General features: G+C 63.4%; 98 protein-coding genes, 2 tRNA genes and 1 pseudogene (1 of these 101 cut by a window edge). 40 read left to right on the top strand and 61 right to left on the bottom strand.

Annotated features, from left to right (window positions below; all coding sequences use genetic code 11):
• Positions 1-237: 237 nt before the first annotated feature.
• The 13 genes from NKI50_RS02705 to NKI50_RS02765 all read right to left on the bottom strand — a co-directional run bounded on the left by NKI50_RS02705 (position 238) and on the right by NKI50_RS02765 (position 14,937).
• Complete coding sequence (locus NKI50_RS02705; protein WP_352481917.1) at positions 238-549, bottom strand: Dabb family protein; 312 nt, start codon at positions 547-549, stop codon at positions 238-240.
• A 10-nt stretch (positions 550-559) separates the two neighbouring features.
• On the bottom strand, positions 560-2,188 hold the full coding sequence (locus NKI50_RS02710; protein ID WP_023719053.1) for a GMC family oxidoreductase: 1,629 nt from the start codon (positions 2,186-2,188) through the stop codon (positions 560-562).
• Positions 2,189-2,217: 29 nt separating this feature from the next.
• The gene (locus NKI50_RS02715) at positions 2,218-2,979 is read right to left on the bottom strand and encodes a 3-ketoacyl-ACP reductase (RefSeq protein WP_023719054.1); all 762 of its coding nucleotides are present in this window, start codon (positions 2,977-2,979) and stop codon (positions 2,218-2,220) included.
• On the bottom strand, positions 2,976-4,490 hold the full coding sequence (locus NKI50_RS02720; protein ID WP_352715313.1) for a GMC oxidoreductase: 1,515 nt from the start codon (positions 4,488-4,490) through the stop codon (positions 2,976-2,978). Before NKI50_RS02720 ends, NKI50_RS02715 begins: the two co-directional genes overlap by 4 nt.
• 5 nt (positions 4,491-4,495) lie before the next feature.
• A complete protein-coding gene (locus NKI50_RS02725) occupies positions 4,496-5,611 on the bottom strand; it encodes an ABC transporter ATP-binding protein (RefSeq protein ID WP_023719056.1) in 1,116 nt (371 codons plus the stop codon).
• A 4-nt stretch (positions 5,612-5,615) separates the two neighbouring features.
• Positions 5,616-6,560, bottom strand: a complete 945-nt coding sequence (locus tag NKI50_RS02730) for a carbohydrate ABC transporter permease (RefSeq protein ID WP_023719057.1) — start codon at positions 6,558-6,560, stop codon at positions 5,616-5,618.
• The gene (locus NKI50_RS02735) at positions 6,557-7,516 is read right to left on the bottom strand and encodes a carbohydrate ABC transporter permease (protein ID WP_023719058.1); all 960 of its coding nucleotides are present in this window, start codon (positions 7,514-7,516) and stop codon (positions 6,557-6,559) included. The genes NKI50_RS02730 and NKI50_RS02735 overlap by 4 nt, the downstream gene beginning before the upstream one ends.
• A gap of 144 nt (positions 7,517-7,660) precedes the next feature.
• On the bottom strand, positions 7,661-8,914 hold the full coding sequence (locus NKI50_RS02740) for an ABC transporter substrate-binding protein (RefSeq protein WP_031194023.1): 1,254 nt from the start codon (positions 8,912-8,914) through the stop codon (positions 7,661-7,663).
• 60 nt (positions 8,915-8,974) lie between these two features.
• Positions 8,975-10,486, bottom strand: coding sequence for an aldehyde dehydrogenase family protein (locus NKI50_RS02745; protein WP_023719059.1), 1,512 nt, complete (start codon positions 10,484-10,486; stop codon positions 8,975-8,977).
• A gap of 15 nt (positions 10,487-10,501) precedes the next feature.
• Complete coding sequence (locus NKI50_RS02750; RefSeq protein ID WP_023719060.1) at positions 10,502-11,278, bottom strand: enoyl-CoA hydratase/isomerase family protein; 777 nt, start codon at positions 11,276-11,278, stop codon at positions 10,502-10,504.
• Complete coding sequence (locus NKI50_RS02755) at positions 11,271-12,872, bottom strand: acyl CoA:acetate/3-ketoacid CoA transferase (protein WP_352640181.1); 1,602 nt, start codon at positions 12,870-12,872, stop codon at positions 11,271-11,273. The genes NKI50_RS02750 and NKI50_RS02755 overlap by 8 nt, the downstream gene beginning before the upstream one ends.
• Entirely contained in the window at positions 12,869-13,885 is a 1,017-nt protein-coding gene (locus NKI50_RS02760; protein ID WP_352715316.1) for a Gfo/Idh/MocA family protein, read from the bottom strand. Before NKI50_RS02760 ends, NKI50_RS02755 begins: the two co-directional genes overlap by 4 nt.
• Complete coding sequence (locus NKI50_RS02765) at positions 13,882-14,937, bottom strand: LacI family DNA-binding transcriptional regulator (RefSeq protein WP_352546769.1); 1,056 nt, start codon at positions 14,935-14,937, stop codon at positions 13,882-13,884. Before NKI50_RS02765 ends, NKI50_RS02760 begins: the two co-directional genes overlap by 4 nt.
• A 243-nt stretch (positions 14,938-15,180) precedes the next feature.
• Here NKI50_RS02765 and NKI50_RS02770 point away from each other — a divergent pair, with 243 nt between their 5' ends.
• Both NKI50_RS02770 and fcl read left to right on the top strand, forming a co-directional pair.
• On the top strand, positions 15,181-16,335 hold the full coding sequence (locus NKI50_RS02770) for a dihydrodipicolinate synthase family protein (protein ID WP_352640184.1): 1,155 nt from the start codon (positions 15,181-15,183) through the stop codon (positions 16,333-16,335).
• 161 nt (positions 16,336-16,496) lie between these two features.
• On the top strand, positions 16,497-17,459 hold the full coding sequence (gene fcl, locus NKI50_RS02775; protein ID WP_352640185.1) for a GDP-L-fucose synthase: 963 nt from the start codon (positions 16,497-16,499) through the stop codon (positions 17,457-17,459).
• A 92-nt stretch (positions 17,460-17,551) separates the two neighbouring features.
• Here the strand turns inward: fcl and NKI50_RS02780 are convergent.
• Positions 17,552-17,626 (bottom strand) — tRNA-Val (locus tag NKI50_RS02780).
• 101 nt (positions 17,627-17,727) lie between these two features.
• A complete protein-coding gene (cpdR, locus tag NKI50_RS02785; protein WP_006199474.1) occupies positions 17,728-18,090 on the bottom strand; it encodes a cell cycle two-component system response regulator CpdR in 363 nt (120 codons plus the stop codon).
• 153 nt (positions 18,091-18,243) lie between these two features.
• Between cpdR and NKI50_RS02790 the strand changes: the two genes are divergently transcribed.
• Positions 18,244-19,185: an N-formylglutamate amidohydrolase gene (locus NKI50_RS02790; protein WP_352640186.1), complete on the top strand. Its 942-nt coding sequence runs from the start codon at positions 18,244-18,246 to the stop codon at positions 19,183-19,185.
• A gap of 359 nt (positions 19,186-19,544) precedes the next feature.
• Positions 19,545-20,318 carry a histidinol-phosphatase gene (hisN, locus tag NKI50_RS02795; RefSeq protein ID WP_352640187.1) on the top strand — a complete coding sequence of 258 codons (774 nt, stop codon included), beginning with the start codon at positions 19,545-19,547 and terminating at the stop codon, positions 20,316-20,318.
• 151 nt (positions 20,319-20,469) lie between these two features.
• Here the strand turns inward: hisN and NKI50_RS02800 are convergent, their stop codons facing one another.
• Positions 20,470-20,928 (bottom strand): styrene oxide isomerase, encoded by a 459-nt coding sequence (locus NKI50_RS02800; RefSeq protein WP_023719087.1) that lies wholly within the window; start codon positions 20,926-20,928, stop codon positions 20,470-20,472.
• A 165-nt stretch (positions 20,929-21,093) separates the two neighbouring features.
• Positions 21,094-22,068, bottom strand: coding sequence for an alpha/beta fold hydrolase (locus NKI50_RS02805; RefSeq protein WP_352494701.1), 975 nt, complete (start codon positions 22,066-22,068; stop codon positions 21,094-21,096).
• Between the two features lie 476 nt (positions 22,069-22,544).
• On the opposite strand from NKI50_RS02805, the gene NKI50_RS02810 reads away from it, so the two are divergent.
• Positions 22,545-23,009, top strand: coding sequence for an Hsp20 family protein (locus NKI50_RS02810; RefSeq protein ID WP_023675381.1), 465 nt, complete (start codon positions 22,545-22,547; stop codon positions 23,007-23,009).
• A gap of 93 nt (positions 23,010-23,102) precedes the next feature.
• Here the strand turns inward: NKI50_RS02810 and NKI50_RS02815 are convergent, their stop codons facing one another.
• Positions 23,103-24,155: a threonine aldolase family protein gene (locus NKI50_RS02815; protein ID WP_352640188.1), complete on the bottom strand. Its 1,053-nt coding sequence runs from the start codon at positions 24,153-24,155 to the stop codon at positions 23,103-23,105.
• Positions 24,156-24,630: 475 nt separating this feature from the next.
• Between NKI50_RS02815 and gltB the strand changes: the two genes are divergently transcribed.
• On the top strand, positions 24,631-29,361 hold the full coding sequence (gltB, locus tag NKI50_RS02820; protein ID WP_352640189.1) for a glutamate synthase large subunit: 4,731 nt from the start codon (positions 24,631-24,633) through the stop codon (positions 29,359-29,361).
• A gap of 143 nt (positions 29,362-29,504) precedes the next feature.
• Complete coding sequence (locus NKI50_RS02825) at positions 29,505-30,959, top strand: glutamate synthase subunit beta (protein ID WP_352465855.1); 1,455 nt, start codon at positions 29,505-29,507, stop codon at positions 30,957-30,959.
• 36 nt (positions 30,960-30,995) lie between these two features.
• Here the strand turns inward: NKI50_RS02825 and NKI50_RS02830 are convergent, their stop codons facing one another.
• Positions 30,996-32,246 carry an SGNH/GDSL hydrolase family protein gene (locus tag NKI50_RS02830; protein ID WP_352715323.1) on the bottom strand — a complete coding sequence of 417 codons (1,251 nt, stop codon included), beginning with the start codon at positions 32,244-32,246 and terminating at the stop codon, positions 30,996-30,998.
• Between the two features lie 26 nt (positions 32,247-32,272).
• Positions 32,273-33,499: a lytic murein transglycosylase gene (locus NKI50_RS02835; RefSeq protein WP_352715325.1), complete on the bottom strand. Its 1,227-nt coding sequence runs from the start codon at positions 33,497-33,499 to the stop codon at positions 32,273-32,275.
• Between the two features lie 207 nt (positions 33,500-33,706).
• Between NKI50_RS02835 and galU the strand changes: the two genes are divergently transcribed.
• Positions 33,707-34,612, top strand: coding sequence for a UTP--glucose-1-phosphate uridylyltransferase GalU (gene galU / locus NKI50_RS02840; RefSeq protein WP_023719094.1), 906 nt, complete (start codon positions 33,707-33,709; stop codon positions 34,610-34,612).
• Positions 34,613-34,741: 129 nt separating this feature from the next.
• Here the strand turns inward: galU and NKI50_RS02845 are convergent, their stop codons facing one another.
• Positions 34,742-36,493 (bottom strand): outer membrane beta-barrel protein, encoded by a 1,752-nt coding sequence (locus NKI50_RS02845; RefSeq protein ID WP_352481934.1) that lies wholly within the window; start codon positions 36,491-36,493, stop codon positions 34,742-34,744.
• A gap of 150 nt (positions 36,494-36,643) precedes the next feature.
• Between NKI50_RS02845 and NKI50_RS02850 the strand changes: the two genes are divergently transcribed.
• Positions 36,644-37,645 carry a KpsF/GutQ family sugar-phosphate isomerase gene (locus tag NKI50_RS02850; RefSeq protein WP_023719096.1) on the top strand — a complete coding sequence of 334 codons (1,002 nt, stop codon included), beginning with the start codon at positions 36,644-36,646 and terminating at the stop codon, positions 37,643-37,645.
• A 7-nt stretch (positions 37,646-37,652) separates the two neighbouring features.
• On the opposite strand, the gene NKI50_RS02855 is transcribed toward NKI50_RS02850, so the two are convergent.
• The 8 genes from NKI50_RS02855 to NKI50_RS02890 form a co-directional block, all read right to left on the bottom strand.
• Positions 37,653-38,117, bottom strand: a complete 465-nt coding sequence (locus NKI50_RS02855) for an NfeD family protein (RefSeq protein WP_352640192.1) — start codon at positions 38,115-38,117, stop codon at positions 37,653-37,655.
• Positions 38,118-38,121: 4 nt separating this feature from the next.
• Positions 38,122-39,069, bottom strand: coding sequence for an SPFH domain-containing protein (locus NKI50_RS02860; RefSeq protein ID WP_023719098.1), 948 nt, complete (start codon positions 39,067-39,069; stop codon positions 38,122-38,124).
• A gap of 129 nt (positions 39,070-39,198) precedes the next feature.
• Positions 39,199-40,263, bottom strand: coding sequence for a ferrochelatase (gene hemH, locus NKI50_RS02865; protein ID WP_023719099.1), 1,065 nt, complete (start codon positions 40,261-40,263; stop codon positions 39,199-39,201).
• A 151-nt stretch (positions 40,264-40,414) separates the two neighbouring features.
• Positions 40,415-42,565, bottom strand: a complete 2,151-nt coding sequence (locus NKI50_RS02870) for a 5'-nucleotidase C-terminal domain-containing protein (RefSeq protein ID WP_352640193.1) — start codon at positions 42,563-42,565, stop codon at positions 40,415-40,417.
• Between the two features lie 303 nt (positions 42,566-42,868).
• Entirely contained in the window at positions 42,869-43,243 is a 375-nt protein-coding gene (gene omp10 / locus NKI50_RS02875; RefSeq protein WP_023720183.1) for an outer membrane lipoprotein Omp10, read from the bottom strand.
• Between the two features lie 187 nt (positions 43,244-43,430).
• On the bottom strand, positions 43,431-44,876 hold the full coding sequence (locus NKI50_RS02880; protein ID WP_352481939.1) for a homospermidine synthase: 1,446 nt from the start codon (positions 44,874-44,876) through the stop codon (positions 43,431-43,433).
• Between the two features lie 122 nt (positions 44,877-44,998).
• Positions 44,999-46,237, bottom strand: coding sequence for a hypothetical protein (locus NKI50_RS02885; protein ID WP_352481941.1), 1,239 nt, complete (start codon positions 46,235-46,237; stop codon positions 44,999-45,001).
• A 158-nt stretch (positions 46,238-46,395) separates the two neighbouring features.
• Positions 46,396-47,445, bottom strand: coding sequence for a LacI family DNA-binding transcriptional regulator (locus tag NKI50_RS02890; protein WP_352481942.1), 1,050 nt, complete (start codon positions 47,443-47,445; stop codon positions 46,396-46,398).
• 195 nt (positions 47,446-47,640) lie between these two features.
• Here NKI50_RS02890 and NKI50_RS02895 point away from each other — a divergent pair, with 195 nt between their 5' ends.
• Both NKI50_RS02895 and NKI50_RS02900 read left to right on the top strand, forming a co-directional pair.
• Positions 47,641-47,967, top strand: coding sequence for a MoaF-related domain-containing protein (locus NKI50_RS02895; protein WP_352640194.1), 327 nt, complete (start codon positions 47,641-47,643; stop codon positions 47,965-47,967).
• A gap of 15 nt (positions 47,968-47,982) precedes the next feature.
• Complete coding sequence (locus NKI50_RS02900) at positions 47,983-48,426, top strand: DUF6640 family protein (RefSeq protein WP_352481944.1); 444 nt, start codon at positions 47,983-47,985, stop codon at positions 48,424-48,426.
• A gap of 98 nt (positions 48,427-48,524) precedes the next feature.
• Here the strand turns inward: NKI50_RS02900 and NKI50_RS02905 are convergent, their stop codons facing one another.
• The 6 genes from NKI50_RS02905 to NKI50_RS02930 form a co-directional block, all read right to left on the bottom strand.
• On the bottom strand, positions 48,525-49,463 hold the full coding sequence (locus tag NKI50_RS02905) for a heme-dependent oxidative N-demethylase family protein (protein WP_352481946.1): 939 nt from the start codon (positions 49,461-49,463) through the stop codon (positions 48,525-48,527).
• Positions 49,460-49,747 carry a YciI family protein gene (locus NKI50_RS02910; RefSeq protein WP_023720190.1) on the bottom strand — a complete coding sequence of 96 codons (288 nt, stop codon included), beginning with the start codon at positions 49,745-49,747 and terminating at the stop codon, positions 49,460-49,462. The genes NKI50_RS02905 and NKI50_RS02910 overlap by 4 nt, the downstream gene beginning before the upstream one ends.
• A 17-nt stretch (positions 49,748-49,764) precedes the next feature.
• The gene (locus NKI50_RS02915) at positions 49,765-50,427 is read right to left on the bottom strand and encodes an aminotransferase class IV family protein (protein WP_031194348.1); all 663 of its coding nucleotides are present in this window, start codon (positions 50,425-50,427) and stop codon (positions 49,765-49,767) included.
• Positions 50,376-51,527 (bottom strand): aminodeoxychorismate synthase component I, encoded by a 1,152-nt coding sequence (locus NKI50_RS02920; RefSeq protein WP_352640196.1) that lies wholly within the window; start codon positions 51,525-51,527, stop codon positions 50,376-50,378. The genes NKI50_RS02915 and NKI50_RS02920 overlap by 52 nt, the downstream gene beginning before the upstream one ends.
• Positions 51,528-51,684: 157 nt before the next feature.
• Positions 51,685-52,494, bottom strand: a complete 810-nt coding sequence (locus NKI50_RS02925; RefSeq protein WP_352481948.1) for a helix-hairpin-helix domain-containing protein — start codon at positions 52,492-52,494, stop codon at positions 51,685-51,687.
• Between the two features lie 391 nt (positions 52,495-52,885).
• Positions 52,886-54,721 (bottom strand): M3 family oligoendopeptidase, encoded by a 1,836-nt coding sequence (locus NKI50_RS02930; protein ID WP_352715331.1) that lies wholly within the window; start codon positions 54,719-54,721, stop codon positions 52,886-52,888.
• A gap of 152 nt (positions 54,722-54,873) precedes the next feature.
• Here NKI50_RS02930 and NKI50_RS02935 point away from each other — a divergent pair, with 152 nt between their 5' ends.
• The 3 genes from NKI50_RS02935 (at position 54,874) to NKI50_RS02945 (ending at position 58,824) form a co-directional block, all read left to right on the top strand.
• Positions 54,874-56,436, top strand: a complete 1,563-nt coding sequence (locus NKI50_RS02935; protein WP_352640198.1) for a sigma-54-dependent transcriptional regulator — start codon at positions 54,874-54,876, stop codon at positions 56,434-56,436.
• Positions 56,437-56,795: 359 nt separating this feature from the next.
• On the top strand, positions 56,796-58,646 hold the full coding sequence (locus NKI50_RS02940; protein ID WP_352481951.1) for a peptidoglycan L,D-endopeptidase MepK: 1,851 nt from the start codon (positions 56,796-56,798) through the stop codon (positions 58,644-58,646).
• A gap of 104 nt (positions 58,647-58,750) precedes the next feature.
• Positions 58,751-58,824 (top strand) — tRNA-Gln (locus NKI50_RS02945).
• 42 nt (positions 58,825-58,866) lie between these two features.
• Here the strand turns inward: NKI50_RS02945 and NKI50_RS02950 are convergent.
• Positions 58,867-59,505: a 2-dehydro-3-deoxy-phosphogluconate aldolase gene (locus NKI50_RS02950; protein ID WP_352481952.1), complete on the bottom strand. Its 639-nt coding sequence runs from the start codon at positions 59,503-59,505 to the stop codon at positions 58,867-58,869.
• Positions 59,506-59,674: 169 nt separating this feature from the next.
• On the opposite strand from NKI50_RS02950, the gene trhO reads away from it, so the two are divergent.
• Positions 59,675-60,595, top strand: coding sequence for an oxygen-dependent tRNA uridine(34) hydroxylase TrhO (gene trhO, locus NKI50_RS02955; protein WP_352481954.1), 921 nt, complete (start codon positions 59,675-59,677; stop codon positions 60,593-60,595).
• Positions 60,596-60,617: 22 nt separating this feature from the next.
• Here trhO and NKI50_RS02960 read toward each other — a convergent pair whose 3' ends face one another.
• Both NKI50_RS02960 and NKI50_RS02965 read right to left on the bottom strand, forming a co-directional pair.
• Positions 60,618-60,803, bottom strand: coding sequence for a hypothetical protein (locus tag NKI50_RS02960; protein ID WP_352640199.1), 186 nt, complete (start codon positions 60,801-60,803; stop codon positions 60,618-60,620).
• Between the two features lie 26 nt (positions 60,804-60,829).
• Entirely contained in the window at positions 60,830-60,976 is a 147-nt protein-coding gene (locus NKI50_RS02965) for a hypothetical protein (RefSeq protein ID WP_352640200.1), read from the bottom strand.
• Between the two features lie 187 nt (positions 60,977-61,163).
• On the opposite strand from NKI50_RS02965, the gene NKI50_RS02970 reads away from it, so the two are divergent.
• Both NKI50_RS02970 and NKI50_RS02975 read left to right on the top strand, forming a co-directional pair.
• Positions 61,164-61,910, top strand: coding sequence for a tellurite resistance TerB family protein (locus NKI50_RS02970; protein WP_352715335.1), 747 nt, complete (start codon positions 61,164-61,166; stop codon positions 61,908-61,910).
• A gap of 223 nt (positions 61,911-62,133) precedes the next feature.
• A complete protein-coding gene (locus NKI50_RS02975) occupies positions 62,134-62,889 on the top strand; it encodes an SDR family oxidoreductase (RefSeq protein WP_352481957.1) in 756 nt (251 codons plus the stop codon).
• A gap of 124 nt (positions 62,890-63,013) precedes the next feature.
• Here the strand turns inward: NKI50_RS02975 and NKI50_RS02980 are convergent, their stop codons facing one another.
• Together NKI50_RS02980 and NKI50_RS02985 are read right to left on the bottom strand one after the other, a co-directional pair.
• Complete coding sequence (locus NKI50_RS02980) at positions 63,014-63,394, bottom strand: YciI family protein (protein ID WP_352481958.1); 381 nt, start codon at positions 63,392-63,394, stop codon at positions 63,014-63,016.
• 28 nt (positions 63,395-63,422) lie between these two features.
• Positions 63,423-64,607, bottom strand: coding sequence for a pyridoxal phosphate-dependent aminotransferase (locus NKI50_RS02985; protein WP_352481960.1), 1,185 nt, complete (start codon positions 64,605-64,607; stop codon positions 63,423-63,425).
• An 82-nt stretch (positions 64,608-64,689) separates the two neighbouring features.
• Here NKI50_RS02985 and NKI50_RS02990 point away from each other — a divergent pair, with 82 nt between their 5' ends.
• The 4 genes from NKI50_RS02990 (at position 64,690) to denD (ending at position 67,723) form a co-directional block, all read left to right on the top strand.
• Complete coding sequence (locus tag NKI50_RS02990; RefSeq protein ID WP_023720204.1) at positions 64,690-65,376, top strand: GNAT family N-acetyltransferase; 687 nt, start codon at positions 64,690-64,692, stop codon at positions 65,374-65,376.
• 115 nt (positions 65,377-65,491) lie between these two features.
• A complete protein-coding gene (locus tag NKI50_RS02995) occupies positions 65,492-66,475 on the top strand; it encodes a cation diffusion facilitator family transporter (protein WP_023720205.1) in 984 nt (327 codons plus the stop codon).
• A gap of 62 nt (positions 66,476-66,537) precedes the next feature.
• A complete protein-coding gene (locus tag NKI50_RS03000) occupies positions 66,538-66,744 on the top strand; it encodes a hypothetical protein (protein ID WP_031194351.1) in 207 nt (68 codons plus the stop codon).
• A gap of 1 nt (position 66,745) precedes the next feature.
• Positions 66,746-67,723: a D-erythronate dehydrogenase gene (gene denD / locus NKI50_RS03005; protein ID WP_352640201.1), complete on the top strand. Its 978-nt coding sequence runs from the start codon at positions 66,746-66,748 to the stop codon at positions 67,721-67,723.
• Positions 67,724-67,748: 25 nt separating this feature from the next.
• On the opposite strand, the gene NKI50_RS03010 is transcribed toward denD, so the two are convergent.
• The 4 genes from NKI50_RS03010 to NKI50_RS03025 all read right to left on the bottom strand — a co-directional run bounded on the left by NKI50_RS03010 (position 67,749) and on the right by NKI50_RS03025 (position 71,750).
• Complete coding sequence (locus NKI50_RS03010) at positions 67,749-68,900, bottom strand: nickel/cobalt transporter (protein WP_352640244.1); 1,152 nt, start codon at positions 68,898-68,900, stop codon at positions 67,749-67,751.
• Positions 68,897-69,565: a DUF1007 family protein gene (locus NKI50_RS03015; protein WP_352524577.1), complete on the bottom strand. Its 669-nt coding sequence runs from the start codon at positions 69,563-69,565 to the stop codon at positions 68,897-68,899. Before NKI50_RS03015 ends, NKI50_RS03010 begins: the two co-directional genes overlap by 4 nt.
• Positions 69,566-69,649: 84 nt before the next feature.
• Positions 69,650-70,549, bottom strand: coding sequence for a LysR family transcriptional regulator (locus NKI50_RS03020; RefSeq protein ID WP_352640202.1), 900 nt, complete (start codon positions 70,547-70,549; stop codon positions 69,650-69,652).
• Position 70,550: 1 nt separating this feature from the next.
• Positions 70,551-71,750, bottom strand: a complete 1,200-nt coding sequence (locus NKI50_RS03025; protein ID WP_352715339.1) for an amidase — start codon at positions 71,748-71,750, stop codon at positions 70,551-70,553.
• A gap of 563 nt (positions 71,751-72,313) precedes the next feature.
• Between NKI50_RS03025 and odc2 the strand changes: the two genes are divergently transcribed.
• Together odc2 and NKI50_RS03035 are read left to right on the top strand one after the other, a co-directional pair.
• Entirely contained in the window at positions 72,314-73,447 is a 1,134-nt protein-coding gene (gene odc2 / locus NKI50_RS03030; protein ID WP_352640204.1) for an ornithine/lysine decarboxylase, read from the top strand.
• A 95-nt stretch (positions 73,448-73,542) separates the two neighbouring features.
• Positions 73,543-74,145 carry a GNAT family N-acetyltransferase gene (locus NKI50_RS03035; RefSeq protein WP_352640205.1) on the top strand — a complete coding sequence of 201 codons (603 nt, stop codon included), beginning with the start codon at positions 73,543-73,545 and terminating at the stop codon, positions 74,143-74,145.
• A gap of 51 nt (positions 74,146-74,196) precedes the next feature.
• Here NKI50_RS03035 and NKI50_RS03040 read toward each other — a convergent pair whose 3' ends face one another.
• Complete coding sequence (locus NKI50_RS03040; RefSeq protein WP_023720213.1) at positions 74,197-74,481, bottom strand: SCP2 sterol-binding domain-containing protein; 285 nt, start codon at positions 74,479-74,481, stop codon at positions 74,197-74,199.
• Between the two features lie 260 nt (positions 74,482-74,741).
• Here NKI50_RS03040 and NKI50_RS03045 point away from each other — a divergent pair, with 260 nt between their 5' ends.
• Both NKI50_RS03045 and NKI50_RS03050 read left to right on the top strand, forming a co-directional pair.
• Complete coding sequence (locus NKI50_RS03045) at positions 74,742-76,523, top strand: chloride channel protein (RefSeq protein ID WP_352494726.1); 1,782 nt, start codon at positions 74,742-74,744, stop codon at positions 76,521-76,523.
• 256 nt (positions 76,524-76,779) lie between these two features.
• Positions 76,780-77,892 carry a TauD/TfdA family dioxygenase gene (locus NKI50_RS03050; RefSeq protein WP_023720215.1) on the top strand — a complete coding sequence of 371 codons (1,113 nt, stop codon included), beginning with the start codon at positions 76,780-76,782 and terminating at the stop codon, positions 77,890-77,892.
• Positions 77,893-77,930: 38 nt separating this feature from the next.
• Here the strand turns inward: NKI50_RS03050 and NKI50_RS03055 are convergent, their stop codons facing one another.
• Positions 77,931-78,941 (bottom strand): nucleoside recognition domain-containing protein, encoded by a 1,011-nt coding sequence (locus tag NKI50_RS03055; protein WP_352715638.1) that lies wholly within the window; start codon positions 78,939-78,941, stop codon positions 77,931-77,933.
• A gap of 118 nt (positions 78,942-79,059) precedes the next feature.
• Between NKI50_RS03055 and NKI50_RS03060 the strand changes: the two genes are divergently transcribed.
• Both NKI50_RS03060 and NKI50_RS03065 read left to right on the top strand, forming a co-directional pair.
• A complete protein-coding gene (locus tag NKI50_RS03060; protein WP_352640207.1) occupies positions 79,060-79,512 on the top strand; it encodes an Lrp/AsnC family transcriptional regulator in 453 nt (150 codons plus the stop codon).
• Positions 79,513-79,737: 225 nt separating this feature from the next.
• The gene (locus NKI50_RS03065; RefSeq protein WP_352448190.1) at positions 79,738-80,136 is read left to right on the top strand and encodes a GFA family protein; all 399 of its coding nucleotides are present in this window, start codon (positions 79,738-79,740) and stop codon (positions 80,134-80,136) included.
• 90 nt (positions 80,137-80,226) lie between these two features.
• Here NKI50_RS03065 and NKI50_RS03070 read toward each other — a convergent pair whose 3' ends face one another.
• From NKI50_RS03070 to NKI50_RS03105, 8 genes are all read right to left on the bottom strand, one after another.
• Complete coding sequence (locus NKI50_RS03070; protein ID WP_352640208.1) at positions 80,227-80,790, bottom strand: GNAT family N-acetyltransferase; 564 nt, start codon at positions 80,788-80,790, stop codon at positions 80,227-80,229.
• A 200-nt stretch (positions 80,791-80,990) separates the two neighbouring features.
• Positions 80,991-81,350: a GNAT family N-acetyltransferase gene (locus NKI50_RS03075; RefSeq protein WP_352640245.1), complete on the bottom strand. Its 360-nt coding sequence runs from the start codon at positions 81,348-81,350 to the stop codon at positions 80,991-80,993.
• A 6-nt stretch (positions 81,351-81,356) separates the two neighbouring features.
• A complete protein-coding gene (locus tag NKI50_RS03080; RefSeq protein ID WP_352640209.1) occupies positions 81,357-82,538 on the bottom strand; it encodes an arabinose transporter in 1,182 nt (393 codons plus the stop codon).
• Positions 82,539-82,578: 40 nt separating this feature from the next.
• A complete protein-coding gene (locus tag NKI50_RS03085; protein ID WP_352640210.1) occupies positions 82,579-83,013 on the bottom strand; it encodes a lipocalin-like domain-containing protein in 435 nt (144 codons plus the stop codon).
• Between the two features lie 58 nt (positions 83,014-83,071).
• Positions 83,072-84,088 (bottom strand): zinc-dependent alcohol dehydrogenase family protein, encoded by a 1,017-nt coding sequence (locus tag NKI50_RS03090; protein ID WP_352715346.1) that lies wholly within the window; start codon positions 84,086-84,088, stop codon positions 83,072-83,074.
• 25 nt (positions 84,089-84,113) lie between these two features.
• Positions 84,114-84,509, bottom strand: a complete 396-nt coding sequence (locus tag NKI50_RS03095) for a (R)-mandelonitrile lyase (protein ID WP_352481974.1) — start codon at positions 84,507-84,509, stop codon at positions 84,114-84,116.
• 19 nt (positions 84,510-84,528) lie between these two features.
• Complete coding sequence (locus tag NKI50_RS03100; RefSeq protein WP_352640212.1) at positions 84,529-84,999, bottom strand: cyclophilin-like fold protein; 471 nt, start codon at positions 84,997-84,999, stop codon at positions 84,529-84,531.
• The gene (locus tag NKI50_RS03105) at positions 84,996-86,186 is read right to left on the bottom strand and encodes an MFS transporter (protein ID WP_352640213.1); all 1,191 of its coding nucleotides are present in this window, start codon (positions 86,184-86,186) and stop codon (positions 84,996-84,998) included. Before NKI50_RS03105 ends, NKI50_RS03100 begins: the two co-directional genes overlap by 4 nt.
• Positions 86,187-86,335: 149 nt before the next feature.
• Here NKI50_RS03105 and NKI50_RS03110 point away from each other — a divergent pair, with 149 nt between their 5' ends.
• Positions 86,336-87,229 carry a LysR family transcriptional regulator gene (locus NKI50_RS03110; RefSeq protein WP_023720226.1) on the top strand — a complete coding sequence of 298 codons (894 nt, stop codon included), beginning with the start codon at positions 86,336-86,338 and terminating at the stop codon, positions 87,227-87,229.
• A gap of 274 nt (positions 87,230-87,503) precedes the next feature.
• On the opposite strand, the gene NKI50_RS03115 is transcribed toward NKI50_RS03110, so the two are convergent.
• From NKI50_RS03115 to flaF, 6 genes are all read right to left on the bottom strand, one after another.
• Complete coding sequence (locus tag NKI50_RS03115) at positions 87,504-87,749, bottom strand: MoaD/ThiS family protein (protein WP_023675441.1); 246 nt, start codon at positions 87,747-87,749, stop codon at positions 87,504-87,506.
• Positions 87,749-90,013 (bottom strand): xanthine dehydrogenase family protein molybdopterin-binding subunit, encoded by a 2,265-nt coding sequence (locus tag NKI50_RS03120; RefSeq protein WP_352494729.1) that lies wholly within the window; start codon positions 90,011-90,013, stop codon positions 87,749-87,751. The genes NKI50_RS03115 and NKI50_RS03120 overlap by 1 nt, the downstream gene beginning before the upstream one ends.
• Before the next feature lie 2 nt (positions 90,014-90,015).
• The gene (locus NKI50_RS03125) at positions 90,016-90,492 is read right to left on the bottom strand and encodes a (2Fe-2S)-binding protein (protein ID WP_023720228.1); all 477 of its coding nucleotides are present in this window, start codon (positions 90,490-90,492) and stop codon (positions 90,016-90,018) included.
• Entirely contained in the window at positions 90,492-91,352 is an 861-nt protein-coding gene (locus NKI50_RS03130; protein ID WP_352494731.1) for an FAD binding domain-containing protein, read from the bottom strand. Before NKI50_RS03130 ends, NKI50_RS03125 begins: the two co-directional genes overlap by 1 nt.
• Before the next feature lie 138 nt (positions 91,353-91,490).
• Positions 91,491-93,134, bottom strand: coding sequence for an MFS transporter (locus tag NKI50_RS03135; RefSeq protein WP_023720230.1), 1,644 nt, complete (start codon positions 93,132-93,134; stop codon positions 91,491-91,493).
• A 172-nt stretch (positions 93,135-93,306) separates the two neighbouring features.
• Entirely contained in the window at positions 93,307-93,642 is a 336-nt protein-coding gene (gene flaF, locus NKI50_RS03140; RefSeq protein ID WP_352481979.1) for a flagellar biosynthesis regulator FlaF, read from the bottom strand.
• Between the two features lie 525 nt (positions 93,643-94,167).
• Here flaF and NKI50_RS03145 point away from each other — a divergent pair.
• Positions 94,168-95,355, top strand: a complete 1,188-nt coding sequence (locus NKI50_RS03145; RefSeq protein WP_352640214.1) for a TMEM43 family protein — start codon at positions 94,168-94,170, stop codon at positions 95,353-95,355.
• Positions 95,356-95,376: 21 nt separating this feature from the next.
• Here the strand turns inward: NKI50_RS03145 and NKI50_RS03150 are convergent, their stop codons facing one another.
• Positions 95,377-96,408, bottom strand: a complete 1,032-nt coding sequence (locus NKI50_RS03150) for a histone deacetylase family protein (protein WP_352481981.1) — start codon at positions 96,406-96,408, stop codon at positions 95,377-95,379.
• A 141-nt stretch (positions 96,409-96,549) separates the two neighbouring features.
• Between NKI50_RS03150 and NKI50_RS03155 the strand changes: the two genes are divergently transcribed.
• The 11 genes and pseudogenes from NKI50_RS03155 to NKI50_RS03205 form a co-directional block, all read left to right on the top strand.
• A complete protein-coding gene (locus NKI50_RS03155; RefSeq protein WP_352640215.1) occupies positions 96,550-98,217 on the top strand; it encodes an amidohydrolase in 1,668 nt (555 codons plus the stop codon).
• Between the two features lie 139 nt (positions 98,218-98,356).
• The gene (locus NKI50_RS03160) at positions 98,357-99,457 is read left to right on the top strand and encodes an ABC transporter ATP-binding protein (RefSeq protein ID WP_352590638.1); all 1,101 of its coding nucleotides are present in this window, start codon (positions 98,357-98,359) and stop codon (positions 99,455-99,457) included.
• Complete coding sequence (locus tag NKI50_RS03165; protein WP_352715352.1) at positions 99,457-100,386, top strand: ABC transporter permease; 930 nt, start codon at positions 99,457-99,459, stop codon at positions 100,384-100,386. The genes NKI50_RS03160 and NKI50_RS03165 overlap by 1 nt, the downstream gene beginning before the upstream one ends.
• Positions 100,379-101,191 carry an ABC transporter permease gene (locus NKI50_RS03170; protein WP_352590644.1) on the top strand — a complete coding sequence of 271 codons (813 nt, stop codon included), beginning with the start codon at positions 100,379-100,381 and terminating at the stop codon, positions 101,189-101,191. The genes NKI50_RS03165 and NKI50_RS03170 overlap by 8 nt, the downstream gene beginning before the upstream one ends.
• Before the next feature lie 42 nt (positions 101,192-101,233).
• On the top strand, positions 101,234-102,262 hold the full coding sequence (locus tag NKI50_RS03175) for an extracellular solute-binding protein (RefSeq protein ID WP_352590647.1): 1,029 nt from the start codon (positions 101,234-101,236) through the stop codon (positions 102,260-102,262).
• Between the two features lie 62 nt (positions 102,263-102,324).
• Positions 102,325-103,521, top strand: coding sequence for a serine hydrolase domain-containing protein (locus NKI50_RS03180; protein ID WP_352640216.1), 1,197 nt, complete (start codon positions 102,325-102,327; stop codon positions 103,519-103,521).
• A 24-nt stretch (positions 103,522-103,545) separates the two neighbouring features.
• Positions 103,546-104,729 (top strand): annotated as a pseudogene (locus tag NKI50_RS03185) (serine hydrolase domain-containing protein).
• 120 nt (positions 104,730-104,849) lie between these two features.
• Complete coding sequence (locus NKI50_RS03190; RefSeq protein ID WP_352640217.1) at positions 104,850-107,162, top strand: Tex family protein; 2,313 nt, start codon at positions 104,850-104,852, stop codon at positions 107,160-107,162.
• Between the two features lie 237 nt (positions 107,163-107,399).
• Complete coding sequence (locus NKI50_RS03195; protein WP_023720243.1) at positions 107,400-108,590, top strand: acyl-CoA dehydrogenase; 1,191 nt, start codon at positions 107,400-107,402, stop codon at positions 108,588-108,590.
• Positions 108,591-109,040: 450 nt separating this feature from the next.
• Positions 109,041-112,412 (top strand): transglutaminase family protein, encoded by a 3,372-nt coding sequence (locus NKI50_RS03200; protein ID WP_023720245.1) that lies wholly within the window; start codon positions 109,041-109,043, stop codon positions 112,410-112,412.
• A gap of 6 nt (positions 112,413-112,418) precedes the next feature.
• Positions 112,419-114,343 carry the 5' portion of a circularly permuted type 2 ATP-grasp protein gene (locus NKI50_RS03205; protein ID WP_023720246.1) on the top strand. It continues 487 nt past the right edge of the window, so the window shows 1,925 of its 2,412 coding nt (coding positions 1-1,925); its start codon is at positions 112,419-112,421; its stop codon lies beyond the right edge, outside the window.

A 114,343-nucleotide genomic window follows, 5' to 3' on the forward strand; every position in this document is an offset into this window, starting at 1 on the left:
ACATCCACCCCCCGCGCGTCAAAGACCCCCTCTTTTCTTAGCTCACCCCCTCCAGGCCCCGTTGGTGGTTTTTTCTGGCCGCGAGGCGGCAACCCACTTTGGCCTCGAAACGACGGAAAATCATAAGACAAGCAGTTCATCGTTTCACGGAAACGCCGAACCGCTCTATCTCTTTCTCTTTGTTTCTGCGCAATTCCGGACGGAAAACCGTTTCACACTTTTCCTGGATTGCTCTGATCACGCGATCTCCAGGTCGAACACCATCAGTCCATCGGTGCCGCCTTCGAGCGCCGCGACCAGCCGGGCTCCGGCGCGCTGATGCGCCTCATGCACCAGATAGGTGTCGCGCGCCGCGGCATCGCGGAAGTCGATGGTGAAGCCGTGCGTGAAGCCGCGGGCGAAGGGTTCTGGGCTGGTGTTGGCGCTGAACTCGACCTTGCCCATGCCGTCGATCACCGGCCGCAACGCTTCGAGATCGCCATGGATTGCCGCGCGCTCGGCGATGGCGACATCGTTGCGGAATCTGACGAAAACACAGTGCCTGATCATTCTTTGTCCCTCATGCCGCTCGGTTGGTGGAAAACACCGCCGGCGGCAGCGGCTCCCGGCCAAGGATCAGATCGGCGCCCTTTTCGCCTACCATGATCGTCGGCGCGTTGGTGTTGGAGGAGGGGATGCGCGGCATCACCGAGGCGTCGCAGACGCGCAGGCCCTCGATGCCGCGCAGCTTGAGATCGGGCGTTACCACGCTCATCGCATCGTGGCCCATGCGGCAGGTGCCGACCGGGTGGTGGTCGGTCTTGGAACTGCGGCAGGCGTAGTCGAACAGTTCGTCGCCGGTCTGCAGGTCGGGTCCCGGTAGTACCTCGCGCAGCACGTAGGGCTGCAGCGCCTTCTGCCGCATGATCTCGCGCGCCAGCCTCAGCCCCTTGATCGACATGTCGCGGTCATAGGGATCGGACCAATAGTTCGGATCGATCAGCGGGCGGTCGGCCGGGTCGGCACTGTTCAGCCGCACCGTGCCGCGCGAGCGCGGTGGCAGGAAGGCCGAGTTCAGTGTCACGCCCGGATTGTTCAGCTTCTCGACGCCGGCCTCGATGCCGGAGCCGAGGCCGAGATGCAGCTGGATATCGGGAGAGGCGGCGGTCGGATCGGCGTACCAGAAGCCGCCGGTCTCGAACAGGCTGGAGGCCACGGGGCCCTTCTTCAGGAGAAGATACTGCAGGCCGGCCCACGCCGTCCAGTGCAGCTTGGCGTAGTTGTCATAGGTGTGGTTGCCGGTGCATTCGGCGATGACGAACAGGTCGAGATGATCCTGCAGATTGGAGCCGACGCCGGGCAAATCGTGCACCGGCGTCACGCCGACCGCCTTCAGATGGTCGGCCGGGCCGATGCCCGACTGCATCAGAAGCTTCGGCGAGCCGATGGCGCCGGACGAGACGATCACCTCGCGTTCGGCGTGCAGGATCGTTGGCTGGCCGCCCGGCTTGTCGACGATCTCGACGCCGACAGCGCGGCCTTTGTCGACGACGATGCGTGTCACCAGAACGCCGGTCCTGATGGTGAGATTCTTGCGCTCGCGGATCGGCCTGAGATAGGCGACCGAGGCGGAGGAGCGTTTTGCGTCCTTCTGCGTCAATTGGTAGTAGCCGACGCCCTCCTGGCTGGCGCCGTTGAAGTCGGGATTAAAGGGAATGCCCATCTCTTGTCCGGCACGGAAATAGGCCTCGCAGATCGGCAGCGGCGCGATCGGGTTCGATACGCCGAGCGGGCCCTGGTCGCCGTGAAAATCGTTGGCATAGCGCTGGTTGTTCTCGGCGCGCTTGAAATAGGGCAGCACGTCGCGATAGCCCCAACCGGCAAGGCCTTCTTCCTTCTCCCAGGCATCGTAGTCGCGTGCGTTGCCGCGCGTGTAGATCTGGGCGTTGATCGAAGAGCCGCCGCCGATCACCTTGGCCTGCGTGTACCGGAAGACGCGATCGTTCATGTACTTTTGCGGCACCGTCGACCAGCCCCAGGCGGCGATGCCCTTGGTCATCTTGGCAAAACCGGCCGGCATGTGGATCAAGGGATGCCAGTCCTTGCCGCCGGCTTCGAGCAGCAGCACCTGATGCGACGGATCTTCGCTCAGCCGATTGGCGAGTACGCAGCCGGCCGGGCCGGCGCCGACAATTATGTAGTCAGTCATGGGATGTAGTCGATCATGGCGTCACCTGTTCATAGCCTCGGCACGGACAGCGCGCCGTCGACATTGATGACCGAGCCGGTCGAAAAGCCGAGCTTGCCCCCGGCGAGCGCCGCCACGGCGGCACCGATATCCTTGCTCTCGCCCCAGCGCATTGCCGGCACCAGGCCGCCGTCGATCAATCCGTCATATTTGGCGGTGACACCCGCGGTCATGTCGGTGCGGATGATGCCCGGCCGCACTTCGAACACGGCGATGTTTTCGGCGGCAAGCCGCAGCGCCAGGTTCTTCACCCACATCGAAAGCCCGGCCTTGGAAATGCAGTAATCGGAGCGTTCCGGCGAGGCCATGGCGGCACTGACCGAAGTGATGGTGATGATCGACCTCGCACCATCGCTCGGCAGGTCGAGCATCGCTTTGGCAACGGCCTGGCTGAGGAATACGGTGCCGCGCAGATTGATGCTGAGCACCCGGTCGAAATTTTCCGGCTTGAGTTCAAGCAGGTCGCCGCGCAGGACGGTTCCGATGCCAGCATTGTTGACCAGGCAGTCGATGCGGCCGAAGGCGCTTGTCGCGGCATCGATCAGCGCTGCATGGTCGTCGAGGTCGGCGATGTCGCCGCTGACATAGGCGAACTTCGCGCCGCGCCCGGTGATGTCGGCGGCGAGCCCGTCGGCGGCTTCGTTGGCAAGGTCGGCGACGAGGATGTCGAAGCCGGCGCTGGCCAGCGCCTCGGCGCAGGCAAGGCCGATGCCGCGCGCGCCGCCGGTGACGATCGCTGCCGGGCGGCTCATGTTGCGAGCTCCGTCTTGCGGATGTGGTCGGCGACGCGCAGCGCCTGTGCGGCGATCGACAGCGCCGGATTGACGGCGGCCGAATTCGGCAGGAAGCCGGCATCGACGACGAACAAATTGCTGTGGTCGAAGGAGCGGCAGAATGGGTCGAGCGGCGAGGTCGCCGGGTCATTGCCCATCTTCACCGTGCCGCACTGGTGCGAGGGCGTGCGCTTGTCGAACGGCCGCGACAGGACGATCGGATAGCCGCAGGCGCGGAAATTCTCGCGCATCACCTTGGTCAGCCCGTCGAGCGACTGCATGTTGGAGCGCCGCCACTGCATGACGATGTCCTTGCCGTCGACCATGATGCGGCTCTCGGGATCGGGCAGGTCCTCGCACATCAGATACCAGTCGACGGCGCGGCCGGCCATGAAATCGAGCGCGAATTTGGGCGCGCGCCTGACATTGGCCTTGAGGATGTTGCCGTCGATCTTGCCGAGGAGTTGGACATTGCCGAGCGGCTTGCCGCCCTTGCCGTCGGACAGATAATAGTCGTTCAGCATCAGCGTCTTCTGGTAGACGGATTTGTTCCGGCGGCGCGGATCGATCGCCAGCATGGCGCTCGAATTGTGGTTCATGAAGTTGCGGCCGACCTGGTCGGAGCGGTTGGCCAGGCCTTTGCCGCCGCCTTTGCCGTTGGGGGAAGGCGAACGCAGCAGGATGGCGGCGGAATTGACCGCGCCGGCCGACAGGATGACCAGCTTCGGCGCGACGCTCTTCAGCGTACCGTTCTGTCGATAATGGACGGCGGCGATCGTCCTGGCGTCCGGCGATGCTTCGAGATGTTCGACATGCGCGCCGGTCTCGAGCTTGATGTTCTGGTCGGCAAGGGCCGACGCCAGCGGCCCCGTTTGCGCGTCGACCTTGCCGGCGCCGGTGTTGGGAAACGCATCCCACGGCGTGCTGCCGTCTTTCAGCCAGGCTTCGATGTCGACGCCGAGCGGCAGCGATGCCGGATGCAGGCCCAGGCTCTTCAACTCGGCGCGCGCACGCGCGATAGGCGGCTCGTCGGGTACCGGGCCGAAAGGGTAGGGCGTCGAGTGGAACGGCTCGGTCGGGTCTTCGCCGAGCGCACCACGCACGCGAAAAAGCTGCTCGGCCCTGGAATACCAGGGTTCGAATTCCTCATAGGAAAACGGCCAGGCCGGCGAGATGCCGCCATAGTGCTCCATCTCCGAAAAGTCTTGCCTGCGGTAGCGGATCAGCACCGCGCCGTAGAATTTCGAATTGCCGCCGACATAGTAGTAATTGCCAGGGTTGAACGCGGCACCCCCGGCCTCGAGCCACATCTCCTTCGGCCGGTAGTGGCCATCGACGAAGATGGCGCGGGTGTCGCGTGTATGCGGCGTCGCCGGCAGCGGTTCGCCGCGCTCCAGCATCAGGATCGAGGCGCCACCGCCGGCAAGGCCGGAAGCGATCGTGGCGCCGCCTATGCCGGAGCCGATGATGACGATATCTGGACTTGTCATGGCCGTCAGACGATGCGTCTCTCGGTCGCCGGATCGAAGAACACCGCCTTGGTCAGGTTGAAGGCGAGCGGCGTGACCGTGCCGGGCTGGATGTTGGCGTCGGCGCGCAGCCGCGCCACCACCGCCTTGCCGCCGAGATTGGTGACCGCGAACGTATCCGAGCCGGCCGGCTCGATGACCTCGATGTGACAGTCGGCGCGGGCGATGTTCGAGGCGTTGCGTTCGGCCCCTTCGGGATCGGTCAGTGCTTCCGGGCGGACGCCGAAGATGATCGGTTTTCCCTGGAACGCCGACAGGCCGGCCGGCGCATTGGCCAGCGGCAGCGAGATCGGCTGGCGCGCCTCGCGCTCCATGACGACGGAGAAGCCGCTGCCGTTGCTGCCGATCGTCGCCGGGATCAGGTTCATCGCCGGCGAGCCCATGAAGTCAGCAACAAACAGGTTGACCGGATTGTTATAGATTTCGGCCGGCGTACCGAACTGCTGCACCTCGCCGTCGCGCATCACCGCGATCTTGGTGGCCAGCGTCATCGCCTCGATCTGGTCGTGCGTGACGTAGACGATGGTGGTGCCGGTGGTGGCGTGCAGGCGCTTGATCTCGATGCGCATGTCGACGCGCAGCTTGGCGTCGAGGTTGGACAAAGGCTCGTCGAACAGGAACAGCTTTGGATCGCGCACCAGTGCCCGGCCCATGGCGACGCGCTGGCGCTGGCCGCCGGAAAGCTGGCTTGGCTTGCGCTTCAGCAAATGGCCGATCTGCAGGACCTTCGCCACCTTGTCGATGGCCTTCTGGCGCTCGTCGGCCGGCACGCCGCGCATCTCCATGCCGAAGGCGATATTGCCGGCGACCGTCATGTTCGGATAGAGCGCGTAGCTCTGGAAGACCATCGCGATGTCGCGCTTGGAGGGGTGGAGATCGTTGATCGTGCGTCCGTCGACGCGGATTTCGCCTTCGGTGATGGTCTCCAGGCCGGCAATGGTGTTGAGCAGCGTGGACTTGCCGCAGCCGGAGGGCCCGACCAGCACGAGAAAGCCGCCCTTTTCGAGGTCGAGATCGATGCCTTTCAGGATCTCGACCGCTCCGAAACGCTTCTTCAACCCGTCAATTTCCAGAAAAGCCATGCGATTATCCTTTGACGGCGCCGGCCATCAGGCCGCGCACGAAATAGCGGCCGGCGAGCACATAGACGAGGAGCGTCGGCAGCGCGGCGATCATCGCCGCCGCCATGTTGACGTTGTATTCGACGACGCCGGTCGAGGTGTTGACGACGTTGTTCAGCGCCACGGTCATCGGCATCACGTCGCCGGAGCCGGCATAGGCGGAGGCAAAGAGGAAGTCGTTCCAGATATTGGTGAACTGGTAGATCACCGTCACCACGATGATCGGCAGCGAGTTGGGCAGCATGATGCGCCGGAAGATCTGGAAGAAGCTGGCGCCGTCGATCTGCGCCGCCTTCACCAATTCATTCGGAAACGCTTCGTAGTAATTGCGGAAGAACAGGGTGGTGAAGCCGATGCCGTAGACGACGTGGACGAACACCAGGTTCACCGTCGGATTGCCGAAGCCGAAGGTGAGGCCGGTCGCGTTCTGCAGTTTGACGCCGAACCGGCCGAAGCTGCCGAGGATCGTTGCCATCGGCAAGAGAACCGATTGGAACGGGATGAAGCAGGCAAACAGCATCAGCCCGAACACCAGCGTCGCCCCGCGAAAGCGCCACTTCGTCAGCACATAGCCGTTGAGCGCGCCGAGCAGGGTCGAGATGACGACCGCTGGAACCACCATCTTGATCGAGTTCCAGAAATAACCCTTCATGCCGACGCAGGTGAGACCCGAGCAGACCTCGCTCCACGCCCTTATCCAGGGTGCGAAAGTCGGCGCTTGCGGCAGCGCCAGCATGTTGCCGTTCTGGATTTCGTCCATGGTCTTGAACGAGGTCACCAGCATGACGAATAGCGGCATCAGGTAGAACAGCGCGAACAGCGCCAGCAGCCCGTAGATGACGATGCGGTTGACCGTCCTGGCGCGGATACCGCCAGTGTTCTGGCGAGCAGGAGTGGCCACGGCGCTCATCGCGGCTTCTCCCGGAGCTCGGAATAGAGATAGGGAACGATGATCGCGGTGATGGTCATCAGCATGATCACGGCGCTGGCCGAGCCGACGGCCATTTCGTTGCGCTTGAAGGTGTACTCATACATGAAGTTCGACGGCAGCCAAGCCGAGCCGCCCGGCCCGCCGCTGGTCAGCGCGACGACCAGATCGTAGGACTTGATGGCGAGATGCGCGAGCACGATCAACGCCGAAAGGAAGATCGGCCGCAGCAGCGGAATGACGATGCGGCGGTAGAGCTGGAAGGTGGTGGCGCCGTCGATCTGCGCCGCCTTCATGATCTCGCCGTCGATCCCGCGCAGGCCGGCCAGGAACATCGCCATGATAAAGCCCGAAGCCTGCCAGACGCCGGCGATGACCACCGTGTAGATGACGAAATCCTTGTTCTTGATCCAGTCGAAATGGAAGCTCGTCCAGCCCCACTGGTGCAACGTCTGCTCGAGGCCGAGGCCGGGGTCGAGAAACCATTTCCAGGCAACGCCGGTGACGATGAAGGACAGTGCCATGGGGTAGAGATAGATCGGCCGCAACATGCCTTCGCCGCGGATCTTCTGATCAAGCAGGATCGCCAGGAACAGGCCGAGTGCCAAGCAGATGGAAATATAGAGGAAGCCGAAAATCCCCATATTGGTGATCGACGTGTACCAGCTGGACGGCGGATCGCTTTCGAAGGTCCAGCGCCATAGCCGCTGATAGGCGCGTGGCCCGGTGATGGCGTAGGAGGGAAAGGTCTTGGAGTTGGTGAAGGACAGATAGATCGTCCACAGGATGAAGCCGTAGACGAAGACGACGGAGGCGGCAAAGCTTGGCGCTAGCACGAGCTTCGGCAGCGCGTCCTGAAGGCGCGAGCGCACAGAGGCGCCCGGACGGGCATCGTGCTCCGGCGTCAGCGTGATACTGGTTTCAGCAACTGTACTCATCTGTCCATTCCGTATGGCGGGTCCGGAATTCGGCTGTCGCGGGCTCTGCGGCACGAAAGCGTGCCGGTCGGCGCAACCGCAAAACCTCGCCGCAGGGAAATCTCCCCGGCTTGCGCCGGGGAGATCATTCACATCGGCGGTGCCTTACTTGGCGTCTTCGATCGCGCTGACCAGTTGGGTCACGGCCTCGTCCGAGGTCTTGATCTGGCCGTGCACGAACTTCGAGACGACATCCTTGTAGGCGTTGGCAACCGCCGGAGGCGCGCCATAGCCTTGCGCCAGCGAACCGAACAGCGTGCCGCCTTCATTGGCGGCCTTCAAATCGGCCATGCCCTTCTTGCCGCAAGCGTCGAAATCGGTGTCCGGCACGTCGGTGCGGGCCGGAACAGAGCCCTTGACGACGTTGAAGGCCGACTGGAAGCTCTTCGACAGAGTGGCGGTGGCCAAGGCGATCTGGGCGGCCTTGCGGTCCTCCGGAACGTTGAACATGCCGAACATGTCGGAGTTGTAGACGACGCTGCCATCGGTGCCGGGGAAGCGGTAGCACAGGAAGTCGGTGCCGGGGACCTTCTTGGCGGCGTTGAATTCGCCCTTGGCCCAGTCACCCATCACCTGCACCAACGCATCGCCCTTGATGACCATGGCGGTGGCGAGGTTCCAGTCCCGGCCCGAGAAGTTCGGGTCGACATAGGTGACGAGCTTGGCGAGATTGTCGAACGACTTCTTCATCGTGTCGGACTTCAGCGACTCCTCGTCGAGGTCGTTGAAGGCCTTCTTGTAGAACTCGGGCCCGCCGGTCGACAGCACGACCGAGTCGAACATGGTGGCTTCCTGCCAATTCTGGCCGCCCAGCGCGAGCGGGATGACGCCCGCCGCCTTGGCTTTGTCGAGCAGCGCGATGAAGTCGTCGAAGGTCTTGGGCTCGGTGCCGCCGATCTTGTCCATCACCGCCTTGTTGATCCACAGCCAGTTGACCGAGTGGACGTTGACCGGGGCCGCGACCCACTTGCCGTCATAGACCGAGAATTTCTGCAGGGCCGCGGGAACGGACTTGTCCCAGCCTTCCTTTATCGCCGTCTCGGTCAGGTCGCCCATGACGCCGGCTGCGGCGTAGTCGAGCACGGTATAGCCAAGCATCTGCGAGGCGGTCGGGTAGTTGCCGGCCGCCACCATCGCCTTCAGCGCGGTCATGGCGGCGTCGCCGCCGCCGCCGGCCACCGGCACGTCCTTCCAGGCAAAGCCTTCCTTGGCCAGATCCTGCTTGAGCACGTTCAGAGCGGCAGCTTCGCCGCCCGACGTCCACCAATGCAGCATCTGGACTTCCTTGACGTCCTCGGCATGGGCCGCGAACGCAACGCCCGACGCGAGTGCCGTCCCGATAAGCAGTTTGCGCAACATGTACTTCCTCCCTTGTTGAACTTACAACGACCGGCGGATGGCCACCGGGTTCTTCCCAACTCAGCCGACCCACCATCCGGTGCGCTGGCCGCGATGAAACTGGATTGTCTTTTCCTCGGTATAATCCTCGACGGCGCGCTTGCCGAGTTCGCGTCCCAAACCGGACTGCTTGTAGCCGCCGAAAGGCAGTTCGGGGTAACCCTCCATGAACGTGTTCATCCAAACGGTTCCCGAACGCACATTCCGCGCCACCGACATGCACGTATCGATGCTGGCGCTCCACACGCCCGCCGACAGACCATAGGGCGTGTTGTTGGCGATGTGCAACGCCCTTTCAATCGATTCAAAAGTCAGCACCGAGAGCACCGGACCGAACACTTCCTCGCGCGCAATGGCCATGTCTTCGGTGACGTCGCGAATGATGGTCGGGTCGAGATACTGGCCGGCGCTGGAAGCAAGTTGCTTGCCGCCAGTATAAATCCGGCTGCCGTCGTTTTCCGCTGCCGTCACGTAGCCGGTGACCTTGGCCACATGGTCGGCGGAGATCATCGCGCCAACCTTGGTGCGGTCGTCGAGCGGGTCGCCGACAACCACCTTGGCGGTGAGGGCTTTGACGGCGCCGAGGAACTCGTCGGCGATCGCCTCATGGACGATCAGCCGGCTGCCGGCATTGCAACATTCGCCGGCATTGAAGAAGCCGCCGAATACCGCCGCGTCGGCGGCGGCCTCGAGGTCGGCGTCGGGAAAGACGATCTGGCCGTTCTTGCCGCCGAGCTCCATCGAGACTTTCTTCAGCGAGTTGGCGGCAGACGCCATGGTCATCTTGCCGACGCGGGTGGAGCCGGTGAACGACACCATTTCGACCAGCGGATGGCTGACCATCGGTGCGCCGACATCGGCGCCCAGCCCGGCAAGGATGTTGACGACGCCATCGGGCAAGCCGGCCTGCATCAGGATCTCGCCGAGCACGAAGGTCGAGGCCGAGGTCATCTCGCTCGGCTTGACCACCGCCGTGCAGCCGGCGGCGAGCGCGAAGGGCAGTTTCTGGCTGACGATAAGGAACGGGAAATTCCACGGCGTGATGATCGAGACGACGCCGATCGGTTCGCGCAGCACGACACCGAGCATGGCATCGCCGAGATTGGCGTAGCTTTCGCCGTGAAGCGTGCGGGCGAGTGCCGCAGCATAGCGCCAGATGTCGATGGCGCCGCCGATCTCGCCGCGCGCCTGGGCAATCGGCTTGCCGGATTCCAGCGCGTCGAGCCGGGCAATCTCGTCCAGTCGCGCCTCGATCAGGCCAGCCGTCTTGAGCAGGATCGCGGCGCGCTCGGCGGCTTTCATGCGCGGCCACGGGCCGGTCTCGAAGGCCTTATGCGCGGCCTGTACCGCCGCCTCGACGTCCGCCGCGCCGGCTTGCGCATAGCGCGAAACGGTGAAGCCGTGGCCGGGGCTGCTGCGCTCCAGCGTGCGGCCGTCCTGGGCATCGACGAACTTGCCGTCGATCAGCAGCCGGTAGCTTTTCGGCGCTGCGGCTGCCTCGGCGGGCATAGTGATGTTAAGAGGCGCGTTCATGTGAGTTTCAGGTTCCTAAGATCTTGAGAACGCCGGCTTCTGCTTGGCTTTGAAAGCCTCGACGCCAGCCCTGAGATCGCTTGTCAGCGCAATGAAGCCGCTGGCGAGCGCTTCGGTCGCGGCGGCACTCTCCTCGCCTTCGGCAATGGCAATCATCAGCTTGGCAGCCTCGGCCGCCAGCGGCCCGCGCTCGGCGATCTTGCCGGCCCAGGCCTTGGCTTCGGCGAACGCCTTACCGGTCTCGACCACCCGGTCGACAATCCCCAGAACAAGAGCCTCGGTAGCCAGAAACACTTCGCCGCCGAGCGCCATCCGCCGCACTGCCTGCGCACCGAAGCGGCGCACGGCGCGCTGGGTGCCGGACCAGCCGGGAACGACGCCGATCGAGGTTTCGGGGAACCCCAGCTTCACCTGTGTTTCCGCCACGCGGAAGTCTGCAGCCGCCGCCAGTTCCAGCCCGCCGCCCAGCGCATGGCCGGCAAGCACGGCGATCGTCGGCTGCCGCAGCCGCGCCAGCCGATCAAAGACGCGGTGGCCGTAGCGCACCCATTGCACCTGGAAATCGGCGGCGCTCATTTCTGCCCAAGCCTCGACATCGCCGCCGGCGCAAAAGCCCTTGCCTTCGCCGCAGATCAGCACGATGCGGACGGTCTGCGCCGCCTCGGCTTCGTCGAGCGCTGCTTCCAGCGCCCGCAGCATCGGAATATCGAGCGCGTTGAATTTCTCCGGCCGGCGCAGCGTGGCAATGCCTATGGCGCCGTCGGTTTCAAAGGTTACCAGACGCTCAGCCATGTGCGCCCCCAAGCGACGCGCCGCCATTGAGCGACAGGCCGATCGGCCGGTCCCGGTAGAGCGCATCCGGTGTGATTTTCAGGTCGTTGGCGACGGCGAGCGGGATCTCGGCCTGCGCCAGCACATCGCGCTCGAGGTCGATGCCCGGCGCCAACTCGGTCACCATCAGCCCCGCCGGCGTCAGCTTCATCACGCAACGCTCGGTGACATAGGTGATATCCTGTCCCTGCGCGACGGCACGCTTGCCCGAGAAGGAGATATGCTCGACCTCGTCGACGACTTTTTTGACCTTGCCCTCCTGGTCGATGCGGATGCTGCCACCGGCAAGCGACAGCTTGGCGCCGGCGTTGAAGAAACCGGAAAAGACGATCTTCTTCGCTCGCGCGGTGATGTCGACGAAGCCGCCGGCGCCGGCGGTGACGTGGGGCCGCGCCGAAAGCTTCGAGACGTTGACAGAGCCGTGGCGGTCGATCTGCAGGAAGGACAGCAGCGAGGCGTCGAAGCCGCCGGCCTGGAAATAGATGAACTGGTGCGGAGAGGGCATGAAGGCGTCGGCATTCGACGAGCAGCCGAACTTGAAGTCGAGCAGCGGCACGCCGCCGACCGCACCCTGTTCGATGACCCAGGTGACCTTGCCGTGCTGGCCTTCCTCGATCAGGATACGCGGCACATTGGCCGAGATGCCGAAGCCGATATTGACCGCCATGCCGTCGGCAAGCTCCATTGCGACGCGCCGGGCAATGACCTTCTGGACGTTCATCTCGGCGTTGCGGAAGCTCGACAGCGGCCGGAAAATCTCGCCGGAGATGGCCGGATCGTAGGGCGTCAGCGTCGTCTGCAACTGGTCGGGCGCCACGACGATATGATCGACCAGCACGCCGGGCACTCGCACATTGTGTGGCTTCAGCGTGCCGTTCTCGACGACGCGCTTGACCTGCGCGATGACGATGCCGCCATTGTTGCGGGCGGCCAGCGCCTGTTCAAGGCCGCCGAGATAGGCACCTTCATGCTCATAGGTGAGGTTGCCGCGCTCATCGGCGGTGGTGGCGCGGATGAGCGCCACCTGCGGCACGATCGAGCGGAAATAGAGCCACTCCTCGCCATCGAACTGCTGCACCGAAACGATCGGCTCGCTGGCGGCAGCATTCATGGCGCAGCCCTGGTGGCGCGGGTCGGCGAAGGTGTCGAGCCCGACCTTGGTCAGCACGCCGGGACGCTTGGCGGCGGCTTCGCGATGCATGTCGAACAGGATGCCGGACGGCACGTTGTAAGCAGCGACCGAATTGTCGCCGATCATCTTCCAGATCTGCGGCGGTTCGCAAGATGACGGCCCGGATGGATAGGAACCGCACAAAGTGCGCTTCAACAGGCCGGGCTTGGCTAAGTGATCGATGCCCTTGATGCCGTACATATCGCCGGCGGCGATCGGGTGCAGCGTCGTGATATCCTTGGGATGCCCATCCGCGTCGAAGCGCTCGCCGATCGCGGCAAGCACCGCATCCGGGCAGCCGAGGCCGCTCGACGACGAAACGGAAACGACCACGCCATCCCTGATCAGGCCGGCAGCCTCAGCCGCGGAAACGAGCTTGCTCATCCAGCACTCCCGAGCTTCGGGTCGATGGCAACGGCCTTGCCGGACCTGGCCGACTGCAATGCCGCTTCGGCTGATGTCAGCGACCAGACGCCGTCCTCACCGGTGGCGGAAGGCTGGCTCTCGCCACGGATCGCCGCGTGGAATTGGCGCAGCGAACGGGCATAGAGGTCTTCGCGGTCGAAGCTCAATTCCTCCTCGCCCTGTGCCGTGCGCAGCAACACCGAGCCGATTGGCTTCTGCGTCATCACATCCCTGGCGATCAGCGAGCCTTCGGTGCCATGCACCTCGAAGCCGGTGCCGGCGAATTTGGTGGTGAAGCCCTCATGCGACTGGGCGATGACGCCCGATGCGAAGCGCCAGAGGCACATGGCGCCGTCTTCCAGCCCGCCGGCGGCCATGCCGGCCGATTGCGTGAACGCCGAGATCTCGACGGGATCGTCGCCGAGCACGAAGCGCAGGGTGTCGGCATCGTGGACGGTGATGTCGAGCACCACGCCGCCGCCGGCGTCCGGCCTGGTGATGCGCCAGCCCTGCAGGTTTTCCGGCAGATAGACGGAGTGGAAGACGCGCGCGGCGATCGGTCTGCCGATGCGGCCGGCAGCGATCGCTTCGCGCATCGCCCGATGCGAGCCCGCATTGCGCAGATGGTGATTGGTGCCGAGCACGACGCCGGCGGCCCTGGCCGCCGCGACCATCTTGCGGGCGTCGGCGCTGGTCAGCGCCAGTGGTTTTTCGCAAAGCACATGCTTTCCCGCCTCGATGGCGGCGAGTGTCTGTTCGAGATGCAATTCGTTGGTGGTCGAGATGTAGACGGCGTCGATGTCGGAGCTGAGCAATTCATCAAGCGCCGAGACCGCCGCCGGAATGCGGTTTTCGCTGGCATAGGTGGCGGCGCGCCCCGGGCTGGAGCTCATCACTGCGGCGATCTCGCCGTCCGGCTGCGCGCGGATGGCGCCGATCATGAACTGTCTTGCGATCGTGCTGGCGCCGATCAGCCCCCAACTGACGGTCATGCCGCGTCTCCCATTCCTGCGCAGCTATGTCCCTTGCGATCGGGGCCGCAGCTTTCCCTGACCACGAGGTTGACGGCGCCGATATGATCCTCGGCGCGCGTGGTGCGCGATTGGATCATCTTCAGCACGACATGGGCGGCGCGCTCGCCGAGACCGGCGGTGTTCACCGAGACGCTGGTCAGCGCCGGCATGTAGTGTTCGGCCTCGGCCACGTCGTCGAAACCGACGACGGCAAAATCCGCGCCGGGTTCCAGGCCGCGCTTGCGCAGGGCCAGCAAGACGCCGAAGGCGACCGCATCGTTGAAGCAAAGCGCCGCGGTCGGCGGCGCGGCCATGGCGAGCGCGGTTTCCAGGCAGGCAATGCCGCCCTTGCGGCTGGTTTCGCCCTCGAAGACCAGCCTGTCGGCCGGTGCGATGCCGAGCGCTTCACAGGCCTCGCGAAAGCCGCCCAGCCGCTCGTGATAGACGACAAGATCGGGCGAGCCGCCGAAGAAGGCCAGCCGGCGATGCCCCTTGCCGATCAGATGGGCGGTGGCAAGATAGGCGCCGCGATGGTTGTCGGGCGCGATCACCGGAATGCGGCTTTCAGGAAGCCGGCGCATGACGAAGACGACCGGAACGCCCGCGGTCTCAAGCCGGCGGAAGGCGCCAGGCGCGGTGCCGCGCGCCGGCGACACGACGAGCCCGGCGACCCCTTGCTCCATCAGCGATTTCAGCACCTCTTCCTGGCGCACCGGGCTCTCCGCCGTGTTGGCGATGAAAGGCACGATGCCGGCCGACTGGAAGACGCGCTCCATGCCGACCGCCATCTCGGCGAAAAACGGATTGGTAAGATCGTTGATGACCATGCCGATGACGTTGGAATGGGCCTTGCGCAGATTGGCGGCGCCGCGGTTGTAGACATAGCCGACATCCTCGATCGCCTTGCGCACCTTGAGCGCAGTTTCAGGCCGGATCAGCCCGCTGCCTTGCAGCACCAGCGAAACCGTCGATTTGGACACGCCCGCCTCACGGGCTATGTCGAGTATCGTTGCCTTGGCCCGGCTGGCCATCCAGATCTGTCCTCCCGATGGTTTCTTATGCGATTTATTGGAACGATCTAATCCCTCCTATGGATTTGAGTCAATCGCGTTTTTGCGAATCCGTGAAAATGCGGCTCATGGCGCCCAATTGCCAAGGAGTGTATGGCTTTCTGCTGTTGCGCTGCCGCAATTCGACCGGCGCACGGCGGAGCGGCAAAGCATCTTGATTTATTGGAACGTTCCATTTAATAGGCGCTGGGAAGGGAGAGAGCCATGGACATCACCTTGCCAGGGGAAGGCGGCGGCCGCATCCGCTACCGGCTTGTCGGCCAGCCGGTGCAGCCTGCGGCCGGCGCGCGGTTCTCGCGCATCGCCTATGCCGCCGCCCATGTGGTCGCCGATCCTGTGGCGATGACCGATCCGTGGTCCCGGCCGGCAGTCGACTGGGACAAGACGATGGCGTTTCGCCGTCACCTTTGGCGGCTCGGCTTCCGCGTCGCCGAAGCGATGGACACCTCGCAGCGCGGCATGGGTTTCGACTGGGCAAATGCCAGGGAATTAATCCGCCGCTCGATCGCCGAGGCGCGCAGCGTCGACGGCGCCGATCTCGCGTCGGGCGCCGGCACCGACCATCTGGCGCCGGGCGCCGCGAGCACGCTCGCCGATGTCATCGCTGCCTATGAAGAGCAACTCGGTTTCATCGAAGGGCTTGGCGGCAAGGCGATCATGATGGCCAGCCGCGCGCTTGCGGCGGTCGCCAAAGGGCCCGACGATTATGTCAGCGTCTACGACCGCATCCTGTCCCAGTCCTCCGGCAAGGTCATCCTGCACTGGCTGGGCGACATCTTCGACCCGGCGCTGAAAGGCTACTGGGGCAGCAGCGATTTCGAAACCGCCCTCGAGACGGTGGTCGCGATCATCGAGCGCCATGCCCGCAAGGTCGAGGGCATAAAGATATCGCTGCTCGATGCCGGCAAGGAAATCGCGCTCCGGAACCGGCTGCCCGAGGGCGTGGTCATGTTCACCGGCGACGACTTCAATTATCCCGAGCTTATCGCCGGCGACGGCGACCGACATTCGCACGCGCTGCTCGGCATTTTCGATGCGATCGCGCCGGTCGCCAATGCGGCGCTGGCAAAGCTGGCCGACGGCGACCGCGCCGGCTATGACGCGCTGATGGTCCCGACAGTGTCGCTATCGCGCAAGATCTTCGAGACGCCGACCGAATATTACAAGGCCGGCATCGTCTTCATGGCGTGGCTGAACGGTCATCAGGAGCATTTTTCGATGATCGGCGGCATGCAATCGGCGCGCGGCATCCGTCACTATGCCGATGTCTTTCGCCTTGCCGATCAGGCGGGGTTGCTGGCCGAGCCGGAACTCGCCATCGCCAGAATGACAAGCCTCTGCGCGGTAGCGGGTGTCTGATCGCTAGACGTTACAGCGTCCGATCCAAAGCCTGGTTTGGGTGGTTTTGCGATTTGGCTTGTCTGGATAAATCTGTATGCGTATGCGTCCGGCAACAGAGAAGCCGATCCGGCGCTCCGCCGGCCACTGGCAAAGCTGCCGTTCTGCATTGGGGTGAGCTGATGACCTTCGACCTTCAGGGCAAGCGCGTTTTTGTCGCCGGGCATCGCGGCATGGTCGGCTCGGCCATCCTGCGCAGATTGGCCGACGAGGATTGCGAGGTCCTGACCGCCTCGCGCGCCGAGCTCGATCTTCTCGACCAGGCCGGGGTGCGGCGCTGGATGGCCGACCGCAAGCCGGATGCAGTGGTGATGGCAGCGGCCAAGGTCGGCGGTATCCTGGCCAACGACAGGCTTCCGGTCGATTTTCTGCAGGACAACCTCGTCATGCAGAACAATGTCATCGACAGCGCCTTCCGTAACGAGGTGCAGAAGCTGCTGTTTCTCGGTTCATCCTGCATCTATCCCAAATTCGCGGCGCAGCCGATCTCCGAGGATGCCTTGCTGAGCGGCCCGCTCGAACCCACCAACGAATGGTATGCGATCGCCAAGATCGCCGGACTGAAACTGTGCCAGGCCTACCGGCGCCAATACGGTGCCGACTACATCTCGGCGATGCCGACCAATCTCTACGGCCCGGGCGACAATTTCGACCTCAATTCCAGCCATGTCGTGCCCGCTCTGATGCGCAAGGCGCACGAGGCCAGGCGCGCCGGCCGCAAGAGCCTGGAGGTGTGGGGATCGGGCACGCCGATGCGCGAATTCCTGCATGTCGACGACGCCGCCGACGCCCTGGTCTGGCTGTTGAAGAATTATGCCGGCGACAGCCACATCAATGTCGGCTCTGGGGAAGACATCACCATTGCCGACCTTGCCCGCACCATCGTGTCGGTCGCCGGCGCCGATGCCACGATCACATTCGATCCGACAAAGCCGGACGGCACGCCGCGCAAGCTGATGGACGTGTCGCGCCTGTTCGCCACCGGCTGGCGTCCGCGCTACTCGTTGCGCAGCGGATTGGAACAGACCTATGCCTGGTTTCTGGAGCACGTCGAGACTGGCGATCTTCGCCTCGGCGCGGCCTGAGGTCGGTATTGGCGAGCTCGGCGTCAGGATCGGATCAGGCCGAGAACGTCAGCCGATGAAAACACCGACGGCCGATTGAGGGATTGTCTGGATGGTGGGCGTGACAGGGATTGAACCTGTGACCCCTGCAATGTCAATGCAGTGCTCTCCCGCTGAGCTACACGCCCATCCGAAGCCGCGCATACACCATTTTTGGTTCAGCGCGTCAATAGCGGGAAAGGGAAAGAATGGCTGGCTTGCCGCGTCGGTCAAGACGCGACAAAAAGCGTCAGGCGGCCTGCAACATCTTTTCGACTTCGTTGACGAGGTCGCGCAGGTGGAACGGCTTCGACAGCACCTTGGCGTCTTTCGGCGCTTTCGAATCGGGGTTCAGCGCGACGGCGGCGAAGCCGGTGATGAACATCACCTTGAGATCGGGGTCGATCTCGGTGGCGCGGCGGGCGAGCTCGATTCCATCCATCTCGGGCATGACTATGTCGGTCAAAAGCAGCGAAAAAGGTTCCTCGCGCAACCGCTCATAGGCGCTGGCACCATTGTCGAAATCGCTGACCTGATAGCCGGCGCGCTCCAGCGCCTTGACGAGGAACCGGCGCATGTCGTCGTCGTCTTCCGCCAGCAGAATGCGTGCCATCTTGTCCCGTCCGAATCACCCAACCGACAATGCCGTGCGGCAAGCCCGTTAACCATGCTGTATATGAGGAGGTGACGGTAAACATCAAGTGAACGTTGGGCGCACAATCCTGATTTGGCTAGCGCTTCGGCGGCTGGACATGCGGGCGGCGAGGTGGCACTTTCCTGTCATGATGCATTGGTATTTCCGGGTTCGTTCAAATTGAAAACGGCAGCCGAGGATTTTTCGGTCGTTCCACCCTTCGAAATCCGATCGGGCGCCGAACAGCGCGTTCCCTTCCTCTTCAACTCGCCGCATAGCGGCCGCTACTATCCGGACCGGTTCATGGCGATGGCCAAGCTGGACCGCAACGCCATCCGCCGCTCCGAGGACTGCTATGTCGAGGAATTGTTCGGCGGTGCCGTCGCGCTCGGGGCGCCGATGCTGGCGGCAAACTTCCCGCGCGCCTATCTCGACGTCAACCGGGAGCCGTGGGAACTCGACCCTCGCATGTTCGCCGAACCGGTGCCGTCCTTCTGCAACATCCGCTCGGCGCGGGTGGCCGGCGGGCTCGGTACCGTGCCCAAGCTGGTAGGCGAGGGGCTCGACATCTATTCCGGCCGCTTGCCGCTGGCCGAAGCCGTGGCGCGCATCGAAGCGGTCTACAAACCCTATCACGAGACGCTGAAACGGCTTTTGACCAGAACCCATGCGCGCTTCGGTTATGCGGTGCTAATAGACTGCCACTCGATGCCGGCAAGCATAAGAGTTGGCGAGAGCGGATTGCGGCCGGATTTCATCGTCGGCGACCGGTTCGGCATCTCCGCCGCGGCGGCGTTGACCGAGACGGCGATCGGCCTGCTCACCGGCATGGGCTACAGCGTCGCCCACAACAAGCCCTATGCCGGAGGCTTCATCACGGAGCACTATGGCCGCCCGGTGCGCCATCTGCATGCGCTGCAGATCGAGGTCAATCGCGGGCTCTACATGAATGAGCGGACGTTCCAGAGATCAGCTGGTTTCGACGCGTTGGCCGACGACCTGGCGCGGTTTTCGGCCGAGTTGATGGCAATGCCGGATCATCATTTCGTCGATCTGCCGCTGGCCGCCGAATAGCGGCCGGAATCGCGGCATTCGCCGCTCATGTGGCAGCGTAAAAAGCGTAAAAAAAGACCGCATCGTTTGCACGACACGGTCGAAGTCTAGGGAGGAAACGCCCAAGGAGGGCATGGACAGGAACCCCCTGTCCGAGAACAAACGTATTGTGCGCTGCACAAATGTCAAGGCACGTTCCGGCTTTTTTAATTCACTGTGAAGTGGAAATTGCATTTCCATGATGACTGCGTTGCATTCGAGCAACAGTTGGCGTCGTGCGAGAGGCTCCGAATGCCCTTGTTTCGGTACAAAACGCCCTTGTTTCGGCACAAATCCGTAGGCAAACCGGCATCTCAAACATGCTGGAGCGGGAGAATCAGTTGGACATCAGCATCGATTTCATGCGGCGCATTGCGCGTGCCGCCGCAGCCGAGACCTTGCCGCGCTTCCGCAGCCAGGGGGCGGTCGCCAACAAGGAGCACGGCAGCTTCGACCCGGTCACGGAGGCCGACCGTGAGGCCGAGCGCGCGATCCGGGCGCTGATATCAGCGCAATACCCCGATCACGGCATTCTCGGCGAGGAGCATGGCAGCGAAAACATCTCCAGCCGGCATGTCTGGGTGATCGATCCGATCGACGGCACACGCGCCTTCATTTCCGGCCTGCCGGTGTGGGGCACGCTGGTCGGGCTGACGGTCGACGGCGATGCCGTCGCCGGCCTGATGTCGCAGCCCTTCACCGGCGAGCTGTTCTACGCCAACGCTTCCGGCTCGCATTATGAAGGTCCCGGTGGCCCGCGAAGACTCACGACGCGCAAGACCACGAACCTCGCCGAGGCGACGCTGTTCACCACCACGCCGGCGCTGTTCAAGGGAGACGCGCGCTTGCGCTACGACTTGTTCGAGCAACAGGTCCAGCTCGCCCGCTACGGCACCGACTGCTATGCCTTCGCCATGGTGGCGGCAGGCAGCGTCGATATCGTCGCCGATCCGGGATTGAAGCCCTACGACATCGTTGCGCTTATCCCGATCATCGAGAAGGCAGGCGGCGTCGTCACCACTTTCGAGGGCGGACCCGCGGAAAAGGGCGGCGACATCCTGGCGGCGGCGACGCCGGAGCTGCACGCAGCAGCGATGGCGGCGCTGCGCGGCTGAGGATCCGTTTACCCAAGCGTCTGTTTTGCGCAAATCCGACGGAAACCGTGGTACGGTTCTAAAGCGCGTCGGGTTTGAATCGACTCATGGGAGACGCGCTCGTTTGGATGTCGTTATCGCAAAACCGCTGCGCACTTTTGCGGGACATGCATTAGCTATCGGCAGGCCAAGCGTCCGAGAGACGCAGGCCCCACAAAATGAGCACGAAAGAGATGAGGCCGGTCGGCGCAGACGAATACGCCACGCCTTTGATGACGGTTTCCTGAAAGGCACTTCCGTGGAAGGCTCCGGCCGCCAACGGCATTGTCTCGTTGCCGGCCCCCCAGGCGCTGGCGATCACGTAGGCGGCCAGGATCGCCAAAGCCGAATAGATCAGCAGCCAGAACGCAATCCGCGACATCGCCGCGCCGAGATTGAGCCTAGACCATGTGAGGCCTAGCGCCAGCAAGAGAACGCCCTCCAGGGCGCTGAGCGTGTGCGCGGACAGTCCGAGCCGCGGTGCGGCGAGGTAGGGTATTGCAAACCCTTCGAATGACGAAAACAGCAGCAGCGCGACGCCAATCTGCAGTAGCCGATGCCCCTGACGTGACAGCGTGTTCGATGCGTTCATGGTCGTTTTTCTCCCGGTCTCTGCCGAACTGCCTCCAATCTCTTTGGCCGCTACCTAGCGCTCGATGCCTGAACGGGAATGCTCGATGCCTGAACGGGAATAAGGGGCAAGCTGCGCCGGGCAAGCAACCCGCGCAGGCTTTGTTGCCGGGCGCCGGCGAAGCGGTCAAACAGCGTCGCCGGTTCCTGGGATGAAAGCATCGAATGCCGCAAGCAGTTGCTCGCGATAGAGGTCGGCCTCCTGCAGGATCTCGTGGCGAGCGCCGTCGATCATCACTAGCGAGCCGACGCGCAGACGTCTTGCATAGGCTTCGACTGCCCTGGTCGAGACGACCTGGTCGGCGCCGGCGGCGATCATCAGCAAGGGCACCTGGATCTTGGCCATGAAATCCGGGTCGCTGACGATCAAGGACGCCTCCGTGGCCGCCTTCAGCCAGCAGATCGTCGGTCCGCCGAGCGCCAGCTGCGGATAGGTTTCGTAGATCAGCGTGTTGCGCCGATAGCGTTCCGGGTCGCTGGTCAGCTTGTTTATGGCGAAGGGCACCGATTCCTTCGGCCGCGGCCCCCATGCGGCATAGAGCCGGCCAAGGCCGAGAAGGCAGAACAGCGAACAGATGCCGCGAACGGTTTTTACCGAAACCGGGAGGTCAGGCACGGTGAAGAATGGTGCGATCAGCACCATGCGACGTACGCGGTTCGCCATTGAGGGTGCGGCGAGCAGCGCAATCACCGCCCCGGCCGAATGGGCCAGTATGTAGTAGGGTCCCCGGCAATCGGGCAGCACGATCTCTTCGAAGAACTGCTCGAGATCGCCGGTATAGTCGAAAAAGCTTCGGACGTAGCCGCGCTGGCGATCGCCGATCATCCGGTCGGAAGCGCCTTGGCCGCGCCAGTCGAGGGTCGCCACGCCAAAACCCCGGTCGGCAAGGTTGCGAATGGTCTCGAAATACTTCTCGATGCACTCGTTGCGGCCGGTCAGGACGACGACGGTGCCCTTCATCGGGCGGGCAACCGCGGCAAACAGCCCATAGCGGATCTTCTTGCCGTCGCGCGTGGTGAAGAAGCCGCCGGCCGCGTTTTCCGGCAGCGGATTGCCTGGCGTTTCGTAGAACAGGGAGGGCTGGGGGAACAGATCGGTCATACGGTGTTTGCTTGGCGTCGGTGACGGCGTGGGCGCAAGTCAGGCATAAACGCCCATGCGCCAAAAGCAAAGGAATTCGGGACGCCGGGGACGTCGACCCAGGCAGCGAACAAGTAAGGCCGGAAGCAGCCTAGGGCGTGCTTCCGGCTTCTGTCGACCCGGGAGGAAGGGACGTTACACCCGGTTCGGCCTCGTCGTGTCGCCTTCTCAGGCGACCTGTTTCTGATCTCGAGAACAGTTTTAATGCCGTCTGGCTGAACGCTCGCCGAAGCCACGGTTCATCTGCCGTTCATCGGCATCGGGACGTGATCAGGGGCCGATGCGGTTCGGACGCGGGCAAATCTTGAAATGCCGTCGCCCGCTTCCCAAATTTGTTATGCGGCCGCCAATGTCGGGGCCGCTGGCCCATCCGGAACGCCGTCACGGGTTTCGCACCGGCCATACGCAAACCTTGTTGCTCAACAGGAGAACACACCATGCGTCACGTTGATTTTTCCCCGCTCTACCGTTCGACCGTCGGTTTTGACCGGCTGTTCACCATGCTCGATTCGCTTGCGCAGCCGGAAGGCCAGACCTATCCGCCTTACAACATCGAGCGCACCGGCGAGGACGCCTATCGCATCTCGATGGCTGTGGCCGGCTTCTCGGAAGATGAGATTTCGATCGAAGCTCACCGCAATGTGCTGACCGTCAAGGGTGAGCGCAAGGAGGAAGGCAATGGCGAAGGCTCCGAACTGCTCTATCGCGGTATCGCCAGCCGAGCCTTCGAGCGCCGCTTCCAGCTTGCCGATCACGTCGAGGTTGTCGGCGCCGCGCTGAAGAACGGCCTGCTTTTTGTCGACCTCAAGCGCAACATCCCCGAAGAGCTGAAGCCGCGCAAGATCGCGATCACCTCGGCTCCGGCCAAGGCCAAGCAGATCGAGGCCAAGACCGCCGCCTAAATCGGGCAGCTAAACTCCCCGGGACGCCAACTCCCCGGGAAAAAGGGGCGGTGCAGCAAATGCGCCGCCCCTTTTTGCTGGTGGTAAGACTTGCTATCCGGCGAGCAGGTAGCCGAAACGGTCGACCTCGTCGGCCGTGGTCGCGAAGCTGGTGACGAAGCGATAGAGAGCTTCGTCCTGGCCGACATGGTTGTCGTAGCCGAGCGGCCTATGCCAGTCGTGGAACACGGCGCCTGCTGCTTGCACTCTTTCGGCCTCGGCCTTTTTCATGACCGCGAAGACCTCGTTCGCCTGCGGTAGCCAGGCCAGCCGGGCTGAAGGGGAATCTTCGATCGCCGCGGCTAGGCGTGCCGCCATCGCATTGGCGTGCCGTGCCGTGTCGAGCCATAGCCCACCCCTGAAATAAGCATCGAATTGCGCGGCGATGAAGCGCGATTTCGAGAACAGTTGGGCGGCGCGCTTGCGCAAAAACGCCAATTCCTTGGCTCGCTCGAGGTCGAACAGCACGATCGCCTCGGCGCACCAGCAGCCATTCTTGGTGCCGCCGAAGGAAAGGATGTCGACGCCGTGCTTCCAGGTCATTTCCGCCGGCGTCGTTCCCAGCGCGACGAGCGCATTGGCAAAGCGGGCCCCGTCCATGTGCAGCGGCAATCCGTGCTGCTTTGCAATCGCCGAAATCCTGGCGATTTCGTTCAGCGTGTACACGGTGCCGACCTCGGTCGATTGGGTGATCGAAACCGCCATCGGCCGCCCGGAATGGACGTTTTCGGGTGCGAAACGGTCCACTGCCCGTTCCAGATCGCCGGCATCGATCTTGCCGAGTGCGCCGTCGATTGTATAAAGCCGCGAACCGCCGGTGAAATATTCCGGTGCACCGCATTCGTCCTCGATGACATGCGATTCGCGATGGCAGAAGGAAATGCCGCCTGGCTTGTTGTAGGTAGTCAGCGACAGCGAATTGGCAGCGGTGCCGGTGGCCACGAAAAACACCGCGACCTCGCATTCGAAGATTTCACTGAAGCGCTGGTAAACGGCCTTGTCGAGGACGCCGTCGCCATAGGCGGTGGAGAAGCCGTCGGTATGGGCCGACAGGCCGGCAGCGATACGGGGATGGGCGCCTGCCCAATTGTCGGAAGCGAAAATCATGCGTCTGCCTATGCTGGGAAAATTGGTGCGAGCTTGGCCGCTTTCGCATGCCGGCCGCAAGTGGCAGATGCCGAAAATCCGCTAAAGCCAGCGAAAGCCAGACCGTAGATGCAGCGACTGAAGGTTACGCTGTCGCCGCGTTCCGCGCAATTTTCTGTCGCCAACGCTCCAATAATTTTGTGAATCGGTCTTGTATGCGCTTAAGATTTCTGTCATTAAAATTTAGGACAGTAGTGCTGTCTTATTTTGTCGCACAAAACTGGCCGCATTGGCATATGATTGCGCCTCTACGGCCATTGCCGCGAGCGACAGCTAGACAGCCTGGCTCTGGCCTGTACGAATACCATATGCGAACCATGCGGAAAGCCGCACGGTCGGCAAGAATTTCGCCAGACGTGCCGCAAGATTGAAAGGGGAGCCACGCGCTTCCCGACGGAAACCAGCGCCCGAAAGGGACGGAACGGAGGACAGGACGATGACGGACATGACGCCATCTGCGACGAAGGCCGCGCAGACGAAAGCGGCAGTCGTCAAAAATCCGTCCCTGACCAATATTGGGCGAACCAGCACCGGCTATGCCGCGCACGGCCTCTACGATCCGCGCAACGAGCATGATGCCTGCGGCGTCGGCTTCATCGTCAACATGAAGGGCGTGAAGTCGCATCAGATCGTCGAGGACGGCCTTGCCGTGCTCGAAAACCTGACGCATCGCGGGGCCGTCGGCGCCGATCCGCTGGCCGGCGATGGCGCCGGCGTGCTGGTGCAGCTTCCAGACCGTTTCTTCCGCGAAGAGATGGCAGCCCAGGGCATCGAACTGCCGCCGGCCGGTCAGTACGGTGTCGGACACTGGTTCATGCCGCAGGATGCAGCACTTCGTGCTCACATCGAGGACATCATTGCCGAATCGGCGCAGTCCGAGGGGCTTCCGCTCATCGGTTTCCGTGATGTGCCCGTCGACAATTCGTCCTTGTCGACGGCGCCTGATATCGTGGCGTCCGAGCCGTTCCATCGTCAGATATTCATCGGCCGTACAGCCGACATTCTTGACGACGAGGAGTACGAGGCCAGGCTCTATCTGTTGCGCAAGGTGATATCGGGCCGCATCTACGCCGAGAACGACAACAAGGACATCGGTTCCTACTGCGTGTCGCTGTCGGCGCGCACCATCGTCTACAAGGGCATGTTCCTGGCCTACCAGGTCGGCGCCTATTACAAGGACCTCACCGATCCGCGCTTCGAAACCGCGCTGATCCTGGTCCACCAGCGCTTCTCGACCAACACGTTCCCGTCGTGGAAGCTGGCGCATCCCTACCGCATGGTCGCGCACAATGGCGAGATCAACACCGTGCGCGGCAACAACAACTGGATGGCGGCGCGACAGGCGTCCGTCGATTCCGAACTGTTCGGCAACAACATCTCGAAGCTTTGGCCAATCTCCTACGACGGCCAGTCAGACACCGCCTGCTTCGACAATGCGCTCGAGTTCCTGTTCCAGGGCGGGTACAGCCTCAGCCACGCCATGATGATGCTGATCCCGGAAGCCTGGGCCGGCAACAAGCTCATGGATGCCGACCGCAAGGCTTTCTATGAATACCATGCCGCGCTGATGGAGCCGTGGGACGGACCGGCGGCGGTGGTCTTTACCGATGGCCGCCAGATCGGCGCCACGCTCGACCGCAACGGTCTGCGCCCGGCACGCTACATCGTCACCGACGATGACCGCGTCATCATGGCCTCGGAAGCCGGCGTGCTGCCGGTGCCGGAGGAGAGGATTGTCAAGAAGTGGCGGCTGCAGCCCGGCCGTATGCTTCTGATCGACCTCGAGAAGGGCCGCATCGTCTCTGACGAGGAGCTCAAGTCGGAGATTGCGACCAGGCATCCGTACAAGAGCTGGCTCGCCAACACGCAGCTCATCCTCGAAGACCTGAAGCCGGTCGAGCCGCGCGAATTGCGCAGGGATGTCAGCCTGCTCGATCGCCAGCAGGCGTTCGGCTACAGCCAGGAAGACACCAAGCTGTTGATGTCGCCGATGGCGACCACTGGCCAGGAAGCCGTGGGATCGATGGGCACCGACACGCCGATCTCGGCGATGTCGGACAAGTCGAAGCTGCTCTACACCTATTTCAAGCAGAACTTTGCTCAGGTCACCAACCCGCCGATCGACCCAATCCGCGAGGAGTTGGTGATGAGCCTGGTGTCCTTCATCGGGCCGCGGCCCAACATCTTCGACCTGGTTGGCAATTCGCGCCGCAAGCGGCTCGAGGTGCGCCAGCCGATCCTGACCAATGGCGATCTCGAAAAGATCCGCTCCATCGGCCACACCGAGGACCGGTTCGACACCAAGACGATCGACATTACCTATGGCTCGAACGAGGGCGCAGCGGGCATGCAGGGTGCCATCGACCGCTTGTGTGAGCGGGCGGAGGCGGCGGTCGCCGGCGGCTACAACATCATCATCCTGTCCGACCGCCAGGTCGGGCCGGACCGGATCGCCATCCCGGCGCTTCTGGCGACAGCCGCGGTGCACCACCACCTGATCCGCAAGGGATTGCGCACTTCGGTCGGGCTGGTCGTGGAATCCGGCGAGCCGCGCGAAGTGCATCATTTCTGCTGCCTTGCCGGCTATGGCGCCGAGGCGATCAACCCTTATCTTGCCTTCGACACGCTGCTCGATATGCACAAGCGTGGCGAACTGCCGAAAGAGGTGGACGCCTACGAAGTGGTCTCCCGCTACATCAAGTCGATCGGCAAGGGCATCCTCAAGGTGATGTCCAAGATGGGCATCTCGACCTACCAGTCCTATTGCGGCGCGCAGATCTTCGACGCCATCGGGCTGAAGACCGATTTCGTGCAGCAATACTTCACCGGCACCGCGACACTGATCGAGGGCGTCGGACTGGACGAGATCGCGGCCGAGACGCTCAGCCGCCATACCGATGGTTTCGGCAACGACCCGGTGCTGCGCAACAGCCTCGAGGTGGGCGGCGAATACGTGTTCCGCATGCGCGGTGAAGCACACATCTGGTCGCCGGATGCGGTGGCCACCTTGCAGCACGCCGTGCGCCAGGGCTCGTGGGAAACGTTCAAGGACTATTCCGCCCAGATCGACAGCGAGACGGCCCGTGCCCAGACCATTCGCGGCCTGTTCAAGATCAGGCTCGCGGAAGAAACTGGGCGCAAGAAGGTTTCGCTCGACGAGGTCATGCCGGCGGCCGACATCGTCAAGCGGTTCTCGACCGGGGCGATGTCCTTCGGCTCGATCTCCAGGGAAGCGCACACGACGCTGGCGCGCGCCATGAACGCCATCGGCGGCAAGTCGAACACCGGCGAGGGCGGCGAAGAGGCCGACCGCTATCTGCCACTGCCGGGCGGCGGCAAGAACCCCGAACGCTCGGCGATCAAGCAGGTCGCCTCGGGACGCTTTGGCGTCACGGCGGAGTATCTTGTCAATTCCGACATGATGCAGATCAAGGTCGCGCAAGGGGCAAAGCCCGGCGAGGGCGGCCAGTTGCCGGGCCACAAGGTCGACGCGACCATCGCCAAAGTCAGGCATTCGACGCCGGGCGTCGGCCTGATCTCGCCGCCGCCGCATCACGATATCTATTCGATCGAGGATCTGGCGCAGCTCATCTACGACCTAAAGAACGTCAATCCGGCGGCGGACGTATCGGTCAAGCTGGTCTCGGAAGTCGGTGTCGGCACGGTTGCGGCCGGCGTCGCCAAGGCGCGTGCCGATCACATCACCATATCAGGCTATGACGGCGGCACTGGCGCTTCACCGCTGACCTCGCTCAAGCACGCCGGCAGTCCGTGGGAAATGGGCCTTGCCGAGACGCACCAGACGCTGGTGCTCAACGGCCTCAGGTCGCGCGTCGCGCTGCAGGTCGATGGCGGCCTGCGCACCGGGCGGGACGTTGTCATCGGCGCGCTGCTCGGCGCCGACGAGTTCGGTTTCTCGACCGCGCCGTTGATCGCGGCCGGCTGCATCATGATGCGCAAGTGCCATCTCAACACCTGCCCGGTCGGCGTCGCGACGCAGGACCCGGTACTGCGCAAGCGCTTCAAGGGCACGCCCGAGCACGTCATCAACTTCTTCTTCTATGTGGCGGAAGAGGTGCGGGCGCTGCTCGCCGAGATGGGCTACACCCATCTCGACCAGATCATCGGCGACACCGACCTTCTGGAAAAGCGCGAGCTGATCCAGCACTGGAAGGCGCGCGGGCTCGACTTCAGCAAGATGTTCTACAAGCCGGATGCGCCGCACGAGGCGGTGCACTGGACCGAGCGGCAGAAGCATCCGATCGACGACGTGCTCGACCGCAAGCTGATCGAACTGGCAAAGCCGGCGCTCGAAGCCAGGCAGCCAGTCAGCATCGAACTGCCGATCCGCAACGTCGACCGTTCGACCGGCGCCATGCTGTCGGGTGAAGTGGCAAAGCGCTTCAAGCACAAGGGCCTGCGGGAGGACACGATCTCGGTCAAGCTCACCGGCACGGCCGGCCAGTCCTTCGCCGCCTTCCTGGCGCGCGGCGTCTCGTTCGAACTGGTAGGCGCGGCCAACGACTATGTCGGCAAGGGCCTGTCGGGCGGCCGCATCGTCATCCGTCCGCCGGAGAACACGAAAATCGTTGCTGCCGAGTCCATTATTGTCGGCAATACCGTGCTCTACGGCGCGACCGAGGGCGAGGCCTATTTCTGCGGCGTCGCCGGCGAGCGTTTTGCCGTGCGCAATTCGGGCGTCGCCGCCGTCGTCGAAGGCGTCGGCGACCATGGCTGCGAATACATGACCGGCGGTATCGTCGTCGTCATCGGCCAGACCGGTCGCAACTTCGCCGCCGGCATGTCGGGCGGCGTCGCCTATGTGCTCGACGAGGCGGGCGATTTCGCCGAACGCTGCAACATGGCGATGGTCGAGCTGGAGCCGGTTCCGGAAGAGGACGACCTGATGGAAAAGCTGCTCCACCATGGCGGCGATCTCGACCACAAGGGCCGTGTCGACGTATCCGGCGATATGACCAGCCATGACGAGGAGCGGCTCTACCAGTTGATCTCCAACCACGTCCACTACACGGGCTCGGAACGAGGTCGCGAAATCCTCGACGATTGGGCGATTTTCCGGCCGAAATTCCGGAAGATCATGCCGGTCGAATACCGCCGCGCGCTGATCGAGATGGAACGTATGCGCATGAACGTGGCGGCGGAATAGATTTGGAAATTGCCGGGAAGCCATGCGTCCCGGCAACCATCTTCATCAACAATCCTGACCTCGGACTGAAGGTTGCCACGGCTGCCTTATGAGGTTAACGGGTGCGTCGCCAGGCGTGCCTTCCGGACAGCAGGGACTGGACTATGGGCAAGGTAACAGGGTTTCTCGAGATCGATCGGCAGGTGCACAAGTACCAGCCGGCTTCCGACCGCATCCGGCATTTCCGCGAGTTCACGCTGCCGATGTCGGATAAGGAGGTCGAGAAACAGGCGGCGCGCTGCATGGATTGCGGCATTCCGTATTGCCATGGACCGACCGGCTGCCCGATCCACAACCAGATCCCGGACTGGAACGACCTCGTCTACAATGGCGACTGGGACAACGCGATCCGCAACCTGCATTCGACCAACAATTTTCCGGAATTCACCGGCCGCATCTGTCCGGCACCTTGCGAGGAAGCCTGCACGCTGAACCTCGAGGACATTCCGGTCGCCATCAAGACGATCGAGCAGGCGATTGCCGACAAGGCCTATGAAACCGGCCATATCCGGCCCTATCCGCCGGAACGGAAGACCGGCAAGCGCGTCGCGATCATCGGCTCGGGGCCGGCCGGCATGGCGGCCGCCCAGCAACTCGGCCGCGCCGGCCATGACGTTCACGTCTATGAGCGCGAGAGCCGGCCGGGCGGGCTGATGCGCTACGGCATCCCCGACTTCAAGATCGAGAAGCATTATATCGACCGGCGCATCGAGCAGATGCAGGGCGAGGGTGTCAGCTTCCATTGCGGCGTCAATGTCGGCGTCGACAAGCCGGTCGCCGAACTGCTCGCCGAATACGACGCGGTGCTCTATTGCGGCGGTTCCGAAACGCCGCGCCCGGCCAACATCCCGGGCGACGATCTCGACGGCGTGCACGACGCGATGCCCTATCTGGTGCAGCAGAACAAGCGCATCGGCGGCGAGCCGATCCAGTCGGTGGCATGGCCGTCGCGCCCGATCGTCGCCGGCGGCCAGCATGTCGTCGTCGTCGGCGGCGGCGACACTGCCTCCGACTGCGTCGGTACCGCCTTCCGCCAGGGCGCGGTGCGCGTCACCCAGCTCGACATCCGGCCGCAGCCGCCGGAAAAGGAAGACAAGCTGTCGGTCTGGCCCTACTGGGCGACCAAGATGCGCACCTCATCCTCGCAGGCCGAAGGCGCCGAGCGCGAATTCCAGGTGGCGACGCTTGAATTCATCGGCGAAGACGGCCAGCTGACCGGGGTCAAATGCTGCGAGGTCGACGAAAAGCGCAAGCCGATCGCCGGCACCGAATTCGTCATCCGCGCCGATCTCGCGTTCATCGCCATCGGCTTTGCCGGGCCGGCCGCTCGAGGGCCGGTGTCGGAACTCGACGGGCAGATGACGATCGTCACCGACAGCCGCCGTTCGAAGAACGTCGAGGCCAATGACCGCGATTACAGAACCAGCGTCGAAAGGCTCTATGCGGCTGGCGACGTGCGGCGCGGCCAGTCGCTGGTCGTCTGGGCAATCCGCGAGGGCCGCCAGGCGGCGCGCGCCATCGATGAGGCTCTGATGGGATCGAGCGTGCTGCCGCGCTGAGTCCGTTCCGAAACTCTACAGAAAGAGTCGCCGGTTTTACTGCCGGATCGCCGTCGTCGTGTCGGATGCAGCAGCCGCAGTCGCAGGTTGTATCTTGGGCGGCCACGAGAAATCGTCGGCGCGGCCGGGCGAGGCGTCGGTCGCCTTGCCCTCGACGATCAGCTTTTCGCCGGGCAAATTCTTGTCCGCCTTTGCCGGCGGGGCGGCGCCGAGAAGTTCCGAGCCGCCGTCCAGCGCCGGATCGCTGAGCAGCATCGGCACAGTGCGATCGGCGGCTATCGGTGCGGCAGCAGGTGCCGGCGCCTCGACGGGAGCGCCGGCCGGGGCAGAAGCTGTGACCACGCTTCCCGGAGCGGCCAGCCCAAGGATCTTCATCAGCGGCTTTTCGGTGTAGAAGGCGAGCTTGCGCTTGCCGGCCTTCGACATGTTGATGCCGTCGTCGGAGCGCAGGCGCACCGATTGGCCGTTTATGTCCGGTCCGCTGGTGATAAAGGCGCCGTTCTCGTCGACGAACCCGTCCCAGACATCGACGAATTCGCCGCCGTGGCTTTCGGCGGACGAGCGGTAGATGTCGTTGAAGGCCAGCATGTCGGAGGTCATTTTCGAGACCCGGAAGGCCGGCATGCCAACCCACAGATACGGCACCTTGGCTGAAGCGATGGCTTTGCCGAGCGCTTCGGTCCGGCGCTCGTACTCCTTGGTCCAGTTTTCGGATCGCGGCTGCTCACGCACATCGCCGACGCGCATCTGCTGACGGTCGTTCGATCCGAGCATGACGACGACGGCTGCCGGTTTTTCGGCAGCGATCAGCGACTTGACCTGTTCGGGCCAGTTGTAGACATCGTCGCGCACGAAGCCGGACGAGCCGTTGGCGCGGACGACAATCCTGACGCCGGTGTTTTCGGCAAAGGCGGCTTCGAGCCCCTCAGCCAGTCCAGACGCCATGAAATCGCCGACCACCAGAACGACGCGCGCATCGAGCGCCTTCTCGGCCACCGGGGTTGTCGGCTCGGCCGGCGCCGGCCGGCGAACGGACCGGGGCTTCCTCAGCTTGGGTCTGGGCTTTGTTCTCTGGAATTCTCTCGGGAATTCGGGCGGCGGCTGCTCAAACCGCTCGCTTCTGCGCGGAAACAACAGGTCGCGCAGCGACCAGCCACGACTTTCCGGCTCCTGCGCCATGGCCGAGGTATGAAAGGCGCTGGCCGCGCCGACTGCCAGAACGACGATCGCCAGAACGAGGATCGGCACGCGACGAACGATCAACCGGATGCGCGCAGCCGAAACCAATCACCCTCTCCATCCCGTAACCGGCTCTAGTTTTGCCTGAGCCATTTGAGCACTTCCTTGCTCGGATACCCGTCCTGGGTCAAGCCGGCCTTTGCCTGGAAGGCCATGATGGCGGTTTTCGATCCGTCACCGATCTTGCCATCGAACTTGCCGTCGTAATAGCCGTGCTCGGAAAGTCGCTTCTGAAGCTCCTGCCTTTCCTCGAAGGAGAGCTTGGTAAACGGTCGCTTCCAGTCCTGCACAAGCCCGCCATAGCCGGCGATTTCGTCGGCAAGAAGGCCCACGGCGAGCGCATATTTGTCGGCATTGTTGTAGCGCTTGATGACCGAGAAATTCTTGATCATCAGGAAAGCCGGCCCGCCCCGGCCACCGGGCAGCTTCAACGTCGCCTTGTCCCCACCGTTCTTGAACGGCTTGCCGTTGGCACGGGTGACGCCAAGCGCCTGCCATTGCGACAGCGACTTCGAGCCCCCGGGCAGCTTCTTGCCGTCCGGAAGGCTGACCTCATAACCCCAGGTCTTGCCTGCCTGCCAGCCGTTCTTCCTCAGCAAATTGGCGGCTGTCGCCAGTGCGTCGGGAATCGAATTCCAGATGTCGCGCTTGCCGTTGCCGTCCATATCGACCCCATAGGACAGGTAGCTGGTGGGGATGAACTGGGTATGACCCATCGCGCCGGCCCAAGAGCCGCTGAGATGGCTTTCGTCGATGTCGCCGGTCTGCAGGATCTTCAGCGCCGCGATCAGCTGGGTGCGGGCAAATTTCGCGCGCTTCGGGTCGGCATAACCAAGCGTCGCCAGCGAGCGCACGACATTGCGCATGATGTCATCGCGCTTGAGGGTTTCGCCGTAGTTCGACTCCATCGACCAGATGGCCAGCAGGATGTAGCGGTCGACGCCGTATCTTGCCTCGATCCTGTCCAGCCACGGCTTCCATTTCCTTGCCATCTGCTGGCCGACGGCGACCGACTGGTCATGGACGCGGTTGTCGAAATAATCCCAGGCGGGTGCGGTGAATTCGGGTTGAGTACGGGCCTTTTCCAGCACCATCGGATCAGCATCGCTGATGCCCTTGAATGCCTGGTCGTAGACGGAGCCGGAAACGCCGCTCGCCACGGCGGTAGCACGGAAGCTGGCGACCCATTGGCGGAAGCCGGCATCGGCAAAAGCCGGCCCGCTGGGCATGAGCAAGGCAAGCGAGAGGCTGGCGGCCGTCAGGACGCTGGTGAAGCGCCTTGCGACGTTGCGAACGGACATCTTTTCCTCCTTCTTTATCTCAGGAAGACTATTCATCGCCGAACCCGGTTAGCATTTGGTTTACCATAGGTGCCGTCCGGGATGAAAAGATGCGTCGACGCTTTACCAGCTGAGATTTCTGTCCCGTCGTTCAGTAATGCTCGATTTCGGCATGAAAATGTCTCGAATCGGGATTGCCGAACCGGCATGCAAATGGATAATTGGCACATGAAGAGAGTTCGCAAGGCAGTATTCCCGGTTGCCGGTCTCGGCACGCGCTTTCTCCCCGCCACCAAGGCCATTCCCAAGGAAATGCTGACGGTCGTCGACAGGCCGGTCATCCAGTATGTGGTCGATGAGGCGCGCGAAGCCGGGATCGAGCATTTCATCTTCGTGACCGGCCGCAACAAGGCGGTCATCGAGGATCACTTCGATGTCCAGTTCGAGCTCTACGACACGCTTGCGCAGCGTGGCAAGGATGATCAGCTCGCCCGCCTGCAGCGGCTGCAGCCGGCGCCGGGGCAGACCAGCTTCACCCGCCAGCAGGTGCCGCTCGGCCTTGGCCACGCCGTCTGGTGCGCGCGCGAGCTTGTCGGCGACGAGCCCTTTGCGCTGCTGTTGCCCGACATGATCATGCAGTCGGAAAAAAGCTGCATGAAGGACATGGTCGAGCTTTACGCCGAGACCGGCAACAACATCGTCGCCGTGCAGGAATGCGATCCCGCCGAGGCGCACAAATACGGCATTGTCGGCCGCGGCGAGGACGCCCATCACGGTTTCAGCATCACCGGCATGGTGGAAAAGCCGAAGACCGGCACCGCGCCGTCGAACCTCTTCATCAACGGGCGCTATATCCTGCAGCCGGAGATATTCAAGATACTCGAAGGCCAGGAAAAAGGCGCCGGCAACGAGATCCAGCTCACCGATGCAATGCTGAAGCTGCAGAAGCAACAGCCCTTCTACGGCTACCACTACCGCGGGCGGACGTTCGACTGCGGCTCGCCCGAAGGCTTCGTCGAGGCCAACGTTGCCTTCGCACTGTGGCGCAGCGACATGAATGCAAGCATGGCCGGTGTCATTCGCACGCTTCTCGACGAACTCGCGCCGTCAGAACGCCGCGGCGTAGCCTTCTAGCTTCAACACCGGTTCGCGCTGACTGGCTAAAGTGCGCCGCATTCGACCAGCCTTATGCGATGCGCTTTAGGTTCTTGTTTTATGCATGTCGTTATCGCAAAACCGCTGCACACTTTTGCGCGACATGCATTAGCGCTGCAACTTCAAGCCGACGAAGATACTGTTGGCCGTGTAGTCGCGTCCAACCAGGTTGCTGGTCAGTTTTTCAGTCCTGACGCGGGTGGTGAGCCCGGCATAGCGGTTCAGCCACCATGTCAGCCCAGCCTCGGCGCTCAGCGTCAAATCATGATCGTCGGAGCCGGTATAGTCGCGCCATTCAACGCCGAGAGCGGCATTTCCGGTCAGGTTGGCGCGGATTTGCCGCTCGCCGGTGAGGCTGCTGGAATAGAGCATGTCGCCGCTTTCGCCCGCGTTCGTCGTGTTCTCGGCGGTCGTCTGTGCGGTGAGGCCGATCGTGGTGCCGCGTTCCGGCGACCATTTGAGATCGGCATTAACCGTCGCGCCCGAAATCGCCGGCAGGGCGTTGTCGTCGATAGCTTCGCGCAGCCAGCCGACCGAGAACTCGCCGGTAAGCTTCTCGCGGAGATCGAGCTCGACGCCGGCCCGTGCGCCAAGCCGCGTCGAGGAGCGCTGGAAGCCGTTTGGATCGACGCGCAAATCATAAGCGCGCCGGCCGACCTCGATTTCGGTGAACGGAGTGATGGCAGGCGAGATCTCGTAGCCGGTGCGCAAAATGGCCGTATAGAGCGTCGAGTCGCGGCCCTTCTGCGACAGCGATCCCCCCGACGAAAGCTTGGCGTCACCAAAGATGTCGTGCTCGACCGCGCCGGTCAGCGCGAAGCGCATCTTTCCCGCATCCTTCTCGACGGCGAGGCTGCCGCTCACGGTCTGGCGCACCGGCTGCCCAACGGCGCCGACGATGGCGTCCGGCGCCGAGGCCGATTCGGGCACGGCCTCGTAGCCAAGTTTGGCGATGGCGCGCAGATCATTGTCGAGATCGATGTTGAGCGTGCCGTCGACGCGGCCTTGCGCCTCGTGAACGTCATAGCCGGACAACGTCTCGCGGAAGATGCCATAGCCCTCAATCGTCGCCGAATTCTCCCGCCAGTCGGAGACGGCGTTGAAGCGCAGCGTCGTTTCCGACAGCAATGCCGGCTTGCCGAGGCTGCTCGAATCGGCGTTTGTTGAATACGTCAGGCCTTGCTCGAGCGTCGGCCGGATCACGAAGGAGCCGAGCTGGATGCCGGTGGCGGCGAACGGGTCGTCCTCGTTCTTCTTGTCCTGGCCTTCGATGGCTTCGGTGCGCTCGGCGCCGGGGTCGAGCTTGAGCCTTTCGGCGGAATCGATGGTCACCGCACGGCGGTTGGCCGTATCCTGCTCGTCTATGGCGGCGGTGTCGGTGTCGTCGGTCGTCGGCGTCGCTGCAGTCGCAGTGGCGCCTCTCTTGCTCTTCTTGTTGTCCACGGCCTCATCTTTGGCCTTGCCTTCTTCGACGGCGCGTTGCGTTGCGCTCGGCCGCCGTCGTGGCGGCGGAGCAGGGTCGGCAAACGGGTCGTCGCTGGCCGCTGGTGGATCGAAAGTGCCGCCGGTTGTGGCCGCCGCCTCGCCCGTGCCGTCGTCAGGCAAGGCCCCCGGGCTGGCCGGACGATAGGTAGGCAGCGGCGTATCGTCGTTGGCGGTTGCAGCAGCCATGCCCAACTGCCTGATCCTGTACTGCTGGTCGTCCAGGATTGTCGATTCCGAAACCTCACCGCGCAGCTCGGTTTCCTGGGCGCAAAGCAGTGCCGGACGCGACAACGCAAGGACACTGGTTGCCAGCAGCAAAGCGCAAACCGCCTTGCCCTTTCGTCCTATTTTGTTTTGAGGCTGAAACCCGGACATCGGCACCACTGCTTGCGCGGCGCACGCGCGCCATACTTACGAAACCGTAAATGGGGATGGTTAACGGAGCGTTGAGGGATCGCCCGCCAAGGTGTTCTGGGCGGCAATTCCGTTGGACAGGCGCGCGCCGAAGCGCTAATCGCATCGTCCATGGACGTGAAATCCCCAGACAGGAAGCCGCTCGACGAGCAGGCCGCGATTGCCTCGGCGCTGAGAACGGTGGCGACAGAGCAGGCCGGCGTCGCGGCACTGGCAGACGCGCTCGAAAACGGGCTGGCCGAGCCGTTCGCACGGGCAGTCGACATGGTGTCGCAGATCGATGGCCGCGTCATCGTCACCGGGGTCGGCAAAAGCGGCCATATCGGCTCGAAGATCGCCGCAACGCTCGCTTCGACCGGCACGCCGGCCTTCTTCGTCCACCCTGCCGAAGCCAATCACGGCGACCTCGGCATGATCGCTCGGAACGACGCCATCATCGCCCTGTCGTGGTCGGGGGAAAGCCTCGAGCTCAAGGGCATCATCGCCTATTCCAGGCGCTTCTCGATCCCGCTGGTCGCGGTCACCGCCGGCGAAAAATCGGCTCTGGCGCGTGCGGCCGACGTGGTGCTTCTGCTGCCGCGAGCCCCGGAAGCCTGTCCGCACGGCCTTGCGCCGACGACCTCGACGCTGCTGCAAATGGTGATGGGCGATGCGCTGGCCATCGCGTTGCTCGAGGCGCGCGGCTTCACCCCGGACCATTTCCGAACGTTCCATCCCGGCGGCCAGCTCGGAGCCAACCTGACGCAGATCCGCGAGATCATGCATGTCGGCGACAGGCTGCCTCTGGTGTCGTCCGGCACCGGCATGCGCGAGGCGATCCTCGAATTGTCGCGCAAGGGGTTTGGCTGCGTGGCGGTCACTTCGGCGGACGGCAAGCTGATCGGCATCATCACCGATGGCGACATCAGGCGCCATATCGGCAGCGATCTTCTGGCCATGAGCGTGGATCAGGTGATGACCAGAGAGCCAAAAATGGCGGCGCCCGACACACTGGTTGCGACGGCGCTGCAGACGATCAACGATTCTGCCATTACCAGCCTGATGGTGGTCGAAGGCAGACGGCCGATCGGGCTCGTCCATCTGCACGACCTGCTGCGCATCGGTGCTGCCTAGCGGGCTTCTAGACTGCCTCGACCGTCAGTTCCAGGTCGGTGTCGGCGGCACCGGTCACGCGCACCTGCGTGCCGGCCGGCAGGTCAGGGCCGGAGACGCGCCACAACGTGTCGCCGAGCTTGATGCGGCCGCGCCCATCCTTGATCGGCTCGGCAAGGGTCGCCGTCCGGCCGACCATCTGCGCGCCGCGCCGGTTGAGCAGCGGCTGGTCGGTTTCCTCATGCCGCCCGCCCACCAGCCGCTTGCCGACATAGGCCGAGACCAGCGACAGCGCGAGGAAGGCGAGGACCTGGACCTGCCAGCTCCAGAAACCGGCGTCCCAGATGAGCAGCGAGACGACGCCGATCAACAGCGCGGCAATGCCGATCCACAGCATGAAAATGCCCGGCGCGACGACCTCCATCACCAGCAGGACGAAGCCGAGGACCATCCAGTTCCACGGACCGAGTTCGGAAATGATGCGATCGAACATGGCCTCAGGTCTCGCTGGGACGAACCACGGGCGGGCGGGCCTGTCGTGCTGGACTGGCGGTGCCTTCGCCCTTGAAAACTTCCCTGGCGATTTCACCAATGCCGCCGAGCGTGCCGATCAGTGAGGAAGCCTCTATCGGCATCAGCACGAGTTTGCTGTTTGTCGCTGCACCGATCCTGGTCAGCGCTTCGGTGTATTTCAGCGCGACAAAGTAGTTGAGCGCCTGTACGTCACCCTTGGAAATCGCCTCCGATACCACCTGCGTGGCGCGTGCTTCAGCCTCGGCCGAGCGCTCGCGCGCCTCGGCATCGCGGAAGGCGGCTTCCTTGCGGCCCTCGGCCTCCAGGATCTGCGATTGCTTGAGGCCTTCGGCGGCGAGGATCTGGGCGCGCTTGTTGCGCTCGGCCATCATCTGGCGGCCCATCGATTCGACGAGATTGGCCGGTGGATTGATGTCCTTGATCTCGACACGGGTGATCTTGATACCCCAGGGGTGCGCGGCCTCATCAACGACGCGCAGCAGGCGCTCGTTGATGGCATCACGGTTTGACAACAGCTCGTCGAGGTCCATCGAGCCCATCACGGTGCGGATGTTGGTCATCGTCAAATTGAGGATAGCGTTCTGCAGGCCGGCGACCTGGTAGGCGGCCTGCGCCGCGTTGAGCACCTGATAGAAGGCAACGCCGTCGACGGCCACGGTGGCGTTGTCGCGGGTGATGATCTCCTGGGTCGGAACGTCGAGCACCTGCTCCATCATGTTCATCTTGGCGCCGATACGGTCGACGAAGGGCACGATGAGGTTGAGGCCCGGGCTCAATGTCTTGGTGTAACGGCCAAAGCGTTCGACGGTATAATTGTAGCCTTGCGGAATTGTCCGGATGCCCTTGAAAAGCACCAGCACGACAAGGGCGACAAGAACAAGAAGCGCAATATCGAAACCACTGAAACCCATTTTGGCTCTCCCCTCAAAGGCCATGTTGGACATTGCCACGCGGCCGATTCCACCAAACACTTAAGTGTGTTTCAGCAATGTTACAATCAGGTGATCACGGATTGCGGGTGCATGGACGGCGGGATCCATTCAAGCCCAGCCGGACAGCTCGCGCCGCACCATTGCCTCGATCACCGCCATGCCCTCTGCACTGTCGTTGAGGCAAGGGATGTGCGCGAACTTTTCGCCGCCGGCATGGTGGAAGGTCTCGGCCGCTTCCCTGCCGATCTCGTCCAGCGTCTCGATGCAATCGACGGAAAAGCCCGGATTGACGATGGCGACCGATTTCACGCCTTCGCGCCCCAGTCTTTCGACTGTCTTGTCGGTGTAGGGTTGCAGCCATTCCTGCGCGCCGAAGCGCGACTGGAAGGTGGTGATCAGCTTGTTCTCATCCCAGCCGAGCTTTTCGCGCAGCAGCCGCGTCGTCTCCAGGCAATGCGCCTGGTAGGGATCGCCCTTGTCGGAGTAGGATTTCGGAATACCGTGATAGGAGGCGATGACGATTTCCGGATCGAAGTCGAGGCTCGCCAGATGCCCTTCGATCGAACGGGCGAGCCCCTCGATATAGGCCGGCTCGTTGTAATAGGGGGGCACGCTGCGAATGGCCGGGGCGCGGCGCATCTTCATCAGCGCGCGAAACAACTGGTCGTTGGCGGTCGCAGTCGTCGTCGCCGAATATTGCGGATAGAGCGGGAAAGACAGGATGCGGTCGCAGCCTTGCTCGACCAGTCTGTTGGCCACGCTCTCGGTCGAAGGGTTGCCGTAGCGCATCGCCCAATCGACGATCACATGGGATAAATCGCCGAGCGCAAGCCCGAGTTTCTCGGACTGGGCACGGGTATAGGTGCGCAGCGGCGACTCGTTGCGCTCCCGGTTCCATATCCTGGCATAGTTGGCGCCCGACTTCTTCGGCCGGGTGGTGAGGACCAGGCCGTAGAGGATCGGATACCAGACCGCCTTGTTGAGTTCGATGACGCGCGGATCGGACAGGAATTCCCTGAGATAGCGCCACATCGGCTTGAAGTCGGTGCCGTCCGGGGTGCCGAGATTGATCAGCATGACACCGACCTTGCCTGTCCCGACCGGAGGGTGTCCTGCCGGGAGCGCGCCGGCGGTCGTTTCGGCTTTGCTTTCAGCAGGGTTGGCAAGCGTCATGGGGTTCTCCAACACCGCGAAACCAGCGGTGCTGCGGCGAAGGTAGCGATGCCGCGCCGGTTTTCAAATGCAGCGTCTGGCCGCACCTTATCCCAGAAATGCAGCACCCGCCCGGTTTGCCGGGCGGGTGCATTGCGTTCCTGCGGCCGGATTACTTCGAGGCCGCCGGGATAGTCAAGGTTGCGCCGACCGGCAGCCGGCGTGGCTCGTAGGCTTTGTTGGCATCGAAGATCATTTTCCATTTGGTGCCGTCGCCATAGGCCTTCACCGCGAGATCCCAATAGGTATCGCCGGCGACGATTACATGGCTGCTTTCGGCCGGTGCCGGCTCAGCCGGCTTGGCGGGCTCGGCAGGTTTTGCCGGCTCACTTGGGGCCGGTTCACTCGGGGCCGGCTGACTCGGGGCCGGCTGACTCGGGGCAGGCGCCGTCTCGGCCGGTTTGGCCGGTACAGCCGGAGCAGGGGTGGCCGGAGCCGGTGTGGCCGGAGCCGCAGGTGCCGCCGGCTGGGCCGGCTCGGCGGGTGCGGGGGCCGCCGGCGTGGTTTCAGCCGGGACGGCCGGTGGTGTTTTGGAAATGTCGCCGGAGCCGGCCGGCATTTCGGGCATTGCCGGCTCAGCAGGCTTTATCGGCGCTGCCTCAGCAGGTTTTGGCGGTTCGGCCGGGTTGGCTGGTTCCGCGGCCGGGGCTCCGGTCGCGGCGATCTCGGTGATGCGGCCGTCGAGCTTCGGCGTATAGGGCCGGTGCGCGCCGAGGTAATCGGCGACGACCTGTTCCAGCCCCGGGCCGTAATCATAGGCGTTCTTGGCCTTCTCGGCGAATACCTTGTAGCCGTCACCGCCCTGGCGGACATAGTTGTTGGTGGCGACCAGATAGTCCTTGTCCGGTTTGATCGGCGTCCAGGCGCCGCCTTCCATGACCTCGACCGATTTGACGCGTCCATTAGGCGGCGCCGATTTGTCGAACGCATATTTCAGGCCGGCAACCTGCGGGAAGCGCCCGGCGCCGTCCTCGACCTGGCTGAGGCCGCTTTCGAGGCCGGCAACCAGATCTTTGCCGGTGATCTGGAAGGTCGCCAGCGTGTTCTGAAACGGCAGCACAGTGAGAACCTCGCCCATGGTGACTGTGCCTTGGTCGATCGAGGCGCGCAAGCCGCCGCCATTCGAGATGACGATCTCGACACCTTGGCCCTTGACCCGGTCGAGGACGGCGTCGGAGACCAGATTGCCCATCTCGCATTCGCGGGCGCGGCAGTTTTCGCGGCTGCCGTCGATCGCCTTGGTGGTCTCGGCGACTTCCTTGTTCTTCAAAGCCTCGATCGGGGCGCCGAGTTCCTTGATGCGGGCAAGCACGGCGGGGTCGGGCGTGATCGATTTGTCGAGATGAATGGGATCGCCGCTTGCCTCTTTGACGACGCCATTGTCGTCGAAGACGACCTTGAACTCGCCGAGATATTTCGAATAGGACGCCGCCTGCACGACCGGCACTTTGTAGCCGTCCGGATTGTCGACCATCGTCGGATAAGGGCCTTCCGCCTTGGGGTCGGTGTTGGACAGCAGCGAGTGGCTGTGGCCGCCGACCACCACGTCGACGCCCGGGATCTTGGCGATCACGTCGCGTTCTCGCTTGTAGCCGATATGGGTGACCGCGATGATCTTGTTGACGCCCTCTCGCTTCAGTTTCTCGACCTCGGCGGTGATCGACTTGACGTCGTCCTCGATGGCGATGTTCGGGCCAGGCGTGGCAAGCTCCGGCGTGTCGTTGGTGACCGCGCCGACGATGCCGATCTTCTGGCCGCCGACCTCGACCACGATCGACGGCTTGACGCGGTCGCCGAGCTTGGATTGCGCATTGGCCTTCACATTGGCGCCGAGCACCGGAAACTGGATCATGTCGAGGAACGGCGCCAGCGCCGACTCGCCATCGTCGAACTCATGGTTGCCGACCACCTCGGCATCGAATTTCATCTGGTTGAGGAATTCGCCTTCGGTCTTGCCCTTGTAGGTCGTGTAGAAGAGCGAGCCCTGGAAATTGTCGCCGGCGCTGAGCAGCAGCACGTTCTGGCCTTGCAGCTTCTTGCGCTCCTGCGCGATCGCGGTGACCAGGCGGCCGGCGCCGCCGACGCATTCGCCCTTGGTCTCCTCCTCGGCCGAGCAGGTCGATTCATACTTGTTGTTGCTCTCGATGCGGCTGTGCCAGTCGTTGATGTGCAGGATGTTCAGCGTGTAGTCGGCAAAGGATACGCCTGCCGACAGGCCAAGCGCCGATGCCGACAGCGCGGCGATGGCAGCGATCTTCTTCATTCTCGTCTCCCGGATAACTTGAGTACAGCGCCGCGCGTCATTTGGGACGCGCAAAGTACCAATTTTATTTTGCGCATGATCCTTTCCGAAAATCGACTCCGATTTTCGGGGTCATGCGCAGACGCGTTTAAAGCTCTTGTTTGACTGGGATGTAACAGCCCTCTCGGGCCATGTTCACATCGCGTTTCAGTCGATGCAAGCGGAAATCGGCATCAGCTTTGCCGGCGTAAAAAGGCTTTGCCGGCGTAAAAAGCGGCGGCTTCAAGCCGCCGCCCTTTTGCAAAGTCAATTCGGAATCGGATTTCAGGTGCGCCTGGTCAGCACAAAATTCTGCCCGCTCGCGCTGGTGCAATTGAGCTGGCTTGTGGAGACCATCAGGCAGTTGAAGCTGATCGGCGTCTGGCGGATCAGCGAAGTGCCATGGATCTCGACCGAGGTGCCGCCGGTCATGGTGTAGCTGCCATCGGCAAGCTTCTGGCCGGTGTCGGTTGCGACGGTCGCGAAGCTGCCGCCCTTGAAGGTGGACAAGCCCGTGCCCTGCGCGTCGATCCAGGAGCCTTCAACCCCTTTGGCCGTGATCACCGGCGGCTCGCCTGGGCCGGTTGTGGTGCAGGCCGCCAACGCGACCGTAGCGGCCGCGGCAATGCCAGCCGAAAGCAGTCTTTGCGCGATCGTCATCTTCAAAATCCTCTCCTCTCGCATCGGCCCGAAAATCGATCCGATTTTCGGAAAGCACGATGCTCACATTCAAAGTGCTAGAGCGTACTTTGTGCGTCCAAATGGACGCACGTCGCTCTAGGCCGCTCCTCTTCAATCGCCCGATTTCCGGGCGATTGCAAGCTGGCGGAGTGTCGACGCAACGCTGCTATCGAACGAGGATGTTGCGGAATTGCCACGGGTCTTTGGTGTCGAGGTCCTCGGAAAACAGACCAGGTCGATTGTCGAGCGGTGTCCAGTCGGTATAATAGCTCCTGACCGGCCCGAGATATGGGTTCTGCACGTCGAGGCAGCGCTTGTAATCCATCTCGTCGGCTTCGACGATGCCGGCCTCGGGATTTTCCAGCGCCCAAACCATGCCGGCCAGCACCGCCGACGTGACCTGCATGCCGGTGGCGTTCTGGTAGGGCGCCAGCTTGCGCGCCTCGGCCAGCGACAACTGCGAGCCGTACCAGTAGGCGTTCTTGGCGTGACCGTAGAGCAGCACGCCGAGTTCGTCGATGCCATCGACCAGTTCGTTTTCGTCGAGCACGTGATGCACGGGCTGAGCCTCGCCGGCGGCACCGAACATCTCGTGCAGTGACAGCACGGCGTCGTTGCAGGGATGATAGGCGTAATGGCAGGTCGGCCGGTACTGCACCTTGCCCTTCTTGCCGCGCAAGGTGAAGAAATCGGCAATTGAAATCGCCTCATTATGCGTCACCAGGAAGCCGTATTGCTGACCGGGCGTCGGGCACCATGTGCGCACGCGCGTGTTGGCGCCGGGCTGCTCCAGAAAGATCGCGGCCTTCGAGCCGTTCTTGTGTTTTTTGGCGTTCTTCGGCATCCACGTCTCATGCGTGCCCCAACCGAGTTCGGCCGGCTGCAGGCCTTCCGAAATGAAGCCTTCGACCGACCAGGTGTTCCAGAACACGTTCATCGGCTTGGGTTTCTTGGTGCGCTGGGTGTCGCGCTCGGCGATATGGATGCCCTTGACGCCGGCTTTCTTCATCAGCCTGGCCCAGCCTTCGCGATCGTGCTGCGCGGGCTCCGAGAAATCGAGGCCAAGATCTGTGGCGAGGTTGACCAGCGCCTGCTTGACGAACCACGAGACCATGCCCGGATTGGCGCCGCAGCACGAGATCGCCGTGGTGCCGCCTGGGTTCTTCGCGATTTCAGTACGCACCGTCTCGCGCAGCGCATAGTTGGTGCGTGAGGCATTGTCGGCCTTTTCGTCGAAATAAAAGCCGAGCCAGGGCTCGACCACCGTGTCGATATAGAGGACGCCAAGCTTGCGGCAGAGCTTCATGAGTTCGAGCGAGGAAGTGTCGACCGACAGGTTGACGCAAAAGCCCCGGCCGCCGCCATTGGTCAAAAGCGGTGTCAGCAGCTTCTTGTAGTTCTTCTTGGTCACCGCGTCCTGCATGAAGGTGATGCCGCGCTCGTCGAGCAATTTGCGGTCGGTGTCGCGCGGGTCGATGACCGTCATGCGCGACTTGTCGAATTTGAAATGGCGCTCGATCAGCGGCAGCGTTCCCCGTCCGATCGAGCCGAAGCCGATCATCACCACAGGGCCGGTGATCTCACCGTAAACGGGCCAGTTTTCATTCACCATTTATCGATTACTCCCTCAAAAAACGCTTCGGAACAGCGGCTTGGCCGCGGCGCGACAAACCATAGATCATTGTCACAATAAAGCGAAAATCGGACGGCCGGCGTTACGCCGCGCCATCCCGGCTACGGCTCGACCAGACTTGCAAACTCCGGCTTGAAGAGGGCACGTGCCTCGGAGACCGGCAGTTCCAGCAGATCGTCGGCGCAGGCCTGGATGGCATGCGGCAGGGTCTGGAGCCCGAACACCAGAACCTGCTTGTCGCCCTCGCGCCAGAGGCTGGCAGCCAAATTTTCGTCGATCAGATCGTCGATGCCGCATTCGGCTTCGTGATCAATATCGGTCTGATCGCTCGGTTTCTTGCGCCGCTGCTTGACGAAGGAGGCGAGGGAAGGACCGGGCTTGCCATCTATCGTATCCAAGAAAATGTCCTGAAGGCCGAGCAGGACGCCGCGCCGCACATCCATGATGTAGGCGTCCGAATAGTTGGTCGGATGCGCTCCGCCGCAGAAGATGCTGCCGGACTCCCGCCAGCTCATCAGCCGCGGAGTCAGCGAGGTCACTTCGAATGTGCTGTCCTCATAGCCGCCGAGTGTGCCGCCGTTCACACCGTCAATCGGCCCGCCTTCGTTGAAACCGGCATATTGCGCCGCCACGCAGCCCAGTGCGCCGATGTTGGCGCGCCAGTGCCTGTCTTGCAGCAGAGCGTTCGCGGCCTCGATTGGAACGTCGCCGGACAGTTCGACAATGCGCGGCGTGGCAAATTTGGTGCGGGGGTCGACGACATAGCGGTAGGTTGCGTCCGGCCAACCAGTCGTCTTGCCGTTATCGAGCTGAGTGTCCACCCGCAGATAGTCATAAGGGGACGTTTCCATGGTGAGCGGCGTGTCATTGCCGAAGAACTTCATGAAGCTGAAATCGTAGAGATCGAGCGGACTGCTGGGCTCGTTCTCGGTCACCTGCCGACTTGCGACCCGTTCCAATCTGAGCGGCAGCGCGCTCTTTCCGTTCCAGCTGCCTTCAAGGGTTTTGCCGTTACTGGATGAGGCCAGGCGCCAGACGGCGGCAATCGGCGCAGCCTTTCCGTCATCGCAATTGTCGGCGCCGCATGCCTCCTCCTCGGCCAGTTCGAACTTGCTGCCCTTTTGAGACCGGGCCTGCAGCGGGATGTCGACGCCCTTCGAGCGGTAGAAATAGCGGCCGGCCAGCGGGCCGCCGGGCGCGGCGGGGTCGCCGGTGAATTCGACGACGATATCGCTCTTTCCAAGCTTGCCGGCATAAGTCACCGGCTCCGCCTCGGCTGCTGTCGACAGTACCAGGATCGCGGCCATTAACGTGACCGGCCTGCTAAGATGCTGGATCATTTTTCCCCCAAGCCGCAAGTTACAGCTGTCTTGCGCCAGCAGTCACGGTCGGCTGTCAGGCCCTTATAGTCAAGTTGTGCCTCGTCCCGCACCTGAGGCTGCTCAGCGAAAAGACGCGGCGAGCGCCGCCCCTGGTGCGGATGGCGCATCCGCCCGTTTCAGCGGGTTTTTGTCCTCGGCGCGGCTGTGGAGGCTCGAACCACCAGTTCTACCGGCAGAACGACTTGGCGGGGGGCTTCATTGTCAAGGACCATTCGGGCGGCAAGCCGGCCTTTTCCGATCACGTCTTGTGCGACAGTGGTCATCGGAGGCGTGGTGCGTGCGGATTCAGCGGTGCCATCGAAGCCGACGACCGACACGTGGCCCGGCACGTCTATGCCGCGGCGAACCGCCTCGTCCAGGATCGTGATCGCCTGCCAGTCCGACATGGTCAGGATCGCGGTTGCTTCAGGCGCCCTGTCGAACACCACTGCTCCGGCAGATGGCTCGCCCGGGATCGTCTCGATGATCGGGGCATCGTCGATCGACAAATTCGCCTCCGCCAAACCCTGTTTGAAACCGTCGAGCCTTTCATCGTCGAGCGGGAAGCCGGCCAGAAGCGGGCGCGTTGCCTTTCCGGGCATGTGGACAATCGGCGGGCCGGGAGACCGGCGCACCGAAAGGATGGCAAAATGCCGGTGCCCCAGCCCGGTCAAGTGCCGGACGGCAGCAACCGCGCCACTCCTGCCGTCGATCTTTATCGAATTGATGTCGGGACCTGCGTCGCTTTCGAGAATGACGAAGGGCAGACGGCGTCTCTGGACCGAAATTATGAGACCAATGTCGGCGCTGTGACCAAGGATAAAGCCGTCAACCAGGGCATCGCGGATGCTGGCGAAGCGCGTGTTGTCGGTGCCGTTTACAAGGCTGAGCGTCGTTCCAGCCTCGTCGCAGGCGAGCGAAACGCCGAGCACCAGCTCGCGGCCGTATGGGCTTCTCATCACTTCGGAGATGGCGTAGGCGCCAGGCGGCATGAACCCGATGGCATTGAACTTGCCGTCCCGCAGCAATCGTCCTTTCGGATCGGGGCCGCCAAACCCGAGCGCTCGCGCGGCCGCTTCGACGCGCTCGCGCAATTCGGGCCTGACCAGCTCCGGCCGGTTGAAGACGTTGGAGACAGTCCCCCGGGAAACTCCGGCAGCCTTGCCGACATCGGCTAGGGTGGGCATTGGCGATTCACTCGTTTTCCCTGAGGTAGACCATTTTTTGGAGCGCTCCAAGAATTTTATTGACTCAAAACCAAAATAGGGGGATCGTGCTCCTTGGAGCGCTCCAAGAGCATATACTGAGGGTGTTTCTGCGACTGAGACACCGAGAATCGTCACATGGCATGGTCGCAGCGGCCAATGCCCAAGGAGAGGATGATGGCAGAAACCGATGCTTTTCCAGCCTCGCTCGTAGGCAAGACGTTCGACTGCGTTTTCGGCCCCTTCGTACCGCGGCTGACGTTTCTTTCGCCGCAGGAATTGCATATCCAGGCGTTGATCGGGACCACTGAAATCGACGAGGTGGTCAAGGTCGGCCTGACCAGCGTGCGTCCGAATCTCGTGCTCGCGAGTTGGACGGAGCAGAGCGGCAACTTCATTGTGCAGTTGCAGGATCACGAGAACCGGATCGTCCATAATTATGCGCGGCTGGCCGATGGGCAGCTCTTCTGTGCTCAGGGCGCCATTCAAGCCGTTCCGGCGTGAGGGGAGGAAAATGCGATGGAACTCGCTTATGACAGTCATCTGCTTGCTCGAATTCTGCTGAGCGTCGCGACCGTGGGTTACGGTGTAGCGACGATCAAAGCCGACTTGAACGCCACCCACGCCACCAATCCACTGTGGACTCCCCATGCCCGGTTTCACGTCGTCTGGCAGGTGCTGAGCTATACCGGGGTGGCGCTGATTGCCCTCGGACTCATCTGGATCAAGGGGCAACTCGAAGCCGAGCGGCTCTATCTCGCCGGCGGATTGGCCGCGGCCATGTATGGGGCATTCTTCGCGGCCATGCTCTCGCGGTCGATCTATGGTGGCGTGCTGTATGACGAGAACGGCTACCCGCCGTTCCGGCCGCCGTTTGGACCGGCGGGCTGGCGGTGGGATGTCAACGTCACCGTCTTTACCGCGATGTCGGCGATCCTGCTGCTGGGCCTGGCTGCGATTTAGGGCAATTCCGGGAAAAGTGTGAGACGGTTTTCCGTCCGGAATTGCGCAAGAACAAAGAGGTGGAGCGGTTCGGCGTTTCCGTGAAACGATGAACTGCTCTAGGACAGCGCCAGCGCCCTAAGCCACGCGACCAGCCGGTCACGATCGGCGGTCATCCCCTTGTAGTCGAGCTGGGCCTCGTCCAGCGCCAGAAGTTGTTCGGCCAAGGACGCTGCGAGCGCCGCACGGTCGCGGTGGCGCTCCAGCACGGCGAGCGGGTCGAGATGGATGCGGATGGTGAAGAGTACGTCGCCCGAAACGGGGAGCTTTCTCAGCGTCTGCCGCTCGACGCGGATAAAGGCATGGGCGTCGATGTCACCGTCCGGGAATCTCGACGGGCGACTGCTGGCGCGGTCGATGCGTTCGACATTGGAGAGCGGATGGTAGAGCGCGTCGCCCGCCTGGATCGACCAGTTGTAGCGCTCGACGGCTTGGCCCTGGAGGCCGTCGAACATGCGGTTGATGAGATCGGCCGGGCGTGTGCCTGGACCGAAACCCGGTACCGGCGCGTGGATCTGCTGCAGCGGCTTGCCGAATTTTTCGGTCAGCGACCATGACGAGGGGAAGCAGAGCGAGCCGGCCGCCAGACGCCAGCCGCTCTCGTCGCGGCGCATCAGGATCAAATCCTCCTGGACGAGCAACGAGGCCGCGACAAGCGGCGCATCGCTGAAAGAAGCTGCGGTGCCTGAGCCTACAAGACTGTCGGTGCCGCCGATCACCACGATCCCGTTGTCGGTACGCCTGTGGGTCCCAGGAAAGTTCGCCGCCAGATGCGCACCGAGCAGATCGAGCACTTCGCGTTGGGCGTCGCGTGTGGCTTGCTCCTCGACAAAAACCTTGTCTGGAATTTCGGCATAAAGCCGGCGTTTCTCGGCAAGATAGGGCAGCAGATATTCGTCGATCTCGATCCATCTATCTAGATTGAGCGGCTTCAGCCCGATGGTGAACAGTTTCGACGAGCCGTCATAGGGTGTGTGGGTCGGTGGGCGGAAACTCATGCTTCTTTGTAGGCTTCCAGTGCGGCAGCGGCCATTCTCGCCGTGAATTCGGTGATTTCGTAATCGGCGGCGCCTGCCTTGGCGAAGGGATCGTCCGCCAGTCTGGCATCGAGCACGTCGCGTGGACCGCGCGCGATGATGATGCCGCCGGTCCTCGGCCGCTTCGGCCCGGAGGCGACAAAAATGCCTTCCGCATAACAGGCCTTCAGCCACTCGACATGCGCTTGCTGCAGGCTGTCGATCTCGGTCAGCGGCACCGTATACTTCAGCGAAACCACGAACATTGTTGTCTCCCGATGCTTCAGCCCAGCCGCGCCGGGATCAATCCGCGCAGCGAGTTGCCGACGAACAGCGCCTTGGCCGATTTCAGTTCGCTCCATGTGTAGATTGCTTCGCGGGCGCGGCCTTGATCCAGCAGTTCGCCGCGCAGGACGCCAGGCAGCAGGCCGCAATCGAGCCGCGGCGTGGCCAGCACGCCGTCGCCGAATTCGGCAAAGACATTGGTGATCGTGCCCTCGCAGATTTCGCCGCGCTCATTGGCGAGCAGCACCTCGTCGGCCCGGCCGGCGAGATATTCGGCGCGGGCGCGCGTATAGATTTGTCGGCGGCTGGTCTTGTGGCGCAGCAGCATATCGCTCGAATCAAGCCGCACGCGCGCCAGCTGCACGGTCCAGACCTTGTCTGCGGCGAGCGGCGCGTAGGGCTGCACCGAAACCGCTACATCGCCCTTGCGCGACAGGACGAGGCGAGTGCGCAACGCAATGTGCTGGCGGCCGACCGCATTCATCAGCGCTTCACCGACCCGTTGCGGGTCGCAGCCGAAGCCGAGTTCGTCTGCCGAGCCGTAAAGCCGCGCGAGATGGCGGTCGAAACGGAGGAAACCCGAGCCGGGTTCCCAGCGCATTGTTTCGATCAGTTCGAAATCGGCAGTGTTCCCGTCGCGAAACGGGCTTTCAGCAGACACTCCTGGTACTCCTCTTCGGCTGTCGAATCGAAGACGACGCCACCGCCGACATTGTAGACTGCCTCGCCATTGGCAAAGAGCGAGATGGTGCGGATCGCCACCGAAAAGCGCATCCGGCCGCCGGGGGCGATCCAGCCTATGGCGCCGCAATAGACATCGCGCGGGCCACCTTCCAGCTCGCGCAGGATCTCCATGGCACGGATCTTCGGCGCGCCGGTGATCGAACCGCAGGGGAACAGCGCGGCGAAAATCTGGCGGATGGCGAGGCCGGGCAAAAGTTTCGCCCGCACGCGGCTCACCATCTGGTGGACCGTCGGGTAGCTCTCGATGCGGAAAAGCTCCGGCACCTCGAGCGTGCCAACCTCGCTGATCAGTGAGATGTCGTTGCGCAGGAGATCGACGATCATCCGGTTCTCGGCCTGGTTCTTCTCGTCGTTGCGCAAGAACGCTTTCAGGCGATCGTCCTCCGCCTTGGTGGCGCCGCGCGGCGCAGTGCCTTTCATCGGATGCGTCTCGATCATGCCTTCCGCGTCGACCTCGAAGAACAGTTCCGGCGAACGCGACAAGACGATCGGATCGCCAAGCGCGACCAGCGCCCCATACTTCACCGGCTGGCGTTCGGTCAGCGCGTTGAAGGCGTCCAGCGGATCGCCCGACCATTGCGCGTGGACCGGAAAGGTCAGATTGCCCTGGTAGCAGTCGCCCTTGCGGATGTGGTCATGCAGCCTGGCAAAGCGTTTGGCGTAGTCGTCCGAGGACCAGGCTGCCTTGGGGTCGAAGATTGGGCCGTTGCTAGCCGGCAGATCGCCTGGCGCGACCGTCTCTTCGACCGGCGGGTCGAACACGCCGAGGCAGAAAAGCGGGGCGCGGCGGCCGGCTGGCAGCAGCGGAACGAGCTTGGGCTCGAGCAGGTAGCCGGCCTCGTAGGAGAAATAGCCGGCCAGCCATTTGCCCCCATCATGTGCAGCCTGCGCGGCTTCAAGCGCCGGCAGGAAGTCCGCCTCGCCATGCGCCGAGATGATCTCGGCCGGCCGGTCGAAAACGAGCTGACGCGCGGTCTCGTCGTTCCGGAAAATTGCAAAGGGCAGGGGCAGGGACATAAGGCTCGGATGCTGCGGTCACCAGCGATCGATCTATATGGGGGCTCGACCGTGCGCAATCGAGGGAACGGCGTCTCAAGACGCAAAGGCGCGGCGGGGCAAAACAAAAGCGGCGCCCGAGAGCGCCGCCTTGTTCCAAATGCCGCCTTGCGATGGATCAGGTGTTGCTGGCTTCCCCCGCGGTCGGGAAGCGGCGCGCAAATTCCTTTTCGTCGCCGGCGGCAAGCAGTTTCGCCTGCTCGATCCAGCGTTCACGTTCGATGCGGCCGTCGAAATTCAACGTCGCCTCGATCCGCCTGACATCGTCGGGCGTCCAGGCGGCGATCTGGGCATAGGTCGTGACCCCAAGCCCTTTGAGCAGCCGCTCGTTGGTCGGGCCGATGCCGATCAGGCGACGCAGATCGTTGGCTTTGCCCGCCGCTGCGGTCGTTGCGTTGCCGGTCGCGGCTTTCTTTGCCGCCGGCGCAGCCTTGCTTGCCGCTGGCGCAGGCTTTTTTGCCGCTGGCGCAGTCTTGGGTGCGGCGCTCGCTTTCGATGCAGCCGGCTTCGGCGTTGCCGTTTTCGCCGCACTTGTGCGTGGCGCGGTCGCAGCCTTGGCCGTTGCAGATTTCTTCGGCGCCGGTTTGGCCGGCGCGGATGTCGACATCAGGGTTGACGGTGCCTGCATCGCCGCCTTGGTCGCGCCGGCCTTGGCGGCTGGCGCCTTGGCTGTTGCCGCCTTCGCGGTTGGCGCCTTGGCGGCCGGCGCCTCGCCCAGCCGCCGCTCGAGGTCGGCGCGGGCGCGGCCGCATGCATCCAACTCACCGGTCAGACGGTCGCTATCGGCCCGCAATCTGTCGCGTTCGCTGCGCGTGCGGTCGAGATCGCCGCGCAAACTGTCGAGTTCGCCACGCAGGCGTCCCCAAATGAACCAGCCAACCAACACACCTACCAGGAACGCCAGGAGCATGTAGAAAAAAGTGCCCATTGTCTTTCTCTCTCCAGTCCGATCCGTCCGCCCTGGCCTGTGGAGCCATGACCTCGGCGAAGGACCATTCGATGGTGGTTCCGCAATTTGCAGAACAGCCGGCTTCGATCGAGCTGTCGGCGACCGGTTTGCCCCTGGCCAACAACCGTTGTCGCATCCGCCGACGCGCCATGACCGGTCGGGACTTTCCGACCGGATCCATTCGTGCCCGGCTGAGCTTGAGGGCGGACGCTATCATACAGCTTACGGGAATCTAACGGAAAACTTCCATGGAAAGTTATTTAAGAACAAATATCCAAGACAAGAATAGAACCATCGTCAATATGCATTGCAGCTAAACTGTTCTGGAAAACCCGGTCACCCGGTGTTGCGCATCACCCAGTGTTGCGCATCACTTGTCCAGTGCTTCCAGCTCGTCGATCAGTCCGCTGATCACACCAAGCCCGATCTGCCAGAAGGCAGGGTCCGCCGCGTCAAGGCCGAACGGCGCCAGAAGCTCGGAATGATGCTTGGTGCCGCCGGCGCGCAGCATGGCAAAATATTTCTCCTGAAAGCCGCGCTCGGCGTTCTGGTAGACCGCGTAGAGCGAGTTCACCAGGCAATCGCCGAATGCATAGGCATAGACGTAGAAAGGCGAGTGGATGAAGTGCGGGATATAGGTCCAGAAAACCTCGTACCCCTCGCGTAGCTTGATCGCCGGCCCGAGGCTTTCCGCCTGCACTTCCAGCCAGAATTGGCCGAGCTTGTCGGAGGTCAATTCGCCGCTCTTGCGCTCGGCATGCACCTTGCGCTCGAACTCGTAGAAGGCGACCTGGCGCACGACCGTGTTGATCATGTCCTCGACCTTCTGGGCGAGCATGGCCTTGCGTTCGCGCTTGTCGGTGGTCTGCTCGAGCAACGAGCGAAAGGTCAGCATTTCGCCGAACACCGATGCGGTTTCGGCCAGCGTCAGCGGCGTCGACGCCATCAGGGCGCCCTGGCCGCCGGCCAGCACCTGGTGCACGCCGTGGCCGAGCTCGTGCGCCAGCGTCATCACGTCGCGCGGCTTGCCCATGTAGTTGAGCAACACATAAGGATGCGCCGAAGGCACGGTCGGATGGGCGAAGGCACCAGGCGACTTGCCGGGTCTCACCGGTGCATCGATCCAGTTGCGGTCGAAGAAAGTTCTGGCGATCTCCGCCATGTCGAGTGAAAAGCGCTGATAGGCGGAAAGCACGGTGTTCTTGGCCTCGTCCCAGCCGATGACCGCCTGCGGGGTCTCCGGCAGGGGCGCGTTTCGGTCCCAATGGTTCATCACGTCCATGCCGAGCCAGCGCGCCTTCATCGCATAATAGCGATGCGACAGGCGCGGATAGGCGTCGCGAACCGCCGCGGCGAGTGCGTCCACCACGCTGCGTTCGACGCGGTTGGCGAGATGGCGGGAATCGGCAATGTCCTCGAAGCCCCGCCAGCGGTCGGAGATCTCCTTGTCCTTGGCCAGCGTGTTGGTAATCAGCGTGAAGACGCGCAAATTCTTGCGGAAAGTTGCGGCCAGCGCTTCGGACGCCCGGCGGCGCACCTCGCCGTCGGCGTCCTGCAGGCGATTGAGCGCCGGCTCAAGCGTCAACTCCTCGCCGTCGAGGCCGAAGCGCAAATCGGTCATCGTCTCGTCGAACAGGCGGTTCCAGGCCCCGCGCCCGGTGATCGACTTTTCGTGGAAGAGTTGCTCGATGCGGTCTTCGAGCTGATATGGCTTGTCCTTGCGCAGATCGAGCACCCAGGGCCGGTAGTGGGCGAAGGCCGGATCGGCGGCGAGTGCGTTTTCGATCGCGCCATCGTCGATGAGGTTCAGCTCGAGCGCGAAAAACAGCAGGTGCGCGCTGGCATCGGTCATCTTTTCCTGGATGTCGCCATAGAGCTTGGCGCGCTGCGGATCCGACGTGTTGCCGGCATAGACAAGCCCGGCATAGGAGACGATCCGGCCGATCAGCTCCTCCAGCGCTTCATAGGCCTGGAGCGCCTCGCCCAGCCTGCCGGCGCTGCCACGCCCGGCCTCGGCGGCGAGCGTGCGTTTCCAACGGCTCTCGAAGGCGATGGCATCGGCGGCGGCCTTGGCGATGTCGCGCTTCAACTCGGGCGCTTCCATGCCCGAATAGAGATCGGCCAGATTCCATTCCGGCAGGTCGCCAAGCTCCGCCACGCCCTGACCGGACGCCGCCGCCAGCTTTCGAGCAAAAACCATGCGCATTGCCGATCCTTCCAGACACGAAAATTCGAGGAAACGAGAAGCCGGTCAAATCCTAAGGAATTCATTCACCGGGTTTTTTGAAAGCTTATTTAGAACCCTGTGCCAAGATGATCCATAGGGCGCATTCTCGGGCGGGCACGGTCGGATCAGTCATGGCAGCTTCCATACTCATAGTCGATGACGATCCGGTGCAGCGCAGGCTGCTCGAGGCGGCGGTGACGAAATTCGGCCACACCGCGATCGTCGCCGATGGCGGCGAGGCCGGTCTCGATGTTGTCGACGGGCCTAATGCGCGCGACGTCTCGGTGGTCATCCTCGACCTGATGATGCCGGGCCTCGATGGCATCGGCGTGCTGAAGGCAATGCGCGAGCGCGGCATCCACATTCCCGTCATCGTGCAGACCGCCCAGGGCGGCATCGAAACCGTCGTTTCGGCAATGCGTCACGGCGCCTTCGACTTCGTCGTCAAGCCGGCCTCTCCCGACAGGCTGCAGGCGTCGATCGGCAATGCCCTCAAGGTCGAAGCGCTCGAAGGCGAAGTGAAGCGCTCGTCACGGCAGCGCGGCGGCCATCTGACGTTCAAGGACATGATCACTCACAGTCCGGCGATGGATCGGGTGATCCGGCTCGGCCGCAAGGCGGCGGCGTCCAACATTCCGATCCTGATCGAGGGTGAATCCGGCGTCGGCAAGGAACTGGTGGCGCGCGCCATCCAGGGCAGCGGCGACCGCCGCTCGAAACCCTTCGTCACCGTCAATTGCGGCGCCATCCCCGACAATCTGGTCGAATCGATCCTGTTCGGTCACGAAAAGGGCTCGTTCACCGGCGCCACCGAAAAACACACCGGCAAGTTCGTCGAAGCGCATTCGGGCACGCTGTTCCTCGACGAAATCGGCGACCTGCCGCTCGACGTGCAGGTCAAGCTGTTGCGCGCCGTACAGGACGGCGAGGTCGATCCGGTAGGCGGGCGCTCGACCGTCAGGGTCGACATCAGGCTGATCTCGGCAACCCATCGCAACCTGCTGCAGCAGGTAAAGGACGGCAAGTTCCGCGAGGATCTGTTCTATCGTCTGAACGTCTATCCGATCTTCGTGCCGCCATTGCGCGACCGTCGCGACGACATTCCCCATCTGGTCGAGCACTTCATGGAGAAGATGGCGCCCGCCGATCCGCGCCACCGTCTGCGAGGCATCTCGGCTGCGGCGCTCGCCATGCTGCAGGCCTATGACTGGCCGGGCAATATAAGGCAGCTCGAAAATGCCGTCTTCCGGGCTTCGGTGCTCGCCGAGGGCGACATGCTGACCGAAGAAGAGTTCCCGCAGATCCGGGCGCAGGTCGAGGGCACGGTCAATCTCGATGCGGATATCGCCTCGCCAGAGTCAGGGGGGCCAGCTTCAGGGTGGCCAGCTTCCGGATTGGCTTCGGGCAGCCTGCCGCGTGATAACATCCCGGCCGCCGTCGGCGCCGCCGCGGCCGAGCCCAACGCGCCGGCCAGACCCCGCTTCGGCACGCTGCGGGCGCTCGACGAGCGCGGCAATGTGCGTGCGCTGGCCGATGTCGAGCTCGAAATGATCAAGCTCGCCATCGACCACTACAACGGCCAGATGAGCGAGGTCGCCCGCCGCCTCGGCATCGGCCGGTCGACGCTCTACCGCAAGCTCAAGGAATACGGCATCGACCCGGAGACCGGCCGTGTCGAGAGGCTCGCTTCCTGAGTCACAGGGCCAAGCCGGTTCTCATCCGGACATCATTCCAGGCAACTGAGTCTCGTAATGACGTGTTCGCCGCAATGTTCACGTATTAAGGCGGACGGTAACAGATCGTGTTTCGAGCTGGCGCCAAAACATGATCTAAACCAGCGGTTTACCAAGATATCCTGCGCAATATTTTTGGCGGGATATCGCCACGGTGTTACCGCATTTCGGCTTCAATAAGCGATGATTAACCATTAGGATCGATATTCGGATGCACATCTAACGCATCCGTTTGGTCAAATCCGGGGACAAAACGGCAGCCTGCAAGGCCTTTTGATTTGAACAGAATCGAACGACACAAAAACGGGCGGCATTATCACATGAGCGTCTGGCCGAGATGGCTGGCAGCGGTGATTGTTGCCGTCGGGTTCCTTGCAGCGGCGGCAACCGGCGCCGGCGCCGAGACACGTTCGCTGAAGCTCTATCATCTCCACACGCATGAAAAGGCGGAGATCGTCTACAAGCGCAACGGCCGCTACGATCAAGCGGGCTTGCGAAAGATCAACATCATCCTGCGCGACTGGCGTCGCAACGAGCCGACCAAGATGGATCCGCGCCTGCTGGACCTGGTCTGGGAAGCCTATCGGGAGAGCGGCGCCACCGACTATATCCAGGTCGTCTGCGGTTATCGTTCGCCGTCGACGAATTCGATGCTGCGCAGCCGCAGTAGGGGCGTCGCCGAGAAGAGCCAGCACATGCTCGGCAGGGCGATGGATTTCTACATTCCCGGTGTGCCGCTGAAGAAGCTGCGCGACATCGGCCTCAGGATGCAGGGCGGCGGCGTCGGCTATTATCCCAGCTCCGGCTCGCCCTTCGTGCATATGGATGTCGGCAATGTGCGCCACTGGCCCGGCATCAGCCGCCAGGAACTGGCGCGCGTGTTCCCCAACGGCAAGACGCTGCATGTGCCGAGCGACGGCAAGCCGCTGCCCGGTTATCAACAGGCGCTCGCCTCCTACAAGGCCCGTAAGGGCGCCGGCGCGCCGGCCATCGAACTGGCCAGCGCAAGCGGCGGTGGAAAAAAATCCCGCGGCTTCCTGGCAGCCTTCTTCGGCGGCGGCGACGACGAGGCGGACGACAGCGCCGATGTGGCGATGGCCGAGCCAGCGCCAAAGCCCCGTAACGTGAAGCCAGCGCCGTCGGCCAAGAGCAGCAATCTGCCTGGCATCGCCATCGTGGCGCCTCGGGATGCCAAGCGTGCCGAGATTCCGGAAGTCGCCGATGCTCCGGCGCCTGCGCCTGAACCGGAGAACGACACGCCGGAGACGATCATCGCGGCATTGCCGGCGCGCAGCATTCCGCTGCCGGATTTTGCTCCGCGCCCGAAGGCCGACATCGGTGCCCAGCCGCCTGAAAACGTTCCGTTCGGCGTGGCGGATGCGACTGCATCCACCGAACAGGCGGTGGCAACCGCGCAAGCGCCGGCAAGTGTGGCGTCGGCAAGTGTTCCGTTCGGCATGGCAGACGCGTCGGCTACGGCCGGCCCGGTGCAGGTCGCGACAAACAACATTCCCGTGCCGAGTTGGCGGCCCGATCATTCGCTGCCGGCCGATCTTTCGTCGGCTGGTCTTGCGCCGCAGGACAAGCAAGTATTGCTGGCGCTCGCGAGTGCGGCCGAGCGGAGCAACACCGCCACCGATGCATTCTCGGTATTGCCGTCGGCGCGGCCCGACAGTTCGCAGCCCGACGAGGTCAAGGCCGTTCTGGAACGGGTCAGCGCGACCGACGAATACAAAGTCGCTTCGCTTTCCGAGCAAGCATCGGTGTTCGAGGAACCGGCGAGTGACGACGCATCGAGCGACGGGGCGTCGCCGCGCAAGGCCATCGTTGCCCGCCCGGCCGGCTCCGACCCGACGGCCGTCATCGGCGCGGGCGTGAAGACCACACGCAAGGAACCCAGGGCCACCGCCCGCGACCTGAAACCAGGCCCCAAGCCGGTGGTGGTCGCTGCCGCGCCGCAGGCTGCCCGTTGGGCGCTGCACAGCGGCGAGTATGTCGCGACCGTTTCAGACGCGACAACGGCGCCGCGCTATGCTTACGACTTCGTCCGTACGGCACCGAGCGAGGTCTATACCGTCGGCTTCCAGCCGGGCAACGAGATGGCCGACGCCAACCGGTTCACCGGCAAGGCCGTCAAGTTCATGTCGGTGGCCCGCTTCCAGACCGAATAACAGCTGGCCAAATATCGTAGAGGCCGCGCTGGCAACCGGCGCGGCTGCCGCCACCGCCGGCACTGGCTTCCTTCGTGCCGGGATGCTAACCAAGGTCAGCATTCTCCCGCTTCGTCTAATGGTAGGACAGCGCCCTTTGAAGGCGTGAATCGTGGTTCGAGCCCATGAGCGGGAACCAGCCGGCGAACCAGATCGGCAGCAGGCCAGATCGGCGGCGATGCTAGCGCCCGAGCTTGCTCGCGGCGCGCGCCAAGGCTTCGATCTCGTCCCATTTGCCGGCCTTGACCAGATCGTCCGGCGCCACCCAGGAACCGCCGACGCAGATGACGTTGGGCAGGCTGAGATAGTCGGCGGCATTCTGGCCGGTGATACCGCCGGTCGGGCAGAATTTCACGTCGGCGAGCGGCGAGGCGAAGGCCTTGAGCGAGGCGATGCCGCCCGACTGTTCGGCCGGGAAGAATTTCAGAAAGCGCAGGCCGGCTTCGCGCGCGGCCATGACCTCTCCCGGCGTGATGGCACCGGGCAGCAACGGCACTTCGCTGTCCTTGGCTGCCGCGAGAAGCTCGCGGGTGATGCCGGGGCTGACGATGAACTTCGAACCGGCGGCCGCCGCCTCGCCGAACTGGCGGGCGTCCAGGATGGTGCCGGCGCCGACGACGGCGTCTTCGACCTCGCCCGCCACCCGGCGGATCGCCTCCAGCGCGTCGGCGGTGCGCAGCGTAATCTCGATCGCCGGCAGGCCGCCGCGGGCCAACGCCCGGGCCAGCGGCACCGCGTCGGCGGGATTGGCGATCTTCAGCACCGGTATGACCGGCTGGCCGTTGAGGAGCGACAGGAGCTTTTCGGTCGTGCTGGGCATTCGTCGTCTCTCCTCTGTTGATCAAGTCGACCGGTTAGCAGAAGGCGGTTTTTCTGTCCACGAAACGCGGCGTGTCGCGATGTCACGCGTGGTGTTCGAAACCCGTCGCGGGCAGACCGCTCCCGGCTCTGCCTTGATCCGGCTGTCGTGAGCGTTTAGTGGCTTGGAGATGACACTGTCCGGCCAAGCCTTCCGTGTTGCCGCGCTTTACCGCTTCGCCCGGCTCGACACCTTCGAGGCGCTGCGCGCGCCGCTCGCCGCCTTCTGCTGCGCACGCGGCATCAAAGGCACGCTGCTTTTGGCGCGTGAGGGCATCAACGGCACGGTCGCCGGCAGTGAAGCGGCAATCGCGGCGCTCATCGGTCATCTCGAATCCATCGAAGGTCTCGCCGGCCTCGAGATCAAATACAGCAGCGCCGCAGCGATGCCGTTCCACCGCATGAAGGTGCGGTTGAAGCGCGAGATCGTCACCATGGGCGTGGACAATATCGACCCGGCGGCAGGTGCAGGCACCTATGTCGCGCCGGCCGACTGGAACGCATTGATCTCGGATGCAGGCACCATCGTCATCGATACGCGCAACGCCTACGAGGTGTCGCTCGGCACCTTCAAGGGCGCTGTCGATCCCGCCACTGCCAGCTTTCGCGAATTCCCGGCCTGGGTCGAGCAGCATCGGCATGAGCTCGAGGGGCGCAAGGTCGCCATGTTCTGCACCGGCGGCATACGCTGCGAGAAGGCGACGGCCTATGTGAAGTCGCTTGGCTTCGAGGATGTTTTCCACCTCAAGGGCGGCATTCTGAAGTATCTCGAAGACGTGCCCGCCGAACAGAGCCTCTGGCAAGGCGAATGCTTCGTGTTCGACGAGCGCGTTTCGGTATCGCACGGGTTGGTCGAAGGCGAGGCCGAACTCTGCCGCGCCTGCCGGCATCCGCTAGCCGCAGAAGACCGGCTGTCGCTGGAATATGCAACCGGCGTTTCATGCCCGCATTGCTTCGATGCCCGCTCGGAGGAGGATCGCGCCCGCTATGCCGAGCGCCAGCGCCAGGTCGAGCTGGCGCAAGCGCGCGGCGATCGTCACATCGGAAGTTAGCTTCACGTCAAGCAACTTCACGTTAAGCAACAGAGAAGCGATCGATGACCCACAGCCATGTCCCGTCGTTCTGCCGGCGTGCGACCTCGGTGGTGATCGTGCCGTCGGGAAGCCGGGTCGAGGTGAGCGCGAGGTCGCCATTGATGACAGCCGGACGCTGATCTCCGGACTGAAATTTTCGGCCGGTTGCGGTGACCTCCGCGAACATCGTTCGGATGGCTTCGCGGCCGAACGTCAGTTGTCCGCCACCGCTGTCGATGACTGCATGCGGCTCAAAAGCGCGGCCATGCCGTCAATGTCTCCGACCCATTGCCGTGAAATCAGCAGGCGCTCCAGCTCCTGGGGATCGCGTGCCGGCTGGCGGTCTGTCTCATCGGTCATGCCAGGCTCCTCCCAAGCGACATGCAGCGACATTACTCGAAGTCGGGGCTGGTTTCGACACGTAGGTCATGTACGGAAGCGGGGCAAAGGATGCGCCGCGTCATTGTAATGTCAAACTGCGGGACCTAGGTCTTCGACGTGCAAACCTGCCCGCGCACCTTCGGCCGGGCCAATTCTGGAGGCATAGATGTTCGATCCCAAGAAGCTCCTCGACGATCTGCTCGGCTCGCAAGTTCCCGGTACCGGATCGATCGTCCGCGACAAGGCGGGGCAGGCGGTGCAGATGGCCAAGGACAATCCGCTTGCCGCCGGTGCGCTGGCCGCGGTGCTGCTCGGAACCGGCCCAGGCCGTCAGGTCACCGGTGCGGCGGTGAAGCTCGGCGGCCTGGCCGCGATCGGCGGCCTCGCCTACAAGGCCTACCAGAACTACAAGAACGGCAACGCGCCGGCCGAAACGCAAGCCGCCGGCGAACCGGAATTGCTGCCGCCGCCGGCCGATACCGCCTTCCATCCGTCGCAAGCGCCGCAGGGCGAAGACGAATTCACGCTGACGCTGGTCAGGGCGATGATCTCGGCGGCGAAGGCCGACGGTCATGTCGATGACGAAGAGCGGCAGAAGATCGCCGGCAAGCTCAGCCTCGCCGGCGTCGGCGCCGAAGCGGAGAAATTCCTGATGTCGGAACTGGACGCGCCGCTCGATCTGGATGTGCTGATCGCCGGCGCCAAGACCGATGCGCAAAAGCTGGAACTCTACACCGCCTCGCGTCTTGCCATCGATCCGGACACGCGGGCCGAACGCGGCTATCTCGACCTGCTTGCTGGCCGCCTCGGCCTGCCGGACGCGCTGGTCGACCATGTCGAGGCGACGGTGACGGCGGCGAAGGTGCCGGCAGCGGGCAGCACGGCCAAGCCGGTGACCGGTTCGCGCTGGTAGCTTGAAGGGGAGAGCCTCGGAGCGCTCGGCGGCATTGGCGTTAGCTCTCGTTAATCCGGTGAGCGCATGATTTCAGGCAGTCGGATCGGCTTTCCTCCTCCCAAGCCCGGTTCGGATCAGGGGCGGTCGCCAATGGCCGCCCTTTTTGCGAGCACAGGCCTTGGGCCGGCTTGCCATGGTTCCCGTCATTTGCGATGGCTCATCCCTTTCAGGGAGTACAGCCATGAGCGACTATAAAACCGCCATCGTCACCGGCGCCGGTACGGGCATCGGCAAAAGCGTCGCCACGGCGCTGCTCAAGGCCGGCTGGAATACGGTCTTCTGCGGTCGCCGCAAGCCGGTGCTGGAGGATGCGATCGCCGCGGCCGGGCCGACACAGGCCAAGGCATTGGCGGTCGCCTGCGACATCAGCAAGGCCGATCAGGTCGACGATCTGTTCGAGACGGTGGCAGCGGCCTTCGGGCGCGTCGACCTGCTCTTCAACAATGCCGGCACGAGCTACAAATCGACATTGATCGACGATATCCCGGTCGAAGTGTGGAACGACGTTGTCGGGGTCAATCTCACAGGCTCGTTCCTGTGTGCTCGCGGCGCGTTCGGCGCCATGCGCAGGCAGCAGCCGATGGGCGGCCGCATCATCAACAACGGCTCGGTATCGGCCTATGCGCCACGGCCGGGCTCGGTGCCCTATACGGCGACCAAGCACGCCATCACCGGGCTGACCAAGACGCTGGCGCTGGACGGCAGGCCCTTCGACATTGCTTGCGGTCAGATCGACATCGGCAACGCGCTGACCGACATGGCGCAGGCGATGACGGTCGGCGTGCCGCAAGCCAACGGCACCATTGCCGCCGAAGCGGTGATGGATGTCGAGCGCGTCGCCGATGCCGTCCTCCATATGGCCAGCCTGCCGCTCGACGCCAACGTCCTGTTCATGACCGTGATGGCGACCAAGATGCCGTTTGTCGGGCGAGGCTAAATTAGTCTCAACTCGGTCCTAAAAGCGCGTTGCGTTCGACCGGCCTCATGCGACGCGCTTTTAGATTCTTGTTTTTATGCATGTCGTTATCGCAAAACCGCTGCACACTTTTGCGCGACATGCATTAGGGCCGCGTGACCCGAAGCGGCACGCCGGGAAGATACAGCGAAATCGGGCGGATTTCGTAGACGGCGGTCGGATTGACGCGGCGAAGGTCGCGCGCAATGTCGACAGCGGCGTCACGGTTGGCGCAGTCGACAACATAAAGTCCCAGCAATTGTTCTTTGGTCTCGGCGAAGGGGCCGTCAACAACCATTCCGGTGCCTGGCCCGCGCAAGGTGCAGGCGTCTTGTGTCGCGCCGAGCCGCGCCGCCGGTCCGAGGGTGCCTTGCCGGTAAAGCCGATCGTTGATCTGGAGAAGATCGGTCATCAGCGCCGAATCCTGCTCCGGCGTCAGCGCCGTAATCGCTTCTTCCTCGTGATAGGCTAGAATGGCATAGAACATCTGGCGTCTCCTTTCGTCGATCGTGGCCTCACTTCGTCAGAAACGTCTCGATCCGCTCCAGCGCGCGCAGGATGTTCTCTTCGGAATTGGCGTAGGATAGCCTGACATAGCCTTCGCCGAGAATGCCGAAATCGGGGCCGCCGATCAGCGCCACGCCGGCATCCTCGAGCAGCGCCGAGGCGAGCTTCTTGGCCTTCCAGCCGGTCTTGGAAACATTGGGGAAGGCATAGAAGGCGCCTTTCGGCGTAATGCAGGAAACACCGGGCAAGGCATTCAACCCCTCGACCACGACCTTTCTGCGGCGGTCGAAGGCGCGCATCATCGTGTCGACATCGTCCTGCGGGCCGTCGATGGCGGCTATGCCGGCATACTGGCTCGGCGCGTTGACGCAGGACCAGCAATTGACCGCCAGCTTGCGCACCTTATCGTAGAGATGCGCGCCCTTGTCGCCGTTCGGCCAGATCGACCAGCCCATGCGCCAGCCGGTCATTGCCCAGGTCTTCGACCAGCCGTTGAGCACGATCAGCCGGTCGCGGGTTTCGGGGAAAGCGAGCAGCGAACAATGCGTCTCGCCGTCATAGGTCATCACGTCGTAGATCTCGTCGGAAAGGATGGCGACATCCGGGTGCGCTTCCAGGCCCTTGACCAGCTTCTCGATCTCGGCGCGCGGTGTGACGCCGCCGGTCGGATTGGCCGGCGAGTTGAGGATCAGCAGCCTGGTCTTCGGCGTGATCAGCGCCAAGGTCTCCGCGGCCGAAAAGGCAAAGCCGTTCTCCTCGCGCATCGGCACCGGGATGGGGGCGGCACCGGTGAACTCGATCATCGAGCGGTAGATCGGAAAGCCGGGATCGGGATAGAGAATTTCGGCACCCGGCTCGCCAAACATCAGGATCGCCGCGAACATGGTCGGCTTGCCGCCGGGCAGGATCATCACCGCTTCCGGCGAGACTTCGACGCCAGTGGTGGCCAGCGTGCGGCGTACCACCGCTTCGCGCGTCGCCAGCAGGCCGTTGGCCGGCGTATAGCCGTGATGGCCATCGCGTAGCGCCTTGATCGCGGCCTCGACGATATGCTGCGGCGTCTTGAAGTCGGGCTGGCCGATGCCGAGATTGACAATGTCGCGGCCCTGGTGGGCAAGTGCAGTGGCACGCGCCAGCACTGCGAACGCATTTTCCTCGCCGAGGCGGTCGAAGGCCGAAATCGTGTGGAGCATTTTTCCCGTCCGTGTGGTTCTTTCAGAGAGCGTGCGTTTTTGTGAGCGTCCGCCCGCAAAAGTCAAACGGATTGGAGTTTCCGTGTCGGAAAATCTCAAGAATTGGCAACCGCGCCCGCGGCCCGAACGCAAGTTGCTGGAGGGGCGCACTGTCAGGCTGGAGCCGCTCAACGCCGAAAAGCACGGCGACGGCCTGTTCGAGGCCTCGTCAGTGGTCGATGCCGGCGGCCGCTTCGCCTGGCTGTTCGACGACCCGCCGCAGACCCGCGCCGCCTTCCAGCCATGGCTGGACAAGGCCGAAGCCAGCGATGACCCGCTGTTCTTCACGGTCATCGACAAGGCCAGCGGCAAGGTCGCCGGGCGCCAGACGCTGATGCGCATCGATCCGGCCTATGGCGTGATCGAGATCGGCAACATCTATTGGGGACCGCTGATCTCGCGCAAGCCGGCGGCGACGGAAGCGCAGTTCCTGTTCATGAAGTACGTCTTCGACGAGCTTGGCTACCGCCGCTACGAATGGAAATGCAACAATCGCAACGAGCCGTCGAAGCGCGCGGCGGAACGTTTCGGCTTCAAGTTCGAGGGCGTTTTCCGTCAGCATCTTGTGGTCAAGGGCGAAAACCGCGATACCGCGTGGTATTCGATCATCGATAAGGAATGGCCTGATCTGCGCAGAGCCTATGAGGCGTGGCTCGATCCGGCCAATTTCGACAGCGATGGCCAGCAGAAGCGGCGGCTCGAGGATTTCCGCGCCGAGTTCGGCGCCTGACCATGATCCCGAAAAGTGGACGCCGGTTTTTCGGATAAGATCGTGGTCAAACAAGAAGACAGAGCCTCCATCCCGGTTCTGCCGGGATGGATCAGGCTCTAGCAGGAGCTCATAGATGGCGCATACCCACGACCATGCCGCGCAGGGCCACGACCACAGTCACGGTGCCGGGCATGTGCATGGCTCGACCGACAAGAAGCGCGTGCTGATCGCGGCTTGCCTGACCGCCGGCTTCATGGTCGTCGAAGCGCTTGGCGGTCTCCTGACGGGATCGCTGGCGCTGCTGGCGGATGCCGGCCACATGCTTGCCGACTGCATTGCGCTCGGCCTTGCCTGGTATGCCTTTCATCTTGCGAGCCGGCCGGGGACCGTGCGCCTCACCTACGGCTTCGGCCGGGTCAAGACACTGGTCGCCTACACCAACGGCATCGCCATCTTCGCCATTGCGCTGTGGATCGTCTATGAGGCCTGGGGGCGTTTGCTGACGCCTGAGCCCGTGCTCGGTGGGCCGATGCTGGTCGTTGCGATCGCCGGCCTTGCGGTCAATATCGGCTCTTTCTTCGTGCTGCATGGCGGCGACCGTGACAGCTTGAACATGCGCGGCGCCATCCTGCACGTGCTCGGCGACCTGCTTGGCTCGGCCGCGGCGATCATCGCGGCGCTGATAATCCTGGCGACGGGCTGGACGCCTATTGATCCGATCCTATCGGTCCTTGTCGCGCTGCTGATCCTGTCCACGGCATGGTCGCTGATGCGCGAGGCTGCCCACGTCCTGCTCGAAGGCGTGCCGGCAAGCCTCGACCGCGACCTGATCGCGAGGGACATCGAAGGCTCGATCAAGGGCGTGCGCGAGGTGCATCACATGCATGTCTGGTCGATCGACGGTTCCAGCAACATGGCGACGTTGCATGCCTGCCTCAATGACGGCGTCGACGCGCATATGGCGGTCAGCGCGATCAAGAAACGGCTTGCGCAGGAGCATGGCATAGCCCATGCCACCGTCGAACCGGAATTCGGCCAATGTGCCGACAGCCATGAGCATGATGGCGAGCACGATCACGCGCATGATGCGGCACCGCACCGTGGCCACTATCACTGATTTCGGGAGTTCCTGGTATTGGCAACGATCGACATGAACGCCCGCTACCCTGGGGCCGCGTGATGGACCGCGACACCCGCAATGCGGCAATCGGCGCCGCCTGGATTTTGCTGCTGTTCGGCATCGCAGCCTATTATCTTCCAACCGTGATGCTGGCGGTCGGCAACGTCTCGACGGTTCTTGCCGGCGTCGTCGCCGCGATCTTCATGGTGGCAATCTTCGTCGTGTTCTGGCTGCGTAGCCGCAGCCAGCGCAAAAAGGGAAAGTGACATGCGCATTCTGATTACCGGCGCGGCAGGCATGGTCGGCCGCAAGCTCATTGCCCGGCTGGCCAAGGACGGGACACTCGGCGGCCGCAAGATCGCCGCGCTCGACCTTCACGACATCGTGCCACCGCAGGCGCCCGCCCTCGAAGGCGTCAGCATCAGCGTCCACACCGGCGACCTTGCCGCGCCGGGCGCGACGACAAATCTGGTCGCGCCGCGGCCCGACGTGATCTTCCATCTCGCCGGCGTGGTGTCGGGTGAAGCGGAGGCCAATTTCGATCTCGGCTACCGCGTCAATCTCGATGGCACAAGGGCGCTATTCGATGCCGTCCGGCTGGCGGCATTTGCGCCGCGCCTCGTCTTCACCTCATCGATCGCCGTGTTCGGCGCGCCGTTTCCCGAAATCATTCCGGACGAGTTCCACCCGACGCCGCTGACCTCCTACGGCACGCAGAAGCTGATGGGCGAGGCGCTGCTTGCCGACTATACCAGGCGTGGCTTCTTCGACGGCATCGGCATCAGGCTGCCGACCATCTGCGTCAGGCCGGGAAAGCCGAACAAGGCGGCCTCAGGTTTCTTCTCCGGCATCATCCGCGAGCCGCTGAGCGGCCATGAAGCCATCCTGCCGGTGCCGCGCTCGGTCATCCACACACACGCCAGCCCGCGTTCGGCGGTGAATTTTTTGATCCATGCGGCTGGAATTGACGGCGCTGCAGTCGGGCCGCGCCGCAACCTGACGATGCCGGGCGTCGCCGTCAGTGTCGGCGAACAGATCGAAGCGCTGGAACGTGTTGCCGGCGCCAAGGCGGTCAAACTGATCCGCGAGGAGCCCGACGAGACGATCTGGGCGATCGTGAAGGGTTGGCCGACACGCTTCGAGGCGCGGCGCTCGAGGGAGCTTGGCTTCGCTGCCGAAACGAGCTTCGACGAGATCATACGCGTCCATATCGAGGACGAGTTGGGCGGCAGGATCCCTAGTTAAAGCACCCCGATCGGGCGCAACGAGGTCAGGCGCCAGTCAGGCTGGCCGATAGCAGCAGCAGACCGAACAGGAAGACGAAGGCGGCACCGCCGATTTCGACGAAGGAATGGATGCGGTTGCCCATGCGGCCGTCGCCGGCGAAATACACCGCCCAGTTCTTCGCGGTGACCGCAAGCGTCGCCAGAGCCGAGACGGTGATTGCGGTGCCTAACGCCATGGCCAGCACCGACAGGATACCGCCGAACCACAGCCCATTTAGCAAGGCGAAGCTCAGCACGATCAGCGCGCCGGAACAGGGGCGGATACCGACGGCAGCCACCGCCGACCAAGCCGTGCGCCAGTCGAAGCGATCGCCGGAAAGCAGCGCCGGGTCGGGCGCATGCGAGTGCCCGCAGGTCTCGCAGACCTCCCCCGCCGCATGGCTGTGGTGATCGTGCGCAGCATGGGCGTGGTCGTGTGCGCCGTGGTCATGATGGTCATGCGCATGGTCGTGATCGTCATGCGCATGAAGCGCGTGGGAATGTGCCGCATGGGCATGCGCGGAATGTGAATGGCCGGCATGTGAATGGCCGGCATGGGCAGCCGAGAGGCTGTAGCCGGGATTTGCGCCGAACAGGCGCAGGATGGCCGGGCCAGCCTTGCGCCACAGCAGCCAGGCGCCGAACAGGGTGACGAAGACATAGCTCATGATTTCGAGGAACCATGCGGCGTCGGTCATCGATATCGCGGTGCCGCGCAGCACGAAATAGGCGAGCAGCATCACCACGATCGCGGTCAGCGCCTGCAGCAGGGCCGAGACGAAGGACAGCATGATGCCGCGCCGGAGCGCGACTTCGTTGGCCACCATGTAAGACGAGATCACCGCCTTGCCGTGGCCGGGGCCGGCAGCGTGGAAAATGCCATAGGCAAAGGACAGGCCGATGAGCAGCCACAGCTTGCTTCCGTCCTGGCGCATCGCCTTCATCGCGCCGGCAAGCGCATGATAGAATTCCTGCTGGCGCAGATTGATCCACATCAGGATGTGGGCGAACGGGCCGGTAGTTGGGGCCATCCCGTCATTGGTGCCGATGCCGAGCGAACTCTGGGCGTGGGCGGAGCCGAGGAAGTGCGTCATCACCAGGGTGGCGGCCAGAAGGCCGAATGCCAAACGCAGGGACGGTTTCGTCACTGGATCTATCCTTCCGGCTGACAGGTCAGCTCAAGCTTGGTGGCAAAGATCTTGCTCATGTCGGTGCCCGTCGGATCATTGAAGAAAGCGTCGGTCAGGGTCTTCTGGTTCTCGGCGATCGCCTCGTCCGGGTTTGGGCGGACGACCTTGCTGGTGCAGGTCGAGGGCAAGCCATCGACCTGCAGATTGGCATCCTCGGTGAAATCGATCGCGGTGTAGAAGGTCGGGTCGTAGACGCCGATATCGATCTTGCCGCTGAGCTTGATCGGCGTCTTCGGTTCGGATTCGAACAGGATGATGAGCTGGTCGTTGTCGAAATTGGCCATCAAATGCGGCGGCGGGTTCATCGCCACGTCCTTGCCATCGACGGTGACAAGCTGGAAGTAATTGAACTCCGCCAGCGAAGCATGGACGGTGTCGGCGACTTCCTTCAGCTCCTTGTCGTCGAGCTTCAGGTCGGAATTCTTGTCGAATTCCATCATCACCGTGCTCGAAAACAAATCGTCGAAGCGCCAGAGATGGCGCAATGCCTTCACAGTTTGGTGATCCGGGCTGAGGACCACTTCGAGGCGGGCCTCGGCGAAGACGTGGGGATGCACCTCAGCCGGTCCGACGGCGGCAAATGTCCCCGCCAAGGCCGAAGCCAGCATGATTGCTTGCCGTTTCAGGTGCATTCTCGGTCGTGATTCCATCGGCTTCGGTGAATGCCGACAGTTACCACAAAGGGGGCGAAAATGGGACCGGAAGGCGGCTGAAGCTCATGCGCTCCCCAGTGCCTTGAACCACTGCACCAGGAAGTCGACGAAAACGCGAACCTTTGCAGGCAGATAGCGCCGGTGCGGATAGACGGCAAAAATGCCGCCGCCGGGCAGGATGCGGTCATCCAGCACCGTCACCAGCTTGCCGCTTTCAATGTCGGGCGCGGCGATGAAATCCGGCAGGATGGAAAACCCCAATCCCGCCACCGCGGCGGCCCTCGCCGCCATCGGGCTGTTGACCTCGATCGGGCCGGAAACCGAAACGCTCACGGTATCGCCGCTGTCGCCCTTGAACGGCCAGTTGGTGAGCCAGCGGCCATTGGTGTCGATGATGCAAGGCACGCGGGCAAGGTCTTGCGCCCTGACCGGCATGCCGTGCTTGGCGATCAGTTCGGGAGACGCGCAAAGCCGTACCGAAAATGGCGCCAGGCGCCTGGCGATCAGCGAGGAATTCTCCAGCCGCGAAATGCGCACCGCCAGATCGAAGCCCTCCTCGACTAGATCGACGAAGCGATCGTCGAGATGAATGTCGAGGACGATGTCGGGATGCTGCTTGGCGAAGTCGATCAGCGATTGGCCGATCGGCGCGTCGGCGAAAGTACGCGGCGCCGACAGCTTGATCCTGCCGCGCACGTCGCCGGAGGATTCGCGCACCGCATCGGCAAGGCTGTCGACCTCGCGCACGATCTCCGAGGCGCGCCGGTAATAGGTGTGGCCGGCCTCGGTCAGGGAGAACTGCCTGGTGGTCCGGTTGAGCAGCAGCGCGCCGAGCTCGTCCTCGAGCTCGCGCACGTATTTCGACAACAGCGCCTTGGAGCGGCCGATCTTGCGCGCCGCCGCCGAAAAGCCTTCGGCCTCGACCACGTCGATGAAGGCACGCATGCGGGTCAGCGTATCCATGTCATGCGCCTCCTTGGCGGGCTGAAAGGATGCGGGCGGCCAGCGCAATCAGCTGCCGGTCGCTGTTCTTCGGACCGAGCAGCGAAAGTCCGAACGGCGCGCCTTCGGCCCTGCCGAGCGGCAGCGTGATTTGCGGAAAACCGGACAGGCCGGAAAGGCATAGCAGTCTCAGCGCGCGCTCGCGATAGGTCTGCAAATCGTCGAATGTCGCGGCCTTGAGCGGCGCGGCACCCGGAGCGGTCGGAAGCACAAGAACGCCGTCGTCGCCAAGCAGGCCGGCAAGTTCGAGGCGAAACGAAACGCGACGTTCCGTTTCGTGCTGCGCGGTTGTCGCGCTGATGGTCGCGCCATGCTCGAAGCGCTCCCTGACGCCGGGGCCGAGCATGCGGTCGCCGCCGGCGATCCAGGCGCCGTGGCTTTGCCAGGCTTCATAGCCCTGCAGCTTACGGAAGCACCAATAAAGATCGTCGATTGAATGCGACAGCGGGCCAACGCTGCGCGGCGCTCCCAGCACCGTAGCGACACCGCGGACCATGGCGCGATATTCCTCGGCCTCCAGCGGGCCGAGCACGAGGCTGTCCAGCGCGTCGAGGGCAAGAGGGCTTACCAGTTCGTGGCGATGCGGATCGTCGCCGAGCAGCACCGTGCCGACCTTTTCGTAGGCGACGATATCCCTGGCGAACCAGCCGACCGTGTCCAGCGAAGGCGCCAGCGGCATGGTGCCGTCGAGCGGGATGCGGCCATGCGTCGTCCTGAGGCCGACCAGGCCGCAGAAGCTTGCCGGCGCACGGATCGAGCCGCCGGTGTCGGAGCCGGTGGCGATGTCGGCAAGCCCGCCGGCGACAGCCGCGGCAGAACCGGAGGACGAGCCGCCGGTGACGCGATCGGGTGCCGCCGGATTGACCGGCGACGGGAAATGCGCGTTCAGCCCCAGCAGGGAAAATGCGAGTTCGTCGGTCTGCGTCTTGCCGACGAAACGCGCACCCGAATCAAGCAGCGCCTGGACGGCCGGCGCGGTCGCCATGGCCGGTGAAGCGTCCCGGTATTTCTGAGGATTGCCGCAGCCGGTGCGGTAGCCGGCGACGTCGAAGATGTCCTTGACGGCCAGCCGCAAGCCGGCAAGCGGGCCGGATTTCGCATTGGCTACAGGGGTTTGATCAAGGTCGAGAAAAGCGTTCAGCGGGCCGCGAGTGCCTGTCATGCGTTCGATATCCGGATGTGCTTGCCGCAGCATTGTTCTTCTGGTTGCCGCAGCATTGTTCGATGCCACAAATTTTACAACCTGCCATACGATTTTTATTGATTGTGAAATCTTTCGCTCTTATATCGCGCTTGCCCAAAGTCGCACGTGCCTGTGGGTGTCCGCCGATCCTCGAATGGTGAGGGCAATCGGTAAGGTAACTGGAGCCAACCCCTCCAGTCGGTTTAGCGGCCAACCGCCAACCGAGGACACCTTGAAGCAACGACGGTGCGGGCCTTTCTGGTGTTCTGCCGGTCGTCCAAAGACCGGGGTTACTGAAGAGGCACACCTTCATTGCCGGCAGTGCGGACGGGTCTCCCATCCAAGCCAAGGCAGACAAAGCGAACCGAGGCCGGGCAAGGCCAAGGTTCACCGCCGCGAGACGGCGCTTCATGGTTCCGGGGTCTCCACCGGCTGGTTCCATGGATTTCCGTCCCGCCTTTGTCCACCGCGTGTTCGCGAGGCCGAGAGCCCGCGTCCGCAAGCCTTTGTGCGCGCCGAAAGGCGCTGATGGAGAGACCCCGATGGCTACCCAGCGCATCCTTGATTTCCTCGCTACCCGACGTCCGAACGGCCCGTGCCTCGTCGTCGACCTCGATGTGGTGCGCGACAATTTCCGCGCCTTCGAGAAGGCGCTTCCCGATTCCAAGATCTACTATGCGGTGAAAGCAAACCCGGCGCCGGAAATCCTGCGCCTGCTTGCTGCGATGGGCTCGTCCTTCGACACCGCTTCCGTTGCCGAAGTCGAGATGGCGATGGACGCCGGTGCGCCGGCGGACCGCATCTCCTTCGGCAACACCATCAAGAAGGAGCGCGACATCCAGCGCGCCTACCAGCTCGGCATTAAGCTGTTTGCGGTGGACTGCGTCGAGGAGGTCGAGAAGATCGCCCGTGTCGCTCCCGGCGCTCGCGTGTTCTGCCGCGTCCTGACCGACGGCGAGGGCGCCGAATGGCCGCTGTCGCGCAAGTTCGGCTGTGTGCCGGCGATGGCGGTCGACGTGCTGCGCCATGCCAGGGCGCTCGGTCTCGCCGCCCATGGCGTGTCGTTCCATGTCGGCTCGCAGCAGACCGACCTGACCGCCTGGGACCGCGCGCTGGGCGACGCCAAGAAGGTGTTCGCGACGCTCGCCGAAGAGGGCATCGTGCTGAAGATGGTCAATATGGGCGGCGGCTTCCCGACCCGCTATCTCAGGGATGTGCCGGTGGCGCAGGCCTATGGCCAGGCGATCTTCTCGGCGCTCAGGAAGCACTTCGGCAACGCGATCCCCGAGACGATCATCGAGCCGGGCCGCGGCATGGTCGGCAATGCCGGCGTCATCAAGTCGGAGGTCGTGCTGATCTCGAAGAAGGCCGACAACGACAATGTGCGCTGGGTGTTCCTCGACATCGGCAAGTTCGGCGGTCTGGCCGAGACCATGGACGAGGCGATTCGCTACCCGATCGTCACCGCGCATGACGGCACCGAGACCGCGCCTTGCGTGCTCGCCGGCCCGACCTGCGATTCGGCCGACGTGATGTACGAGAAGACGCCGTATCCGCTGCCCTTGTCGCTGACCATCGGCGACGAGGTGCTGATCGAGGGCACCGGTGCCTACACGACGACCTACGCGTCGGTTGCCTTCAACGGCTTCGAACCTCTCCGATCCTACGTGATCTGACGGTTCGAAAGAACCGATCAGATCATCCCGAGGTGGGCGCCTGTCGCCCGCCCGGGCTCGCCTGTGGAACAATCCGCTCGTGAAGGATCGCGGAAATGGACGTTTTGGATTTCATTGTTGAAGGCGCCGCGGGAATCTCCCCCTCGAGGGGGGAGATTGCCGGCGCTTTTGTCATCACTGCCGAAACCGCCGCCGACGTTGGCGCGCGCGAGGCTTTGCTCGATCGCGCCATGGGGCCGAAGCGCCGGAAAAAGTCGTCGGAAAAGCTGCGGCGCGGCCGCCGGCCTTCGGAGGGCCTTGCCTTTGTCGCGCGCGATGCGTCGGGCACTGTTGCCGGCACCGTGCGGTTGTGGGACGTGGTGCTGGGCGAGGGCGGCAAGGCAGCGCTGCTGCTCGGCCCGCTTGCGGTCGACCCGGCGCTGAAAAATGCCGGCATCGGCTCGGCGCTGATGCGCCATGCAGTGACTGAGGCCGAGCGGCTTGGCCATGCGGCGATCCTGCTGGTCGGCGACGCACCCTATTACGAGCGCTTCGGGTTTTCGGCCGCAAAGACCGGCTCGCTGGCCATGCCGGGGCCTTACGAGCGGCACCGACTGCTGGCGCGGGAACTGGTGGTCGGCGCGCTCGACGGCGCGCAGGGCACGTTGAAGGCGGCCGGGCGCAAGCTGAAGGCGCAGCGGCTGTCGCTCGCTGCCTGATGGTTCGAAGCCGCCGTCGTCGCGCGCGGCGGCTTGTCTCACCTTAAGCGATCAGCCGATCAGCTGGCTGAGCGCCATGGCGACGCTCATGTCGCCTTCGACCTTTATCTTGCCGGACATGAAGGCCATGGTCGGGTTGAGATCGCCTGATATCAGCGAGTCCAAATCGTCGAGCGACAGCTGTATGGTGCAATCTGCCGGTGCATCGGTGGTCGAGACATCGGCGCCGTCGATGACGATGACGCCGTCGCTGCCGGTGTCGAATTTCACGGAGCGATCGAACCCGGCGCTCGCCACGCGCGACCTGATCTTGTCGGCAATCTCCTGAACGCTCATGGCGGTTCTCCTCGTCTGGTTGCGTTTGTCGCGCCTTGGCGCTTCGACCCGGCCGAAGCCGCTTGCCTGGTTTTACAGCCACGGTCGGCGCATATAGCTTCGGGTTGACGTTTACGTCAACGCGGTTCCCCGAGCTGAAGATGGGCTTTATCGCCGCAGCATCACGCGGGCATGACACCTTGGCGGCCGGCATTGTTGCCATGCAAAGCCGCCGGGCGTATCAGGCACCACTCCCCTTTTGATATCGGCGAGCCGCCCCGGTGCTTTCCAGAAACGAACCGCAAGTCTATGCCCGCCGACTGCGCGCGGTGCTGATCCGATCGATCCCGCTGCTCGAGGCGCGCGGCATCGCCGTCGTCATTCTGGCGGCTTTGGTCGGGGTGATAGCGGGTGCGCTGGTCACCGGCATGAGCGAACTGGTGCAGGTCCTGCATGGGCTTATGTTCGGCGTTCAGCCCGGTGGTCGGCTTTCGGCGATGTTTTCGCTGCAAAGGCCGGAGCAAGCGCTGATACCGGCGATCGGCGGCATCCTGCTCGGGCTGACGGTGATCTGGCTGAGAAAGCGGAAGTTCCGCACGCCGGTCGATCCGATCGAAGCCAACGCCCTTTACGGCGGCCGCATGTCGCTGACCGACACTTTCATCATCGCCGGGCAGACGATGATCTCGAGCGGCTTCGGCGCTTCGGTCGGGCTCGAGGCCGGCTACACGCAGGTGGGTTCCGGCCTGGCGTCGCGGCTGGCGCGCTTGTTCAGGCTGCGCCGCAACGATGTCCGCATCCTCGTCGGCTGCGGTGCGGCCGGCGCGATCGCCGCCGCCTTCGATGCGCCGCTGACCGGCGCCTTCTACGGTTTCGAGCTGGTCATCGGCATCTATTCGGTCGCCAATGTCGCGCCGGTGATGGCCGCCGCGATCTCGGCCTCGCTGACCGCCGAAATGTTCGGCGGCGTGCCGTTTCCGCTGGAGCTCGCGGGTCTGCCGGCGCTCACCGTCAGCCAGTATTTGCCGTTCATGCTGCTCGGGCTTTTGGGTGGCGGTGCTTCGATCGCCATCATGCATCTGGTGAGCCTGATCGAGCGCATCTTTGCGCGGCTGTCGATCGACGCCTCGTTGCGCCCAGCCATCGGCGGCGTGATGGTCGGGCTGCTGGGGCTGATCACGCCGCAGGTCCTGTCCAGCGGCCATGGCGCGCTGCACCGCGAATTCGCGATGAATTACGGGCTGGCCGTGGTGGCCAGCGTCTTCGTGCTGAAGCTGTCGGCGTCGGCGATCTCGCTCGGCTCCGGCTTCCGCGGCGGGCTGTTCTTTGCCTCTTTGTTCCTCGGTGCCCTGCTCGGCAAGATGTTCGCCGGCGCGATGGCGTTCGTCTCGCCGGCGACCGGCATCGACCCCGCCGTCGCCGCCGTCGTCGGCATGACCTCGCTCGCCGTCGGCGTCGTCGGTGGCCCGTTGACGATGACCTTCCTGGCGCTGGAATCGACCCGCGACCTGACGCTGACCGGCGTGGTGCTGGCCGCCTCGCTCATGGCGGCGATCCTGGTGCGAGAAACGTTTGGCTATTCCTTCTCGACATGGCGCTTTCACCTGCGCGGCGAAACCATCCGCAGCGCCCATGATGTAGGCTGGATGCGCAGCCTGACGGTCGGCTCGATGATGCGCAAGGATGTCCGCACCATCGACGCCTCGACGACGCTTGCAACATTCCGCAAGCAGGTGCCGCTCGGTGCCTCGCAGCGCGTCATCGCGGTGGATGCCGAACTGCACTATGTCGGCGTGCTGATCGTCGCCGAATTGCACAGCCATTTGTCGGATGACGAGATGCCGGTGCTGTCCTTCGCCAAATTTAGGGATGCGGTGCTGGTGCCGAGCATGAACGTGCAGTCGGCGGCCGAGACCTTCCAGCGCGCCGGCGCCGAGGAATTGGCAGTGGTCGAGGATTTCACCGATCGCAAGGTGGTCGGTTTGCTGACCGAAGGCCACCTGATGCGCCGCTATGCCGAGGAACTCGACAAGGCGCGGCGCGATCTGTCGGGCGAGGGGTAGCCGAGAGGGGATGGCGATCCCGCTGCATTTAGCTGGACACCGTCGGCGAATGACCGCTACCATCGCGGTGGCTTTGAACCAGATTTCATCTGGAGCCAGATTCCGCCTGGAGATGGCGTGCTCGAAGAACCGAACAGAAATCCCGGATCCCATCGCTATGGGAAGCCGAGCTTGTGGTGGCCACCACCGTTGGGTTGACGGCCTGGGGGCCTGATCCAAGCTGAAAATCAAATTCTGTGTTCAGAGAGACATCATCATGAATACCCTGCTTTCCGTGGAGGCCCGGGAGACCGCGCTTGCCGTGACTTTCGTGTCGGGCGAAACAGTCTGCTACCCCTGGCTTTGGCTAAAGGACAATGCACCATCGGCGTTTCACCCGCAGACCGAAGAACGAACTTTCGACCTGACCAGCGTAGACCCCTCGCTCAGACCCATCAGCGTGCGGGACAGGGGCAGCGCTGTGGGCATTGTCTGGCAGAACGACCAGGCTGAGGAGGAATTCCCGAGCCAGTTCTTTGAGTCCTACCGTCCCGGCAGAAAGCGGGACGATCCGGCCGACATCGCTCCGAAACTCTGGGACGCCTCAATCAATCTTGAAACCATGCCGCGTCACGCCGCCGGGGACATCTTGCAAAGCGATGCCGATCTGCTCGCCTGGCTGAAGGCAACGGCTGCATACGGGCTCTCCATCGTCGATGGGCTTGACGATGATCCCGATGCGGGGCGGCGTTCGGCCGAGCGGATTGGTTTCCTGCGCCAGACAAATTTCGGCACGATGTTCGAAGTCGTGTCGATGCCGAACCCGAACAATCTGGCCTATACGCCGGTCGCCTTGCCGCTACACACCGATCTCGCGAACCAGGAGGTGCCGCCCGGCTACCAGTTCCTGCATTGTATCGCCAATGACGCTGAGGGCGGTGGATCGATCTTTGCCGACGGGTTTGCGGTCGTCGCCGCGCTACAGGCGGAAGATCCGGAAGCCTACCGCCTATTGTGCGAGATCGAGATCCCCTATCGTTTTCACGATGAAAACTACGATCTGCGCGGTCGGTTTCCTGTGATTGTAACGCAACGCGACGGGGAAGTGACGGAGTTGCGGTTCAACGCCCATCTTGTCGATGTCATCGACCTTCCCTCCGACCTATGCGCGCCCTTTTATGCGGCTTATCGCAAGCTGATGATGATGATCCGCGGGCCGCGTTTCCAAATAGCCTACCGCCTGAAGGCCGGCGAAATGGCGGTCTTCGACAATCGCCGGGTGTTGCATGGCCGCCAATCGTTCAACCCGAACACGGGGCGGCGACATCTGCGCGGATGCTATGTCGATCGTGGTGAGTTCCAGAGCCGGATTCGCGTCCTCTCGCGATAGTGATGCGACACACATGTCGGCTGCTGCGTAAGGACGGCTCACGTCAACGGTCCGCTAATCGCCGGCTCAGAAATCCGATTGCGCGAACTGCCTTCTTCCTTGTGGAAGAGTGTCTTGAAGAAAAGAGCGTCGGGAACCGCCTTGATTATTTTTGCGATCACGGCGGTCGCGAGCACGGCAAACGCCAGGCGACCGAGAAGCACGCTCGTGACATCGGTGCCAAGAGCGACGACGACCAACGTATCCTCAATGAGGCTATGGGCAAAACCCATGAACACGCAGGCGAGGAATATCTGACGCGGCTCCGCGCTTGACGTGCGCGCGTCGCGGATCAGCAGTCCTGCGCCATAGGAAATCCCGAGAAACAGGCCGACAGCGGCGAGAGGTACCGTCTGCTTTTCGATGCCGGCGAGCCGAAAGAGCGGTGCAAGCCCTCTGTTCATCCACTCCAAAATGCCCGCCATCTTGAGAAGCTCGATAACCCAGCTTAGCGCAAGCAAAACGATGAGCATGATGCCCAGGGTTTTGACTGTGCCCAGGAGAAAGCCGCCCCAGTCGGTGCTTTCATTCGTCGGCATCCACGCCGGCGCCACCGGTCCTGACAGCCATCCGGTCATGGCGAATATCTGATGCAGAAGGATAGCAAAGACCAAACCCCCGCCAATACGAAGCGCCGCGGTGACCAGGAAGCTCGGCCCGGCCCTCTGAATGATGCGTTGCTCGATCGGAATGGCATGTGCAAACAGCAAGAGAGCCGAAAGAACCGTCATCTCGGCAGTGCTGAGCGCCGAAACCGGGACCAAGGTGAATACGATCACAAGCGCGCCCCAGATCCCGACCAGCAATCCCGTCAGCCAGGCAAAGGCGAGTTCATGTGGCAACCCTACCTGCAACATGAGCGGGGAGAAGAACGGAGAAATCGCCTGGATGACGCCAAGGTCCTGCAGGAGCCGCGTGGCTATCGCAACCGGAACGATCACGCGAACCAGTTCCCAATAGATTTCAAGCGTTTCCAATGTCTTGCGATTGAAGGCGGCGCAAATTGCCATCATGCTGCTCCATCATCCCTGGAGCCATCTGCGTAACCTGAGACGCTTCGCATTTGTGGTCAAAGTTTGCGATTTCGTGCAATAAAATTGCAATACACCGACGATGAGCGCGACCGAGATGGACAAGATCGACAGAAGGCTTCTCAACCTGCTCCAGGATGATGCCTCACGAACGAACGCCAAACTGGCGGGGTTAGTCGGGCTTTCCCCTTCGAGCTGCCTGCGCCGCATACGACGACTGAAGAAAAGCGGCGTCATCAGCCGCGTTGTCGCGCTTCTCGCACCTGCAAAGGCTGGCCGGGGCTTGGAAGCGATCGTCACCGTCGAACTGGAGCGTCATGGCGAGCAGTGTATGCGGGACTTTCTCGAGTTGGCCGCTCAGGAACCGGCCGTCACTCAGGCCTACAGCGTGAGCGGCGAAACCGACGCCGTCCTCATGCTCCGCCTGACGGATATGGAAGAGTTCGATGCGCTATGCGAGCGACTGTTCCGAGACCGAAGCAACGTCGCGCGATACCAAACGATGTTCGTGATCCGAACGGCCAAAGAAGTGACCGCAATTCCACTGTAGTGTTCGGGTTGCGATAGACCTGCTAGGCCGTGAATTCAGCGGCCCGGCGAAGAAACTTTACGAACTTTCAATATGCCGCAAAGGCGGTAGTGAAGGAACGCCTAGCGCACGCTAGGACAATCGCTGGCGCCGAATGTCGGAATTGGGCGCCAGCTCGACGCATTTCATGGCGCCTCCCTCACGCCCAGGCATGAAGCTGTCCTTGTTGACTCAAGGGGAATTTGCATGCGTGGTCATTGCTTATGTGGCGCTATTGCTTTTGAAGTCGATGGCCCGGCACAGGCCTGCGTGGTCTGTCATTGTGAAAGTTGTCGGCGGCAATGTTCTGCGCCGATGACCTCCTATATTGGCGTCTTGAACGGCCAATGGCGATGGCTGGGCAAGCTACCGAAGGTATTCAACTCTTCTCCCGGTGTGGAAAGAACATTTTGCGATCACTGTGGCACGCCGCTGTCCTTCCGCTCAAAGAACATGTCTGATGTCATGCATTTTTTTGCGGCAGCGATGGAGGAGCCAGAAAAATTTGCACCTACGCTGCATGTCGCCTTTGAGGAGAAGCTCCCTTGGTTGAAACTCGCCGACAACCTGCCGACCCGTTTTGGGCCTGACTATACGAAAGACTAGGATCTGCTCGCATCGAGACAAACGGCGGAAGCTGAGGACAGCGTCCGGAAGCGAGATGATACCCCCGTCTGTTCAAACGGCGGTCAAACATTATCGATCGTGGCTGCTCTCGACCTGCTTGAGCGGCAGCAGGTAGGCGATGATCTGCTGATCGCCGAGAGCTGGATCAAAGCCAATAACGTCGGATGCGAAAAGGTCGTGGGCGGGGCGTCTCTCGAAGCCAAGGCTCTCGTACAGCTTGCATGCAGACGTCATGAACGAGGCGGTGTGAAGCGCAAGGCCGCTCGAGCCCTGCAGACGCGCTTGCAAGACGCACCATTCGCAAAGCACGCGGCCATATCCGCGGCCCTGTGCCGAGGGAGCAACCGCGAGGGTCCTGAGGCCTGCCAGCCCGGGCGGCCAGCCCATGCGGTCAAAGGCGGCATCGGCGTAGTAGGTGGCCGTCCCGACGAGCCGTCCCTCGGCTTCGAGCACCGCGACGCTAGCCTTCGCCCATCGCCCCGCGATATCCCGCGCGTCGTTCACGTAGGGCTCGAAGATGTGTGGCGCCAGAACGGGCCGTAACGATGCGAAGGCGTCGGAGACGAGCCCGCCAATTTCATCCAGTTCCTGACGGCTTGCCAGCCGGACGCGTGGCTTGGATGCGATTTGCATGCATGTCCTCACTGCACCAGTAATCCGACCGTATGTAGGGCTCCCTCCGGCTGGCTGGACTTCGCCCGGCTTCGGCCGTCGGCCGTATCCCGCAGCGCGATTCACCCGGAAAGGTTCGCCTGCCACAATAATGACCGGCAGCAAGATTCCAACGGACCTGAGCCGTCGAGCCGCGACGACGAGTTAATCGGCGGAGCACCTCAAACTTTCGGTAACAGTTTGCTCATGCTTATGCGCTCCTCGACCTCGTATCCGCACTTTCGGTAGAACCCAAGAACCGTCGAATTGGAAGCGACAATTTGGAGGTTGATTTTTATGCAACCAAGGCCGGCGAGCCGCCTTTCGGCCTCATGGATGAGGGCCTCGCCGATCCCTTTTTGGCGATGGGACTGCAAGGTAGCGATGCGCGATATCCACCCTCGATGGCCGTCATACCCGGCCATGATCGATCCGACGACCTGATCGGCCTCTATCGCCACCAAAAGCAGGTTCGGCTGATGCCTCAGCTTCCCGCGAAGCGGGAGCGATCGTAGTTGCGCGACATCTCGAGCCCAGACTATCCGGCTCTATAGTGGAGCGTTACGGCGACCCAGCAGCAGAGCGATGCCCAACGCCGGAAGCGTCGCCATCGCGACGGCGAAGAAGACGAATTGCAGCCCGGCCGATGCGGCGACCAAGCCGAGCGCCGGGCTGCCGAAGCCGAGCGCCACGTCGAGGAAGACGGTGTAGAGTCCCATGGCCAGGCCGCGGCTGCGTGGCGGAAGATGACTTACGGCCTCGGCACCGAAACCGGGATAGACCAGCGAGTAGCCGAGGCCAGTCAGGCCCGCTCCGATGGCGGCGAGAACGGGCCCGGGCGCAAGCCAGATCAGCATCAGCCCTGCCGCCTCGACCGCCACGAAGATCGCGGCGACGCGGGCGCCCCCTAACCTGTCAGGCAGGTGGCCGAAGCACAGCCTTGCCACGATCAGCGACGCGGCATAGGCCGTGAAGGGAAGCCAGACCGGCTGCCAGCCCCGCTCGGCAAAGAGCAGCGCGCCGAAGGCCAGAATCGCACCATAGCCGAGACTGCTGAAAGCTGCTCCCACTCCGGGAAGCCAGACCGCTTGCGCCACGCTCCTCCATGACTGCGGCACGCTGCTCGCGGCGGCGCTGGCGCCGCGCATCGGCAGGATGGCAAGCAGCGTTGCAAGTGGCAGGACGATCGTCGCCAGTGCGATCGCGGTGAAGCCGCTCGCCGCATAAAGCGCAGATCCGATCGGCGCGCCTAGCGCGAGTGCTGCGAACATCGCCGTGCCCACCCAGGCTATGACCTTTCCGGAGTTCTGTCCGCCCGCAAGGGAGAGGCCCCAGGCGACGCCACCGGTGATGATGAAGCTCTCAGACGCGCCCAGTACCGCCCGGCCGGCGAACAGCGCCGATGCGGACGCCACCGGCCGGTCGAGCAATGTCAGTGAGCCGAGGTAAAATAGCCCCGCCACGGCAGCGGCAATGAGGCCGACGACGACGGCCCTCTTGCCGCCGCGCCCATCGGCATAGTTTCCAGCCCCAATGCGCGACAGCATCGAGGCGACGAACTGGCTGCCAGTGACCAGCCCGACCGCGAAGAGGCCGAAGCCGAGCTGCTGGTGAAGATGCAGCGGCAGGACGGGTAGCGCCAAGCCGATCAGGAGGAAGCCGGCGAAGACAGCCGCCATGATTGGCACCAGTTCCGCTATCGCGCCATTTCGGTCTGAAGTCCGCGCCATTGTGGCCACCGATAAAACTTTGACAGTCGGGCTGTTCCGATCAGTAACGTTCGTAGGTCACGCGCCAGCCTTCGGCCGGATTGTCCGGCGTCAGGACCAGTTTGTTGTCCGAGACTTCGAATTTGCGTTTCATGCTCTTCCCGACAAGGTTGCGGACCAGGGAGGACTCGATCGTGATGACGAAGGTCTTGTCCTGGTCGTCGATAGCGACCGGCCCGTAATAGGCTTCGTAGCCATTCTCTGTGTAAGGCGTGTCCGGTGCCTTGGCGTCGGGGTTCTGCGCCTGCACCGACAGGGTGCCGGCCTCGGTGAAGATGACCTGGCCGGAATATGGCACGGGCTTGAGGCTTCCCTCGGCACCGGCCTCGAGCGACCTCATGCGCCATGCGCCGATGATCGGCGACTCTTGCGAGAAAGCCGGCGTGGCGACCGAAAGCGCAAGCGCCAGGGCGGCTATCTTCAATCTCATCGTCATATGCGTTGTTCCTTTCTGATTGTTGTGGGTGCGGACAGCCCGTCCGCCCAATCTTCGCTCAAACCGAAAGCATGACCTTGATGGCGCGCCGCTCGTCCATGGCGCGGTAGCCTTCAGCGACCTCGGCCAACGGCAGCTTGAGGTCGAAGACCTTGCCCGGCTTGATCCTGCCCTTGAGCACAAGGTCCATAAGGTCGGGCAGGAAGCGGCGCACTGGCGCGGGGCCGCCGAGCATGCGCTTCTGGCCGAAGAAGAGGTTCTGGCCATCGAAGCTCACGCCATGCGGCACGCCGACATAGCCGATGGTGCCGCCGGGGCGAGAGCAGGCCAGCGCCTGGTCGAAGGATTCCGCCGTGCCGACGCATTCCAGCACCGAGTCCGCGCCGACGTCCTTGGTGAGCTCTTTGATCCGGGCTACACCTTCTTCGCCGCGCTCAGCGACGATGTCGGTCGCGCCGAACTCGCGAGCGAGTTTTTGGCGGCTGGCGTGCCGGCTCATGGCGATGATGCGCTCGGCGCCCATCTCCTTGGCCGCAAGCACGCCCATCAGGCCGACCGCACCGTCGCCGACCACCACCACCGTCGATCCTTCTCGGACCTCGGCTGCGTCGGCCGCATACCAGCCGGTGCCGAGCACATCGGACACAGCCAGCAGGTCAGGGATGAGTTCGGCCGGCGGCACCTCGGCGGTGGCGACCAGTGTGCCATCCGCCAACGGCACGCGGGCGTAAGGCGCCTGCGCGCCCGACATGAACTCGCGCTGCACACAGGACGACTGGAAGCCGAAGCGGCAATGCGGGCAGGTATTGTCGGAGAGGCAGAACGAGCCGACGACGAACTGGCCGGGGCGCACCGTGCGCACCTCTGCGCCGACCTCGACGACGATGCCACAATATTCGTGGCCCATATGCATCGGGCCGTCGACCCGCTGCAGCCCGCGATAGGGCCACAGATCCGAGCCGCAGATGCAGCTTGCCGAGAGCTTGATGATGGCGTCCGTCGGCCGCATGATTTTCGGATCAGCGATCTCCTCGCAGCGGATGTCGCCCGGTTTGTGAAGAACGGTTGCGAGCATTTTGGTTCCTTTCGAGTGGAGAAGATCAAGCGCGGTAGTCGGCGTCGCTGACATGTTCCAGCCAGTCCACGACCTTGCCGTCCTTGACCTCCTGGAGAGCAATGTGGGTCATGGCAATCTGAGCCGACGCGCCGTGCCAGTGCTTTTCGCCGGGCGCGAACCAGACGACGTCGCCGGCACGGATTTCCTCGACCGGGCCAGCCTCGCGCTGCACGCGGCCCAGGCCCGAGACGACGATCAGCGTCTGGCCGAGCGGATGCGTGTGCCAAGCGGTGCGGGCGCCGGGCTCGAAGGTCACCTGTGCGCCTTGAACCCGCCCGGCATCGAAGGGATTGAAGAGCGGATCGATCCGCACCGTTCCGGTGAACCAGTCAGGTGGTCCCTTGCCGGAAGGCCTCGTGCCAGCGCGAAGAATGTCCATGGTGATCTCCTTTGTGTCCTCAAGTGCGTTCGATGCGAAGCGGGAACTCGCCGCGAATGTGCAGGGCCTGCTCGCCCTCGTCGAAGCGGCCGAGCCTGATCAGCCCGGGATGGCGATAGTCGGCGTAGAACATGGCCAGGTTACCCCAGGACGTGAAATAGCAGAGGTCGTAGGGCTGCTCGTTGGCGAACGGACCACTTCCCTTCTCTGTCAGCTTGCGCGGCAGATAGGCGATCTTCTCGTTATGCGCGTAGTCCTCGATCTTGAGATCGAGCGGCAGCATGGAAAAGAAATCGCGCGCCGACGGATTGTCGTAGAGCGTGGCGGTCATGATGTGGCCGTTGAAAATCATCCTGATCTTCATGTTGGTTGACTCATGGCTGACTGGGGCTTCGCCTTCTTGGCTGGCGGCTGCTCGAGGCAGGGCCGCCACCGCGAGCGCGGCGCCGAGCAATGTCCGGCGGTTAAGCGGCGCACGCTCGATGATCATGGCAAAGATCTCCGGGCCATATGCGATGCGGCAAGGGCGGCGAGCGCCGATCCGCAGAGCAGCACTGCACCTAGAGTGAACGCTCCCCACCAGCCGACCGTATCGAAGAGCGTGCCGCCGATCGCGGCGCCGCCGGTGATGGCGAGCTGGATGACTGCCACCTGCAGCCCGCCGCCGGCCTCTGCGTCGTTCGGCAACGTCCGGCTGAGCCACGTGCCCCAGCCAACGGGCGCGGCCGTGCCGAAGAAGCCCCAGGCAACGAGCAGCAGCGCTGTGGGAACGGGGAGGGCACCAAGGGCGATGAGCGCAGCGGCCAAGGCCGCCATGACCAGCGGGATGACGATGAGGATGCTGAACAGACGCGTGGACAAAAGCCGGCCGACGCACCATGTGCCGAGCATCCCCGCCAGCCCCATCGCCAGCAGGATCGCCGAGAGAGCAGCGATGTCGAGCCGGGTGACGCCCTCGAGGAAGGGCCGCAGATAGGTGAAGAGCGCGAACTGGCCCATGAACAGCATCATGATCGACGCCATGCCGATGGCGACGGGAAGACGGCCGAGGAGCGCCAGTGGATTGCCTGAACGCTTCCCCCGGCGCGGGGGCAGCGCCGGCAGGCTTGTCCACTGCCAGGCCAGCGCCAGAAGCCCAAACGGCACGACGAGGAAGAAAGCGCCGCGCCAGCCGACATAGGCGCCAAGAAAACTGCCCAGCGGCGCGGCGATGGTGGCCGCAATGGCATTGCCGGCGTTCAGCATGGCGAGACCCTTCGGAACCATGTCTTGCGGCACGAGGCGCATGACGATCGCGGTCGACATCGACCAGAACCCGCCGATCGCGATGCCGAGCAGCGCCCGGCCGACCATGAGGAACGCGTAGTTCGGCGCGAAGGTGACAGCCAAACCGGACACGATGAGGAGGAGGGTGAAGCCGGTCACGACCAGTCGGCGGTCGATATGGCGCGTGAGGCCGGCGACCAGCAGGCTGGTCACGACGGCGAAAACGCCCGAAATCGAGATCGCCTGTCCCGCGCGGCCCTCGGTGATGCCGAGATCGGCCGCTAGCGGCGACAGCAGGCTGACCGGCATGAATTCCGACGCGATGAGCACGAAAACACACAGCGCCATCGCCAAAACCGCGCCCCATGCGGCGCGGTCACCGACAAGCCTTGTGTCGTACGTCGTTTCCATAATTGGCATCCTTGCAGGGCGACCGGGCGGATCAGCCGCCAACGCCGTCGCGATGCCAGAAGATATTGCAGAGGAACCCATTCTATTAGACTAAGTAATTCGCATGGACTTATCTGCTCATGATATAAATATCCGACGGGAGGTACCCTATGCAGCGCGATGGCATGAAGGATCTGCTATGGTTCGTGGCGGTCGCGCGGGAACGGAGCTTCACCAAGGCGGCGGCCAAGCTCGGAACCTCGCAGTCGACCCTGAGTTCGACAATCAAGGAGCTTGAAGCTCGTCTCGGCGTCCGCCTGCTGACACGTACGACGCGGAGCGTCGCACCGACCGAGGCCGGCGAGCGACTTTTCCAATCTCTTGTTCCCCGCTTCGAGGAAATCGAAGCGGACCTCGCAAGCCTGGTGGCCTTTCGCGACAAGCCCTCCGGAACGGTCCGCATCACGCTGTCTGACCATGCGCTCCAGACGACCGTCTGGCCGAAGCTGCAGCCCTTGCTCAGCGACTATCCTGACGTGTGCGTCGAACTCTACAGCGACAACGGCATGAAGAACATTGTGGAGGAGCGCTTCGACGCAGGCGTGCGGCTTGGTGAGAGCATCGACAGGGATATGATCGCAGTGCGCATCGGGCCGGATTGGAGGCTCGTGGCCGTGGCTTCGCCGGAGTACTTTTCCCGCCATCCGGTTCCGACCGCACCGCAGGATCTGGTCGATCATGACTGCATTAATATGCGGCAGGCGACGTTCGGCGGATTATATGCCTGGGAATTCGCCAGGGATGGCCGCGACCTTCGTGTGCGCGTGGAAGGCCAGCTCACCTTCAATTCGTCCATTCCCATGATCGAGGCTGCGATAAGCGGTTTCGGGATCGCCTATGTCCCGGAAAACCTCGTCAGCCACCACATCGCCAAGGGATGCCTTAGGCTCGTGCTTGACGACTGGAGTCCGCCATTTGCGGGCTATCACCTCTACTACCCGAGCAGGCGACAGCTCTCGCCTGCGATGGCGGTGATCATTGAGGCGCTCCGCCATCGCATCTGACTCCCAAGACTGTGCCTATGAATCATGAAGCTGACATTGGTAAATGGTAGGTTCTGATCCAAGCCATTTGACTTCTACGCTGCGGGCGGCTGCTTTCGCCTCAAAGCAGACGTGTAGCTCGCTCGCCTCTATGTCTGTGATTGACACAGAAGCAGTCATCGAAAAGGAGCCAAACTCGCCGGCTGAACTGGCCAAGAATTCTCGTGGATAGCCAAGGTTTTTCTCGAGCCTAGGCCAAGTCTTGGTCGTCGATGGTAGGGACACGGTTGTCCAGTTATCCCCCGGCAAGACGCGGCAGCAGGAATATCTCCGCCCCTTCCGGCAGTTCCTTCGACCAGGTGTCGCGATAGATCGTCCCGTCGATGGCGACGGCGATGCCGCGATCGATGTAGGGCTCGAGGCCGGGATACTGTTCAGCCAGCTTCCTGAACAGCTCCCGAATATCCTTCGCCTCGATCTCGACCTTGCTCTTGCCTCCGGCGATCGCGCCGAGCGATCCCCAGAGCGTTACTTCAACCATCAGCCTTCCCGTTCCGCCTCGATCGCCGCCAGGATGCGCGGCGGCGACATCGGTATATGCGCCATGCGCACGCCGACCGCGTTCGAGACTGCATTGGCGATCGCCGCCAGCGGCGGCACGATCGAGGTCTCGCCGACGCCGCGCACCCCGTAGGGATGGTTAGGGTTGGGGATCTCGAGGATCTGTGTGTCGATCATCGGCAGGTCCGAGCAGACCGGGATGCGGTAGTCCAGGAAGCCAGGGTTCTGCAGCCGCCCGTCCTTGCCGTAGATGTACTCTTCGTTGAGCGCCCAGCCGATGCCTTGCGCGGCACCCCCCTGGTACTGCCCCTCGACGTAGGTCGGATGCACCGCCTTGCCGGCGTCCTGAACGACGGTGTAGCGCAGCACCCTGGTGAAGCCGGTCTCCGGATCCACCTCGATATCGCAGATATGGGTGGCGAAGGAGACGCCGGCGCCGTCGGCGACGAGCTCGCTGTGGCCGGCGATCGGTCCGCCCGTCTTTCCGGAAGCGGCCGCGATCTCCTTCAGCGACAGCGCAGCAAGGTTGCCGTACTTCTCGCCCCTAGCGATCGCGTGGCCCTTTTCCCAGACCACGTCGTCGACCGGGATGTCCCACGTCTGCGCGGCGCGATCCCGCAGGATCTTGATGGCGTTGCGAGCGGCGGAGATCGTCGCCATCGAAGACGAGAAGGTGCCGCGGCTGCCGTCCGTCATATCGTTGTAGCCGAGGCTGGAGGTATCGGCGACCACCGCCTTGACCTGCTCATAGGGGATACCGAGCTCCTCTGCCGCCACCAGCGAAAGCGAGGCGCGCGAGCCGCCCACGTCAACGGTTCCGACGGCAAGCGAGACCGAACCGTCCATGCCGATGTTGAGGTCGGTGCAGGTCTGGCCACCGAAGTTGAACCAGAAGCCGCAGGCCATGCCGCGGCCCTGGTTCTTGCCGAGCGGCGCCTTCATGTGCGGATGGCTCTTCGCCGCCTCCAGCGTTGGGCCGATGCCGATCGGGCCGTATACCGGGCCGTAGGACGATCTGGTGCCTTCCTGCGCCGCGTTCCTGATCCGGAACTCGACCGGGTCCATGCCGATCTCCTTGGCCAGCTCGTCGACCGCGCTTTCCACCGCAAACGCCGCCATCGGTGCCGACGGCGCGCGATAGGCCGCCGTCTTGGGCCGGTTGACCAGCACTTCGTAGCCGACCGTCCTGACGTTCTCGAGCTTGTAGCAGGCAAAGGCGGTCATGGCGCCGATCTCAGCCCACATGCCGGCATAGGGGCCGCAGGAATAGCGCAGCGTGGCCTCGGCCGCCGTGATCGTGCCGTCCTTACGGGCGCCGATCCTGACGTCGATCGAGGTGGCGCTAGTCGGGCCGGAGGCGCGGAACACCTCGTCGCGCGTCATGACCAGCTTGACCGGCCGGCCGGCTTTGCGCGACAGCGCCAGCGCCACCGGCTCGGCCCAGACATGGGTCTTGCCGCCGAAACCACCGCCGATCTCCGACGAGGTGACGCGCAGCTTCGAGGCCTCCATGCCAAGCAGCTGGGCGCAGTGCTGGCGATAGACGAAATGCCCTTGCGTGCAGACCCAAAGATCGGCGGTGCCGTCGGAGCTGAAATTGGCGACGCAGGCATGCGGCTCGATATAACCCTGGTGCGTCTGCTCGGTCTTGAAGGAGCGTTCGACGACGAAATCGGCCTGGCCGAAACCTTCATGGATGTCGCCATGGCCGTACTGGGTGCGCTTGGTGACGTTGGAAGGCTTGACGGGCTTTTGCTCAAGGCCCTCGGTGAAGATGGCGTCGTTGAGCACGGGTGAGGAGTGCTTCATCGCCTCGTCGACGTCGGTGACATGCGGCAGCACCTCGTAGTCGACCTCGATCAGCTTCAGTGCCTGCCTCGCCGTGCGGGCATCGACTGCAGCGACCGCGGCCACAGCATGGCCGTCGTAGAGCGCTTTCTTGCGCGCCATGCAGTTGTCGAGGATGTCGTACATGGCGGCATCGCCGTCGGTGAGGTCGGGCAGGTCGGCCGCGGTGATCACCGCCTTGACGCCGGCGAGCTTCTCCGCCTTCGACGTGTCGATCTTCCTGATCGTGGCATGCGCATGGGGGCTTCTGAGAACGCGCCCGACCAGTTGCCCGGCCATGTTGAAGTCGGCGCCATAGCGTGCGCGGCCCGTCACCTTGTCGACGCCGTCGGGACGGATGGGGCGCGTGCCGACAGAGGTGAAATTGCGTCCGGAGTAACGTGGATCGAAATTCATCGTCATGCTCCCTTCATCACGCTCGCGGCGTCCTGAACGGCACGCACGATCTTGTCATAGCCGGTGCAGCGGCAGAGGTTCCCGGCGAGGCCGAAGCGGATCTCCTCCTCGGTCGGATCGGGGTTCTTGGCCAACAGGTCCTTGGCCGCCATGAGGAAGCCCGGCGTGCAGATGCCGCATTGAAGCGCGGCGTGTTCCAGGAATTTCTGCTGCAGCGGATGCAGCTTGTCGCCATGCGCCATGCCCTCGATGGTTTCGATGCGCCGCCCTTCAGCCTCCGCGCCGAGCACCAGGCACGAGCACACCAGCCGGTCGTCGAGGATGATGCTGCAGGCGCCGCAGTCGCCGGTGCCGCAGCCTTCCTTGGCGCCCGTCAGCCCCAGGCGATCGCGCAGGACATCGAGCAGCGTCTCGTCCGGCTGGCAAAGGTACTCGACATTGTCGCCATTGATTGTCGTTGATACTGCCACACCAGCCATCATTTGCCTCCTGCACGTGCATAGGCGGTCGTGGCGGCCCGCTTGGCCAGCACACCCGCAACTTTCCGTCTGAATTCGATAGTGCCTCGCTTGTCGTCGATCGGACGACAGGCCCCCGAGCAGACCTTGGCGAGCCTCTCCAGCGTGGCTTCGTCCAGCTTGGAGCCGATGAGAACCTCGGCGGCCTCCTCGACCAGAATCACCGTCGGCGCCACGGCGCCCAGCGCCAGGCGGGCGAATTTGACGCGACCTTGCTCATCGAGCATCAGGTTCACGCCGGCGCTTACCACCGCGATGTCCATCTCCGTGCGAGGAATGAAACGCAGATAGGCATCGCCCGAACGCGGCAGACGTTTGTCGAGCAGGATTGCCTCGATGATCTCGCCCTTGGCCAGCGACGTCTTGCCCGGCCCAGTCGGTACCGCTTCCACTGCAATCGTGCGCCTGGTTCCCGGGCCGACGACCACCGCCTTGGCGCCAGCGGCCACCAGCGCCGGCACGCTGTCGGCGGCCGGCGAGGCGTTGCACAGATTGCCGACGATGGTGCAGCGTCCCTGCACCTGCTTCGAGCCGATCAGGTTCGCAGCTTCGACGACGCCGGGCCATGCCTTCTTCAGGGCCTTGCTCTCGCCCAGCACTGCGCAGGGGACCGCCGCGCCGATGCTGAAGCCCTCGGCTGTTTCCCTGATCTCGCCAAGCCCGTCGATCGCCTTGATGTCGACGATCAGGTCGGGTTCGATAAAGCCGCCTTTCATTCTCACCAAGAGGTCGCTGCCTCCGGCAAGGATGGCGGCCGTGCCGGCTGAGCCGGCCAACAGGCCGGCGGCGTCTTCAATTGAAAGCGGACGTATGTAACGCATCGTCTCCCCTTAGTGGTCATAGTCACATCAACTGATATAAACCGTCTCTCCACAATGGCCATCCCATTCGTGCATTCGCGGATTGGGCCAGGCGCCGCAATTTTCATTTGCTCGACCAACTGGACGCGCCGCCGGCCATTAATGCTCGATCGGTCCCTTCGGCATCACCAGCGCCGTGCCGGCTGTCGTCGGCCGCTCGATCATACGGCGGACGCGGGGTGGCTCGTTGCCGCTGTGCAGGGCCCTTATGCGCTCGCCGATGACCGCGTCGGCGTAGGTGGCGCGCCTGTTGTGGCGGATATATTCGACCCAGGTTGGCGTGTGGTAGTGCTCGATCCATATCGAGGGATTTTCGAGATCGCGCGCCAATGTCCAGTTGCGGGCGCCGTCACGCCGGCGGATGCGGCCCCGTTCGGCCATGGTGGCGAGGAATTCCGGCACGTCCTCGTTGCGGATCACGTATTCGATCATGATGGCGATGGGACCACTGCGCGGCTTCAGATCAAGTGCCAGATGCGGCTCCTGGAAGCGGTTGAGCGGATCGAGGTTGAGCACGGCCTGCTGCGGCAGCGGCAGCAGCAGGCCGATGGCGCCTCCCGCCAGCATCGCGACGCTGGCCGCCATCAGGGCGACTTCGGCGCCATGGGCGTCGGCAACCACGCCCCAGACCCAGCTGCCGAGCGCGATACCGCCGAAGGTTGCGGTCTGGTAGACCGAAAGCACGCGGCCGACCACCCAGCGCGGCGTCGACATCTGCACGGTGACATTGAAGTGCGAAAGCGCTGTCACCCAGCAGGCGCCGCCGACCAGCAAGCCGAGTGACGTCTGCCAGGCATTCTCGCTGACGGCGGCATTGAAGGCGCAGAGCGCGAAACCGGCGAATGCCATGCGCACCATGGTTTCGCTGGACAGCAGCTGCCGCAGCCTGACGCTGGTCAGCGCGCCGCCGACGGCGCCGATGCCGAAGGCGCCGAGCATGATGCCGTAGCTCAAGGCGTCGCCCTTGACGACGTCGCGCGCGACCAGGGGAAGCAGTGCCAGGACCGCGCCGGCGCTGAAGCCGAAGGCCGAGCTCCTGACCAGCACCTTGCCGATATTGGGCGACATCGCGACGTAGCGCAGGCCAGCGCCCATCGCGGCGCCCAGCGTCTCGCGCGGCAAGGTCGATGCCGGCAGTTCCGGCCTCCAGCGGGCCAGCACGACGATGAGGCCGACATAGCTCAGCGTGTTGACGGCAAAGGCCGCGGCGGCGCCTGCGGCGGCAACGATGATGCCGCCGATCGCCGGGCCGACGCTGCGCGTCAGGTTGAAGCCCATCGAGTTGAGCGCGATCGCCGCCGGCACCTTGGGACGAGGCACCATGTCGCCGACCGAAGCCTGCCAGGACGGGCTGTTGAGCGCGGTGCCACTGTCGATCAGGAAGGTGAAGGCGAGCAGCGTCCACGGCGTCATCAGGTCGAGATAGGTGAAGACGGTGAGAAGAGCCGAGACGGCGAGCATGAAGATCTGCGCGATCAGCATGATTTTGCGCCGGTTGAAACTGTCGGCGATGGCGCCGGCCAGCAGCGCGAAGAGCATGATCGGCAAAGTGGTCGAGGCCTGGACCAATGCGACCTGGTAGGACGAGGTAGCGATCGTAGTCATCATCCAGGCGGCACCGACGCCCTGGATGAGGCCGCCGAAATTGGAGACGAGGCTGGCGGACCACACCGCCCGGAAGATGCCGTGCCGGAACGGCGCCAGCGCCGAGGCGCTTTCGCTTTCCGGTGTGTCGTCGTTCATCGATGCTTTCCCGGGCTCAAATGCGTTTGTTCTTGCGATGAATCGGCCCCTCAAGCCATGGATTCAAAAAATAGAACATCACAGCGCAAAGGGCGAACGCATTCTCGAGAAAGATCATGGTCCAACAACAAGATAGCGAGCGCGGAGCCCGTCCGCGCGCGCCATAGCGGGCTCACTGCATGCCGTCCCTGACGATCGCCGCCACTTCGATCAAGCCTTCGAAATTGTCGGTGCGGCCCTGGCGGATGTCTTCGGTTTCGCGCAGCAGCCACAAACCGATCGAGATGAGATTGGCGCGCAGCTCCGTGGGCAGGGCGCTGTCGCCAGAGCGGAGATCTTCGACGAAGGCGGTCCAGACGCGACTGGTGAAATGCAGGGCCTCGGCCGCTTCCAGCGAATCGCGGCCAGCCGCCATCGCCGCCAACAGCATGTGGATCGAACGGCTAAGAAGCTGCCGATGCCTGGCCCCGGCAGCGGTCTGCATTTCGGCTCGGGGGAATTGATACATCGTTGCTGCTCTACCGCTCCGTCGGCGTTGTCAGGTCAGGAAACTCAACAGATCGAGTTGCGAGATTTGATCCAGATGCTGGCATCGCCAGCTGCCGAATACGCATCACTTCACCAGGGACACCACCACGCGACGCCGCGCACAAAATCGCACCTGTTGCAGGGAGCGCGAATCCGGCTCCGGAATGGTTCCGGAACATGAGGTTTTGGTGGTCGCCGCGCCCCCCGAGGAACGGCTGATTCGGCTACAATCTAACCGTAGACGAATCCGACATCAAACGCGATTTGACTGAAACGAATTCCATCGGTCGAGGCGCTCCGACGGTACATTTTCGAAGCGCCCGTGTGCTTTGCGGCGGTCGGATCCAACTGCAAGTGTGCCGTATCGGCAGTTCGTCGATTGCGATAGGCTCCTGCTGTCGGGACGGATGGGGCGTCTGTCTCGGTTTGGGGTAACGCCGGTTGCATGCCACTGCGCGACAGAGCGCGGATTCGTGAAACTGGCTTTGGGGAATTGGGGGAAACAATGGGCGATTCAATTCAGGAAATAACGTCCGTCTCGTGGTTCGGGCGGATCAAGCGCGCGGTCGGCGGGATCGTTTTCGGCTTGCTCTTGATCGTGCTGATGGTGATCGGCCTGTTCTGGAACGAGGGTCGCGCCGTGCAGACGGCGCGTTCGCTGGCCGAGGGGTCGGGCGCGGTGATCTCGGTTGGCGCCGATAGCATCGATGCTGGCAATGACGGTAAGCTTGTCCATGTCACCGGGGCGGTGACGGCGAGCAGCGGCCTTGCCGATCCGGACTTTGGCATTTCGGCGCAAGGATTGCGGCTGTCGCGCAGCGCCGAGATGTACCAGTGGAAAGAAGAACAGAAATCCGAGACGACGAAGAAGCTTGGTGGCGGCGAGGAGACGGTGACGACCTACAGCTATTCGAAAGTGTGGGACGACAGCCAGATCAACTCGTCGGAGTTCAAGAAGCCGGACGGCCATGAGAATCCGCCGATGGAGATCCACAGCACGAGGTTCCAGATCCCGGACGGCAAGCTCGGTGCCTTCACGCTCGACCGGCCGGTGCTGGACCTGATCGGCGGCGACAAGGAGTTTTCACTGTCACCGGACCAGTCGGCTACCATCGATGCCGCCTACACCGGCACCAAGCGGGTCAACATCGTCGACGGAAAGATCTATCTCGGCTTCAACACCACGTCGCCGGCGCTCGGCGACTATCGCATTGGCTACGAGCTGGCGCCGCTCGGCCTGGTCAGCGTCGTCGCGCGCCAGGCAGCGGGCGGGCTCGAACCCTACCAGACAAAGGCCGGCGACCAGTTGCTGATGGTCGACATCGGCAATGTGCCGGCGGAAAAGATGTTCGCCGACGCGGTCAGCCAGAACACGCTTATCACCTGGCTGCTGCGCGCCGCCGGCCTGCTGCTGTTGGCCATCGGCTTTGCCCTGCTGCTCAGCCCGATTGGCGTCGTCCTCGACGTTATTCCTTTGCTCGGCAGCGTGGCGCGGATGGGCACCGGCATCATTGCCTTTTTCCTGGCGATCCTGGTCGGCACGACGACGATGGCGATCGCCTGGTTCTGGTACCGGCCGGTGCTGGCGGCAGGCATCCTGGCCGCCGGCGTCATCGCGGCGGCGGCGGTCTATTATCTTGGCCGCTCGCGCAGGCAGGCCGCACCGCTTGCCACGCCGAGCGCCGCTACATGATTGCAGGCACCGGCGGCACTTCTAGCGGTCCTCGAAGCCGGTCAGCACGCCGACGGCGTTGACGCCGATCTCCTCGACGGCGTAGCCGCCTTCCATGACGAACAGCGTCGGCAGGCCGAGCCTGGCGATGCGGCGGCCGATTCTGGGATAGTTTTCCGTTTTCAGCTTGAACTGGCTGATCGGGTCCTTCTCGAAAGTGTCGACGCCGAGTGAAACCACGACGACGTCAGGAGCATAAGCCGAAAGCCTCGTGCAGGCCTCCTCGAGTGAGGCGTTCCACACGTCCCAGCCGGTGCCGAAGGGCATCGGATAGTTGTCGTTGAAGCCTTCGCCGTCGCCCTCGCCGCGTTCGTCGGCATGGCCGAGAAAGAACGGATATTCGGTCATCGGATCGCCATGCAGGTTCAGCACCTGCACGTCGCCGCGGCGATAGAATATCTCCTGGGTGCCGTTGCCGTGGTGATAGTCGATGTCGAGGATCGAAACGCGCCCGGCGCCATGGTCGCGAAACCTTTGCGCGACGACGGCGGCGTTGTTGATGAAGCAATAGCCGCCCATGAAGGCCGCCCCTGCATGGTGCCCCGGCGGGCGGCACAGCGCGAAGGCGGAAGGCTCACCGGCCTTGACCAGCGCGGCGGCTGTCAGCGCGACATCATAGGACGACTTGATAGCGTCCCATGTGCCTTTGACAAAAGTCGCGCCGCCGTCGAAGGAGTAGAAGCCGAGCAACGCATCGATGCCTTTCGGGCGCACGTCGCCGCGCAGGCCGCGCGTCGGCCAGGTGAAGGGAATGGCCGAACCGGTGCGGCCCGACGCTTCCCAGAGCGGCCACACGGTCGGCAGGAAATCGATGTAGTCGCTGGCATGAACCTTCTTGGCGGCGGCGAGGTCGTGACTTTCCGGTGACAGGATCGGACCGAGCTTTTCGCTCTCCACCCGCGCCCTGATGAACTCGGCGCGCGAGGGCTTTTCAAAAGCCGGCACGATGGCGCCGGCGATCAGTTCGACATTGCCGGAATGGCCGGCATGGAGAGGCGAAAAAACAGTCTTCATGAAATCTTTCCGTGGTGAGACGCGGCGACCCTAACCGTCCTGCATGGCCCTTCACAAGGCGCTGGGCCAACCAGCCATGGCTTGCTGGCACGGCAGCCGGTCGTCTAGCCTGCCGGCAGCGCAACCAAACCGTGGGAAATCATGAGTTCAAATGCCGACCTGATCGTCACCAATGCCCGCGTGCTGACCATGGATGAAGGCAATCCGACGGCCGAAGCGGTGGCGATAAAGGACGGCAACATCCTGGCGGTTGGCGATCGCCGGACGATCGAGGCGCTGAAAGGGCCGGCCACGAAGGTCATCGATGCGCAAGGCGGGTCGGTGGTGCCGGGCTTTATCGAAGCGCATATGCATCTTTTCGGCGGCGCGGCCGAACTCGACAATCTGCACCTTCAGGGCGTGCATGGCTTCGATGCGCTGAGCGACGCGATCCGCGCCTACGCGGCGGCACGGCCGAACGCCAAATTGCTGCTGGGGGCCGGCGTCGACTACACTATCCTTTCCAAGGAAGAGCCGGTCACCCGCCATCATCTCGATCGCATCATCGCCGACCGGCCGTTCGCGATGTCGGCTTCCGATCACCACACGATGTGGGCCAACACAAAGGCGCTGGAACTGGCTGGCATCCTGCACGGCAAGCAACTCGGTCCCGGCAACGAGATCGTCATGGGAGCGGATGGCCTGGCGGCGGGCGAATTGCGCGAGGGCGAGGCGTTCGGGCCGATCCTCGAGCTTTCCGGGCAGAACCGCGTGCGGCTCGGCCTTGCGACAGGCGGCGAGCCCGAGCCGTACCCTTCCGCCGCCGAAGTCGCTGCCGATCGCGACCTGATGCATCGCGGGTTGGAATGGTGCGCCCGCCACGGCATCACCTCGATCCAGAACATGGACGGCAATTTTTACCAGCTCCAGCTGCTAGCCGGGCTGGAACAGGAAGGGCGGCTGCTCTGCCGCACCAAGATACCTTTTCATTTCAAGAATTTCATGACGCTCGACGTGCTGGAAAAGGCATCGAGCATGGCCAACTCCTACCAATCGGAATGGCTGTCGTCCGGCATGGTCAAGATGTTTTACGACGGCGTGCTGGAAGGCTGGACCGCGGTCATGGTCGACGACTATGCCGACCGGCCGGGCTGGCGCGGTGAGCCGCTGTTTACGCCCGAGCATTTCGCCGAGGTGGCGCTGGAGGCCGACCGGCGCGGCCTGCAGATCGCCGTGCATTCGATCGGCGGCGGCGCGGTGCGCGCGGTTCTCGACGGTTACGAGGCGGCGCAGCGGAAGAACGGCAGGCGCGACAGCCGGCACCGGGTCGAGCACATCGAGGTCACCACTGCCGCCGACGTGCCGCGCTTCGCCGAACTCGGCGTCATCGCCTCGATGCAGCCGCCGCACCCGCCCGGCGCCATGGACTTCCCGCTGGAGCCGACGCTTTCGCGCATCGGCCGCGAAAGATGGCCGCTGAGCTATGCCTGGCGGACACTGAAACAGGCGGGCGCGCATGTCGTCTTCGCTTCCGACTGGCCGGTGTCGCGGGTCGACCCGATCCTGGGCATTCAGGCGGCGGTGCTGCGCAAGCCTTGGGCAGAGGGCGATCCAGACCAGAGCTTCTCGCTGATCGAGGCGCTTGCCGGTTATACGGTCGAAGGTGCCTATGCCGAATTCATGGAGCACCGCAAAGGCCGGCTGAAACCAGGCTATCTGGCCGATCTGGTGGTGCTGTCGGCCGATATCGAGGCAACTGAACCGGGTTTGCTACACAAGGTGCATCCGGTCAGCACCATCTGCGGCGGCAAGATCACTTACCAGGGTTGATGATGACGCTGACGATGGCACGGAGCTTGCATTCTGAACCGAGGTCCAGATGCATGGTTGCCAAGCCGACCGGCATATGCTGACAATCGAATGGGAACTGGATCCGCCATCAAGAGCGGACATGAAAATGGGGTAATGCGTGCCGGATCAACCGGGTAAGAGTGCAATCGAGGTCCGCGGCGTCCGCAAGGTGTTCGGTACCGGGGACGCCCAAGTCGCCGCTCTCGACACGGTTTCGGTGTCGATCCGCGAGAACGAGTTCTTCACGCTGCTGGGGCCGTCGGGCTGCGGAAAGACGACGCTGCTGCGGCTGATCGCCGGCTTCGATTTTCCCAGCGAAGGCGAAATCCTGCTGCACGGGCACGACATCGCGCCGCTACCGCCGTTCAAGCGGCCAGTCAACACCGTGTTCCAGTCCTACGCGCTGTTCCCGCACATGACCGTGGCCGAGAATATCGGCTTCGGCCTGGAGATGCTGGGCAAGCCGAAGACCGAAATCAAGGCGCGCGTCGCCGAGATGCTGAAGCTGGTCAAGATGGAGGCGCTGAGTGCCCGCCGCACCAGCCAGATCTCCGGCGGCCAGCAGCAGCGCGTGGCACTGGCGCGCGCGCTGGCACCGCAGCCAAAAGTGCTGTTGCTCGACGAGCCGTTGTCGGCACTCGACTACAAGCTGCGCAAGGAAATGCAGATCGAACTGAAACGGCTGCAGCACCAGACCGGCATCACCTTCATCTTCGTCACCCACGACCAGGAAGAAGCGCTGACCATGTCGGACCGCATCGCCGTGATGTCGGCCGGCAAGATCCTGCAGGTCGGCACGCCGCGCGATATTTACGACCGGCCGGCCGAGCGCTTCGTTGCCGACTTCATTGGCGAAACCAATTTCCTCAAGGGCACTGTCGTGTCGAAGAAATCCGGTATCGCGATGGTGAAGATCGCCTCCGAAGCGACGGTGGCGGCGGGATTTCCGGAAAACTTCGACCCTTCCGGCGCGGTGACTGTTGTGGTGCGGCCGGAACACGCCGATCTCGTCGCCGATGCCGCCAAGGGCATGGTCTCGGGAACCCTGGCAAATGTCGTCTATTTCGGCACCGACACCCACTATCACGTGAAGCTCGACGGCGGCGACGATTTCATCGTGCGCCACCAGAACAGCCGCTCGGGCGCCGTCTCATTCGAGCCGGGCGCCAAGGTCGGTGTCGTGTTCGAGGACGATGGCGCGCGCATTTTGAGGGATTGATGGCAGTCACGTTTTCCAAGGCGGCGGTATTCGAAGCGGAGGCGGAGAAAGCCACTGCAAGGCGCCACCGCCTGCTTTCGCTACCGGCTTTGGTAATCATCGGCATCTTCGGCGTGCTGCCGCTTCTCATCATCCTCATCTATTCATTTCTCGCCGCAGCACCCTATGGCGGGGTGCAGTGGAAGTTCTCGACAGACGCCTATCTGAACTTCCTGTTCCAGCGCGATATTTTCGACGACACGCTGCAGTTCACGCCGGATTTCCTGATCATCTATTTGCGCTCGTTTCTGTTTGCCATGGTGACGACGATCATCTGCCTGCTGCTCGGCTTTCCGACCGCCTATTTCATGGCGACGCGACCGCCGGCGCAGCGCAACTGGTGGGTGCTGCTGATGACCATCCCATTCTGGTCGAACCTTCTGGTGCGCACGCTCGCCATCATGTTCATCATCCGCGACGAAGGCCTCATCAACAACGCGCTGATGGCACTGGGGGTGATCGAGAAGCCGATCACCATGCTCTACACCAACTTCGCCATCCAGCTCGGCCTGCTCTATTCGTTCCTGCCGTTCATGGTGCTGCCGCTCTATTCCAGCCTGGAGAAGCTGGATTTCCGGCTGGTCGAGGCCGCCTACGACCTCTACGCGACACGTCGGCAGGTGCTGTGGCGCGTGATCATCCCGCTGTCGCGGCCCGGCATCATCGCCGGCTGCCTGCTGGTCTTCATTCCGGCCCTCGGCGCTTATGTGACGCCGCTGATCCTGGGCGGCGGCATCCATCTGATGATCGGCGATCTCATCGCCCAGCAGTTCGGTTCCGGGCGCAATTGGCCGCTCGGTTGCGCGCAGGCGCTGATCCTGATGGCCGCGGTGCTGGTGGCGCTCTACTTCTATGTCCGCAACACGTCGGGGAAGATGGCGCATGGCTGACCCCCGCAGTGCCGATATCAAGGACCAGCCGGGGTTCCGCTCGATCGCCATCATCTGCCTCTGCGTGCTCTACGCGCCGATCCTGATCCTGATGATCTTTTCGCTGAATACAGGGTCTCTGGTGACGCGTTGGGAGGGCATCGGGTTCGGCTGGTATGGCAGTGCGCTGTTCAACCAGGAATTCCACAACGCCGCCAAGAACACGCTGATCATCTCTGTCACCGCCACGATCGTTTCGACGATCGCCGCGACGCTGGCGGCAATCGGCATGACCCGGGTGAAGCCGTGGCGCGGGCTGTCGGCCGCCTTCATGGTCATCAACCTGCCGCTGATGGTTCCGGAAATCATCACAGCGGTGGCGACGCTCTCTTTCTTTGCGCTGATCGCGGGCACTTTCGGGCTCAATTTCGGCATCGGAAATCTGATCCTCGCCCACACCGTTTTTTGCATTCCATTCGCCTATATGCCGATCCGGGCGCGGCTCGAGGACATGGACCTGACGCTCGAAGCTGCGGCGGCCGACCTCTATGCCACGCCGTGGCATGCTTTCAGGCGCATAACGCTGCCATTGCTGGTTCCCGGCATCCTGTCAGGTGGGGCGCTCGCCTTTATCGTCTCCTTCGACGATTTCACCATCACGCAGCTGGTCGCCGGCCCCGGGCAGACGACGCTGCCCCTCTACATCTGGAACCAGATCAGGCGGCCAATGACGCCGGAGATAAATGCCATCTCCACCATCCTGCTGCTGGTTTCGATCCTGTTCGTCTCAATCTCGTTCCTGATCGCGCGCCGACGCGCCAAGTAAATTATAGGCCAGTGAATCAATGCGAAGGCAAAGGAGAGTGTGATGTCTAGGAAAATGATGGCTGCCGTGTCGACGGCGGCGCTTTTATGGGCGGTGCCTGCGCTCGCCGACGGTGAGCTGCACATCTACAATTGGGGTGACTACACCAACCCGAAGCTGATCGAAAAATTCGAAAAACAGTACAACGTCAAAGTGACGCTGGACGACTACGATTCGAATGAGACGATGCTGTCGAAGGTACGCGCCGGCAATTCCGGCTATGACATCGTCGTCCCTTCCGACTACACCGTGAAGATCATGATCGATGAGGGCCTGCTCGAAAAGACCGAGCCCAATGCGATGCCGAACGGCAAGAACCTCGACCCGCGCTTCGTCGACATCTACTGGGACAATGGCCGTCACTACACCGTCCCGTGGCAATTCGGCACCACTGCGTTCGAAGTCAACACCGACAAATACAAGGGCGACATCGACACGCTGGCGATCCTGTTCGATCCGCCAGACGAGTTGAAGGGCCAGATCAACATGCTCGACGATGTCAACACTGTGATGCATGCGGCCGAGCGCTATGCCGGCGTGCCGCGCTGCGGCGCCGACAAGGCCAATCTGAAGAAGGTCAACGACATACTGATGGCCGCCAAGCCGTCATGGAAGACCTTCAGCTACGACACCATCACCAAGATCACCTCCGGCGACGTGATCGTTACCGAGGCTTGGAATGGCGCAACCTATCGTGCGCGCCAGAAAATCCCGGCGATCAAATATGCCTATCCCAAGGAAGGCATCGAAGGCTGGATGGACAATGTCGCCGTGTTGAAGGGCGCCAAGAATCTCGAAAACGCCAAGCTGTTCCAGGATTTCGTCATGGCTCCGGAAAACGCGGCGCTGATTTCGGAATTCGCCGGCTACGACAACGGCATTGCCGGCAGTCACAAGTTCCTGCCGCCCGATTTCGCCAGCGCGCCGGAAATCAATCCGCCGGCCGATGCACCGGCGGCGGAATTCGTACCGCCTTGCCCACCGGAAGTGGTCGAGATCTACAACAAGATCTGGACCAATTTGCGCAAGTAGCCTTGCTCTAGGATCAGACTGAAGGGAGGCTTCGGCCTCCCTTCCTTGCGCAAGGGGGTTGGATGAAATCTTACCGCAACAGCGAACCGGCGCCGCCGATCATGCAGGGTTCGCCGCCGCAGATGGTTCCGCCGAAGCTCGACTGGGACCGGCCGCCATGGAACCGATGGGCGTTCCAGCATATCCGCGAAATTCTGCCGACCGTCGAAGTCTGGCGCGGCAACGGCCATCGCCACAGGCTGGACCGGGCCGAGGTCGATTTCGATGCGCTGCCGGTGAGCGACAGCACGGGTAAGGCGACGACGCTGGCCGGGCTGCTCGACGAGACCTACACCGACGGGTTCCTCGTGCTCAAGGACGGCAAGGTCGCCTATGAGCGCTACTTCAACGGCATGACCGAGCGCACGCTGCATCTGTCGCAGTCGATGGCGAAGTCGGTCACCGCATCGGTGTTCGGCATACTGGTCGGACGCGGGCTGATCGATCCGGCTTTGCCGGTGACGACCTATCTGCCGGAGCTGGAGGCGACCGGCTGGGCAGGCGCCAGTGTGCAGCATGCGCTCGACATGACGAGCGGGGTGAGCTTTTCCGAGGAATACACCGATCCCTATTCGGACATCGGCCAGGTCGATGTCGCCACCGGCTGGAAGCCGGTGCCGCCGGACAGCGATCCGGCCTTCCGCTGGCCGTCGCACATGTTCGAGCTGATCCTGGGGCTTAAGGAAAAGAGCCGACCGCACGGCGCTGCCTTCGAATACCGCTCGATCGAGACCGACGTGCTTGCCTTCATCATGGAACGGGTGAGCGGCAAGCGCCTGGCGCAGCTGGTCTCGGAAGAGCTCTGGCAAAAGCTCGGCGCGGATGAAAGTGCCTGCTTCACCGTTGACAGCGCCGGTTATGCAGTTGCCGACGGGGGCTTCAACGCCACGCTGCGCGACTATGGCCGCTTCGGCCAGCTGATCCTCGACAATGGCGGCGGCGTCGTGCCGGCCGACTGGATCGAGGCGACGCGCAATGGCAGGCATGGACCGGACTTCAGTCCCAGCCTGCCGGAAGGCAGCTACCGCAACCAGTTCTGGATCGAGGACCCGCGCTCGCGGGCACTGATGTGCCGGGGCGTGTTCGGGCAGCTGATCCATATCGACTGGAACATGAAAATGGTCGTGGTGAAGCTTTCGAGCTATCCGGATTTTACCAACGTCGCCTATTCGGTGGCGACTTTGAAAGCCGTGCACGCGATCGCCGCGGCGCTCGCCTAGAACGCCAAGACCGAAGGAAGCGCCATGACCGGCAAGACCGCGTTCGAAACGAGATATGGCTTTGCCCGAAACCAGGTGCTGCTCGGCAATTGGCGAGAAAGCCCGTTCAGCCGGTGGTCGTTCCAGAATGCCGGCGAGCTGGTGCCGAGCGCTGCCGTGGCGGCAAAGCCGGGCAGCAGCGAGGCGCCGGCGCAGGATTTCGGCGAGCTACTTGGTGAAAAGGTCGCTCTTGCAGGCGGCGCGGAGACTGTCGCAGCTTTTCTCAAGCGCTCCGATACCGACGCGCTGACGATCATGAAAGGCGGCAAATTCGTCGGCGACTGGTTCGCACCGCATATGGAGTTCGGGGCGCGCCACATCGTCTTTTCGATCAGCAAGTCGCTGACCGCGATTGTTGCCGGGATATTGGCAGGCGAGGGGGATTTTCGATCCGCAGGCTCCGGTAAGCCGCTATCTGCCCCGAAGCTGCCGGCTCGGCCTATGGCGATGCGAGGGTGCGGCACGTGCTCGACATGGGTGTCAGCCTCGACTTCGAAGAGGCCTATCTCGATCCGGAAAGCGCCTTTGCCCGCTATCGCCGCGCCATGCTGTGGAATCCAGGCGGGGGCACCGAGAGCCTGGCCACTTTCCTCATGACGCTGCAGGGCCTGGCCGAGCCGCATGGCCGGACGTTCCGCTACCGTTCGCCCAATTCCGACCTGCTCGGCATCCTGCTCGAACGTGCGTCGGGCCGGCGCTTCGCCGATCTGATGCGCGAGAAATTATGGGCGCCGCTCGGCGCTGTCAGCGAAGCTTCGGTAACCGTGGACATGGAAGGCACGGCGCGTACGGCCGGCGGCATTTCGGTGACGCCGCGCGACCTCGCCCGGGTCGGCGAGATGATGCGGCAAGGCGGCATGGCCAATGGCTGCCGTATCGTGCCGGAGAGCTGGGTGCGCGACACGACCGAAACTGGCGGTGACGCCGAGGCTTGGCAACGCGGCACGATGGCGTTCCTGTTTCCGCGTGGCCGCTATCGCAACAAATGGTACCAGACGGGCGCGGCAAGCGGCGCCTTCTGCGGCATCGGCATCCACGGCCAGTGGCTGTACGTCAGTCCGAAGGCCGAAATGGTAATCGCAAAGATGTCGTCGCAGCCGGTACCGGTCGACGATCCGCTCGATCTGGATATTCTTTCTTTCTTCGAGGCGCTGAGCCGGATGGTCTGATCCGATCCAGACAGCCGCGCCTTTCCTGTGGACCTCTCGCCGGGTTGAAAATGGCGCGGTTGGCGCATCGGTGCTCTGCGCCTATGGTCGCGTCTCTTTTCGACAAACAGCAGGATCGACATGGCATCCGACATCAAGCGCATCGCAACCATCATAGCTGCCGAGATCGGCGCCCGGCCCGAACAGGCCGCGGCGGCGATCGGCTTGCTCGACGACGGTGCGACCGTGCCGTTCGTTGCCCGCTACCGCAAGGAGGTCACCGGCGGCCTCGACGACACGCAGTTGCGCGACCTCGCCGAGCGGCTCGCCTATCTGCGCGAGCTCGACGCGCGCCGCGACACCATCGTTGGTTCGATCCGCGAGCAGGGCAAGCTAACGGAAGAGCTTGAGGCAAAGATCGCTGCGGCCATCACAAAGGCCGAGCTCGAAGACATCTACCTGCCTTACAAGCCGAAGCGCCGGACCAAGGCCGAGATCGCACGCGAGCGCGGACTGGGACCGCTGGCGGAAACTATCCTGGCCGATCGTGCGGCCGTGCCGGCCGAGCTGGCGCTGGCCTACATCAGCGAAGACGTGGTCGATACCAAGGCAGCGCTCGAAGGTGCACGCGATATCCTGTCCGAACAGTTCGCCGAGAACGCCGACCTGGTCGGCAAGCTGCGTGCCTACATGAAGGAACGCGCCTTCCTGCGCTCGCGCGTCATCGACGGCAAGCAGGAGGCCGGCGCGAAATTCTCCGACTATTTCGACCATGTCGAGCGCTGGGCCAACGTGCCGAGCCATCGCGCGCTGGCCATGCTGCGTGGCCGCAACGAGGAGGTGCTGTCGCTCGACATCGAGGTCGATGCCGACGATGTGTCACCGGTGAAACCGGTCGAGCGGATGATCGCCGACGCCTACGCCATCGGCCGCCAGTTGCCAGGCGACCGGTGGCTGATGGAGGTCGCCGGCTGGACCTGGCGCATAAAGCTGTCGCTGCACCTGACGCTCGATCTGATGCGGGACTTGCGCGAGCGGGCCGAGGAGGAAGCAATCCATGTCTTCGCCCGCAATCTCAAGGATTTGCTGCTTGCCGCGCCCGCCGGCTCACGGCCGACGATGGGCCTCGATCCGGGCATCCGCACCGGGGTCAAAGTGGCGGTGGTGGACGGCACCGGCAAGGTTCTGGCGACGACGACGGTCTATCCGTTCCCGCCGAAGAACGATGTCCGCGGCACGCAGGCCGAACTGGCCAAGCTCATCCGGCTGCACAAGGTCGAGCTGATTTCGATCGGCAACGGCACTGGCAGCCGCGAGACCGAAAGGCTGGTGGCCGACATGCTGGCTGATATGCCGGCCGGGTCCGGGCCGAAGCCGCTCAAGGTGATCGTCAGCGAGGCCGGCGCCTCGGTCTATTCGGCGTCGGCAACGGCGGCGGCGGAATTTCCCGGCCTCGACGTGTCGCTGCGCGGGGCGGTGTCGATCGCGCGGCGCCTGCAGGATCCGCTCGCCGAACTGGTCAAGATCGAGCCGAAGTCGATAGGCGTCGGCCAGTACCAGCACGATGTCGACCAGTACCGCCTCGGCCGCTCGCTTGAGGCGGTGGTCGAGGATGCGGTCAATGCCGTCGGCGTCGATCTCAACACGGCGTCGGCGCCGCTTCTGGCGCGGGTTTCGGGTCTCGGCGCATCGCTGGCCGAAGCGATCGTTGCGCATCGCGATGCGACCGGCCCGTTCGCCAGCCGCCGCGAACTGTTGAAGGTGTCCCGCCTTGGACCCCGCGCGTTCGAGCAATGCGCCGGCTTCCTGCGCATTGCGAACGGCACCGAACCGCTCGATGCCTCGGCGGTGCATCCGGAAGCCTATGGCGTGGCCAAGAAGATCGTTGCGGCCTGCGGGCGCGACGTTCGCTCGCTGATGGGCGACAGCGCCGCACTCAAGGCACTCGATCCGCGCGTCTTCGTCGACGAGCGCTTCGGCCTGCCGACGGTGCGCGATATCCTGTCGGAGCTGGAAAAGCCCGGCCGCGATCCGCGCCCCGGCTTCAAGACCGCGACCTTTGCCGACGGCATCGACGACATCAAGGATCTGAAGCCCGGCATGCAGCTTGAAGGCACCGTCACCAATGTCGCGGCCTTCGGCGCCTTTGTCGATATCGGCGTGCACCAGGACGGATTGGTGCACGTCTCGCAACTGGCCGACCGTTTCATCAAGGACGCGCACGAGGTGGTCAAGGCCGGCGACGTGGTCAAGGTGCGTGTCGTCGACGTCGATATCAAGCGCAAGCGCATCGGCCTGTCGATGCGCAAGGACGGCGACGGTGGCGCCCCGAAGCCGCGCGACAATGGCAACAGGCCGGTGCCGCGCGCGCCCACGCCCCAACGCCAGCCGGAGCGGCCGGCGCAGCAGGGCGCGTTCGGCGCCGCTTTGGCCGATGCGTTGAAGCGCAAGTAATTCGCGAGCAGGGCTACGCCAGGTCAGAAGGCGGCGCTCGACATTGATGATCCATCACCAATGCTCATGGATCGGCGAAGCTATTTCGTTTGATTTTTTCAGGACGGAAGCCGATAAGCCGCGCGTTTCAAGATTTCTGTTTGATGCATGTCGTTATCCCCAAGCTGCCGAACACCCTCGGGTCAGGCCCGTGGGCAAGCTTTGGGCGACATGCATGAGTTTGGGAGACCGAGAGCCATGGCCGCCGATAAGAATGCATTCGTCTGGGACGATCCTTTCCTGATCGAGGACCAGCTTTCGGAAGACGAGCGCATGGTGCGTGATGGCGCCGCGGCGTTTGCCGCCGACAAGCTCGCTCCGAAGATCGAGGAAGCCTATCTCGAGGAGAAGACCGACGCCGGGATCTTTCGCGAAATGGGCGAGGCCGGTCTGCTCGGCATCACCATCCCCGAGGAATATGGCGGGCTCGGCGCCAACTACGTCACCTACGGGCTGGTGGCGCGCGAGGTCGAACGCGTCGATTCCGGCTATCGCTCGATGATGAGCGTGCAGTCGTCGCTGGTGATGTATCCGATCCATGCCTATGGCTCGGAAGAGCAGCGCAAGAAATACCTGCCGAAGCTGGCGTCGGGCGAATGGATCGGCTGCTTCGGCCTGACCGAGCCGGATGCCGGTTCCGACCCGGGCGGCATGAAGACGCGGGCCGAGAAGACTGCGAGCGGCTACAGGATCTCCGGCTCGAAGATGTGGATTTCCAACGCCCCGATCGCCGACGTGTTCGTCGTCTGGGCAAAATCGGCCGCGCATGACAACGAGATTCGCGGCTTTGTCCTGGAAAAGGGCATGAACGGGCTGTCGGCGCCGAAGATCGGCGGCAAGCTGTCGCTGCGAGCGTCGATCACCGGCGAAGTGGTGATGGAAGGCGTCGAAGTCGGCGAGGACGCGCTGCTGCCCAATGTCTCGGGCTTGAAGGGGCCGTTCGGCTGCCTCAACCGCGCGCGCTACGGCATCTCCTGGGGCGCCATGGGCGCGGCGGAGGATTGCTGGCACCGCGCCCGCCAGTATGGCCTCGACCGCAAGCAGTTCGGCAAGCCGCTGGCCGGCACGCAGCTTTTCCAGAAGAAGCTCGCCGACATGCAGACCGAGATCGCGCTCGGCCTGCAGGGCAGCCTGCGCGTCGGGCGGCTGATGGATGAAGGCAAGATGGCGCCGGAGATGATCTCACTCGTCAAGCGCAACAATTGCGGCAAGGCGCTCGACATCGCCCGCCAGGCCCGCGACATGCATGGCGGCAATGGCATCCAGATCGGCTACCACGTCATGCGCCACGCCCAGAACCTGGAAACGGTCAACACCTATGAGGGCACGCATGATGTGCATGCGCTGATCCTCGGACGGGCGCAGACCGGGTTGCAGGCGTTCTTTTAGCATTGGCAGATGTCCTCCGCTTCCAGGACGCCACTGCTTCGCATCTTCCCTCGCAAAGCGGCAGATCGGCAATTTTCGCCGACAGTGCCACATTTTGTTCTTGCTTTGTGCCGGCAGCTATGCTACTAATTTGGTTATGGTGCTAATTGGCACCGGCGACCCGCCCACCGAGGCGGGTTTTCTTTTCAGCTCTTTTGGACCACGCATCGCGCGTGCTGCCGATCATCGATATCGGCGGGACAGCGCCCGGTGCTGACCCGCCGGCCGTCGGCTCTGCACCGTTGTATCGTTTTGCCGCAACGCTGCGGAATCCCAGGGTCGGCGCTCCGTTTCGTGAAGCGATGAAAGCTGCTTAATTTAGGTGCAGCGCAACATCTCTGCTTGGAGAATGGTCAGCATTCGTGTCAGGGTTCAGCGAACTCCTTTTGAAACGCCGACTTCAGGGGCACCATGGCAATTCTGGCAGCCGTCTATCACCTGACCCACTACAAATACGACCGGCCGGTCGTATTGGGCCCGCAAGTCATAAGGTTGCAGCCTGCGCCGCATTCCCGCACCAAGGTGCTCAGCCATTCGCTGAGGGTCGGGCCGGCAAATCACTTCGTCAATCTGCAGCAGGACCCTTACGGCAATTTCCTTGCCCGCTTTGTCTTTCCCGAACCGGTGACGGAACTGAAGATCGAGGTCGACCTCGTTGCCGACATGACGGTCTACAATCCATTCGATTTCTTCGTCGAGCCGTCGGCCGAGACGTTTCCGTTCGAATACCCGGAAGAGATCAGGGACGATCTGACCATCTACCGAACGCCGGAACCGGCAGGGCCGCTGTTGGAAGCATTCCTGAAAACCATCGCGCGCCACCCGACCAACACCGTCAATTTTGTCGTCGACCTCAATGCGCGCCTGCAGCGCGAGATCGCCTATATCGTGCGCATGGAAACCGGCGTCTTCTCGCCCGAGGAAACGCTGGCCGCCGGCAAGGGGTCGTGCCGCGATTCGAGCTGGCTCCTGGTGCAGATATTGAGGAACCTCGGCATCGCCGCGCGCTTCGTTTCCGGCTATCTGATCCAGCTGAAGCCTGACCTCGTCGCGCTCGACGGACCGCCTGGCACGGCGACCGATTTCACTGACCTCCATGCCTGGTGCGAGGTGTATCTGCCGGGCGCCGGCTGGATCGGCTTCGACCCGACCTCCGGCCTGCTCACCGGCGAAAGCCATGTGCCGCTCGCGGCAACGCCGCATTTCCGCAATGCCGCGCCGATCTCCGGCATGGCGAGCTTCGCCAATGTCGAATTCGGCTTCGACATGCGGGTCGACCGCATCGCCGAACATCCGCGCATCACCAAGCCGTTCTCCGACGAGAGCTGGCAGGCGCTCGACGCGCTGGGCGTCGAGGTCGATGCAGCACTCCAGGCCGGCGACGTGCGGCTGACCATGGGCGGCGAGCCGACCTTCGTCTCAATCGACGATTTCGAGGCGGCCGAGTGGAACACCGCCGCCGTCGGGCCAACAAAACGCGAAAAGGCCGATGCGCTGATCCGCCGGCTGCGCGAACGCTTCGCGCCGGGCGGCTTCCTGCATTACGGACAGGGCAAATGGTACCCCGGCGAAAGCCTGCCGCGCTGGACGTTCTCGCTTTACTGGCGCACCGACGGCGAGCCGGTGTGGAGCGATCCGTCACTGATCGCACATGAAAAGAGCGAGGCGGATGCCGGACCGAAGCAGGCCGAGAGCCTGCTGACCGCGATTGCCGACGAACTCGGCATCGACAAGACGATGGTCAGCGAAGCCTATGAGGATCCGGCCGAATGGCTGCTCAAAGAAGGCAAGCTGCCGGACAATGTCGATCCCTCCAATTCGAAGCTGGAGGACCCGGAGGAGCGCAGCCGCATGGCGCGGGTGTTCGAACGCGGGCTGACCAAGCCGTCGGGCTACGTGCTGCCCGTCCAGCGCTGGAACAGCCAGGCTTCCGGACCGCGCTGGCGCTCGGAGAAGTGGAAGACGCGGCGCGGCAGGCTGTTCCTGGTGCCCGGCGATTCGCCGGTCGGCTACCGCCTGCCGCTCGGCACGCTGCCTTATGTGCCGCCGGCGCAGTTCCCCTATATCGTACCGGTCGATCCATCGCTGCCGCGCGGACCATTGCCGGCGCGTGAGGCGATCTTGCCCGGTGCTGCTTCTTCGCCCGCTCCGGCCGAACTGGAAGGCGCCGACGAAATGGCGCGACGCCAGCAGGCGGTCTCCTTCACGGCCGTTACCGGCCAGCAAGACCGCGTCGAACAGGAGATTACCGAGATCGGCGGCGCCGTGCGCACAGCGCTTTCGGTCGAGCCGCGCGACGGACGGCTTTGTGTGTTCATGCCGCCGGTCGAGGCGCTGGAGGATTATCTCGAACTGGTCGCGGCGGCTGAGAACGCGGCAAGGGCGATCGGACTGCCGGTGCATATCGAGGGCTACGGCCCGCCACACGATCCGCGCCTCAATGTCATCCGTGTCGCACCCGATCCCGGCGTCATCGAGGTCAATATCCACCCCGCCGCGAATTGGCAGGATTGCGTGGCGACGACCACGGCGATCTACGAAGAGGCGCGGCAGACGCGGCTTGGCGCCGACAAGTTCATGATCGACGGCCGCCACACCGGCACCGGCGGCGGCAACCACGTCGTCGTCGGCGGCGCCACGCCCAATGACAGTCCGTTCCTGCGCCGCCCCGACCTGTTGAAGAGCCTTGTTTTGCAATGGCAGCGGCATCCATCGCTGTCCTATCTGTTCTCCGGCCTGTTCATCGGCCCGACCAGCCAGGCGCCGCGCTTCGACGAGGCACGACACGATTCGCTCTACGAACTCGATATCGCGATGGCGCAGGTGCCACATCCGGACAAGGGCGCGGCACCCCTGCCGTGGCTGGTCGACCGGCTGTTCCGCAACCTCCTGACCGACGTGACGGGCAATACGCATCGCTCCGAAATCTGTATCGACAAGCTGTTTTCGCCGGACGGGCCGACCGGCCGGCTGGGGCTGGTCGAATTCCGCGGCTTCGAGATGCCGCCCAACGCGCGCATGAGCCTGGCGCAGCAATTGCTGGTGCGCGCCATCATCGCCCGGGCCTGGAAGAACCCGCTCGACGGCCGCTTCGTACGCTGGGGCACCTCGCTGCACGACCGTTTCATGCTGCCGCACTATGTCTGGGCGGATTTTCTCGATGTGCTGGACGACCTCAAGCTGAACGGCTTTGCGTTCCGTCCGGAATGGTTCGACGCCCAGCTCGAATTCCGCTTTCCGTTCTGCGGCGAGGTCCAGCATGCCGGCATCAAGCTGGAGCTCAGGCAAGCACTGGAGCCTTGGCATGTGATGGGCGAGCAAGGCGCGATCGGCGGCACGGTGCGCTTTGTCGATTCCTCCGTCGAACGGCTGCAGGTGAAGACCGAGGGGCTCAACCCGGAACGTCACGCCGTCGTCTGCAACGGCCGCCGGGTGCCGATGAAGGTGACCGACAACCGCGAGATCGCGGTGGCCGGCGTTCGCTTCAAGGCCTGGCAGCCGGCGTCGGGCCTGCATCCGGCGCTGCCGGTCAACACGCCGCTGGTCTTCGATATCTATGACCGCTGGTCGGGCCGCGCGGTTGGCGGTTGCGTCTACCATGTGGCACATCCCGGCGGGCGCAGCTACGACACGTTCCCGGTCAACGGCAATGAAGCGGAGGCGCGGCGGCTCGCCCGCTTCGAGCCGCGTGGCCATACTCCGTCCGGCTATGTGCTGCGCAACGAAGAAGCCTCTGAAGATTTCCCGATGACCCTTGACCTTCGGCGGCCGCAAAGACTCTGATCAGCCATGGCGAAGGGGAATCACAAAAAGCTGCGCAGCAAGCCGCAGACCCACAGTCTGCTGGAGCACTATCAACCGATCGACGGCGTCGTCGACGAGATGGTCGATGCGTCGGGCAATCCGCGGCCGGCCTGGCGGCACTTCATCGAGGCACTGGAGGACCTGGGGCCGGAAAAGCTTGCCCAGCGTTTTGCCCGCGCCGACCAGTACCTGCGCGATGCCGGCGTCTACTACCGCGTCTACGACAAGGCCGGCGCCAATGAGCGGGAATGGCCGCTGGCGCATGTGCCGCTGCTGATCGAGGAGGAGGAATGGGCTGACATCAGCGCCGGCCTGGTCCAGCGCGCCGATCTGTTCGAGGAGACCATCGCCGACATTTACGGGCCGAACCGGCTGGTCGAGAAAGGCATTCTGCCGGCTGGATTGATCGCGGCCAGCTCGGAATATTTGCGGCCGGTCGTCGGCACCAGGCCTGCCAGCGGCCATTTCCTGCATTTCTGCGCCTTCGAGCTCGGTCGTGGCCCGGACGGCCGCTGGTGGGTGCTTGGCGACCGCACCCAGGCGCCATCGGGCGCCGGCTTTGCGCTGGAAAACCGCGTCGCCACCACAAGGGCACTGTCCGACATTTACGGCGAGATGCATGTGCACCGCTTGGCCGGTTTCTTCCGCCGTTTTCGCGATGCGCTGATCGGCATGGCCAAGCAAGCCGGCGGCCGTGTCGCCATCCTGACGCCGGGACCGCTGAACGAGACCTATTATGAACATGCCTATATCGCCCGCTATCTCGGCATCATGCTGCTCGAGGGCGAGGACCTGACTGTCTCCGGCGGCAGGCTGATGGTGCGCACAGTTTCGGGGCTGATGCCGGTCAGCGTCTTGTGGCGACGGCTCGACGCTGCCTTTGCCGATCCGCTCGAGTTGCGGTCGGACTCGCAGATCGGCACGCCGGGGCTGGTCGAAGCGGTCCGGCAAGGGGCGGTTTCGGCCGTCAATGCACTGGGTTCCGGCCTGATGGAGACGCGCGCTCTGCTCGCCTTCCTGCCGAAGATTTCGCGCGCCCTGCGCAATGAGGAACTGCTGCTGCCGACCGTCGCGACATGGTGGTGCGGGCAGGATACGGAGCGCGAACATGTGCTCGCCAATATCGATAGCATGGTGATCGGCCCGGCACTGTCGACGCGGCTTGCCTTCGAGGACGACGGCTCGACCAAGCTCGGGTCAGCGCTGTCGGCCGAGGAACGGGCCGAGCTCGTCGCCCGGATCGAACAAGACGGCGGCGACTTTGTCGGCCAGGAAGCGGTGACGCTGTCGACCACTCCTGTCTATGTCAGCGGCTGGCTGGAGCCGCGGCCGGCAAGCCTGCGCGTCTATCTGGCGCGGACGCCGGAAGGCTGGACCGTGATGCCGGGCGGTTTTGCCCGTGTCGGCTTCTCGCTCGACCCGACGGCCATCGCCATGCAGCGCGGCGGCCAGGCGGCGGATGTTTGGGTGGTCAGCGACAGGCCGGTGGAGCGTGAGACGCTGCTGCCGCAGGAGCATGACAGCTTCACCCGAACCTTGCCGGGCAGCCTGCCCAGCCGCGCGGCGGAAAACCTGACATGGCTCGGCCGCTATATCGAGCGATCGGAAGACACGGTGCGCATCCTGCGCGCCTACCACGTGCGGCTGGCCGAGACATCCGATCCCGAGATGCCGCTGCTCGCCGACATCAGGGACTATCTCGCGCCGTTCGGTATCGACGTCGAGACGGCAATCCCGTTGGGGCTCATCGGCACGCTGGACAGCGCCGTGTACAGCGCCGGGCAGATCCGCGACCGCTTCTCGCCCGATGGCTGGCTGGCATTGAAGGACCTGTCGAAGACGATCCATCAATTTGCCGTGACAGTGGCGCCGGGCGACGACGCGACAAGGGCAATGACGGTCATCCTGCG

Source organism: Mesorhizobium sp. M0563, assembly GCF_040321065.1.
GTDB lineage: Bacteria > Pseudomonadota > Alphaproteobacteria > Rhizobiales > Rhizobiaceae > Mesorhizobium.

What these genes read in the sequence shown, in the direction of transcription:
- NKI50_RS02705 (WP_352481917.1), bottom strand. Translation starts at nt 549, where the DNA reads ATGATCAGGCACTGTGTTTTCGTCAGATTCCGCAACGATGTCGCCATC.
- NKI50_RS02710 (WP_023719053.1), bottom strand. Translation starts at nt 2,188, where the DNA reads ATGACTGACTACATAATTGTCGGCGCCGGCCCGGCCGGCTGCGTACTC.
- NKI50_RS02715 (WP_023719054.1), bottom strand. Translation starts at nt 2,979, where the DNA reads ATGAGCCGCCCGGCAGCGATCGTCACCGGCGGCGCGCGCGGCATCGGC.
- NKI50_RS02720 (WP_352715313.1), bottom strand. Translation starts at nt 4,490, where the DNA reads ATGACAAGTCCAGATATCGTCATCATCGGCTCCGGCATAGGCGGCGCC.
- NKI50_RS02725 (WP_023719056.1), bottom strand. Translation starts at nt 5,611, where the DNA reads ATGGCTTTTCTGGAAATTGACGGGTTGAAGAAGCGTTTCGGAGCGGTC.
- NKI50_RS02730 (WP_023719057.1), bottom strand. Translation starts at nt 6,560, where the DNA reads ATGAGCGCCGTGGCCACTCCTGCTCGCCAGAACACTGGCGGTATCCGC.
- NKI50_RS02735 (WP_023719058.1), bottom strand. Translation starts at nt 7,516, where the DNA reads ATGAGTACAGTTGCTGAAACCAGTATCACGCTGACGCCGGAGCACGAT.
- NKI50_RS02740 (WP_031194023.1), bottom strand. Translation starts at nt 8,914, where the DNA reads ATGTTGCGCAAACTGCTTATCGGGACGGCACTCGCGTCGGGCGTTGCG.
- NKI50_RS02745 (WP_023719059.1), bottom strand. Translation starts at nt 10,486, where the DNA reads ATGAACGCGCCTCTTAACATCACTATGCCCGCCGAGGCAGCCGCAGCG.
- NKI50_RS02750 (WP_023719060.1), bottom strand. Translation starts at nt 11,278, where the DNA reads ATGGCTGAGCGTCTGGTAACCTTTGAAACCGACGGCGCCATAGGCATT.
- NKI50_RS02755 (WP_352640181.1), bottom strand. Translation starts at nt 12,872, where the DNA reads ATGAGCAAGCTCGTTTCCGCGGCTGAGGCTGCCGGCCTGATCAGGGAT.
- NKI50_RS02760 (WP_352715316.1), bottom strand. Translation starts at nt 13,885, where the DNA reads ATGACCGTCAGTTGGGGGCTGATCGGCGCCAGCACGATCGCAAGACAG.
- NKI50_RS02765 (WP_352546769.1), bottom strand. Translation starts at nt 14,937, where the DNA reads ATGGCCAGCCGGGCCAAGGCAACGATACTCGACATAGCCCGTGAGGCG.
- NKI50_RS02770 (WP_352640184.1), top strand. Translation starts at nt 15,181, where the DNA reads ATGGACATCACCTTGCCAGGGGAAGGCGGCGGCCGCATCCGCTACCGG.
- fcl (WP_352640185.1), top strand. Translation starts at nt 16,497, where the DNA reads ATGACCTTCGACCTTCAGGGCAAGCGCGTTTTTGTCGCCGGGCATCGC.
- cpdR (WP_006199474.1), bottom strand. Translation starts at nt 18,090, where the DNA reads ATGGCACGCATTCTGCTGGCGGAAGACGACGACGACATGCGCCGGTTC.
- NKI50_RS02800 (WP_023719087.1), bottom strand. Translation starts at nt 20,928, where the DNA reads ATGAACGCATCGAACACGCTGTCACGTCAGGGGCATCGGCTACTGCAG.
- NKI50_RS02805 (WP_352494701.1), bottom strand. Translation starts at nt 22,068, where the DNA reads ATGACCGATCTGTTCCCCCAGCCCTCCCTGTTCTACGAAACGCCAGGC.
- NKI50_RS02810 (WP_023675381.1), top strand. Translation starts at nt 22,545, where the DNA reads ATGCGTCACGTTGATTTTTCCCCGCTCTACCGTTCGACCGTCGGTTTT.
- NKI50_RS02815 (WP_352640188.1), bottom strand. Translation starts at nt 24,155, where the DNA reads ATGATTTTCGCTTCCGACAATTGGGCAGGCGCCCATCCCCGTATCGCT.
- gltB (WP_352640189.1), top strand. Translation starts at nt 24,631, where the DNA reads ATGACGGACATGACGCCATCTGCGACGAAGGCCGCGCAGACGAAAGCG.
- NKI50_RS02825 (WP_352465855.1), top strand. Translation starts at nt 29,505, where the DNA reads ATGGGCAAGGTAACAGGGTTTCTCGAGATCGATCGGCAGGTGCACAAG.
- NKI50_RS02835 (WP_352715325.1), bottom strand. Translation starts at nt 33,499, where the DNA reads ATGTCCGTTCGCAACGTCGCAAGGCGCTTCACCAGCGTCCTGACGGCC.
- galU (WP_023719094.1), top strand. Translation starts at nt 33,707, where the DNA reads ATGAAGAGAGTTCGCAAGGCAGTATTCCCGGTTGCCGGTCTCGGCACG.
- NKI50_RS02845 (WP_352481934.1), bottom strand. Translation starts at nt 36,493, where the DNA reads ATGTCCGGGTTTCAGCCTCAAAACAAAATAGGACGAAAGGGCAAGGCG.
- NKI50_RS02850 (WP_023719096.1), top strand. Translation starts at nt 36,644, where the DNA reads ATGGACGTGAAATCCCCAGACAGGAAGCCGCTCGACGAGCAGGCCGCG.
- NKI50_RS02855 (WP_352640192.1), bottom strand. Translation starts at nt 38,117, where the DNA reads ATGTTCGATCGCATCATTTCCGAACTCGGTCCGTGGAACTGGATGGTC.
- NKI50_RS02860 (WP_023719098.1), bottom strand. Translation starts at nt 39,069, where the DNA reads ATGGGTTTCAGTGGTTTCGATATTGCGCTTCTTGTTCTTGTCGCCCTT.
- hemH (WP_023719099.1), bottom strand. Translation starts at nt 40,263, where the DNA reads ATGACGCTTGCCAACCCTGCTGAAAGCAAAGCCGAAACGACCGCCGGC.
- NKI50_RS02870 (WP_352640193.1), bottom strand. Translation starts at nt 42,565, where the DNA reads ATGAAGAAGATCGCTGCCATCGCCGCGCTGTCGGCATCGGCGCTTGGC.
- omp10 (WP_023720183.1), bottom strand. Translation starts at nt 43,243, where the DNA reads ATGACGATCGCGCAAAGACTGCTTTCGGCTGGCATTGCCGCGGCCGCT.
- NKI50_RS02880 (WP_352481939.1), bottom strand. Translation starts at nt 44,876, where the DNA reads ATGGTGAATGAAAACTGGCCCGTTTACGGTGAGATCACCGGCCCTGTG.
- NKI50_RS02885 (WP_352481941.1), bottom strand. Translation starts at nt 46,237, where the DNA reads ATGATCCAGCATCTTAGCAGGCCGGTCACGTTAATGGCCGCGATCCTG.
- NKI50_RS02890 (WP_352481942.1), bottom strand. Translation starts at nt 47,445, where the DNA reads ATGCCCACCCTAGCCGATGTCGGCAAGGCTGCCGGAGTTTCCCGGGGG.
- NKI50_RS02895 (WP_352640194.1), top strand. Translation starts at nt 47,641, where the DNA reads ATGGCAGAAACCGATGCTTTTCCAGCCTCGCTCGTAGGCAAGACGTTC.
- NKI50_RS02900 (WP_352481944.1), top strand. Translation starts at nt 47,983, where the DNA reads ATGGAACTCGCTTATGACAGTCATCTGCTTGCTCGAATTCTGCTGAGC.
- NKI50_RS02905 (WP_352481946.1), bottom strand. Translation starts at nt 49,463, where the DNA reads ATGAGTTTCCGCCCACCGACCCACACACCCTATGACGGCTCGTCGAAA.
- NKI50_RS02910 (WP_023720190.1), bottom strand. Translation starts at nt 49,747, where the DNA reads ATGTTCGTGGTTTCGCTGAAGTATACGGTGCCGCTGACCGAGATCGAC.
- NKI50_RS02920 (WP_352640196.1), bottom strand. Translation starts at nt 51,527, where the DNA reads ATGTCCCTGCCCCTGCCCTTTGCAATTTTCCGGAACGACGAGACCGCG.
- NKI50_RS02925 (WP_352481948.1), bottom strand. Translation starts at nt 52,494, where the DNA reads ATGGGCACTTTTTTCTACATGCTCCTGGCGTTCCTGGTAGGTGTGTTG.
- NKI50_RS02930 (WP_352715331.1), bottom strand. Translation starts at nt 54,721, where the DNA reads ATGCGCATGGTTTTTGCTCGAAAGCTGGCGGCGGCGTCCGGTCAGGGC.
- NKI50_RS02935 (WP_352640198.1), top strand. Translation starts at nt 54,874, where the DNA reads ATGGCAGCTTCCATACTCATAGTCGATGACGATCCGGTGCAGCGCAGG.
- NKI50_RS02940 (WP_352481951.1), top strand. Translation starts at nt 56,796, where the DNA reads ATGAGCGTCTGGCCGAGATGGCTGGCAGCGGTGATTGTTGCCGTCGGG.
- NKI50_RS02950 (WP_352481952.1), bottom strand. Translation starts at nt 59,505, where the DNA reads ATGCCCAGCACGACCGAAAAGCTCCTGTCGCTCCTCAACGGCCAGCCG.
- trhO (WP_352481954.1), top strand. Translation starts at nt 59,675, where the DNA reads ATGACACTGTCCGGCCAAGCCTTCCGTGTTGCCGCGCTTTACCGCTTC.
- NKI50_RS02960 (WP_352640199.1), bottom strand. Translation starts at nt 60,803, where the DNA reads ATGTTCGCGGAGGTCACCGCAACCGGCCGAAAATTTCAGTCCGGAGAT.
- NKI50_RS02965 (WP_352640200.1), bottom strand. Translation starts at nt 60,976, where the DNA reads ATGACCGATGAGACAGACCGCCAGCCGGCACGCGATCCCCAGGAGCTG.
- NKI50_RS02970 (WP_352715335.1), top strand. Translation starts at nt 61,164, where the DNA reads ATGTTCGATCCCAAGAAGCTCCTCGACGATCTGCTCGGCTCGCAAGTT.
- NKI50_RS02975 (WP_352481957.1), top strand. Translation starts at nt 62,134, where the DNA reads ATGAGCGACTATAAAACCGCCATCGTCACCGGCGCCGGTACGGGCATC.
- NKI50_RS02980 (WP_352481958.1), bottom strand. Translation starts at nt 63,394, where the DNA reads ATGTTCTATGCCATTCTAGCCTATCACGAGGAAGAAGCGATTACGGCG.
- NKI50_RS02985 (WP_352481960.1), bottom strand. Translation starts at nt 64,607, where the DNA reads ATGCTCCACACGATTTCGGCCTTCGACCGCCTCGGCGAGGAAAATGCG.
- NKI50_RS02995 (WP_023720205.1), top strand. Translation starts at nt 65,492, where the DNA reads ATGGCGCATACCCACGACCATGCCGCGCAGGGCCACGACCACAGTCAC.
- NKI50_RS03000 (WP_031194351.1), top strand. Translation starts at nt 66,538, where the DNA reads ATGGACCGCGACACCCGCAATGCGGCAATCGGCGCCGCCTGGATTTTG.
- denD (WP_352640201.1), top strand. Translation starts at nt 66,746, where the DNA reads ATGCGCATTCTGATTACCGGCGCGGCAGGCATGGTCGGCCGCAAGCTC.
- NKI50_RS03015 (WP_352524577.1), bottom strand. Translation starts at nt 69,565, where the DNA reads ATGCACCTGAAACGGCAAGCAATCATGCTGGCTTCGGCCTTGGCGGGG.
- NKI50_RS03020 (WP_352640202.1), bottom strand. Translation starts at nt 70,549, where the DNA reads ATGGATACGCTGACCCGCATGCGTGCCTTCATCGACGTGGTCGAGGCC.
- NKI50_RS03025 (WP_352715339.1), bottom strand. Translation starts at nt 71,750, where the DNA reads ATGACAGGCACTCGCGGCCCGCTGAACGCTTTTCTCGACCTTGATCAA.
- odc2 (WP_352640204.1), top strand. Translation starts at nt 72,314, where the DNA reads ATGGCTACCCAGCGCATCCTTGATTTCCTCGCTACCCGACGTCCGAAC.
- NKI50_RS03035 (WP_352640205.1), top strand. Translation starts at nt 73,543, where the DNA reads ATGGACGTTTTGGATTTCATTGTTGAAGGCGCCGCGGGAATCTCCCCC.
- NKI50_RS03040 (WP_023720213.1), bottom strand. Translation starts at nt 74,481, where the DNA reads ATGAGCGTTCAGGAGATTGCCGACAAGATCAGGTCGCGCGTGGCGAGC.
- NKI50_RS03050 (WP_023720215.1), top strand. Translation starts at nt 76,780, where the DNA reads ATGAATACCCTGCTTTCCGTGGAGGCCCGGGAGACCGCGCTTGCCGTG.
- NKI50_RS03055 (WP_352715638.1), bottom strand. Translation starts at nt 78,941, where the DNA reads ATGGCAATTTGCGCCGCCTTCAATCGCAAGACATTGGAAACGCTTGAA.
- NKI50_RS03060 (WP_352640207.1), top strand. Translation starts at nt 79,060, where the DNA reads ATGGACAAGATCGACAGAAGGCTTCTCAACCTGCTCCAGGATGATGCC.
- NKI50_RS03065 (WP_352448190.1), top strand. Translation starts at nt 79,738, where the DNA reads ATGCGTGGTCATTGCTTATGTGGCGCTATTGCTTTTGAAGTCGATGGC.
- NKI50_RS03070 (WP_352640208.1), bottom strand. Translation starts at nt 80,790, where the DNA reads ATGCAAATCGCATCCAAGCCACGCGTCCGGCTGGCAAGCCGTCAGGAA.
- NKI50_RS03080 (WP_352640209.1), bottom strand. Translation starts at nt 82,538, where the DNA reads ATGGCGCGGACTTCAGACCGAAATGGCGCGATAGCGGAACTGGTGCCA.
- NKI50_RS03085 (WP_352640210.1), bottom strand. Translation starts at nt 83,013, where the DNA reads ATGACGATGAGATTGAAGATAGCCGCCCTGGCGCTTGCGCTTTCGGTC.
- NKI50_RS03090 (WP_352715346.1), bottom strand. Translation starts at nt 84,088, where the DNA reads ATGCTCGCAACCGTTCTTCACAAACCGGGCGACATCCGCTGCGAGGAG.
- NKI50_RS03095 (WP_352481974.1), bottom strand. Translation starts at nt 84,509, where the DNA reads ATGGACATTCTTCGCGCTGGCACGAGGCCTTCCGGCAAGGGACCACCT.
- NKI50_RS03100 (WP_352640212.1), bottom strand. Translation starts at nt 84,999, where the DNA reads ATGATCATCGAGCGTGCGCCGCTTAACCGCCGGACATTGCTCGGCGCC.
- NKI50_RS03105 (WP_352640213.1), bottom strand. Translation starts at nt 86,186, where the DNA reads ATGGAAACGACGTACGACACAAGGCTTGTCGGTGACCGCGCCGCATGG.
- NKI50_RS03110 (WP_023720226.1), top strand. Translation starts at nt 86,336, where the DNA reads ATGCAGCGCGATGGCATGAAGGATCTGCTATGGTTCGTGGCGGTCGCG.
- NKI50_RS03115 (WP_023675441.1), bottom strand. Translation starts at nt 87,749, where the DNA reads ATGGTTGAAGTAACGCTCTGGGGATCGCTCGGCGCGATCGCCGGAGGC.
- NKI50_RS03120 (WP_352494729.1), bottom strand. Translation starts at nt 90,013, where the DNA reads ATGAATTTCGATCCACGTTACTCCGGACGCAATTTCACCTCTGTCGGC.
- NKI50_RS03125 (WP_023720228.1), bottom strand. Translation starts at nt 90,492, where the DNA reads ATGGCTGGTGTGGCAGTATCAACGACAATCAATGGCGACAATGTCGAG.
- NKI50_RS03130 (WP_352494731.1), bottom strand. Translation starts at nt 91,352, where the DNA reads ATGCGTTACATACGTCCGCTTTCAATTGAAGACGCCGCCGGCCTGTTG.
- NKI50_RS03135 (WP_023720230.1), bottom strand. Translation starts at nt 93,134, where the DNA reads ATGAACGACGACACACCGGAAAGCGAAAGCGCCTCGGCGCTGGCGCCG.
- flaF (WP_352481979.1), bottom strand. Translation starts at nt 93,642, where the DNA reads ATGTATCAATTCCCCCGAGCCGAAATGCAGACCGCTGCCGGGGCCAGG.
- NKI50_RS03145 (WP_352640214.1), top strand. Translation starts at nt 94,168, where the DNA reads ATGGGCGATTCAATTCAGGAAATAACGTCCGTCTCGTGGTTCGGGCGG.
- NKI50_RS03150 (WP_352481981.1), bottom strand. Translation starts at nt 96,408, where the DNA reads ATGAAGACTGTTTTTTCGCCTCTCCATGCCGGCCATTCCGGCAATGTC.
- NKI50_RS03155 (WP_352640215.1), top strand. Translation starts at nt 96,550, where the DNA reads ATGAGTTCAAATGCCGACCTGATCGTCACCAATGCCCGCGTGCTGACC.
- NKI50_RS03165 (WP_352715352.1), top strand. Translation starts at nt 99,457, where the DNA reads ATGGCAGTCACGTTTTCCAAGGCGGCGGTATTCGAAGCGGAGGCGGAG.
- NKI50_RS03170 (WP_352590644.1), top strand. Translation starts at nt 100,379, where the DNA reads ATGGCTGACCCCCGCAGTGCCGATATCAAGGACCAGCCGGGGTTCCGC.
- NKI50_RS03175 (WP_352590647.1), top strand. Translation starts at nt 101,234, where the DNA reads ATGTCTAGGAAAATGATGGCTGCCGTGTCGACGGCGGCGCTTTTATGG.
- NKI50_RS03180 (WP_352640216.1), top strand. Translation starts at nt 102,325, where the DNA reads ATGAAATCTTACCGCAACAGCGAACCGGCGCCGCCGATCATGCAGGGT.
- NKI50_RS03190 (WP_352640217.1), top strand. Translation starts at nt 104,850, where the DNA reads ATGGCATCCGACATCAAGCGCATCGCAACCATCATAGCTGCCGAGATC.
- NKI50_RS03195 (WP_023720243.1), top strand. Translation starts at nt 107,400, where the DNA reads ATGGCCGCCGATAAGAATGCATTCGTCTGGGACGATCCTTTCCTGATC.
- NKI50_RS03200 (WP_023720245.1), top strand. Translation starts at nt 109,041, where the DNA reads ATGGCAATTCTGGCAGCCGTCTATCACCTGACCCACTACAAATACGAC.